We start from the raw sequence: 114,645 nt of genomic DNA, 5'->3' as shown, positions 1-114,645 counted from the left end.
CCGCCCCTGGCGAAGTAGCAGGCCCCCAGCGAGTCACCGCCAAAGCCGCCGCCGCATTCGCCCGCCGTGCTGCATCAAACGCCGACAATCCCTGGGCCAGCCCCGCCACGAACACCCCGGCATGGGCATCGCCCGCACCATTGCTGTCCACCGCGTCGACCTTGAAGCCCGGCACATGCCGACGCTCAGAACCCTGGCTGATCCAGCAGCCTTGCGGCCCATCGCGCACGACCATCAACACCGTGGCCGGTAGATGCGCCGCCAGGCACGTCAGCGCGTCGGAGATGTCCGACGCCCCCGTGAATCTCTGCGCCTCGACCGCGTTGCTGGTCCACAGGTCGATGCGTGGCAACAACGCCTGCATCAGCGGTGCATCCGGTGAATCCACCAAGGGCCCCGGATCGAATACCACGTTGATAGCGCTCGGCAACGCCAGCACCCAGTCCACCAGCGCCTGTGCCTTGCCGACGTGCAGCAGGCTGTAGCCACTGACGTAGACATAATCACCCGCCTCGGCCGACACGCTTGCCAGGTCTTCGGCCGTCAGTTCGCCTTCCGCACCGATGTAGGAGACAAAACTGCGCTCGGCCGACGCGTCGGTGATGGCGACACACAATCCGGTATCACGCTCGGCGCGCTGAGCGATGCCGATCTGGATGCCCTCCGCGTTCATCGCCTCGCGCGCCAAGTCACCGAAGCGCCCGGTGCCATGCCGACCCAGGTAAACCACCGGCAGACCATTGCGACGGGCGGCGGCCATCACATTGAAACCGCCACCGGCTTCGAAACGGGCCGATTGCGCGAGCACATCGCCACCTGCTTGCGGCAATTTATCCACGGCCATGACCAGGTCGATGATGACCTGGCCGGTGTGCAACAACTTAGGCATGGGCATTCTCGATCAATGCGGCGCGACGATCCTTCGCCCCGCCGAGTACCCGATAAATCCCACCAGCGACCACGAAGGTCACGATCCAGCCGAGGCCGTTATGGCCCAGCCACGAATCGGACAGAAAGCCTTTGAACCAGACGTTTTCTGCGGTAGTGCCAATGGTGGTGAAACTGAAACCGAGCACAATGGCGATGGCCCAGGCACCGAAGGCTCGCCATTCGACGCCGCCGCGATACCAGTAGGCGCTGCTCGGGCTGACATCCAGCAAGTCCTTGGGGCTGTAGTAGTGACGATGGATCAGGTCGACCACGAAGATCCCGACCCACGCGGTGATCGGCACTGCCAGCAGGGAAATGAAGGTGATGAACGGACCATAGAAACTGTCGGCGATCAGCATGAAGTAGATCGAACCGGCGAAGATCGCAACGATGTCGACCACGACCGCATAGACACGCTTGACCTTCAAGCCGAGGGTCAGCGTGGTCAGGCCGGCGGAATACACCGAGAGGTTATTCGACAGCAGCAGCCCGCCGAATGCGGTGATCAGGTACGGCACGGCCATCCAGGTCGGCAGCATGTCGCGAATCGCGATGATCGGATCGGTGGCCTGGGCCAGGTCGTTATTGCCCACCGACAGCAGGCCGCCGAGGGTGATCAGCAGCACCAGCGGAATGCCCGCGCCGAATGCCGCCGACGCCACCAGGCGCACAGCCTTGACGCTGCGGTGCTGATAGCGCGACATGTCGGCACCGGCATTGGCCCAACCGATCCCGGTGCCCGCCGCCATGGTGCCAACGCCGATGATCATGGCGCTGAGCGGCGCAGGCGTGGCATTGAATACCGCGCTCCAGTCGATGGTGGCGCAGAGGAACCCGCCGACCAGAATGTTCAGCGCGCCGAACACGTAGGTCGCCCATTTCTGGATCACCAACAGCGTGGCGTGACCGAGGCCGGACACCGACAGGGTCAGCAACACGAAAATCGCGATGAACAGCAGCGTCAACAGCGGTGCGCTTTTCGCTTCCACCGGCGAGCCGAACAGAATCGAACACAATGACAACAGCACGAACGCGGCAGTGGTGGTGTTGACCGTTTCCCAACCCAGGCGCGACATCAGTGAGACCAGGGTCGGGCCAATGTTGCCGCGTACGCCGAAGATCGCGCGCGACAGGGTCAGGCTAGGTGCCCGGCCTCGACGGCCGGCGATGGAGATGATCCCGACCACCGCGAAAGAACCGGCGGCACCGAGGATCGCGACGATGATCGCCTGCCAGATCGCCAAGCCGCGAAACGCTACGAGGGTTGCGCCCAAAGGCAGGCCGAGGATGGAAATGTTGGCGGCGAACCAGACCCAGAACAGTTGCAAGGGATGACCCTTGCACTCGGCTTCCGGCACAGGTTCGATGCCACGGGTTTCCAGTTGTCCGGCATTTTGCCCCGCGTTTGATGAACTCATGAAAAAATGCTCCTGTTGCCTTTGTTGTGGTTGTGGGCAATACGGAAGTCGATACAACAGCCCGGCCATCCTGGCCTTGTTGGTGCGCACTATTGCGGTTTATCAAATTGATTCGGTGGTGCGCCCATCGCGGGCAAGCCCGCTCCCACAGGGTCACAGCGATCCTGTGGGAGCGGGCTTGCCCGCGATGGCGTCAGCGCAATCAACGCAAAGCCAATAGTCCCTGCACCAGTGGCTTTAGCTCTAGATCGTTGACAGCCTTGACTGTGTCGATCAACGCGACAGGCCAAGTCTCAAGGCCCAGGCTGGCCCCGAGCATCGCGCCGAGAATCGCTGCGATGGTGTCGGTGTCGCCCCCCAGGCTGGCGGCCATGCACAGCGCTTCGAAGGCATTCATCTCGCCGATGGCCACTTGCTGCGCCAGGGCAAACGCTACCACCACCGATTCCTGTGATGCCACCGAAGTGCCAATCACGTCGTACAGCAGGTCGGCCAACAACGCCTTGTCGCTGTCGATGCTGATGCTGCGCGCCCAACTGATGCGCGAGGCAATGCGTCCGCCGGCAACCCAATGGCCATGGCTTTCGGCTTGCTGGGCGACTTGCTGGCCAAGGTTCAGCGCTTCCCCCAAATCCATGCCGTTGATCCCGGCCGAAACCACCGCCGCCACCGCCGCCGCGCTCGAAATACCCAGCGTGGTGTTATGGGTCACCTGGCAGGCCTGTACCACGGCATCGATAAAACGCGCGGGATCTGCGACGTCGGCCGCGATACCGACCGGGGTGATGCGCATCGCCGCACCGTTCGTGGTGCCGTAACGCCCCGCCTCTTCCGGCGAATGACCGGCCAGGATCATTTCAATCGCACGTTTGGTCGACGGCCCGAGCAAATCCTGGGAGCCCTTGGCCTGCATTTGGGCTTCCCATTCGATCAAGCGCCGGGCGAGCAACGCCGGTTCGATCCTGCCCTTGCCGTCGATCAGCAACTGGCCGACCAGGATCGCCTGTTCGGTGTCGTCAGTGATCGAGCCCCTGGGCATGTTGGGGGCAATCGGTTGCAAGGGGCCGGCGTCTTGCAGGTCAGTGATTTCGCCGAAGCGCGCCTTGATTTCGGGGCGGCTCAGGGATTGGGTCGGCATGCCCAGCGCATCACCCAGGGCCAAGCCATAGAATGCGCCAAGTGCACGGTTGAGCGCCGTCATTGCGCCGTTCCAAACTGCAGGTGAAGACGAAAGTGCACAGGGTCGAGCAAACTTTCCACCTGTTCCATGAAACGGTTTTGCCGGTCGTACGTGGTGCGCAAGGCTTTCAGGAATACCGTACCGACCGGGCGGCCCAACAGTTCCGCGTCTTCGGCGTTCAGCGGTTCGGCACCGATCCATTGATCGCCGCGTTCACCGATATAGCCATAGGCCGCCAGGGTGATGGTCAGGGAGTTGTCGATCAGACCGACACGCGGCAGGCTTTCCAGACCTCCGGTGGCGGGCATCAAGGAGCGTTCGAGGGAGACCAGCGTGCCGTCGTTGGAACGGCGGCGTCGGTCGAGCGTAATGAACTGGTCGATGCCGAAGCGCGACAGCAGGTCAGGACGGGTCACCGCCTCCAACCGCAGCACTTCGGTGTTGACCAGCGCGCCGCTGTCGGCCAGGGCCTGGGCCCAGCCGTTGCGCTGGTCGAGCACCATACCGTCGAAGGTGACGATGGAGCCTACCCCGCTTTGCGTCGCAATGTAGTTGCGCCGTTTCAACTCGGCCAGGGCTTCACGCAAAGTACCTCGGCTGACTTTGAATTCTTGAGCCAACTGATGCTCGCCCGGCAGATGAAAGCCGTCCTCCATGAGGCCGCTTTCAATGCGCCGGATGAGTTCGTCGACCACCCGTTGTTTCTTGTCGAATCGTACCTGTCTAATCATGTACAAATTGATACCCGAAACGGGTTGGGACGGGCAAGAAATATTTAAGGGAGGTGACAGAAGGATGCGATTGTTCGCGAGAGCGGGAGTGAGTCAGTCATGCAGCCATCGTGGGCAAGCCACGCTCCCACAGATTACGCAAAAACCTGTGGGAGCGTGGCTTGCCCGCGATGGCGCTCGTGAGAGCAGCGAAAATCTCAGCGTTGTTTCAGACGGTCAATCACCACCGCCAACAGCAGAATCGAACCCCGAATCACATACTGGTAAAACGTATCGATATTCTTCAGGTTCATCGCATTCTCGATGATTGCCAGAATCAACACCCCGGCAATCACGTGCCGGATCATGCCGATCCCGCCACTCAACGAAACCCCGCCCAGCACACACGCCGAGATCACCGTCAGCTCGAAGCCCTGGCCGATCATCGGCTGACCCGAGGTCATGCGCGAAGCCAGAATCACACCGGCCAACGCGCCGATCAGGCCATGCACGGCGAAGATAATGATCTTGGTCCGGTCAACGTTGACCCCGGCCAGCAGCGCCGCTTCCTGGTTACCGCCGATGGCCATGGTGTTGCGGCCATAGGTGGTGTAGTTGAGCAACCAACCGAAGAACAGGAAGCAGACGATGGTAATCAGGATCGGCACCGGTACACCGAACAGTTGGCCATTGCCGAACACGAAGAATGATTCCTGGGACACGCCCACCGCTTTGCCGTTGGCGAAGATGTAGGCCAGGCCGCGCACGATCTGCATGGTGGCCAGCGTCGTGATCAACGCATTGACCCGCAGCTTGGCAATCACGATCCCGTTGATCAGCCCGACGATCAGCCCCATGACCAGTGCCGCACAGACACCGAGAAACACGCTGTTGGTGTCGCGCATCACCACGGCGGCGACTACCCCGGCACAGGCGATCACCGAGCCCACCGACAAGTCGAAATGCCCGGACGCCAGGCAGTACAACATGGTGCAGGCGGCAATCCCGGTAGTGGAAATCGCCAGGCCCAGGCCACGCATGTTCAGCGGCGATAGGAAATTGTCGATCAGCAAGGTGCAGAGCACGAAGATCCCCACCGCCGCCAGCAGCATCACCCAGTCATCGAGAAAGCGTCGCAGGTCCAGAGGCTTGCGCACGGTCGGCAGGGTTTCGTTTTGGGTTGTCATCATAGTCACCTCTCAGTTCGCCACGCCGTCAGCGCGTTGGCGCGGCAAAGCCAGTTGCAGCAAGTTGGATTCGTTGGCCTGTTCGCGGCTCAGTTCGCCGCGCATGGCGCCTTCGCACAGCACCAGGATGCGGTCCGAAATGCCCATCACTTCCATCAGGTCGCTGGACACCACGATCACCGAAATACCGTCGGCGGCCAGGTTGTGGATGATCTGGTAGATCTCGGCCTTGGCGCCGATGTCGATACCGCGAGTGGGCTCGTCGAGCAGCAGCACTTTCATCGGCATCGACAGCCAGCGACCGAGAATGGCCTTCTGCTGGTTGCCGCCGGATAGAAACTTGATCTGTTGTCCGGCATGCGGCGTTTTTACTTTCAGTGCCTTGATCTGCTTGTCGGCGTTGCCCTTTTCCCACAGCCCGCGCAACAGGCAGCCAAACGTGGAATGGGCGCCGCGCGCACTGATGTTGATGTTTTCGGCGACGCTGGAGAGCGGCATGATGCCCTCCTTCTTGCGATCCTCCGGGCACAGCAGAATCCCGGCGGCGATGGCGTCGCGGGGTGAACGCAACTTCAATTCGTGGCCGCGCAGTTCAAGGCGTCCGGCGGTGTTTCGCGTAAGCCCGCTGAGCATGCGGAACAGCTCGGTACGGCCGGCGCCCACCAGACCGAACAGCCCAAGAATCTCGCCTTTGTGTGCCTCGAAACTCACCGGTTCGCGCAAGCCTGGCCCGAGCAGGCCGTCGACTTTAAGTGCCACCGCGCCACGCTGGCGGGGACGGTAATCGTAGATGTCCTGGATGTCGCGACCGACCATACACGTGACCAATTGATCGTGGGTCAGCTCGCTCATGTCCTCGAAGGTGCGTACGTAGCGACCATCCTTGAACACCGTCACCGCGTTGCAGATACGGAACACTTCTTCCATGCGATGGGAGACGTACAGCACCACTTTGCCCTCGTCGCGCAGGCGAGCGATGATCGCCATCAAGCGGTCGATCTCCCGCGCCGACAGGCTGCTGGTCGGCTCATCGAAGGCAATCACATGGGCGCCACGGGACAAGGCCTTGGCGATTTCCACCAGTTGCCGTTGCCCGAGGGACAGGCGTCCGACTTTTTCTTGGGGGTCGATTTCATCGGCCAGTCCCTTGAGGCAGGCCAGCGCTTGCTGGCGCAGGGTACGGCGATTGATCAAGCCGAAACTGGCTGGCAAATGCCCAAGGAACAGGTTTTCCGCCACGCTCATTTCCGGCACCAGGTGCAGCTCCTGGTGGATCACCGCCACCCCGCTGCCGATGCTGTCGGCGGTGGACTTGAAGACCATTGCCTGCTTGCCGATCTGCAAGTCGCCGCTGCTCGGGGTATAGGCGCCACCGAGGATTTTCAGCAGGGTCGACTTGCCGGCGCCGTTCTCGCCCATCAGGGCATGAACCTGCCCCGGATGGGCGACGAAGCTGATGCCATCCAGCGCCTTCACGCCGGGAAAGGTTTTGCCAATCCCGTTGAAGCGCAAGCTGCCACCGCCACTAAAGGAACGGCCGGTGCGTTGTTGTATTTGTGTTTGCGCGTGCATAACCACCTCATGACACAGATCAGGCAACCCCGTTGCCGGGGCTGCCGATGAAATCAACCCGCCCTCAGTTCCACAGACCGATCTTTTCCAGCTCCTGCTTGAAGTTGTCGCGGGTGATCAGCGTCACGTCATCCATGGCCGTGTATTTCGCCGGTTCTTTGCCGGTGGTGACCCACTCGTACATCATGCTGGCGGTGTTGTAGCCCTCGATGTGCGGGCTTGGCAGCATCGAGCCATAGAAGCCACTGTCGGGTTTCTTCAATTCACCGATGGCATCGGTGCCGTTGATGCCGATGCCGATCACATTCTTCGCCGCGAAGCCGGCAGCTTCCGTGGCGCGCACGCCGCCGAGCACGGTGTTGTCGTTCATGCCGCCGATGATCAGGTTCTTCGCCGCGCCCGGCAGCTTCACCAGCGCCGAGTTGGTGGCGTCCATGCTGCCCGGCACGTCGAGGGTTTTCAGCGCCGAGAACAAGATGTGATCCTTCGGCATGCCGGCGTCTTCCAGCGCCTTGACCGAACCGTCGGTGCGTTTCTTGCCGGTGTCGAGTTCGTTGTAGGTGTTGATCACGGCGTAGGTGTCTTTCCAGTCCCAACCGCGCTTTTTCGCTTCGGTGGCCATGGCGCCGCCCTGCTTCTGGCCGACTTCGAACGCTGCCATGCCAAGGTACGGAACCTCTTCCATGAATTTGCCACTGGCATCGACGAAGCGGTCATCGACGGCGATCACTTTCAAGCCGTTGAGCTTGGCCTTGGCCATGATCGCAGGGCCGAGGGACACATCGGGCGGGCAGATCACAAAGCCCTTGGCGCCGTTGGCGGCCAGGCTGTCGATGGCCGACAGGGTCTTCTCGCCATCAGGCACGGCAATCTTGATCAGGGTGAAGCCCTTCTCCTTACCGGCCTTTTCGGCGAAGGCCCATTCGGTCTGGAACCACGGCTCTTCCGCTTGTTTGACCAGAAACCCGATTTTCACTTCCTCGGCCGCCAGCAGCGTACTGCTCAGGCTGACCGCAGTGACCGCCAGAGCGGCACAGCACAGGGAACGGATTGCACGACGACGATTCATAGGTTTTGACTCCTTGTTATTTTTGTTGAGCATTCTTCGAAAGCGTTCTTTTCAACCAATGGCGCGGTGAAACCTTATCGCTAAATAGTCATATCGTATGATGATTGAATTTCAGGCGCAGTACTGCGCCTGAAATCCTCAGGTTTCAGTCGTGGTACATGACCGAGCGCCCACCATCGATGGTGATGCACGACGCGTTGATGAACGGCGCTTCATCGCTGGCCAGGAACACCGCTGTCATGGCGACTTCTACCGGCTGACCGACTCGTTTTGGCGGGTGCAGATCAAAGGCGCGCTGACGCTCGGCGTGGGGATCGGCAAAGCCGTTCCAGTAGTCGACGTTCAATTGGGTTTCGATGTAACCCGGAGCAATGGCATTGACGCGAATGCCCTTGGGCGCATATTCGATGCCCAGGGCACGGGTCAGGCCGAGCAAGCCGTGCTTGGCCACCGGGTACGGGAAGCAACCGGGAATGATGTGGCTGGAATGGGTCGAGGCAATGTTGATAATGCTGCCGATGCCCTGCTCGATCATCTGCGGCAAAACGGCCTTGCAGCCGAACCAGGCGCCGTCGAGGTCGATGGCAAAGCAGCGACGCCAGTCTTCCTCGGTCATTTGCAGCGGGTCGCGGAACACATTGACCCCGGCACAGTTGACCAGCACGTCGATCCGGCCGTGACGTTCCACCGCCAGCCTGGCCATGGCGTGCAAATCCTGCTGGTGCGAGACATCGACCTTGATCGCCACCACATCGGCACCTTTTTCCCGCCAGTGCGCCGCAACCTTTTCGACTTTATCCCCCTGAATATCGCTGATGATCAGCCTGGCTTGCTGAGATGCGAAGCTGGCGACGATCGCTTCGCCAATACCCTGAGCCGCGCCGGTGAGCAACACGACTTTGTTTTTCAAGCGCTCGCCCTTCGGCGGTTCGGGTACCGGTGGCAAGGAAAGAGGTTCAGCCATGGATCAAGACTCCTGTTCGAAAGCACGACGAAAACCGGGCATCCGTGGATGTCCGGTCAAAAGGCGTTGAGGCAAGAACAGGCACGCAAAAAACGTTTCAGCTTTGAAACGCTCTGAAGCACTGACTCCGCACGGGAAGACGGTGGAATATCGCTGCATCACTTCACCTGTTTTGTTTTTCTTAAGTGTGAGTGCATGTAACTGGTGAGGCCGACTATAAACCTGGCCCAGGATAAATCTCAATATATATATTTACATCCCATATTTTGGGATTTATCCCGCAAAACGAGTGCAATGCTTTCCGGGGACGTCCACACGAATCGACAACACGGCCCCATCCAGCGAATGCCCGAGCGGGCTCGCGGCACTGGTGATGTACAGGGTTTTAAGATCGGTATCGCCGAACACGCAACTGGTGGGGCGGCTGACTGGCAGCTCAATCACCCGATCGACTTTGCCGTCCGGGCTGAGCCTGAGCAGGCAGCTGCCGTCCCACCGGGCGTTCCAGATAAAACCTTGCGCGTCCATCGCCGATCCGTCCGGACCGCCGCGCCCATGGGCTGCAAACCAGGTCTGCGCCGGTTCGAGGTTGCCGTCGGTGCGAATGAAATGTTGATACAGCGTGCCATCGAGGCTGTCGCCGAAATACAGGGTGGTGACGTCATCGCTCCACAACAACGTATTGGGAATGCCCAAACCGCGAAGCAGGGGCGTCACCCGGGCGTCGCGGTCAATGCGAAACAGCCCGCCGGTACGCCGCACGATGGGCAGGTCTTCGCCTTGTTCGCCGATATTGTTTTGCATGGTGCCGAGCCATAGCCGACCGAGGGCATCGCAACGCGCTTCGTTGGCGCGGTTGCCCGGTTGCGGGTCGGCGACGCAGAGCAACGTCAGCCGCGGCTCCAGGCCGGGCGAATCCAGATCAAGTCGATAGATGCCACTGCTCAAGGTCACCAGTGCATCGCCGCGCTCACACGGAATGAACGCTGACACGTGCTCCGGCATCTGCCAGATCTGCACGTTGGCGCCAATCAGCCGCAACGCTTGCTTGCCGGCGATGTCCACCCAGTACAGTGCCTGGGTCGGCGCATCCCAGAATGGGCCTTCACCGAGTTGCGCCCGGTGTCCGGTCACCGCTGTCCACGTCATGAAACCTCCTGCTTTCTTATTCTTTTCAGGTCGGAGCCGGTTTGCCGGCGCCCACAGGTTCTTCGTTTTCAGCTGGCTTTTTTGTCGGCCATGACCTGCGGGTAGTAGCGCTTGATCGCCAGGTCAGCGTTGTCGATCAGGGTCATGCAGGCCCAGACACCGCGCGCGGCATCGCGGGCGGCGATGGCTTGGGCCATGTCTTTATGAATGGGCAAGGTGCGACGCAGTTCGTCGGGGTCGGCGGCGGACACTTCGAAACACACCGCCAGCAAGGCACCGAGGGCCGGCACCATTTGCTCGATGAATTGATTGTGGCTCGCGGCGAGGATGCACTCATGGAAGAGCTGGTCGGCGCGGTTGTAGTCGATGCCACTGTCCACGGCGCGTTCGAGCGCGTTGCAAGCCAGTAAAATCGCCTCGACCTGCTCGCCCGTCGCCCGCTCACAGGCCCAGCGCACGGCCATGGGTTCGATGGTGCGGCGCAGGTCGAGCAAGTCATCGACGAAGTTTTCCGGCAAGCCGCTGCGCGACAGCCAGCCGACGACTTGCGGATCGAACAGGTTCCAGCGCCGTACCGGCAACACACGGGTGCCGACCTTCGGCCCGACTTCGAGCAGGCCTTTGGCAACCAGGGTTTTGATGGCTTCGCGGATGACGGTACGACTGACGCCGAGCTGCTCGCCGAGGTCAGCTTCGACCTTGATGGTTTCGCCGGGCTTCACTTGGCCGGTAGCGATCCAGCAACCCAGCCAATCGACGGTCGACGCATGAAAACTGCTGGACATGGATATCCCCAAAGCCATTCGCTAAGGTGGCCACGCTAATCATCATATGATTGACTGTCAAATTGATTTTTTGAACACACGCAAACCCTTTTGGGAGCGAGCTTGCTCCCATAGGGTTATGTGTCAGGGCTCAAGACCGATGCGGAAAAACTCACCCCCACTCCACACGCCCAACCAACGCTGCCCATCGATCTCGCGACTGACTGCCAGCTCAACCAGTTGGTAAAACACATTGCGATGGATCAGCGCTTCAAGGTTCGTGCGCACATGCACGTAAGGCGCCGGTTCCTGGGTGAGTGGATCGACCACCACACGAATCGGGTGTTCAGCACCGGCGTCGGTGGTTTCGTCGACGTTGGTGGTGAAGCGCAGGACCTGCGCCTCGCCCTCGCCCTCGACGTCCACGGCGATGGCCACGAAGGGCGCGTCATCAACCTTGATGCCGACCTTCTCAACCGGCGTAATGAGGAAATAATCATCGCCATCGCGACGAATGATGGTGGAGAAGAGTTTGACCATCGGCTTGCGCCCGATCGGCGTGCCCAGGTAATACCAGGTGCCGTCGCGGGCGATGCGCATGTCGATGTCGCCGCAGAAGTCGGGATTCCACAGGTGGACCGGCGGCAAGCCTTTGGTTTTGGGGATTTGCCCCAACAGGTCGTTGGCTTTTTGCGGGCCACTCATGGCGATCTCCTTTGATTTACTGGTCGCTGAGCCCCAGCAGACTACGAGCGTATTGCTCCAGCGGCGGGCCCATCAGGTCTTCCGGCTTTTTGTCGTGGAACGTCAGTAAACCGCCACGACTCTTGATACGTGCAGTATCAATCAAATACTGGGTGCTGGTCTCGATCAACATGATCTGAATCACGCCGCTGTCGATTCCGAGGCGATCCAGCGCCTCTTGATCCAGCCATTCATCCGAGTTGCCAATGCGGTCATCCGACTTGGCGAAACGGGTGTAGAGCAGGTAATGGGCGCCAACGGCACGGGCTTCGCTCATGGCCTGGTCCAGACCTTCCGGCGTACGAGCGCGGCGAACCATCGGGAAGTATTCGACAAAGCCATCAAAGGCGACTTCGGCGATCACGTTAGGTCGCGGGTAGACGGCACTGCCCGGCGGTACGAATGCGCCCTGGGCAATATAGACGAACGAGTCCGGCTGAATGCGCAGGTTATTCACGCGGCGGCTGTCGCTGTGGTCCAGCAGACCGGCGTCGCTCATGTGGTAACGAGTCCCTTCGGCCATATCGCTGACATTCATGCAGCCGCCAAGCGCCAAAACGGCCAGCAGCAAAACCAGGCTACGCATCCTATCCTCCAGAGGCCGGTGTCGGAAAACCGGCGAATGGCCATGGGATGCAGCTTTTGCGCCACCTCACGGACATCGTCACCTGATCCAACGCAATCGCGGGCAAGCCACGCTCCCACAAGGTTTTACGCAGATGCTTGTGGGAGCGTGGCTTACCCGCGATGAGGCCGGTTCAGCCGCCGATAATCTTCATGACTGTGGCACCACCGGAAAACGCCACCTCCTGCTTGTCGCCCAAGGCTTTCACCAAAAGCCGCTGGAGCGCCGGCAGCGCTTGATGACGCGGTTTGTCCAACAGATCGCCGACGTAGTGGCGATTGCTCGAGGACAAACAGCCATGCAACCAGCCGGTGGAGGACAGGCGCAGCCTGGAACAGGTGCGACAGAACGGCACGCTTTCGTTGGCGATTACACCGAAATGGCCCATCCCCGGAATCTCGTAACGCACGGCCGTGGCATCGAGTGGGGCATCGGCCTGGAGATATTCGTAGCGTTCGCCGATCAGGCTCAACAACTGCTGAAGGCTGACAAACTGCTGCAGGAAGGCATTGGAGTCGCTGGCCAGGTGGCCCATTCGCATCAATTCGATGAAGCGCAGCTCATAGCCACGCTCCAGGCAGTACTCGAGCAGTGGCATCACCTGGTCAAGGTTCTGGCCACGCAACGGCACCATGTTGACCTTGATCTTCATGCCGGCGGCGCTGGCCTGGTCCATGCCGTCGAGTACCGTCGCCAGATCGCCGCCACGGGCAATGCCGCGAAAGGCGCTGGCGTCGAGCGTATCGAGGGAAACGTTGATGCGGCGAATGCCGGCATTGACCAGCAATGGCAGCTTTTTCGCCAGCAGTTGGCCATTGGTGGTCAGGCTGATGTCTTCCAGGCCCATCTGCCCGATGGCGGTCATGAAGGCTTCGAGTTTGGGGCTGACCAGCGGCTCGCCGCCGGTGATGCGCAAGCGCTCGATGCCTGCCGCTTCAATCAGATAGGCCACGCCGCGCGCCATGGCTTCGGCCGACAGTTCATCCTGCGCAGCCACCAGCCGCTTGCCGTTAGGCACGCAGTAGGTACAAGCGTAATTGCAGGCTGAGGTCAGACTGATTCGCAAATTACGAAAACGCCTGCCTTGACGGTCAACGATCATGGATCACTCCGGCGGAAGAAAATCGAACCGCTAAAACTTGACTCACAAATCAAGTTTTAGCAAGCCCTATGCCTGAGTATATTCCTGCGGTATCGCACCATGTAACGAATTCATGGCGTCATAAGGCAACTGAATGGCTCAGCTGCTCGGGGCGTCGGTGTCGCGCTTGCGCTTGTTGCCCATGCGAACGCCGATGTCCATCAGGAACTGGAAGAAGCCTTCCTGATCTTCCAGCACATTACTCCAGAACGGCGAGTGATACAGGGCCACGGCACCGTGCACCAGCGCCCAGGATGCGCAGTAATGAAAGTAAGGCGGCACGTCTTCCAGCTTGCCTTCGCTGATCCGGCCCTTGATCAGCAAGGTCAGGCGTTCGAAATTCGAGGCGCGGATCTTGTGCAACTCCTCGATCATCTCCGGAACCTGGTTGCCCTTGACCACCTTTTCTTCCAGGCGATCGAACAGACGATAGCGTTGCGGGTCACGCATGCGGAATTCGAAATAGGCGCGCGACAGGGCTTCCTTGTCCTTGTCGACGTCGGCCGAATGCAGCAGTTCATTCAGATCGCGCTCGTAGTCGAGCATCAGCCGCAGATAAATCTCGGCCTTGGATTTGAAATGCTTATAGATCGTGCCTTTGCCGATACCGACGGCATCAGCAATCATCTCGACGGTGACACTGTCTTCACCTTGTTCGAGGAACAGCTTGAGCGCGGTATCGAGAATTTCCTGCTCGCGGCGGCGAAACTCACGGACCTTACGAGGTTCTTTATGCATAAGAAAAGGTCTGTAGGGGTCAAAATTCGAAGCCGCGTATTATGCCTAACTTACGCAAAAATGCACGGATCATCCGACCATGTCTGTGTTTCCTGATGAATTCGGACAGGGTCTGCGCCTGATGAGAACGCTTCCGAAGCGGGCGTATTCCAAAATTGTTTAAAAACTGTGTCCGGTAAACTGGACTGGGCGCAATAGTGATCAATACTTGAACTGTCGGCGGGGCATCTCCCCCAAGTGTCACGCCGATATTGGTACCAACGGACCGCGTGCCATTGTTTTACTCCTAATGGTCTTAACCCGGATTCACCCCCCAGAACCCGGGTTTTTTTTGCCTGCGATTTAACCCTGTAGGAGCGAGCCTGCTCGCGAAAGCGGCTTCGAACCTTAAACTGATTTCACATGCGCCAGCGGGAACAATCGCTTGAAGTTCTCGGTGGTCTGCTCGGCAAATCGCTCGTAGGGTTCACCGCGCAGCATGGCCAGAAACTCTGCCACTTCTCGCACATACTGCGGCAGGTTCGGCTTGCCACGATAGGGAATCGGCGCCAGATACGGCGAGTCGGTTTCGACCAGCAACCGATCGGCCGGGACTTTGCTGGCCACATCACGCAACGCATCGGCATTGCGGAAAGTGACAATACCGGACAGGGAAATGTAATAACCCATGTCCAGGGCTGCCTTGGCCATGTCCCAGTCTTCGGTGAAGCAATGCAGAACGCCCGCCTGGGGCAGCGCCGCTTCACGCAGCAAGTCGAGGGTATCTGCACGGGCACCACGGGTATGGATGATCACCGGTTTGCCGGTTTGTTGCGCCGCTTGCAGGTGCAGTCGAAAAGACGCCTGCTGCAATTCGGCGGCTTCGGGTTCGTAGTGGTAGTCCAGACCGGTTTCACCAATCGCCACGACGCGCGGGTGATTGAGTTCCTGCAACAGCCAGTCCAGCGCAGGCGCCGCTCCCGGCTGCACATCCAGCGGATGCACGCCAACCGAGCAGTCGACGTCGTCATAACGCTCGGCCAGCGCTTTGACATCAGCCGCGTTATCGACGCTGACGCCGATACACAGAAAGTGCCCAACCCCGCGTTGACGCGCGGCATCCAGAGCTGCGTCCAGGGATCCGTCGTGGGCTGCCAGGTCAAGGCGATCAAGGTGGCAATGGGAATCTACGAGCATAAAGAGGGCTGCAACTTACATCGTATGAGTGGGAAGGCCGGACTCGAGGGCTCCGGCCAGATGGATTTCGATTCGACTGCGGGCAGTGTTTTCACCATGGTTGAACTGTACGCCAACCCCGGTGGCCTGGTAACGCCTTACCGCTGACAGGTAGCGTCCAGGTTACCTCTGGGCAGGCAGGGACGCCCACTGCACCAGCAGCGCCTCCAGCAGCAGCACCCGGTTGAGGTTGGCCTTGCTCAGTACTTTCTGGCGCTGGGCAAGGATCCAGTCCTGGATATTCAGGACCTTGTCCTGCGCGGTCTTCTGCGCCAGGTATTGAATCACCTTGCGCATGTCCGGCAGTCCCAGCCCCTCTTCGTCCTGGGTCAGCTGATAGCGCAGGATCAGGCTCGACCAATCGCAGAACCAGTCAAACAACAGTAATAACGGGATTGCATTCCAGCCTTCGGCCAGTTGGGTCGGCGATTGCTGCTGCTTGAGCAGCTTCTTCACGCCATCAACCACTTGCGCACGTTGTTCGCGCACACCTTGAGCCTGCAGATTGACCGCGGCCAATGGCGAACCGGCCGCCAGGGTCAGCAATTCAACACGCTCTTCTTGCGAGCAATCCGGCAACGCGTTTGCCAGCCAGGCCAGACTCATGGCTTCGCTCGGTAGCGGGCAAGCCTGCTGCACGCAGCGACTCTTGATGGTCGGCAGCAAACGGCTCGGCTGGTGGCTGACCAGCAGCAATACGGTGTCGCCAGACGGCTCTTCAAGGCTTTTGAGCAAGGCGTTGGCAGCGTTGATGTTCATTGATTCGACGGGCTCGATCAGCACCACCTTGCGTCCGCCCAGCTGCGCGGTCTGGACCACGAAGCTGACCAGGTCACGTACCTGATCGACTTTGATGGCCTTGTCGGCCTCTTCCGGTTCGAGAATGTAGTTGTCGGGGTGACTGCCGGCCTTGAGCAACAGGCAGGATTTGCATTCACCGCAAGCACCCTGCGCAGTGGGATGCTGGCACAACAGACTGGCCATCAGGCGCTCGGCCAGCGCTCGCTTGCCGATCCCGGCCGGACCGTGCAACAGATAGGCGTGGGCGTGATGCGTACGACCGGCCAACTGGTGCCAGAGGCTGTCCTGCCACGGATAGGCTTCAGCCACGGGTCAGCTCCAGCAGACGCGGCAGCAAGGCATCGAGGGACTGCTGAACCTGCGCCAGCGGTTGTGCGGCGTCGACCAACACATAACGTTCCGGCTCCGCTGCCGCGCGCTTGAGGAAGGCACTGCGCACCGCATCGAAAAAGGTTCGGCCTTCGAGCTCGAAGCGATCGAGACGACCCCGCGCACTGGCACGGGCCAGGCCCACTTCCACCGGCAGGTCGAAAATCAGTGTCAGGTCGGGACGCAGATCGCCCTGCACGAAGGTTTCCAGTGTCGCGATACGCTCGAGCGACAAGCCGCGGCCACCGCCCTGATAGGCGTAGGTCGAATCGGTAAAACGATCACAGAGCACCACAGCACCCCGAGCCAGCGCAGGTCGGATCACCTCGGCCAGATGCTGGGCCCGCGCGGCGAAGACCAGCAGCAATTCGGTGTCCGGGTTCATCAGCTCTTCAACTGGTGCCAACAGCACTTCGCGGATACGCTCGGCCAGTGGCGTACCGCCCGGCTCGCGAGTCAGCACGACCTCAATACCGGCGGCGCGCAGGCGCTCGGCCAGGTATTCGCGATTGGTGCTCTTGCCGGCGCCTTCCGGGCCTTCCAGCGTAATAAACAAGCCAGTCACAGGCAGTCCTTAGTCAGAGTCATTGCGGGCTTTGCGGGGCGGCTGGGTCCGGCTCGGGAGCAGTCGCTGGCGCAGGTGCGGGATCTTGCGCCGGCACTGGCGACAGGGCTTCCGGGGCCGGATCGGGTGAAGCAGCAGGAATCGCCTGGCCTTCCGCGGCCGGGGTCTCCTGCGTGTCGGGTACGGTGGCGGGCGCCGGGCTGGAGCGGTAATCGGCACGACGCTTGAGCTGGAACTCGCGCACGGCGTTGTTGTGGGCATCCAGGTCATCGGAGAACACGTGGCTGCCATCGCCACGAGCGACAAAATACAGGCTGTTGCCAGCCACCGGATTCAACGCCGCATGGATCGCCTCACGGCCGACCATGGCGATCGGGGTCGGCGGCAGGCCGGCAATCACATAGGTGTTGTACGGCGTTGGCTCCTTGAGATGGGCACGGGTCAATTTGCCGCTGTACCGATCACCAAGGCCGTAGATCACCGTAGGGTCGGTCTGCAGCAACATGCCGATCGCCATCCGCCGGACAAACACACCCGCAATCTGACCACGTTCCTGTGGCACGCCGGTTTCCTTTTCCACCAGCGAGGCCATGATCAACGCCTGATAGGGCTCGGTGTAGGGCGCATCAGGGGCACGCCGCTCCCATTCCTTGGCGAGTACTTCATTGAGACGGTCATAGGCTGTTTTCAGCAGTTCTGCGTCGGACATTCCACGAACGAAGCGATAGGTGTCAGGGAAGAATCGTCCCTCAGGGAAAATTCCTCCATGGCCGAGCTTATCCATGACCTGGGTGTCGCTCAGGCCGTCCAGGGTGTGATCGAGTTTCTCTTCCTTGGCCAAGGCGGCGCGAACCTGATGGAAGTTCCAGCCTTCGACCAGGGTTACGCTGTATTGCACCATTTCGCCCCGCTTCCACAGGTCGATCAGACCTTCTACGGTCATGCCGGGAAGCATGCGGTATTCGCCGCTGTGCAAGGGCTGTTTCGGTAGATTGAAACGCCAGTACAGGCGCAGCCAGAAAGCGTCCTTGATGACGCCATCGGCTTCGAGTCGGTAGAAGGTGCGGGTCGGCGTGGTGCCCTTGGGCACCTCCAGCAGTTCTTCCTGAGCGATATTCAGCGGCTGCACCAGCGCCGAATGAACTTTCCAGGCAGAAGCGCCCAACATCAGCCCTGCCAGAACCAGTCCGGTTTCCAGCAGCAGCAAGAATTTACGTCTCACGTATCAAGCATCCAATAGCGCACGGGCAATGATTTGGAGTTTACGGGTGAGCGGCCCAACCGGCCAGCTCAGTGCGGCATAGGCATGCACGGGCCAAATACCATACACGCTGTTGCAGACAAAGACTTCGTCAGCCCATTGCAGCTGTTCGAGGGTGATATCGGTGATTTGCGTGGGAATGCCCAATGACTCGGCTTGAAACAATATCTCGGCACGCATCACACCTTCCACGCCGCAACGTTTCAGATCGGCCGTGATCAACTCGCCATTGCGTACGAGGAACAGGTTACTGAACACACCTTCGATCACGCGCCCCGCCTGATCGAGCATCAGGCCTTCGGCATGTTCGGTGTCTCGCCATTCGGCGCGGGCGATCACCTGTTCGAGGCGGTTCAAGTGCTTGAGACCGGCGAGCAATGGCTGAATGGAAAGTCGTGTCGTGCAGGGGAACAGACGAACACCCTGCTCAGCATGGGCGGCTGGATAAACGGCTGGAGGATTACCCGACAGGATACGTCGGGCCTGGGCTGAAGGATCGAAAGCGTAGCCACGCAAGCCATCGCCGCGAGTGACGATCAGCTTGAGCACACCTTCGTCCAGCTCCCTGGCGTAGGCCAGCAGCTCCGTGGCCATCGCATCACGATCAAGGTTGATCGCCAACCGCTGGCACCCCTTCGCCAAACGCTGCAGATGGCGATCCAGTAAAACCGGAAGGCCATCCCGCACGGCAATGGTCTCGAACAGACCATCACCATAAGCCAGGCCGCGATCCTTCAGCGACAAAGCGTCAGCCGGCTGACCGTCGACCCAGCTGTCCATCAGCCTGCGAACCGGCGGAATACCAGCGAGCCGTTGGTACCGCCAAAACCGAAGGAGTTGGAGAGGACGACATCGATATCCATATTGCGCGCGGTGTGCGGCACAAAATCGAGATCGCAACCTTCGTCCGGTTCATCGAGGTTGATGGTCGGTGGCGCCACCTGACTGTTGATCGCCAGCACGCTGAAGATCGCCTCGACCGCGCCCGCCGCACCCAGCAGGTGACCGGTCATGGATTTGGTCGAACTGACGGCCAGCTTGTAGGCGTGATCGCCGAACACCGAACGGATCGCATTGGCTTCCGCCAGGTCGCCAGCAGGCGTCGAGGTGCCATGGGCGTTGATGTACTGCACTTGATCGCCATTGATCCTGGCGTCGCGCAAGGCATTGGTGATGCAGCGCGCAGCACCGGCGCCATCAGCCGGAGGCGAGGTCATGTGATAGGCATCGCCACTGGTGCCGAAACCGATCAGTTCGGCATAGATGGTCGCGCCGCGGGCCTTGGCGTGTTCCAGCTCTTCAAGAACCAGCGCACCGGCACCATCGGAAAGCACGAAGCCATCACGGCCCTTATCCCATGGGCGGCTGGCGCGGGCCGGCTCGTCATTGCGGGTCGACAAGGCGCGAGAGGCACCAAAGCCGCCCATACCCAGGCCACAGGCCGCCATTTCGGAGCCGCCGGCAATCATCACGTCAGCTTCGTCGTACATGATGTTGCGTGCAGCCATGCCAATGCAGTGCGTACCCGTGGTACAAGCGGTGGCGATGGCGTAGTTAGGTCCCTGTGCACCCAAGTGGATCGACAGGAAACCGGAAATCATATTGATGATCGAGCCAGGCACGAAAAACGGCGAAATCCGTCGTGGGCCGGAATCATGCAGGGTACGGCTGGTTTCTTCGATATTGGTCAGTCCGCCAATGCCCGAGCCCATGGCGACGCCAATGCGCTCACGGTTGGCATCGGTGACTTCCAGGCCGGCATTGCGTACCGCCTGAAAACCTGCGGCCAGGCCGTACTGAATGAACAAGTCGAGCTTGCGGGCTTCCTTGACCGACAGGTATTCCTCGACATTGAAACCCTTTACCGAGCCGCCAAAACGGGTGGAATAGGCAGAAAGGTCGGTGTGTTCGATCAGACCAATGCCACTGCGGCCAGCCAGAATGCCCTGCCAGCTGCTTGGCACATCCGTGCCCAGTGGCGACAACATACCCATACCGGTGACTACGACGCGTCTACGCGACACAGCACTCTCCTTTTTTGAAATGACGACTTTGCATCAGGCCTAAAGAAAAAACCGCACGCCGTGATAGCAGTGCGGTTTTTCCATGACAGCAAGCAACGATTACAAACTATTACGCCTGGTGGCTAGTAACGTAGTCGATTGCAGCTTGTACAGTAGTGATCTTCTCAGCTTCTTCGTCAGGGATTTCGGTCTCGAATTCCTCTTCCAGAGCCATCACCAGCTCAACGGTGTCAAGGGAGTCAGCACCCAGGTCTTCAACGAAGGAGGCAGTGTTGATCACTTCTTCTTCTTTAACGCCCAGTTGCTCGGCAACGATTTTCTTGACGCGCTCTTCGATGGTGCTCATACCTTGTTTTCACTCCTAATGGACAAATTCAGGCAGCTGGCCAGTGGGTAAGTGTATAGAAAGACTTTTCAGCTTTTCAACTGAAAGCTTCACTCCTCAAACCCTGCAGCCCTCTGCCTATAAATAGATTGCAGCTTTATAACGGATTTTAGACAGCTCGTATGACATTTTTTTGAAGCAATCCGTCACATTTAACTCATGTACATCCCGCCGTTCACCGGGATTGTAGCCCCAGTAACGTATGCCGCACCGTCGGACGCAAGAAAAGCGACCACAGACGCGATCTCTTGTGCTTGCCCCAGACGACCCAGCGGAATCTGCGCCTGCAAGGCTTCACGCTGCGCCTCGGGCAGTTCGCGGGTCATATCGGTATCGATGAACCCTGGGGCCACCGAGTTTACCGTAATCGAACGCGAACCGACTTCACGCGCCAGTGCACGACTGAAACCTTCCAGACCGGCCTTGGCGGCAGCGTAGTTTACTTGGCCTGCGTTGCCCATGGCACCCACAACCGAGCCAATACTGATAATTCGTCCCCAACGGGCCTTGGTCATGCCACGCAAAACGCCCTTGGACAGGCGGAACAGACTGTTCAGGTTGGTATCGACAACGTCATGCCACTCGTCGTCTTTCATGCGCATCATCAGGTTATCGCGGGTGATGCCGGCATTATTGACCAGAATCGCCGGCGCACCGAACTGCTCCTGAATGCTCGCCAGGACAGCCGCCACGGACTCGTCGCTGGTGACATTGAGTTCCAGGCCAGTGCCCTGAATGCCATTTTCCTTCAAGGTGGCGGCAATGCGCTCGGCACCCGAAGCGGAGGTCGCGGTGCCCACAACGATGGCGCCCTGACGACCCAGTTCCAGGGCGATAGCCTGGCCGATACCGCGGCTTGCACCAGTGACCAGTGCAACTTTACCTTGCAGACTCATGCAAGCTTCTCCTGATTCAGGCCAGCGCTGCACGAGCGGCAGCGAAAGCGTCTGGGGTATTGAGGTTGGAAGTCGATACGCCTTCGGCGCAGCGTTTGTTCAGACCGGCCAGCACTTTGCCCGGGCCGCATTCGACCAATTGAGTTGCCCCCTTGGCCGCCAGTGCCTGGACCGATTCGACCCAGCGCACAGGCTTGTAGAGCTGTTCAAGCAGATCGCGCTTGAGGGTTTGCAGATCGGCCGGCACCTCGGCACTGACGTTCTGCACCACCGGAATCTGCGGCGCCTGCCAGTCGATCGCCGCGATCGACTCAGCGAAACGCTCGGCGGCCGGTCGCATCAGCTCGCAATGGGACGGCACACTGACCGGCAGTGGCATGGCGCGCTTGGCACCACGGGCCTTGCAGCCTTCGATGGCGCGTTCGACCGCCGCCTTGGCACCGGCGATAACCACCTGGCCCGGGGAGTTGAAGTTGACCGCGCTGACCACTTCGCCTTGTGCCGCTTCAGCACAGGCCGCCACTACGTCAGCATCGTCCAGCCCGAGGATGGCGGCCATGCCACCCTGCCCGGCCGGAACGGCTTCCTGCATCAGTTGGCCACGACGCTCGACCAGCTTCACTGCATCGCCCAGGCTCAGGCTGCCCGCCGCGACCAGCGCGCTGTATTCACCCAGGCTGTGACCGGCCACGTAGGCTGGACGCGCACCACCTTCAGCCAGCCACAGACGCCACAGGGCGATCGAGGCGGTCAGAATGGCCGGCTGGGTCTTATCGGTTTGATTGAGTTGCTCTTCCGGCCCTTGCTGGGTCAGTGCCCACAGGTCGTAACCCAGAGCATCGGAAGCTTCTTTGAATGTTTCGAGGACAACCGGATGTTGCGCGCCCAACTCGGCCAACATGCCGAGGGACTGCGAACCCTGTCCCGGAAAGACGAATGCGAGGGAAGCAGACATGTAACAAGCCCCTAATGATCTTGTCGTCGGAGAATTGACGTCCCTCTTGGGGGACGCAAGAAACTGACAGTTGGATGGCCAATTGAACTGAGCGGTCACATTTAAGCATTGTCCGACGAAAACGCCTAAAGCAACAAATCCGCAAGACGACCGTGAAGCCGTTCAGGCAGGTTTTCCTGAATCTCGATCAGGGCACGCTGAATGGCACTCTGAAAGCCCTGCACTCCGGCAGAACCGTGACTTTTCACCACAATCCCCTGCAACCCCAAAAAGCTTGCGCCATTATGCCGCGCCGGAGCCAGATCCGCCTGCAGGCGCTTCATCAACGGCAGCGCCAATGCACCGACCATTCGCGACATCAGGGTTTTCTTGAACAATGCCTCGATGCGTCCGGCAATCATGGTGGCCAGGCCTTCGCTGGATTTGAGCAGGATATTGCCGACAAAGCCATCACACACCACGACATCCGCCTCACCACGGTACAAGCCGTCACCCTCAATGAAACCGATGTAATTGATGCCACGGGCATTCTGCAACAACGTTGCCGCCAGTTTGACCTGCTGGTTGCCCTTGATGTCTTCAGTGCCGATATTCAGCAGCGCTACACGCGGGCGAACAATACCGAGGGTTTCTGCCGCGACAGACCCCATCACCGCGAACTGCAACAAGTGCTCGGCACTGCAATCGACATTCGCACCCAGGTCGAGTAACTGGCAATACCCTTTCTGCGTCGGAATCGCCGCGATCATGGCGGGCCGATCAATGCCAGGCAAGGTCTTGAGCACAAACCGCGACAACGCCATCAACGCACCGGTGTTGCCGGCACTGACACAGGCCTGGACCTTGCCATCACGCAGCAACTCAAGCGCCACGCGCATCGAGGAATCAGGCTTGCCGCGCAGGGCCTGGGCCGGTTTTTCGTCCATGGTGATGAATTCGGACGCAGGTGTAATCGACAGGCGAGCGCGATCCACAGCCGAATGGCCAGCGATCAGTTCTTCAAGGAGGGAGGCTTGACCGACGAGGGTCAGGTGTAGCGAGGGTGTAGCAGACAGGCAAGCAAGGCTGCCCTGGACAATGCTGCGGGGACCGAAGTCCCCGCCCATTGCGTCAATCGCGATGACTTGAGCGGACAAGTGATTACTCGTCAGCGCCCTTGTCGATCACTTTACGGCCACGGTATACGCCTTCTGGCGATACGTGGTGACGCAGGTGAACTTCACCAGTGGTTTTTTCTACAGACAGAGTGCTAGCCTCAAGAGCGTCGTGCGAACGGCGCATGTCACGGGCAGAGCGGGATTTTTTGTTCTGCTGAACAGCCATAATTGATTAACTCCTAAACGTTTGGGTCACGCTTTAACTGCGCCAATACACTGAACGGGTTGGACCGCGTTACCTCGTCCTCGCTCGGTTCGGGCTCATCTGCTCCCGCCGGCTGCTGGCATTCTTCCGGATGATGAGCAGGCACAATGGGCAAGGCGAGCAGAAGCTCCTCCTCGATCAGTGACTGCAGATCCAATGGATCTTCGCCCAGTTCCAGCACGTCATAACCTTTCGGCAACGACTGGGTATTCGCACCCTCCTTCACCACAGCATAACTGCATTCGCTATGGATCGGCAGGGTGACCAGCTCAAGACAACGCTGGCAAACCATTTTGACTTCAGTGTCGATAAAGCTGTGGATGACCACAGATTTACGTTCATCTCGTTCAAAAACGAATTTAGCCTGCACCGTACCGACATTGTCGGAAAGCGGGTCGCAGAGTCTCTCCAAATCGGCCAGCAGCATTTCACCTTGAAGGGTGGTGCCACGGTCAGCCAATTTGCGCGGGTCAACGTGAGGTGGAATCGGGTCATTCAACATAGGCGCAGCATTATAGGGATGCCCCCGCCCATGTCAAAGGAAATTCAGCCCTGTCCGTCACTTGGAAGGCTCGCTAGAATTCCCGCCTGCCTTTTGGAGTTGCCCATGCTGCCTTTATTACTCGCTTCCAGCTCGGTCTATCGCCGGGAATTGCTGGCCCGCCTGCTACTGCCGTTTACCTGTAGCTCGCCGGATATCGACGAAAGCCATCGCCCGGGCGAGACCGCCGTTGATCTGGTCAAGCGCCTCGCCGAGGAAAAAGCCCGCGCACTGACCGGCCGTCACAGCGCTCACTTGATCATTGGCTCCGACCAGGTCGCCGTGCTCGGGGACAGCATCATCGGCAAGCCCCACACCTTCGAAAAGGCCCGCGAACAACTGCTGGCCGCCAGCGGTGCCAGCGTGACCTTCCTGACGGGCCTGGCACTGCTCAATAGCCAGACCGGTCACTGCCAGGTCGATTGCATACCGTTCACCGTGCACATGCGCACCCTCGACAGCGCGCGCATCGAGCGCTACCTGCGCGCCGAACAACCCTACGACTGCGCTGGCAGCTTCAAGGCCGAGGGCCTGGGCGTGAGCCTGTTCCAAAGCACCGAAGGCCCGGACGCCACCAGCCTGATCGGATTACCGCTGATCCGCCTTGTCGACATGCTGCTGACTGAAGGCGTGCAAATTCCCTGAGCCACAAAAAACCGGCCAAACAGGCCGGTTTTTTTGAGCATCCAAAAGATCAACGCAGCGATGGACCATTGAAACCCATCCACATCGCCAAATGCTCAGCGACGCTGGCGCCGAGCTTTTTCGAGAAGCGATCGAACGGCGACTCCTGAACCGTGAAGTCCACCAGCTCTTTTTCGCCGATCACATCCCGGGCTACCGAACTGGCATTGCCCAGGCCATCGATCAGCCCCAGTGGCAATGCTTGCTCGCCAGACCAGACCAGACCGGAGAACAGCTCAGGATGCTCTTTATCCTTCAGGCGATCACCCCGCCCCTGCTTGACGCTGTTGATGAACTGATTGTGAGTGGTATCGAGCACACCCTGCCAAAACGCCGTCTCTTCCGGTTTTTGCGGCTGGAACGGATCAAGGAACGACTTGTGCTCGCCAGAAGTGTAGGTGCGACGCTCGACCCCCAGCTTCTCCATGGTACCGACAAAGCCGTAACCGGCCGCCGTGACGCCGATGGAACCCACCAGGCTCGCTTTGTCGGCGTAGATCTGATCGGCCGCACTGGCAATGTAATACGCGCCGGAAGCCCCCAGATCCGAAATCACCGCATAGAGCTTGGTATCCGGATGCAGGCCACGCAGACGGCGAATCTCGTCATAGACGTAACCTGACTGCACCGGACTGCCACCCGGACTGTTGATTCGCAGGATCACGCCCTTGACCTTATCGTCCTCGAAGGCCGCTCGCAGGCTTCCAACGATATTGTCGGCGCTGGCCGGCTCCTTGTCGGCGATCATGCCCGTCACGTCGATCAACGCGGTGTAATGGGCACTGCGGGTGGCGGCTTTTTCCATGTCCATCAGCGGCGTGAACAGGGCCAGCGCACCAAACAGGTACACAAACGTCAGCAACTTGAAGAAAATCCCCCAGCGACGGGACCGACGCTGTTCCTGCACGCTGGCCAGCAGCGTCTTTTCCAGCAGCTTCCAGCTTTTCTCGTCACCGCTCTCTGCGCTCGACTTGGCGGGCGCTTTCCATTCGTCGGTCATGCCATCTACCCCAGCAACAACGTATTAAGCCCGCTGACTCAGCCAGGCATGCAATTCTGAAAAGCGATCAACCGCCAGCCGCGGCCCGAACAGCTTCAGCGCCTCGATCGATTGAGCACCGTAGCTGACCGCCACCGAATCCATCCCGGCATTGCGCGCCATCTGCAGATCGAACGACGAGTCGCCAACCATCAGCGCCTGCGCGGGAGCCACCTGACAATGAGCCAGGATCTGCTCAAGCATCAGCGGATGCGGCTTGCTGGCGGTCTCGTCAGCCGCACGGGTGATGTCGAAATAATCTTCCCAGCCATGGGATTTCAGTACCCGGTCCAGCCCGCGACGGGCCTTGCCGGTCGCCACAGCCAGATGATAGCCCTCGGCACGAAACGCTTCGAGCGACTCGACCACACCTTCGAACAACGGCGAAGGCACAGCTTCCGATGCGATGTAGTGATCCGCATAATGCTGACGAAAGGCTATCAGCTCGGCATCGCCGATTTCGGGATACAAGGTGCGGATCGCTTCCGGCAGACCAAGCCCGATGATGCCTTTGACGGCGAAATCATCACGCAACGGAAAGCCGGTTCGCTCCGATGCCACATGCATCGCTTCGACAATCCGACCAATGGAATCGGCGAGCGTGCCATCCCAATCGAAAATCAGCAGCTTGTAATCAGATGGGCGCACTCAATCGCTCCACGGTCTTGGCCCACATTTCATCGACCGGCGCCTGCAACTTGAGTTCACCGCCATCGGGCAGCGGCACGGTCAGCATGTAGGCGTGCAGGAACAGGCGCTTGCCGCCCAGGTCGCGAATTTCCTTACTGAAATCGTCATCGCCGTACTTGGTATCGCCGGCTATGCAGTGCCCGGCGTGCAACGTGTGGACGCGGATCTGGTGAGTGCGGCCGGTGATCGGCTTGGCTTCGATCAGGGTGGCAAAGTCGCCAAAGCGACGCAGGACCTTGAACACGGTCACAGACTCCTTGCCCTCCTCCTCGTCGACCTCGACCATGCGCTCGCCGGAGCGCAGATTGCTCTTGCCGAGCGCCGCACGGACTTGCTTGATCGAGCTCGCCCAGTTGCCACGAACCAGCGCCATGTAGCGCTTATCGACACCATCACCGCGCAATGCGGTGTGCAAGTGACGCAACATGCTGCGCTTCTTGGCGATCATCAGCAGCCCGGAAGTGTCACGGTCAAGACGGTGGACCAGTTCCAGCTCCTTGCAGTCGGGGCGCAACTGACGAAAGGCTTCGATGACGCCGTAATTCAAGCCACTACCGCCGTGAACAGCGATGCCAGCAGGCTTGTTGATCACGATCAGCGCCTTGTCTTCATAGACAATCGAGGCTTCGAGTCGCTGCAGCAGGCCTTGGGCCAGCGGCACCGGTTCGTCGCGCTCAGGCACGCGAACCGGCGGCACGCGCACGATATCGCCCGCCTGCAGCTTGTATTCGGGCTTGATCCGCCCCTTGTTCACCCGCACTTCGCCCTTGCGCAAAATGCGGTAAATCAGGGTCTTGGGCACGCCTTTGAGCCGAGCGAGAAGGAAGTTATCAATACGTTGGCCGGCATATTCCGGCGAGACCTCAAGCAGTTGTACGCTTGGGGTCGAGGGGGCTGTAGTCGTCATGCCGCGGATGATAACAATTTTTTATGGAATTGAAGCACTTAATCATTGCTGCTATAGTCGCGAACGCCGCCAAAAGCGGCCTGGACAGCGGACCAACGGTCAAAAACCGACCCTGACCAACGCAATTCACCAGGACGCGAGGCCGTCCTACGGGGCTTTCGCTGCGTAACGGTGGAGTTTGCAGTTGTAACAAGCGCAGGTGACATGAGGCCTGAATCAAACCGCAAAGCAGAGTTTTCACTCGTCTTGCGAGCCAATATTCATGGCCAGTTCACAAAGTGCAGTCAGCTGCGAATGACCCCGAGCGAATGCTTCGGAAACAACGCCTAAATTAGCCATGATGCGTGACCTCCCCTATCGGAGCTCACGGTAAATGCCAACCCGCTGCGGATTCTGCGCGCGGCAGCACCCGAATTATCAGGGATACGTGTAGGGTGGAGATGCACAACCGCTGGACTGTGTAGCAATAGGCTTTATCAAGACGCTTCATCTCGTCCACAGCCGCTGGTTGATTCCTCCTCCTGACTGAGTGCTTAAGTAGCCACAGCAAGCAGGACGCGTACGTCGCGACATCGGCCCAATTGGTCGGGGTTCGCTAGACACTGGAGTGTCCAACCACTCCTGACGCACCTGACACCGACCATGAGAAGTCGTGTGTGCCGAACGCCGTTTCCGGCAGCCCGGAAACCGACGGTACTACATGAAAAGAATGCTGATTAACGCAACTCAACCCGAAGAGTTGCGTGTTGCACTGGTAGATGGCCAGCGCCTCTACGACCTGGACATCGAATCCGGTGCACGCGAGCAGAAGAAGGCCAACATCTATAAAGGCCGGATTACTCGCATCGAACCAAGCCTTGAGGCTGCCTTTGTCGATTTCGGCTCCGAGCGCCACGGCTTCCTGCCACTCAAAGAAATCTCCCGCGAATACTTCAAGAAAGCCCCTGAAGGCCGCGTCAACATCAAGGACGTCCTGAGCGAAGGCCAGGAAGTCATCGTTCAGGTCGAAAAAGAAGAACGTGGCAACAAGGGCGCCGCCCTGACCACGTTCATCAGCCTGGCCGGTCGTTACCTGGTACTGATGCCGAACAACCCGCGTGCCGGCGGTATCTCCCGTCGCATCGAAGGCGAAGAGCGCAACGAATTGCGCGAAGCCCTGAACGGCCTGGTTGCCCCGGCCGACATGGGTCTGATCGTGCGCACTGCCGGCCTGGGCCGCAGCAGTGAAGAAATGCAGTGGGACCTCGACTACCTGCTGCAACTCTGGACCGCCATCAAAGAAGCCTCGCTGGATCGCTCCGCGCCATTCCTGATCTATCAGGAAAGCAACGTGATCATCCGCGCCATCCGTGACTACCTGCGCCAGGACATCGGCGAAGTGCTGATCGACAGCGTCGAAGCCCAGGACGAAGCCCTGACCTTCATCCGTCAGGTGATGCCGCAGTACGCCAGCAAGATCAAGCTGTACGAAGACAGCGTTCCGCTGTTCAACCGCTTCCAGATCGAAAGCCAGATCGAAACCGCATTCCAGCGCGTCGTCGAACTGCCTTCCGGCGGCTCCATCGTTATCGATCCGACCGAAGCCCTGGTGTCCATCGACATCAACTCGGCGCGCGCCACCAAAGGCAGCGACATCGAAGAAACCGCCCTGCAGACCAACCTCGAAGCCGCCGAAGAAATCGCCCGCCAGTTGCGCCTGCGTGACATTGGCGGCCTGATCGTCATCGACTTCATCGACATGACCCCTGCCAAGAACCAGCGCGCCGTGGAAGAAAAAGTCCGCGAATGCCTGGAAGCCGACCGCGCTCGCGTGCAAGTCGGTCGCATCTCGCGCTTCGGCCTGCTGGAAATGTCCCGTCAGCGCCTGCGTCCTTCCCTGGGCGAAAGCAGTGGCATCGTCTGCCCGCGTTGCAACGGCACCGGCATCATCCGTGATGTTGAATCGCTGTCGCTGGCGATCCTGCGCCTGATCGAAGAAGAAGCACTGAAAGACCGCACCGCCGAAGTTCGCGCCCAGGTGCCGATCCCGGTCGCCGCGTTCCTGCTCAACGAAAAACGCAACTCGATCACCAAGATCGAACTGCGCACCCGCGCCCGCATCGTTATTCTGCCGAACGATCACCTCGAAACGCCGCACTTCGAAGTTCAGCGTCTGCGTGATGACAGCCCTGAAGCCGCGATCAACCAGTCCAGCTACGAAATCGCTGCTGCCGCTGCCGAAGTGGAAGAAGTCCAGCCAGCCGCAGCGACCCGCACCCTGGTTCGCCAGGAAGCCGCGGTCAAGACTGCGCCAGCCCGTGCCAACGCACCGGTTCCGACCGAAGTCGTTGCCGCTCCGGTTGCCGCTCCAGTCGCTGCTCCAGAGCCAAGCCTGTTCAAGGGCCTGGTGAAGTCGCTGGTCAGCCTGTTCGCCTCCAAGGAAGAGCCTGCTGCCCCGGCCGTGGTCGAGAAACCGGCTGCCACCGAGCGTCCGGCTCGCAGCAATGAAGAACAACGTCGCAACGGTCGCCAGCAGAGCCGCAACCGTAACGGTCGCCGCGATGAAGAACGCAAGCCACGCGAAGAACGTGCACCGCGTGAAGAGCGCGCACCACGTGAGCCACGCGAAGAGCGTCAACCACGCGAAGCCCGTGAAGAAACACCAGCCGTAGCACGTGAAGAACGCGCACCGCGTGCTCCACGAGAAGAACGTGCACCTCGCGCACCGCGTGAAGACCGTAAGCCACGTGGCGAACGCGAAGAGCGCGTTCGTGAACTGCGTGAGCCTCTGGATGCTGCTCCGGCTGCCCCGGCTGCTGCGGCGACCGCTGAAGAGCGCCCGGCCCGTCCGCCACGCGAAGAACGTGCTCCACGCCCACCGCGTGAAGAGCGTCAACCCCGTGCCGAACAAGCCGCTGCCATCGCCGAAGAAGAGCTGACCACCAACGAAGAGCAACTGCAGGAAGAAGGTCAGGATGGCGCCGAAGGCGATCGTCCGCGCCGCCGTTCCCGTGGCCAGCGTCGTCGCAGCAACCGTCGCGAGCGTCAACGCGATGCCAACGGCAATGTGATCGAAGGTTCGGAAGAATCCGAATCCGGCGAAAGCAATGAAGTACCAAGCACCGCCGACCTCGCCGCCGGCCTGGCTGTTACCGCAGCCGTTGCCAGCACCGTGATCAGCGCCCCGGCCGAAGCACAGGCCAACGAGCAAGCCGAACGCGCCACTGCCGCCACCCTGGAAACCGCTCCAGTCGAAGCGCCAGTCGTTGAAGCGACTACCCCGGTCGAAGCTACCGCATCGCCGGAAGTCGAAGTGACACAAGCACCACACGTAGAGCCTGTGGTTGAAGCGCCTGTCGTGGTTGCAGAGCCGGTTGTCGAAACCGCCACTGAAACCGTGACCGAAGCCGTTCGTGAAGCTCGCGAAGAGCAAACCGCGTTCAACTGGGTTGCCGAGCCAGCCGTAACCGAAACTCCAGCGCCAGTCGTTGAAGCTCCGGCGATTGAAGCTCCGGTAGCCGATGCAGTGACCTCCGAGCCGGTCGTCGCAGCAGCCGAGCCTGCTCCTGTCGTGGAAACGCCGGTAGTTGCCGAAGTGCCTGCACCAGTGGTTGCTGCCGCTCCGGCCAACGCCCTGACACCAAGTGGCCGCGCACCGAACGACCCGCGTGAAGTGCGTCGTCGCAAGCGTGAAGAAGAGCGCCTGCAGAAGGAAGCCGAATTGGCTGCCGCTGCTTCTCCAGCTGAAGCAGTCGTTGCTGAAGTGGCCGAGGCAGCACCTGCCCCGACTGCAGAAGTTGATGCCGAGCCAGCTCAATCCGCAATCCACGAAGCACCACGCTCCGTTCAGGAAGCGATTGAGCAACACGAACAAGCCCTGGAAAAAGAACACGAGCCTAAACCTCTCGTCTGATTCCATCGGCTAATGAAAAGCCCCGCCAGGTGACCCTGGCGGGGCTTTTTTATAGCTAAAACAATCACACCGATTCCCTGCTTAACATCCGGAAATTGATGCAGGCTGACCCACCGCTATCGCGAGAAAGCTCCCTAACACAAGGGGTCTGCGATTACTTGAAGAGCAAGCTCCCCGGCACATCCACATCCCACAACACCCCGGGATCCCCCACAGCCACCTCAACCACGCGCCCGTTGGCAAATAGCGGCTTGGCGCCACGATCTCCCGATAGCGCCATCAATCCCGCCGCGAAATCACGTCCGAACCCGACCGGATGCCCATACTCTCCGTTTTGCACCGGCACGCTGACGCTGTCGTGACTGATACCCGCCAGGACTTTTTCAATGCTGGACGGGAGGATGAACGGCATGTCACCCAATACCATCAACCAGCCATCGAGTTGGGCACAGGCAGAAACTCCCGCAGCAATGCTGTCACCCATGCCGATGGACTCGGTCAACACAATTTCGCAGCCATAGGCCTGGGCCATGCGAATCACTTGAGGTCGATCAGCGGTGGTCACCAGGACGCGCTTGCCCCCATTGGCCGGAAGATTCACCAGCACGTGCTCGATAACCGAACGAACCGCGCCATCGCGGCCGGTGCAATCGGCCAGTAACTTGTCCTTGTCGGCACCGGCGAGCTGACGAAACCGACTGCCCTGCCCCGCTGCCAGCACAATGACGCCGATGGACTCGCTCATACGCGCTCCCGTAGCGGCTTCTTCTGTTTCAGCTCCACGCCATTTTTAATGGCCACGATTTCAGCCATCAGCGACAAGGCGATTTCCGCCGGGCTATGACTGCCGATATGCAAACCGATCGGACCGTGCAGCCGCTCGATGGACTGTTGCGACAAGCCCAACTGCGCCAGATTGTCCCGGCGCTTCTGACTGTTGACCCGTGAGCCCAGCGCGCCGACATAAAACGCCCTGGAGTCGAGGGCCGTGAGCAGGGCCATGTCATCCAGGCGTGGATCGTGAGTCAAGGCCACGATGGCCGTGCGCTCGTCGGTCTGGATACTCAGCACCGCCTCGTCGGGCATGCCGGAGACGAAACGACCATGCTGCTCTTCCCAGCCATGGACGAACTCGGTCCGCGGATCGCAAATCAGCACTTCGAAATCCAGCAGCCGCGCCATTTCGGCAACGTAGCGCGACAATTGCCCCGCGCCGATCAACAACAAGCGCCAGCGGGGGCCATAGATCGCGCGCAAAGTCTGCTCGTCAAACACCAATACATCCGTTTTACCGGCCGGCTGCAAAACCACTTCACCGGTTGCGATATCAAGGCAACGCGCCACGATTTCGTGGGCTTCGCAACGCGCCAGCAGTTCAGCGACCCACGCCGGATCACCGACACGCTCCTCGGTTAATCGCAACGTGCCGCCGCAGGGCAAGCCAAAACGTGCCGCCTCTTCGCGGGTCACGCCGTAGGTGATCAATTGCACCGGCGGCCCGTCTGCCGGAATCCGACCATCGTGCAACCGGGCGATCAGGTCGTCCTCGACACAACCACCCGACACCGAACCGATCACCACGCCATCTTCACGCAAGGCCAGCATGGCCCCGGGTGCCCGGGGCGCGGTGCCCCAGGTCTGGACCACGCTGTACAACACCACCCGCTGACCGGCGCGGCGCCATTCCAGGACACTGCGCAGGACATTCAGATCAGCGCTGTCCATCAGGCTTCAGCCTTTTGCCAGCCCTGCAACTGATAGCGAACCGGCAGGCTGCGGATGCGCTTGCCGGTGGCAGCGAAGATCGCGTTACACAGCGCCGGCGCAATCGGCGGCACGCCGGGTTCGCCGACGCCGCCCAACGGGACATTGCCCGGCGGCGTGACCAGATGCACCGCGACCTCCTTCGGCGCCAGGGACATGCGCGCCACTTCGTACATGTGGAAGTTATCCTGCTGGACCTTGCCATCCTTGAAGCTGATCTCACCCAGCACCGCATTGCCAAGGCCCATCACGCAGGCGCCTTCAAACTGTGAGCGAATCCGCTCGGGGTTGATCTGCGGCCCGCAATCCACGGCAATGTCAGCCTTGTGCACAATCAACGTGCCATCATCTTTGACCTCGACTTCGATCACCGCCGCCACGTATGTGACGAAGCTGTAATGCACCGCCAGGCCCAGGCCGCGCCCCTTCGGCAGCTCGCGCCCCCAACCGGCGGCTTTGGCGGCAGTTTCCAGCACCGTGCGCAAACGTCCGGTGTCGATCGGGTAACGCTCCGGTGATTCACCGTAGTTCCACTCTTCACTCAAGGTGCGCGGATCGATCTGACGGTCCGGACCGAGCAATTTGATCTGGTACTTCAGCGGGTCCTGCCCGGCCTTGTGCGCCAATTCATCGACGAAGCTCTGGATCGCAAAGCCGTGGGGAATGTTCGATACCGAGCGATACCATCCCACCCGGGTGTGTACCGCCGCTTCGGGGTTTTCCAGGCGTACGTTGGGGATCGCGTAAGCCATGTTGGTAAAGCCCATGCCCAACTCGAATGCCGCCTCGTGGTTCATGCCCGGCGCGAATAGTGCGGTGATGCTCGGCGCTACCGTGCGATGCAACCAGCCGGATGGCAGGCCATCCTTGTTCAGGCTGGCCTTCAGGTATTCAGCGGACACGGTGTGGAAATAGGAGCAGTGGATGTCGTCTTCGCGGGTCCATTGCACGCGCACGGCTTTGCCAGGGAACTCCTTGGCAAGAATCGCCGCCTCGATAATGAAATCGGGCTTCGACTTGCGGCCGAAACCGCCACCCAACAAGGTGACATTGAAGGTGACATTGTCGAACGGCAGGCCGAGACGTTCGCTGATCCGCTCACGGGTGACCTGTGGCGCCTGACTCGGGCCCCAGGCTTCGCACACACCGTCCTTGTAGCGGGCGATGGCGACCATTGGCTCCATCGGTGACTGCGATAGATGCGGCAAGTAGTAGGAGGCTTCCAGCGTGCTGTTGGCGCCGCTCATGGCTTCATCGATGTTGCCCGTGTTGCGCACCACTTTGCCGGGTTTGAGCGAGGCGGCTTCCAGCTCCTTGCGGTAGGCGATCGAGTCGTAACTGGCATTGGCGCCGTCATCCCATTCGATTTTCAGCGCTTCACGTCCCTTGATCGCCGCCCAGGTGTTACTGGCCACCACCGCCACCCCACCCAGCGGTTGGAACTCTGATGGCAGTGGACGGCTTTCGATCTGCACGACCTTGAGCACACCGGGGACTTTCATCGCGGCGCTGGCATCGAACGTTTTGACCTTGCCACCGTACACCGCTGGACGGGCGATGGTGGCGAACAACATGCCGTCGACATGCACGTCGGCACCATACACCGCGCGACCGTTGACGATGTCGTCGCCGTCGATGGCCCTGGTGCCTTCCTTGCCGATGTAGCGGAACTCCGAAGGTTGCTTGAGTCGCAGACTGTCACGCGCCGGCACGGCCAAGGCGCCGGCAGCGGCGGCCAGGGCGCCATAATCCAGCTCGCGACCGGAAGGTTTGTGGATGACTTTATGCAGTTGCGCATGACATTCACTGACCGGCACTTTCCACTGCTCGGCAGCCGCCTGCTCCAGCATGGTCCGTGCGGCGGCACCGCAGCGGCGCATGGGTTCGTACCAGTGGCGCATGCTGCGCGAACCGTCGGTGTCCTGGTTGCCGAAACGCACTTCGTCGCCCGGCGCCTGCTTGACTTTGACCCGCGCCCAATCGGCTTCGAGTTCGTCGGCCACGACCATGGTCAGGCTGGTGCGAACACCCTGGCCCATTTCCGAACGGTTGCAGATAACCGTCACCGTGCCGTCGGTGGCGATGCTGAGATAAACCTTGGGATCGTCGACCCAGCCATGGGGCATGCCATCGGCGCCGAACTTCTTCTGCGCCTCTTCGGCGAACGCGTCTTGCCAGCCCCAGCTGGCGGCCACCACCAGCGCACCCGCAGCGCCGACGCCTTTGAGGAAACCACGCCGACTGAGGTTGCTCAGGGCGAAATCATTCGGTAACTGGCTCATGCCTTGGCCCCCTTCAAGTGAGTGGATGCCTGGCGGATGGCGGTCTTGATGCGGTTGTAGGTGCCGCAGCGGCAAATGTTGCCGACCATCGCCTCTTCGATCTGTTCGTCGCTGGGGTTCGGGTTGGTTTTAAGCAATGCGGTAGCAGACATGATTTGCCCGCCCTGACAGTAACCGCACTGGGCTACGGCCGTATCGAGCCAGGCTTGCTGCACGACTTGGCCGACCGGGTCGGCATGCAGGTTGTCGATCGTGGTGACGTTCTGCCCCACTACCGAGCCGATTGGCGTGATACAGCTGCGTGCAGGGGCGCCTTCGATGTGAATGGTGCAGGCACCGCACAAGCCCATGCCGCAGCCGAATTTGGTGCCGTTGTAGCCGGCCACGTCGCGGATCGCCCAGAGCAGCGGCATGTCCTCGGTGACGTCGAGTTGATGGTCTTGACCATTGAGTTTCAGGGTAATCATGGGCACGCCCGCATAGTATTGGGTTATGGGGTCGAGCAATCTGCCGCTTTAGCCAAGCGGTTCGGTCATCGCAGATCGACTCAGGCTAATGGGCTCTCTTGTGCGAACGAACACGTCTGCACCGGGCCTTTGGATGGAGCAAATGCTGGTATCGTTAGGTGGCTAAGTTAACCCAGTATTAACAAAAAAGCCCTGCACAACGGAAGTTGTACAGAGCTTTGAGATCAGTCAGGAGAGCTTAGCTTCAATACTGATTGGGCTCCATTTCCAGATTGACATGAAAACGTTCTGAAATGTCTTTCTGGATACGCTGTGCCAGGTCGAGCAATTGCAGCCCGGTGGCACCGCCATAATTGACCAACACCAATGCCTGCAATTTATGCACGCCTGCATCGTTCTCGCGAAACCCTTTCCACCCTGCCCGTTCGATCAGCCAGCCTGCCGCCAGCTTCATCTGACCGTCCGGTTGCGCGTAGGCCACCAGATCCGGGTATTCGCCCTTGAGCTGCGCGACCAGCGCGGCCGGCACCAGCGGATTCTTGAAGAAACTGCCAGCATTGCCGAGCACCGCCGGGTCCGGGAGCTTCTCATTGCGAATACTGCAAATGGCCTGGCTAACGTCAGTGGCGGTCGGCTGATCGATGCCCTGCTCGGTCAGCCGCTGACGCACGGGGCCGTATTCCAGGTGCAGATGTGCGGTGCGGTCGAGCGTAAAACGTACCCGAAGGATCAACCAGCGCCCCGGTTGCTGCTTGAAGACGCTGTCGCGGTAAGCGAAGTCGCATTCTTCCAGGCTGAAGTCGCGCAGCTCTCCGCTGTGGCGATCGAGCGCCGTCAGGCCGGCAAACACGTCCTTGATCTCGACGCCATAAGCACCGATGTTCTGCATCGGTGCCGCGCCGACGGTGCCGGGAATCAGGCTCAGGTTTTCCAGACCGGACAACCCCTGCGCCAGTGTGTACTGCACGAACGGATGCCAGGGCTCGCCAGCCTCGGCTTCAAGCACGACTTTGCTGCCATCGTCGCTTAGCACACGAACCCCGCGAGTGGCCATGCGCAGCACCAGCGACGACACGTCTGCCGTCAACAGCAAGTTGCTGCCACCACCGATGACCAGCAGGGGCACATCATGGTCCCGGGCATAAGCCAGAGCGTCACGCACGTCGGCGTCGCTATGGGCCTCGGCAAACAGACGGGCCTGAACATCCACGCCAAAGCTGTTGTACGGTTTGAGCGAAACCTGTTGCCGCACCTGCAGACTCATAACCGTCCCTTCAATTCGATCACCAGCAGATCACTGGCGCGCTCGATCAAATCCAGTACCCGCTCGAAGCCCTGGTCACTGTCGTGATAGGGATCCGGCACCTCATCGATGCCCGACTGATAGCGACGCAGGAACAGATCCAGCTCTGCTTTACCCTTGACCGGTTGCATGGACTCGAGATCGCGCAGATTGCTTTTATCCATCGCCAGGATCAGGTCGTAGGTGGCGAAATCGGCGCGGGTCACTTGTTGGGCGCGCTGGGCGGACAAATCATAACCTCGCAGCTTGGCAGCCGCCTGACTACGCTTGTCCGGCGCCTGGCCGACGTGCCATTCACCGGTGCCGGCGGAGGCGACTTCTATCTGGTCGGCCAGCCCCGCCTCACGCAATTTATGCCGCAGCACGCCTTCGGCCGTGGGTGAACGACAGATGTTGCCCAGGCATACAAACAAAACACGCATCAGGCCTCCAGCAGGCGACGAACGCGCTCAAGGTCTTCAATGGTATCGACGCCGGCCGGCGGTGCGATCAGCGCATCGGCAACGTGAATCCGCACGCCGTGCCACATCGCACGCAGTTGTTCCAGGCTCTCGGTGTTTTCCAGCCAGCATGGCCCCCAGCTGACAAAGTCATGCAGGAAACCGGCGCGGTACGCATAAATACCGATGTGGCGGCGGTAAGGCACGCCTTGCGGCAATTGCTCGCGGCTCTTGGCGAAAGCATCCCGTGCCCACGGTAGCGTGGCGCGACTGAAGGTCAGGGCCAGGCCATTGAGATCACTGACAACCTTGACCACGTTGGGATTGAACAGGGTTTCAACATCGTCGATCGGCTCGGCCAGGGTGGCCATGCGCGCTTCGGTGTGGATAGCCAGATTGGCGGCGACCTGATCGATCACGCTCGGCGGGATCAACGGCTCATCGCCCTGGACGTTGACAACGATGGCATCGGGCGCCAGGCCCAGTTTCGCCGCGACTTCTGCCAGGCGATCGGTACCGGAGTTGTGGTCTTCGCGAGTCAGCACCACCTCAGCGCCAAAACCCTGGCAAGCCTCGACAATACGGGCGTCATCAGTGGCAACCACCACACGCTGGGCGCTGCTTTTGCTGGCCTGCTCCCAAACGTGTTGAATCATCGGCTTGCCGGCGATCAACAGCAGTGGCTTGCCCGGCAGGCGCGTAGAGGCGTATCGCGAAGGAATGACAACGGTAAAGGCTGCGGTCATTTGTCCAGACGCTCATCGGTCGTGAGGGTGCGAGCTTCGGTTTCGAGCATCACCGGAATACCGTCCCGGATCGGATAAGCCAGGCCGGCGCCCTTGCTGATCAGCTCGGTCTTGTCGGCGCTGAGCTTGAGCGGGCCTTTGCAGACCGGGCAGGCGAGGATGTCGAGCAATTTGGTGTCCATGAGCATTCCCTGGATAAAACGGTTTAAGGCAAAAGTCGAGCCGGCAACAGGCGCATCAACTGCGTATCGAACCAGGCCACGAAGGCCGGCGACGGCACAGCATCGACCGCCAGGTACCACCAATCGGCAGCGGCGAAGGCACGGCACTTCACCGCGTCCTTTTCGGTCATTACCAATGGCAATGACGGAGTGAAATTCAAGGCCTGCACGCTATATTCGGCATGGTCGGCGAAGGCATGCGGCACGGGTTGCCAGTGTAGCGTTTCGAGGGTCTTGAAGAAACGCTGCGGATTGCCGATCCCGGCCACCGCGTGCAGCGCCTGGCCTTTTGGAAAGTGATCGAGGGGACGACGCTCACCGCTTTGCAGATTGACCAGCGCGGTGGGTTGCAACCGGAAAGCGAACCCCCCGTCTGGATCAGCCATGGCGCCGTTATAGAGCACCGCATCGACGCTTTGCAGGCGCTCGACCGGTTCTCGCAGCGGCCCGGCCGGCAGGCAACGCTGGTTGCCCAGGCCACGGTCAGCGTCGATAAGCACCAGCTCCAGATCCCGAGCCAGCCGGTAATGCTGCATGCCGTCATCGGACAAAATCAGATCCAGCGGCTCGCTCGCCAGCAAGGATTTGACGGCATTGCTGCGATTGGGGTCGATCATCAACGGCACACCGGTGCGCTGGACGATCAACAATGGCTCGTCACCTGCAATGTCTGCGGCTTGATCCGCCTCGACCCGCCATGGCCAGTGCGCCGGCCTGGCGCCGTAACCACGACTGACCACACCCACCCGCAAACCACTGCGCTGGCAATGCTGGATCATCCACAAAATCAGCGGTGTCTTGCCGGTGCCGCCCACGGTGATGTTGCCGACCACGATCAACGGCACGGGTGGCTGATAGATATCACCTTCGCCCGCCAGAAAGCGCTTGCGCTTGTTGTTGACCACGCGTCGATACAACCACTCCAGCGGCTGCAGAAGTTTCAGGGCCGGATGACCCCGATACCAGGCGGCAAGCAGGCGATCGGACATGGCCATCAGGGTGCGGGCGGCGCCGCCTCGATGGTGGTCATGCGCAAGTGACTGAAACCAAGCTTGCCGGCGGCGTCCATGGCGGTGATCACCGCCTGATGCTGGGTTTTGCCGTCGGCGCTGATGGACAGCGGCCGGCTGGTATCGCCGCCTGACTCTTTCTGCAACGCTTCCATCAGGGTCGCCAGGTCGCTTTTCGGCAAGACCTGGTTATTCACCGAAAACACGCCTTCGGCACTGATGGCGATGTCCAGCTGCCGGGTCTGGTCTTCAGCCGGCGAGCCGCTGACCGCTTCCGGCAGGTCGACGCGCAATTGGGTTTCACGGGTAAAGGTCGTGGTCACCACGAAAAACAGCAGCAGGACAAACACCACGTCGATCAGCGACACGAGGTTGATGTCCACCGTTTCCCGTGGTTTGCGGCGGAATTTCACGCTTTGCTCCCGGCCAGATCCACATCACGGTCGCCCTGCACCACCTCGACCAGTTTGATCGCTTCCTGCTCCATGCCCACGACGAGCTCATCGATACGCCGTTGCAGGAAACGATGGAAGAACACCGATGGGATACCTACGATCAGCCCCGACGCCGTAGTGATCAATGCCTTGGAAATACCGCCGGCCAACACCCCTGGGTTGGTCGCCATGCCCGTGCCCATGAACGAACTGAAGATATCGATCATGCCCAGCACAGTACCCAGCAGGCCCAGCAGCGGCGCCATGGCGGCAATGGTACCGAGGGCGTTGATGTAGCGTTCCAGCTCGTGGACAACCCGGGCGGCGGCTTCTTCAATGCACTCTTTCATGATCTCGCGGCCATGCTTGGAGTTCGCCAGACCTGCCGCCAGGATCTCGCCCAACGGCGAATTGGCGCGCAGTTCCTTGAGTTTTTCCTTATTGAGCTGCTTGTCCTTGATCCAGACCCAGACCTGCCCGAGCAAGTGCTCCGGGGTGACGCGACTGGCACGCAGGGTCCAAAGGCGCTCAGCGACAATCGCCATTGCCGCGATGGAACTCAGGATGATCGGTATCATCATCCAACCGCCGGATTTAACCAATTCCCACACAGTGACAGTCCCCTCGAAAAAGTGCGCCACTCTAACATAGGGGGTCGACGCACCGAAGACCGTGATGTCGCATTCGGTCGGGCATTCATGACGCCCGGTTATTTGGCCAGGGGTGGTGGATCGCGCCAGAAGCGCCGTTCCAGACGCATTGAGCGCGGCGCCTCGAAACGCCCGAGCTGGAGATGAATGGCACCTTGATCCGCACTGTCGTAGATCGCCATGCCGTACTTTTGATAGCGTGCCAGGACGGTCGGGTGTGGATGGCCGAACGAATTGCCCTGGCCACGTGAGATCAGCACCGCTTTGGGCCGCAACCGGTCGAGCAGCGCCATGGAAGACGAACTGCGGCTGCCATGGTGCGGCGATTGCAGCCAGTCGGTGGGTATGGCCAACGGACTCTCGAGCAACGCTCGCTCGGCGGCCATGTCGATGTCGCCGGTCAGCAGCATTCGCTCACCGCTGGCTTCAATCTGCAGCACGCAGGATTTGGGATTGCTTTCACGGGCGTGCGCCCATTGCCACAGTTCAAAGTTCACGCCGTCCCAGGTCCATCGCCGACCGCTCTCGCAGCCCGCCGCTTGCCATTCATTCGGCAAGTCTGCGGGTTCACCACCGAGTACGTGCTTCACCGGTAGCCCCTGGGCGACCGCCCGCGCCCCGCCGGCATGATCGGCATGGGCGTGGCTTATCAGCATCAGATCAATACCGTCCACGCCCAGCTTGCGTAACGTTGGCAAGACCACGCGCTCGCCAAGATCGTTATCACCGAATCGGGGACCCGTGTCATACAGCAGCGTGTGGTGGCGAGTGCGCACCAGGATCGCCAGACCTTGGCCGACGTCCAGTTGCCAGATGTCGGCAACGCCTTCCGGTATTTCTGAACGCGGCGGAAAAATCAGCAACAGCAGCAGCGGCCAGCCCAGCGGGCGTAACGGTACGCCTCGCGGCAGCAACAAGAGAAAGGCTCCCAAGGCACCCAGCCCCCAGACCCACAGCGGGATCGCCGCGGGCACCCATGCCGGAACCAGGCCAGCCATCCACGCCAGGCCCCTGAACAACCAATCGATCAAGCCGCCGGCGAGCCATAACAGGCCCTCACCCACATACGGCACCGGCAATAACAGCGTCCCGAGCAAAGCAGGTGGCAACACCAGCAGGCTGATCCACGGCACGGCCAGCAAGTTGACCAGCGGTCCACTGAGACTGATCGGCAACCCCAACACCAGTAAAAGCGGGCCCAGGCCGATGGCGATCAGCCATTGCGCGCGCGTCCAGGTTTGCCACCATCGCCACGGCCCCAAACGACCGCTGAAAGTGAAAATCAACACCGCGACCGCCGCAAAGGACAACCAGAATCCCGGTTGCAAACTTGCCAGCGGATCCAGCAATAACACGCCATTGAGCGCAAGCAACAGCGGCCACCAAGCACCGAGATGACGAAAACGCAGGCGCCATAACAACACCAGACCGATCATCAAACAGGCACGCCGCACCGGCACCTCGAACCCGGCCAACAACCCGTATCCGAGGGCTGCTGCGAATGCCAGACCACAGGCCCAGGGCAACCACGGCAGACGGTTCGGCCACAGGCCATAGCGGGCGAGTCCGGCAATCAACAGATACACCACCCCCGCCAGCAGACCGATGTGCTGCCCGGAAATCACCAAGAGATGCACAGTGCCGGTGTCTTGCAACACCTGCCAGTCCTGACGGCTGAGTCCGCTACCATCCCCCAGCACCAACGCCGTCAGAACGCCCGTCCGGCCCTGGGCATCCACGGCCTGCAACCGCTGCCGGATGGCGTCGCGCCAAGCCCAACGTGCCTCGCTCAATAGCTCGCCGTCCTTGACCGTCCCGGTCGCACCGATTCGTTGCGCCAACAGCCAGGCGTCGTAATCAAAGGCATGTGGATTCAGCAGCCCGGCGGGACGTTTCAGCTTGACCGCCACTCGCCAGCGCTCGCCGCTCTTCACTGGCGGTCCGCCATACCAGGCCAGACGCATGAGTGGCGGCACGGTGCCGTGGCGCGACCGCGCGCCGGCCAATTCGAAACGCACCACTGCCTCGGTATGCTGCGGCAACCCCACCACCCGCCCTTCGACCCAGCGCGTTTCGCCATCGAGGCGCGATGGCAATCGATCATCTAGCGCCCATTGGGCCTGCAGGCAGGCCCAACTCAAACCGAACAGGAAAAACGCCACTGGATAAGTCCTGAACGGCAACAGCATCAAACCGATAACCGGCAACAACGTGCATAACCAGACCGGCGGCAATGCCGGTAAAAAACGCAACGCCAGCAGACCCAGCGCCAACGCAACCATCCCTGTGCGCATAAGCTCGTCCTAAAGAGTCCAGCCCCTAGGCATAGCCGGCCCGTCGCACCGCCGTCGTTATTAATTGTCACAAACTCTGAATGGGCGCCTCATAGAATCCAGACATACTTGCCGCCTTAACCGACCGAGAAGCCTTATGCCCCGGCGCTTATTCAAACGCTACATGCCAGACCCGACCAGCATCAGGGAACACAAATCCTTACGCTTTCTCGGCACTCTGCTGCATGACCCTAACCTCTGGCACCTCAATCGCCACTCCGTAGCCCGGGCGATGGCGGTTGGCCTGTTCGCCGCGTTCCTGCCGATCCCGTTGCAGATGCTGGTGGCCGCCATACTCGCGATCATCGTGCGCGGCAATATGCCGATTGCCGTCAGCCTGGTCTGGCTGACCAACCCGATCACCATGCCAGCGGTGTTCTACTGCACTTACCAGGCCGGCGCCTGGTTGTTGGACGTTCCTCCCCGCCAGCTGCCGGATGCGTTGACCTGGGAGTGGATCAGCGGCGAGTTATCGACCTTGTGGCAGCCGTTTTTGCTGGGATCGGTGGTGACGGGACTGACCCTCGGGGCGCTCGCCTATTGCCTGGTGATGATGTATTGGCGCTGGTGGGTGGCGCGGCAATGGAAACGGCGCAAGAAAAGTCGAATGTGAGAAAGCAAAACGGCCTCCCGAGTGGAGGCCGTTTTTTTATCGCATCTGGATCGACAGCTTATTGGCTTGGCGCCACTCAGGTGCGCATCCCGCGGCCGCTGACCAGCAATCGCGCGCAACCGATGTACAGCACGACGGTCGCCACCAGCATGAAGGTAATCGCAATGCTGATGCGGATATCCGACACGCCGAGGATGCCGTAGCGGAACGCATTGACCATGTGCAGCACCGGGTTGGCCAGGGACACGGTCTGCCAGAACGGCGGCAGCAACGAGATCGAGTAGAACACCCCGCCCAGATAGGTCAGCGGCGTCAGCACGAAGGTCGGAATGATCGATATGTCATCGAAGTTGCGCGCAAACACCGCGTTGATGAAGCCCAGCAGCGAGAAGATCGTCGCCGTCAGCACCACCACCAGAACGGTCACACCCAGGTGATGCACCTGCAAATCAGTGAAGAACAGCGACAGCAGCGTCACGATGACGCCAACCATCAGCCCGCGCAGTACACCGCCCAGGGTAAAGCCAATCAGAATGGTGTGGGGCGAGACCGGCGACACCATCAGTTCTTCAATGGAACGCTGAAACTTGCTGCCGAAGAAACTCGACACCACGTTGCCGTAGGAGTTGGTGATCACCGACATCATGATCAGCCCCGGCACGATGTACTCCATGTAGGTAAAACCACCCATGTCGCCGATCTGCCGGCCGATCAGGTTACCGAAGATCACGAAGTACAGAACCATGGTGATCGCCGGCGGCAGCAGGGTCTGCGGCCAGATCCGGGTAAAACGCCGGACCTCACGGTAAACGATGGTGTTCAGGGCAACGAGGTTGGGCTGCAGCTCGGAACTCATACCGCCACCTTCGACAGATTTTTCTCCACCAGGGACACGAACAACTCCTCGAGGCGATTGGTTTTGTTACGCAGGCTCAGCACTTCGATGTTCAGCTGTGCGAGTTGAGTGAACAACGCAGTGATACCCATGCTCTTGTCGACCTGGACCTCCAGGGTGTGGTCGTCGAGCAACCGTGACGGATAGCCGATCAGCTGCGGTGGCACGCTCAGACTGTTCTTCAAGTCCAGCAGGAAGGTTTCGACGTGCAATTGGCCGAGCAACTGCTTCATGCTGGTGTTTTCGACGATGGTGCCGTGGTCGATGATGCCGATGTTGCGGCACAACTGCTCAGCCTCTTCCAGATAGTGCGTGGTGAGGATGATGGTGATGCCCTTTTTGTTCAGCTCGGTGAGAAAGGTCCACATCGAGCGACGCAGTTCGATGTCCACGCCGGCGGTCGGTTCGTCGAGGATCAACAGGCGTGGCTCGTGGACCAGCGCACGGGCAATCATCAGTCGGCGCTTCATGCCGCCGGACAGTGAACGCGACGGCACATCGCGCTTGTCCCACAGACCGAGCTGGGTCAGATACTGCTCGGCGCGTTCCTTGGCGATTTTCGCTGGAATGCCGTAGTAACCGGCCTGGGTCACGACGATGTCGAAGGTCTTTTCAAACTGGTTGAAGTTGAACTCCTGGGGTACCACGCCGATGGAGCGCTTGAGCCCCGCCGGATCCTTGTCCAGGTCGTGACCGAAGATATTCACCGTGCCGCTGGTCTTGTTCACCAGGGTGGAGAGAATGCCGATGGTCGTGGATTTGCCGGCGCCATTGGGGCCGAGCAAGGCGAAAAAGTCACCTTCAGCGACATCCAGATCGATACCACTCAAGGCCTGGAAACCGTTGCCGTAGGTTTTGGTTAGCTGCCGGATGGACAGAGCGGAACTCATATCGGATTTACGCACCAAGAAGGGAAGAGAGGAATAAATAGGGGCGGGCGGCGGACAACTCAACCACGACGCACCGGCACAATGGTGCTTGTCGCCGCCACACAAGTACAGTCAAGTGTGTCGATAGTGAGTATTAAGTCAACGCGGTCATCACCGCCCGTTGATAAGCCGGACGCTGTTTCAGCCGTGCGTACCAGGCCTCCAGATGAGGCATGGGCGCACGCTCGATCGGCATTTCGAACCAGGCATAAATGAAACTGCCCAAGGGAATGTCGCCCATGCCGATCTCATCGCCGGACAGGTAAGGCCGTGTTGCCAGTGCCTGATCGGCCATCGTCAGCAGTGCTTCGCACTCCTTGATTGCCGCCTTGATGGCGGACCAGTCCTGCTGGTCTGCCGGGGTGCGCAAGACGCCCCAGAACACCGTGCGGAACGGTCCGGCAAAACTGGAAGTGGCCCAGTCCATCCACTTGTCGGCCGTTGCGCGGGCTTGCAGGTCGGCCGGATACCAGGCGCTGCCCGCGGCGTGACGGGCCATCAGGTAACGGACGATGGCATTGGATTCCCACAACACGAAGCCATCATCTTCAATCACCGGGACGCGGCCGTTGGGGTTCATCGCGCGGTACTCAGGGGTGTCAACGACACCAAAGGCACCGCCGGCATCGATGGCTTCATAGGCCAGGCCCAGCTCTTCGGCGGCCCACAACGGCTTTCTGACATTCGATGAATTTTTCCGACCCCAGATCTTCAGCATGACCGCCTCTCAATGGATGAATGCGCAGGCAGCATACGCCGGATCAGGCGCGACTCAAATCGCTCTGCATGTCCCCCAGCAACGCTGGAAGTTGCTCGTCGAACAAGTGCGGATAACACTTTTCAAGGTGGGCGAAGAAAAACGTTTCGGGCACGTCGGCGAACTGACCGTGGTCAATCAGATACTCCATCAATTTCTCGCCATCGCGATTGAATGGGTGGAAAACACTGTCGTTGATTCCGTCGAATTCCAGCGGCGCGACATTGAACAGCTCACACAGACCCTGGTTGAAGGCCGGGGTGGCTTTGACCCAGCGACCGTTCAGGTAAAGCTCGGTATAGCCATGCATGGCAAACACGTCGCTCTTGAGCAATTCGAGCAGACGCGGCGTCGATAAATGATTGCGTACGTCCGCTAGGCCGATCCGCGCAGGAATCCCGCAGTGCCGCGCACACCCGGCCAACAGCGTGGCTTTGGGCACGCAATAACTCTCACCGGTGGACAGTGCATGACTGCCGCGCAAGGTCTGGGGGTTACGGCTAAACGTGTAAGGGTTGTAACGCACGGCTTCACGGACGGCGTAATAGAGGTTGATCGCCTGCTCGAGTGGGTCGCGAGTGTTGCCACGATGCTTTTCGGCGAACTCCACCACCGAGGGATGGTCACTATCGATGAAGCGGCCGGGACTCAGATACTCGTGCATGAGGGCAATCTCCAGGGGAAGCCCCGAGTCTAGCGAGCGATCAAGCACAAAGATAACGACGTTTCGGCCAAACATGGACGCTATGTCGCTCGTTCAATGAACGATTTTTCACGACCTGTCGTTCATCAGGCCTACAAAATCATCCATGGTTTCCCCACGTTTTCAATCACAACGCTGTGCCCCCCCTGTTTTGCGGATGCCGTCTAAGCTCTGAGGGTTGGCTCGCCCTGGTTTCACGGAGGATTAAATATGCTGCTGTTGTGGATACTGGTTCTGATTGTCGGGATAGCTTATCTGGCCCACCGTCGCATTTCGCCGCTGCCTGCACTGGGCATCGTGGCCGTCTATCTGGTGGCAATGGGCGCTTTGAGCCGTGCACCAGGCTGGCTGTTGCTGATTTTCTGGGTGTTGCTCGCGGTCGTGGCGGCCCCCTTGTTGCTGCCCGAACTGCGTCGCAAATCCTTCAGTGCGCCCCTGTTCAAATGGTTCCAGAAAACCCTGCCGCCCATGTCTCAAACCGAGCGCGAAGCCATCGAGGCCGGGACGGTGTGGTGGGATGGCGAATTGTTCAGCGGCCGCCCGGACTGGAACAAACTGCTGGCCTATCCCAAAGCGCAGTTGAGCGAAGAAGAACAGGCCTTTATTGACGGCCCGACCAATGAACTCTGCGCGATGGTCAGTGATTGGGAGCTCGGTCAGACCCTGGATCTGCCGGCCGAAGCCTGGGCCTTCATCAAGGAAAACGGCTTCTTCGCCCTGATCATTCCCAAGGAATTTGGCGGCAAGGGATTCTCGGCCCATGCCCACTCCCAAGTGGCGATGAAACTGGCCTCCCACAGCGGCGACCTCGCTTCCACCGTGATGGTCCCCAACTCCCTCGGCCCGGCCGAACTGTTGCTGCATTACGGCACCGACGAACAACGCAATCATTACTTGCCACGCCTGGCGCGCGGCGAAGAAATCCCCTGTTTTGCCCTGACCGGTCCCCTGGCCGGCTCCGACGCGGGCGGCATGCCCGATACCGGGGTGATCTGCAAAGGCGAATGGGAAGGCAAGGAAACCCTCGGCCTGCGCCTGAATTGGGAAAAGCGCTATATCACACTGGGCCCGGTGGCCACCCTGCTCGGCCTGGCGTTCAAGGCCTACGACCCCGACCATTTATTGGGTGACAAGGAAGACCTGGGCATCAGCCTGGCGCTGATACCGACGGATACCGCCGGTGTGGAAATCGGCCGCCGTCACCTGCCGCTCGGCGCGGCGTTCATGAATGGCCCGAACTCAGGCAAGGATGTATTCGTGCCGCTGGAATACCTCATCGGTGGCCAGGAAATGCTCGGCAAGGGCTGGATGATGCTGATGAATTGCCTGTCGGTCGGGCGCTCGATCTCCCTGCCAGCGGTCGGTACCGGCATGGCCAAGTTCACCAGTCTTGTGACCGGCCAATACGCGCGGATTCGCGAGCAGTTCAACGTTCCGATTGCCGCCTTCGAAGGTATCCAGGAAGCCATGGGGCGCATCGCCGGCAACGCCTGGATGATGGACGCGGCGCGAATGCTGACGACCAATGCGGTGGATTTGGGCGAAAAACCGTCCGTGCTGTCGGCCATTCTCAAATATCACCTCACCGAACGCGGTCGCGAGTGCATCACCCACGCCATGGATGTTCATGGCGGCAAGGCAATCATCATGGGGCCAAGGAATTATCTCGGTCGGATCTGGAATGGCGCGCCGATCTGCATCACCGTGGAAGGGGCGAACATTCTGTCGCGCAACCTGATGATCTTCGGCCAGGGCGCGATTCGCTGCCATCCGTTCGTCCTCAAGGAAATGGCGCTCGCCAGCCGCGAAGACAAGGATCAGGCACTGATCGAATTCGACGGCCTGCTGCTCAAGCACATCGGTTTTGCCGTGAGCAACGCAGCCAGCACCCTGGTGTTGAACCTCGGTTTCGGGCATCTGGAACACATGCCCGGCGACAAGCTCAGCCAGGGTTATTTCCGCGCGCTCAACCGACAGGCCGCTGCGTTCGCGCTGCTGGCCGACCTCAGCATGATGTTGCTGGGCGGTGAACTGAAACGACGCGAACGCCTCTCGGCACGACTGGGTGACGTGCTCAGCAACCTGTACCTGGCCAGTGCCGCGCTCAAGCGTTACAGCGACCTCGACTCACCGGAACACATGACGCCGCTGTTGACCTGGGCCATGGAGGAAAGCCTGGGGCAGGCCGAACGGGCCATGGATGAATTGCTGAATAACTTCCCGAACAAGGTGCTGGGCTGCCTGCTGCGGGTAATCGTGTTCCCGTTCGGCCGCCGTCACAAAGGGCCATCGGACAAACTCGGTGCCGAAGTGGCAGCGGTGATCGGCCGTGCCAAAGGCGATCCGACCCTGGAAGAGTTGCTCCTGGGTTGCTACCGCCCGCAATCGGCCGACGACCCGGTCGGCGCATTGCAGCACGCCAGCGATCTGTTGAGCGCGGCGCAACCTCTTCAAAAGAAACTGCACACGGCGCTCAAGAGCGGCCAGGTCAAACCGGTCGCCGGGGAACACATCATCGATACGGCACTCGAGGCTGGCGTGTTGCAACCCGTGGAGGCTCACACCCTGCGTGAAGCCGAAGCGGCGCGACGCAAGGTGATTGATGTCGATGATTTCGACAAGGACGAGCTGGCGCTGGCCGCAGGGAAGGTCCGCTGATCCCGCAACCCCTCTCTACCCAGTGAAAAAAGGGCGCAGGGGCTTTATACTCCCGCGCCCGTTTTGCTCTTGAGGACTTATCTCGTGTCCAACATCGTTGCCGATCATCTCGTTTTGCTCGACCACTTGCGCAGCATCCTGGTCGCCGTAGGTGAGGCCGACCAGGTTCCCGAAGAAAGCCATGCCTTGTTCCTGGAGCGCTTCGACGAATTGCGTGCGTTGCTGCCGGTCGACCCGATCGAAAGCCAATACCTGGGCCAGGACATTCTCTGTCAGGTGATCACGCGCTACCCGCAAATCGCCCACCTGGTCCCGCGCGACTTGCTGTGGTACTTCGCCGGCGATTGCCTGCATTACATGCCCGACGATGAAATCGACCTGTACCAGGCCCTGGAAGAACGTCGTTTCGAAGCCGAACAGAACGACGAACCTTTCGACTGGAACCAGGAAAAACAGCTGCTGGCGTTGTCGAATGAAGACAGCAAGCACTGATCCGCGATCAGCCATACAAAGGCCCGCCTGTTCAACCATGCGGGCCTTTTTAATGCGTTAAAACAAGCCGTCACTCTCAGGCAATTCATACTCCGAAACCGCCGTAGTCAGCTTGCCCGGCTTACCGGGTTTGCCCAACGTCGGCTCTTTCTCCATGCACTCCACCAGGTAATCGATCAACACCCGTAGCTTGGGAGGCAGGTAGCGAGTGGGCGAATGCAGCAACCAGGCGCCGCCGTGGTAGGACGCCAGGAAGGTCCAGTCTGGCAACACTTGCACCATCAAGCCCTTCTCCAAGGCACGGCGCGCCGTAAAGTACGGCAGGCTGCCAATACCGATGTGCTGCAAAACGGCGCCAAAACGGACACCCGTGTGGTTGGCGGCGTATCGCCCGCGCACACCCACGGTGACTGATTTGCTGCCTTTCTTGAACTTCCAGCGCGCATCGCTCGGGGTTTCACCCAGGTAGATGCAGCTGTGGTTGAGCAAATCATGGGGATGAGTTGGCGTTCCGTGTTCAGCCAGATACTGCGGCGTCGCGCAAAGCAAATGGTCAATCGTCAGTAACTGCCGCCCCACCAGACCCGCAGGGGGCCGATCGGTGATGCGAATCGCCAGGTCGACGTGATCGTCGATCAAATCCACCTGACGATCCTCAAGCAACAACTCAACATCCACTTTGGGATAGCGGCGCAGAAACTCCGGTATATGCGGGTGAATCACGATACGGCCCACCGCTTTCGGCACACTGAGACGCACCACGCCCTCAGGCTCATCCGTAAACTGACCACTGATTTCCATCACTGAACGAGCGGCATTGACCATCTCCCGGCAACGCTTGAACACCTCTTCGCCACCGTCACTCAAACGCAATTTGCGCGTGGTGCGTTGTAGCAAGCGAGTGGCCAGCGCCTTCTCCAGGCGCGAAATGCTACGGCTCACCGCCGAAGGTGAAGTGCCCAATTGCCGGGCCGCCTCGGAGAAGCTGCCGGTCTCGACGACCTTGACGAAAATCGCCATTTCACCGAGCAACGGCAGCGGAAGATTTATGCTCAAAACGCAACAGTCCTTTGATATTTGAACGGATTATCACGCAATTCGAGGCTTCATATAATAAAAAGTGGAAACATTTATACGAGCATTGAATATGACGCTTCGCCTTTTTTTCCATAGGGATGACCTCAAGGCCAATGTGGAAGTCCTGGAATGCACGCCCCACGAGAACGAATTCGCCGTGGTGCTGCGCGCAACGCTGTTTCACCCTCAGGGTGGCGGGCAGCCCTGCGACACCGGATGGATAGGCGAAAGCCAGGTACTGCGCGTGGTTCAGGATCCCGACCGGATCATTCACTTTGTCGACCAACCGATTACACCTGGCATGGCTCCGATCCAGGTGGACGAGCAACGTCGTCAGTTCAATACGCGAATGCATACCGCCGGCCACCTGATCGGCCACTTTGTTCAGGCCATGGGCTGGATGCCGACCAAGGCCCATCATTGGCCAGGCGAAGGACGTGTGCAGTTCAAACCCGCAGAGTCGGCAAAAGACGTTGATGCCCCCACGGTTCAGCACGGCATCGAACAATGGATCGCCCGCGATCTGCCGCGCCTGACATCGCTACGCGAAGGCGCCCGGGAGATCGGTTTCGGTGAACTGCCCGCCTATGGCTGCGGCGGCACCCACGTACGCAGCCTGAAGGATCTGGGCACAGTCACAATCGCATCCCTTTCACAGAAGAAAGGGATTCTGTCGGTTCACTACCACGTGGACTGACGCCGGGGCGCCTGTATTCGCAGGCCTCGTTGATTCTCTGATAGATGGACCTAAGACATGATGCTTGACGTCGAGCGTCTCGATGAGGCGTGCATAAAAAAACTGGCCAACGAAGAAGTCCTCGCCATCCGCGTCAAAGGCTGGATACCCCGGCCGCTGGCCATCCAGATCGGTGAAAAGATTCTCGCACCAGGCTTTGAAGGCTATATCAACGCACCGAGCATCGGACGCATCGGCATGGCGTTCTATGAAGCGGAAAACCGGCCGCAGTTGATCGAGGATTACTTTGAGCGGGCCACCCGCAACATCGCAGAGTTACGCAACCGTTGCGCGCCCTATGCCTGCCCGGTCGACACGCTGCGTTGCATGCTCGATGAATCATGGCCGGCCGGCGCACACCTGGAAAGCCTCTACGGCCGCAAGATGTACGTTGGCCTGTCGCGGGTGGTGAAACCAGACGTGTGCTTTCTGGCCCACCACGACATTTTCGCCAAGGACGCCCCCGACAGCTTTCAGGCCAGAAGCCTGGCAGCGCAGTTCGCCTGCAATATTTACCTGAGCATGCCCACTGCGGGTGGCGCGCTGCAGATATGGAACCACGATGTTTCCCCGGAACGGTTCGACGAAATGCGCGGCGACAGCTATGGCATCGACCCTGCTCTTCTGGGCACGCCAACCCTGGAAATTCGCCCCGAGCCTGGGGATTTCATCATGTTCAACTCACGACGCATGCATTCAGTAACACCGGGCGTGGCGGATCCGCGTTTGAGCCTTTCATTCTTTGTCGGCTACCGCGGCAATGCTTCCCCCCTGACCTTTTGGAGTTGAAATGTATTCGAACTACCTGAGCGAGTTTCTGGCGCTGGCGATGATCCACTTTCTGGCGGTGGTCGCTCCCGGCCCTGACTTCGCCGTGACGATTCGCCAGAGTGTGCGTTTCGGCCGGATGATCGGGATTTGCACAGCACTGGGGATCGGCGCGGGAATTTCAGTACACGTGCTGTACACCTTGTTGGGCGTCGGCGCGCTGATGCACACCACTCCCTGGCTGTTGACGGTGGCCAAGGTCGTGGGCGGCGCCTACATTCTCTACCTCGGTGTCAGCCTGTTGCGCAGCAAACCGAAAACCGTGGCGGAGGGCAGTAACGACGCCAACGAACCGTTCGTCGAGCAAACGATGCTGAAAGCCTTCACCACCGGTTTTCTGACCAACGCCTCAAACCCCAAAGCCACTCTGTTTTTCCTGGCGATTTTTACCACCCTCATCAGCGCCACGACCCCACTGAAGATTCAGGCGCTGTACGGAGTCTGGATGTGTTTCGTAAACGCATTGTGGTTTGTCATCGTTGCACTGTTCTTTTCCAGTGCACGGGTGCGATTGTTGTTCATGCGCATGGGACACTGGTTTGAACGCACCATGGGGGTGGTCCTGATCCTGTTTGCCGGCAGGCTGATTCTGTCGATGTAAAATCCCGACCACGCAAAAGGCCCGCTCAGTCAGACTGGCGGGCCTTTTTTCTATCTCGCAGATAAATCACGCACACACAAAAACGCCGCTCAATGAGCGGCGTTTTCGTTAAATATGGAGCGGGAAACGAGACTCGAACTCGCGACCCCGACCTTGGCAAGGTCGTGCTCTACCAACTGAGCTATTCCCGCAAATGGCGTCCCCTAGGGGACTCGAACCCCTGTTACCGCCGTGAAAGGGCGGTGTCCTAGGCCACTAGACGAAGGGGACACGCTACCCGGAACACATGGTGTGTGTTTCGGTGCCCAGACCCGCATCCGAAGACTTGGTTCTGGTTTCACTCAGCCCTGCCCGAAAGCAACGCTGTTTAAAATTGGAGCGGGAAACGAGACTCGAACTCGCGACCCCGACCTTGGCAAGGTCGTGCTCTACCAACTGAGCTATTCCCGCATTGGCGTCCCCTAGGGGACTCGAACCCCTGTTACCGCCGTGAAAGGGCGGTGTCCTAGGCCACTAGACGAAGGGGACACGCTACAACATTCACTCCCTGCTTCGTTTCGCTGTGTGCTTTACGCTGCAAGTGGCGCGCATTCTATGGATGGATTGGAAGGTCGTCAACCCCCTGATATAAATTTATTTAAATCAATGACTTCGCCCTGCTTTTCGGCACCAATCCGGATTTTCCGCCGCCCGGTGTTTGGCGCCTATATTCTGACACTCGCCAAGACGTTATAGTCAACGGCATGAATGATGGCAATTTGCTCAGGAGGTGCCAGTATTCATATAAGCAGGGTCAGACCGATACAGGTTGAGCCACGCCGATCCAACTCGTCGAGCGGCCCTAGGCGCTTAAATGCCAAGCCACTAAACTCGGACGCGAACCCTATTAAGAGGTCTTACCGGTGACACCACTCATGATCACCCTGTTCGTAGTAGCAGGGATCGCACTATTGATCGCCATTGGCTACATCAACCATGTGGTGGAAAACAACAAGGTGGAAAGGGCCCGTACCAAGATTGAACTCAATGATCGCCTGCGTCGTTGCGGCGAGATCACCGAGACCTTCCCCGGCCAGTTTATGACACCGGCGCTCAAGCTGCTGTTGACTCGCCTGGAAATGAACGTCTGCCAGCGCCTGCTGAATCTGGAAAAAACCAGTTCCAATCTCAAGGTACGGATTGCCGAGCTGGAGGTACTGATGGCCTTGGGCGAAGGGATACCCGTCAACAACCCGCCGGCACCGATCCTGACCGAAGCCAAGGCCAAGGACGTGCGTTTCCTGCTCGAAGCCCTGCACGGCCAGATCACCCGCGCGACGCAGGATGGCTTCCTGCCGCCCACTGAGGCCAAGCGCTGGATCCGCGAGGTGCGCCACATTCTGGTGTTGCTGCACATTGAATTCTTCAACAACCTCGGTCAGCACTCCCTGCAACAGAACCAGCCTGGCCAAGCGCGCCTGGCATTCGAACGCGGCGTGCAATACCTGCGCAAACAGCAGGAACCACAGGTCTATGCCGAACAACTGGAATACCTGGAAAAACTCCTGGCCCGCGCCAACGACCAGGTCATGGACCGCATCGCGCCGGTAGAAGGCGAAGTGAACCAATTGACCGAAGGCCTCAAAGACGTCGAGGCGGATGCGGACTGGAAGAAAAAAGTGATTTACGACTGATCACCGAGCAATCGCAAAAAAGCCACCGTGACAGGTGGCTTTTTTTTGGTTCGCAATCTTGGGGAACATGCAGGACGCAATACCGGAGCTGGCTTGCCAGCGATGACATCAAGTGCGCCGCGCTTAACCTGTTCATACGCGTAATCGTTAACGACCATCGCGGCGATGCGGCGACCCGACAAGCCAGCGCCTACAGGAAAACGCGTATACCCGCCAAACAGTACAGCGCAACCCCGCGCAGACGTGACCGCTGGGAGTTGGTCAGGCCACCCTCAGAGCCTGAAATGCCCCACCATCCCCTTCAGCTCAACCCCCAGCTGCGCCAGCTCGATACTGGACGCCGCATTCCCCTGCATCGCCAACGAAGACTGATCCGCACTGGCACGAATACTCGTGACACTGCGGTTGATCTCCTCGGCCACGGAACTCTGCTCCTCGGCAGCGGCGGCGATCTGCTGGTTCATCTGCTGAATCAAGGACACCGCCGTGGCAATGCTGCCGAGCGCACTCTCGGTCTGCAGCGCATCGCTCACCGCCAGCTTCACCAGCTCGCCACTGCTCTGAATCTGTTGCACCGATGCCTGTGCTGCCGTGCGTAAAGCGCTGACCAGCCGTTCTATCTCTTCGGTCGATTGTTGGGTGCGCTTGGCCAGCGCCCGCACTTCATCGGCCACCACCGCAAACCCCCTGCCCTGCTCCCCGGCTCGCGCCGCCTCGATGGCAGCGTTGAGCGCCAGCAGGTTGGTCTGCTCGGCCACACTCTTGATGACACTGAGCACAGTGCCGATGTTCTGGATTTCCGCACTCAGGCTTTCGATGCTGGAACTGGCCGAGGTGGCCGAGTCCGCCAATTGCTCGATCCGCGCCATGCTCTGGCGCACCACCTGTTGCCCACTTTCAACCTTGCCGTCCGCCGTTTGCGCGGCTTGCGCAGCCTCCTCCGCGTTGCGTGCGACGTCGTGCACGGTAGCGGTCATCTGATTCATGGCCGTGGCGACCTGCTCGGTTTCTTCCTTTTGGCTGCTGACTTCGAGGTTGGTCTGCTCAGTCACGGCGGACAGTGATTGCGCTGACGTTGCCAGTTGCTCGATCCCGGCCTGCAAGCCGCTGACGATATGGCTCAGCCCTGCCCCCATCTGCTGCATGGCCTGCATCAATTGACCGATCTCGTCGCGGCGAGTCACCTCGACCGTGGCGCTCAAATCCCCCGAGGCGATCTGCTGCGCCACACGAATCACACTGCGCAGCGGGCCCACGATCAAGCGGGTAATCACCCAGGCCGCCACCAGCCCGACCAGCAACGCCAGTGCCGAGGAACCGATGATCAGCAGCGAGTTCTTTTTCAGTTCGGTCTGCATGGACCGATCTTCGGCCGCATAGGCCTGGTCCACTCGCTCCACCACTTGGTCAGCCCGTTGATGCAGCTGCTGGTAGACGGTCTTTTCCTGCTCCAGCAGTCCGGTGTACTCAGCGAGCTTGTCACTGAAACTGGCGATGTGACCGGTCACTTCATTGAGCACGGTACGGTAGCCGTCATCCTTGACCGTGGTTTTAAGCTGCTCGGCCTGGGTCAGTGCTTGACTGGCCTGTTCGATCTTGCCCTGCCCCGCGCTGTCGTCACCCTTGCGGCTCTGGTCCAGACGCACACGGGCTTCATTCATGGCTTGCAGCATCAAGCGCGACACCTGGCTGACTTGATTGGCTTGTTCGATGAACTGCGCACCGTCCTTGCCTTCGGAGTCCTTCAAGGTATAGGCGCCGTCATCGGCGAGACCGGACTGCAGCACATCAAGATTGTTGGCCACGCTGGACACCGACCAACTGGCCATTTCCAGCGCCAGGTCCTTGGCCTGACTGAGCGAAACGAACTCGTCGAAAGCCTTGCGGTAAGCCCCCAGGGACTGCTCGACGTCCGTCATGACCGGCACATTGGCCGCCGACTGCGCCTTGAGCTGGGTGGCCAGGGCGATCAGCCCATCGACCCCTTCGTGCAAGGCATCGGCGGTTTTCGGATTACCGCGCAAGGCGTATTCCTGCTCCAGCAGTCGCACCTTCAACAAACCGCTGTTGAGCAATGACATTTGCTTGAGCCCGTCGAAACGATGACTAATGGTTTGCAGGGACCAGACGCCGATACCCGCAACCAGGGCGGTCAACAACAGCACCAGCACAAACCCGATACCCAGTTTTTTTGCCATCCCGAGGTTGGCAAAACGTCCTTGCACGGCCGAAATCATTGCACTTAGTCCCCTGCCAGAATCAATAGACGCAGATTCGCAACGGGCCTGTAGCAACACAAGTCTCTGGCGTCGGAATAATGGCAAAAAGCTACGCCCACGTCGTTTTCAGAACGCTTGAGGTCGATCCGGAGCGGTGGACTGAAAAAAAGCGCGGGCTTGCGGATCACAGGCAAAGGCCACATTGATGCGTTGCCAGTCATTGGCCGCACCGCTGGGGCTGAAGGCCGTCTTCGATGAGAGCAAGACACCAAAGCGCTGCGCCTGGGTCCGCACATGAGCGTAGTCGGACATCCGTGATCGCGCCCAGATGAACAGGCCACCGACGGGCTTGCCGAACACCTCCCAGTCAGCGTCTTCGAGCAACTGTAACGCCGCCAGCCCGACACCATTCAAGCGCTGGCGCTGGCGTTGCACCAATTTACGGTATGCGCCGTTGGCCAACAGACAGGCCAGCACCGATTCACCAAACAGCGACGCTCCCATGCTGCTGATCATCTTGACCTGCGCCAGTCGCGCAATCGCCTCGGCACCCGCCACCACAAAGCCGACCCGCAGAGAACTGCTGAGGGTCTTGGAGTAACTGCCGACGTAGATCACACCGTCATCCAGCGCAGCCAGCCGAACACCGGGGCCACAGTGCAGGTCCGCATAGACATCATCCTCGATGACCAGCACGCCATGCTTGTTCGCCAACTGCAGCACTTGCAGCGCCACTTTTGGCGCCAGGCTGCTGCCCGTCGGGTTGTGGCAGAAACTATTGATGAACACTCCACGCGGCTGATGCTTGAGCAACAGCGTCTCCAGCACTGTGGCGTCCGGACCACAGGGGGTTCGCGGCATTTCGAGCAAGTTCACCCCGTGCAGCCTGAGCAAATCGAACAGCAAGGGATAACCGGGACTTTCCACCACTGCACAATCGCCCGGCTTGAAGAAGGTTCGCACGATCAGGTCCAAGCCCTGACTGGCACCCGCGGTGGTCAGGATTCGACTGTCGTCCACCTTGATATCCAGTTTGTTCAGGCGCTTGAGGATCTGTTGGCGCAGGAATGGCAAGCCCAGCGGCGTGCTGTAGTTGAACAACCCGGCCATGTCGGTACGACTGACCTCGCGGATTGCGTAACTCAGGTCGTCCGTCTCGCGCCAGCTTTCGGGCAGTCCACCGCAACCCAGTTTCAACGCGCTCAATAACGAGCCTTGATTGATTTGTGTCCCTTCGAACCGCGATGTGTCCTGCTGCCCCTGACCGGCCGACTGCGCAGCGGCGACGAAAAAAACGCTGCCATGACGCGATACCAGTACACCTTGCGCCACCAGACGTTCACAGGCCTCCATGACACTTGATTGACTGAGCAGATTGATTCGCGCGATTTGCCGCACCGAAGGCAAACGTATACCCGGCGGCACACCGTTACAACGCAGCCAACAGGTCAGCGCATCGACAATTTGCTGCACAATCGGCACCAAAGCCTGTCGATCGATTCTCAACTCCATGAGCAAGCAAACTCCTGTTCGTTTTGCAGGAGCAGTTAATCACAGGAGCGCGCGATGGAATGTGCGACAACGCCGCCAAAATCCTCGGTTCTAACGATTTGAAACATATCGCCCGGCCTTTGGCGGAACCTGAGGCCAATGAAAAACCGGTGGGCAAACTCGCTCGCAATCAGGATGCGCCAGGCAGCACAAATGTCGACTGACACTTCCTGGTCGCGAGCAGGCTCGCTTCCACCGGTTCGGAGTGGTGTGTTGAAAAAAATCCGGCCTTAAAAAGCCGTGACGCCGCCATCCACGGCCAACGAGTGCCCGGTGGTGAACGCCGCGCCGTCGCTGCACAGGTACAACACCGCACTGGCGATTTCCTCGACCTTGCCAATGCGACCGACCGGGTGCATGGCATTGGCGAACTCGCCTTTCTTTGGATCGGCCTCATAAGCGCGACGGAACATGTCGGTGTCGATCACCGCCGGGCACACCGCGTTGACCCGGATCTTTTTCTTGGCGTATTCAATGGCCGCCGATTTGGTCAGGCCGATCACCGCGTGTTTCGATGCCGCGTAGATGCTCATCTTAGGCGCCGCCCCGAGGCCCGCCACCGAGGCAGTGTTGACGATCGCACCGCCCCCCTGGGCCAGCAGCAACGGCAACTGGTATTTCATGCACAGCCAGACGCCTTTGACATTGACGCCCATGATCGCGTCGAACTCGTCGATCGTGCCTTCTGCCAGTTTGCCCTTCTCGATCTCGATACCGGCATTGTTGAAGGCATAGTCGAGACGGCCGTAGGTATTCACGACCTCATCCATCAGGTTTTTCACATCGCTTTCCACGGTGACGTTGCAGCGCACGAACGTCGCTTCGCCGCCCGCCGTACGAATGAGCGCCACGGTGCCCTCGCCCCCCGCCGTGTCCATATCGGCCACCACCACCTTCAAGCCTTCGGCGGCGAATGCCTGGGCGGTCGCGCGGCCGATACCATTGGCCGCGCCCGTGACGACGGCGACCTTGCCGGAAAAGGTCATGCTCATTGTTATGTCCTCGAAGAGAGAGATGTGCGGGAGATCGTGTTTGCCCAGTCTAGCCATAGCGGCCCCGGGCACGGCAGCACTATCAAGAGGCCGGTTGCCAGACCATGAGTTGCAGTGATGGAACTGCCGTACCAACTATCACTGCACTGGATCGGCCTGCATTCGCCGCATCAGCCGAACTTGCGGCAATGGTCATGTGGGGCTATCAACAAGGCTTCATTCATCTTGAGTGCCTGTCATGACTACCCAGACCAATCGCCAGTTCCTGCTCGCCAAACGCCCCGTAGGCGCGGCAACCCGCGAGACGTTCACCTATCAGGAAGTACCGGTCGGCGAGCCGGCTGCGGGTCAGATCCTGGTCAAAAACGAATACCTGTCCCTCGACCCGGCCATGCGTGGCTGGATGAACGAAGGCAAGTCCTACATCCCGCCGGTGGGCCTGGGTGAAGTCATGCGCGCCCTGGGCGTGGGCAAGGTCATCGCCTCGAACAATCCCGGATTTGCGGTTGGGGACTACGTCAACGGTGCGCTGGGTGTGCAGGATTACTTCCTCGGCGAACCGCGCGGTTTCTACAAGGTCGATCCGAAACTGGCACCGCTGCCGCGTTACCTGTCCGCCCTGGGCATGACCGGCATGACCGCTTACTTCGCCCTGCTCGACGTCGGCGCCCCGAAGGCCGGTGACACCGTGGTGTTGTCAGGCGCGGCTGGCGCGGTGGGCAGCATTGCCGGGCAAATCGCCAAGATCAAAGGTTGCCGGGTGGTCGGCATCGCCGGCGGTGCGGATAAATGCCAGTTCCTGATCGATGAACTGGGATTCGACGGCGCTATCGACTACAAGAACGAAGACGTCATCGCCGGGCTCAAACGCGAATGCCCGAAAGGCGTCGACGTGTATTTCGATAACGTCGGTGGCGACATTCTCGACGCGGTGCTGAGCCGCTTGAACCTGAAGGCGCGGGTGGTGATCTGCGGCGCCATCAGCCAGTACAACAACAAGGAAGCGGTCAAAGGCCCGGCGAACTACCTGTCGCTGCTGGTCAATCGCGCGCGCATGGAAGGCTTTGTGGTGATGGACTACGCCGCACAGTTCGCCGCCGCCGGACAGGAAATGGCCGGCTGGATGGCCAAGGGGCAGCTCAAGAGCAAGGAAGACATCGTCGAAGGACTGGAAACGTTCCCGGAGACGCTGATGAAGTTGTTCAGCGGGGAGAATTTCGGGAAATTGGTGCTGAAGGTTTAACCCAGCGCTTGAAATGAGCTCAAAACAACGGTGGGAGCGAGCTTGCTCGCTCCCACAGCTTCAGCGGTATTAGGCGAGTTCGGCCACAACCGAAGCCAACGCCTTCGCCGGATCAGCCGCCTGGCTGATCGGACGGCCGATCACCAGGTAGTCGGAACCGGCATCCAATGCCTGGCGCGGGGTCAGGATGCGGCGCTGATCGTCCTGGGAACTGCCCGCCGGGCGAATGCCCGGTGTCACCAGCTTCAACGACGGATGTGCCGACTTCAGGGCTTGGGCCTCCAGCGCCGAGCACACCAGACCGTCCATCCCGGCTTTTTCCGCCAGCGCGGCCAGGCGCAGGACCTGCTCCTGCGGCTCGATATCCAGGCCGATACCCGCCAGATCCTCACGTTCCATGCTGGTCAGCACGGTCACGCCGATCAACAGCGGTTGCGGGCCACTGCGCTTGTCCAGCACTTCACGGCAGGCCGCCATCATGCGCAGGCCACCGGAGCAATGCACGTTGACCATCCACACGCCCATCTCCGCAGCGGCCTTGACGGCCATGGCGGTGGTGTTGGGAATATCGTGGAACTTGAGGTCCAGGAACACGTCGAAACCCTTGTCGCGCAGGGTGCCGACGATTTCCGATGCACAGCTGGTGAACAGCTCTTTACCGACTTTGACCCGGCACAGTTTCGGGTCCAACTGATCGGCCAGCTTCAGTGCGGCGTCACGGGTAGGGAAATCCAGGGCGACGATGATAGGAGTCTGGCAGGCGGACATGAGTGGGCTCTCAGGCAAGTCGAAATCGGCGCGCATTGTAGCGGAAGCAGCGCCACTGCGGGACCCGATGATCGGTAAATCGTCGAGAACGCTCACGCAATCCTAGCCGCTGGCCCAATTGTGTCGAGCCCGGTACATACACGACACGTCCACAACACCCTTGCCCGCTACCCTCGGCAGCCGCAACACGTCCTTACAGCACTTCCCGCCCCCGGGCCGGACGCCTATGCTGGAGCCACAACCTCGCCGCCTATCTTTGTGGTTGGCAGCCTACACGGCAGATAATCGCACGCATGCACAGCACCCAAGCCCCCTTGAACGACGATCAAAAAGCGCCCGGCGACGACAAACGCTGGAGCATTCGCGCCCTGATCGTCGACGATGACGTCCCGATCCGCGAACTGATGATCGATTACCTGGCCCGGTTCAACATCCATGCCAGCGGCGTCACCGATGGCGCCGCCATGCGCCTGGCGATGCAAGCGGAACATTTTGATGTGGTGGTGCTCGACCTGATGCTGCCCGGCGAAGACGGTCTGTCGCTGTGCCGCTGGCTACGTGCCGAGTCAGACATCCCGATTCTGATGCTCACCGCCCGCTGCGAACCCACCGACCGGATCATCGGCCTGGAACTGGGTGCCGACGACTACATGGCCAAACCGTTCGAACCCCGGGAACTGGTGGCGCGCATCCAGACCATCCTGCGCCGGGTGCGTGACGACCGCACCGAACAACGGGCCAATATCCGTTTCGACAACTGGCGCTTGAACAGCGTGCTGCGCCAATTGATCGCGGCCGATGGCTTGGTCGTTCCGCTGTCCAACGCCGAGTTCCGCCTGTTGTGGGTGTTCATCGAACGCCCGCGCCGGGTCCTGAGCCGTGAACAGCTGCTGGACGCCGCTCGCGGCCGTTCGATCGAAGCCTTCGATCGCAGTATTGACCTGCTGGTGTCGCGACTGCGGCAAAAACTGGGCGACGATCCCAAAGCGCCGCAACTGATCAAGACCGTGCGCGGCGAGGGTTATCTGTTCGACGCCAGAGACATCGGCTGATGCGCGGGCGCTTCGATACGCTATTCGGCCGCCTGTTCGGCGTGCTGTTGGTGGCGATCATCCTGGCGCACCTGCTGGCTTTTGCCTGGTTTCACTACTACAGTCCGCCGCCGCCCCCACCGCCGCCGGCCTTTTCCGAAGATTTCGGCGGACAACGTCCGGCACCAGACCCGCGTTTCGAAAAACGACCACCGCGGCCGTGGTTCGGCGGGCCGTTGGTGCCGCTGACCTTTCAGTTGATCTCGCTGATCGTTGCCGCCTGGTATGGCGCCAAATTGTTGAGCCGCCCCATCCAGCGCCTCAGTGACGCGGCCGAACGCTTGAGCGAGAACCTCGACAGCCCGCCGCTGGAAGAGTCCGGCCCCCTGGAAGCGCGCCAGGCGGCACAGACCTTCAACAAAATGCAGCGGCGCATCATTGAGCAAATGAAACAGCGCTCGCGCATGCTCGGCGCGGTATCCCACGACCTGCGCACCCCGCTGTCACGGCTCAAGCTGCGACTGGAACAGATCGACGACGATAAGTTGCAAGGCCAGATGCGTCAGGACCTGGACGACATGATCAGCATGCTCGACGCCACCCTCACCTACCTGCATGAACAACGCACCAGCGAAGCACCGCAATGGATGGACGTGCAGGCGCTGATTGAGTCCCTGAGCGAAAACGCCCAGGACCAGGGCGCCGACGTCCAGGCCAGCGGTCATTGCGCGCCGCTGCAGGTGCAGCCGATGGCCTTGCGCTCATGCATCAACAACCTGATGGACAACGCCCTGCGTTACGCCGGGCAAGCGCTGATCAGCCTCGAGGACCACCGTGAACAGTTGATCATCCGGGTCATCGACCATGGGCCGGGAATCGCAGCGGAGAAACGCGAAGCGGTGTTCGAACCGTTCTTTCGCCTGGAAGGTTCGCGCAATCGCAATTCCGGCGGCGTGGGCCTGGGCATGACCATCGCCCGCGAGGCCGCGGAACGGATGGGAGGGCAGCTTAGCCTGGAGGAGACCCCGGGCGGCGGCCTGACCGCGGTCATTCGCCTGCCGCGGACTTGAAGATTCGAGCGGCTCCCACTGGGTTCAGTGATCCACCTTCAGAGTTCAGTGTTGGCCTGATGCTTGTGCATGTGTACTGACCGCTACAAACCCCACATACCCACGACAACTTGCCCCTTGAGTCTGCATAAACCGGTACACCCACCGGTTTTCCATTCCAGGGAGTGAGTCCAATGATTGGTAGCGTCAGCAATTACACGAGCTACACCGGTACCAGCAGTACCACCACCAGCAACGCCCGTTCGCAACAGTTCCAGAAAGAACTGCTCGCCAAACTCGACACCAACACTGACGGCTCGGTGGGTCAGGATGAGCTCAAGAGTGCGCTGTCGCAGAAAAGCAATGACGGCCTGCTGGTCAGCCTGAGCAAGAATTTTTCCAATCTGGACAGCGACAACAGTGGCAGTCTGAGCAGCGAAGAGATGGCCGCCATGGCCCCTCCACCACCACCGGATAAGTCGACGGATCAGGCGCCGAACACAGAACTGGCCGATGCCGTGATCAGTGCCCTGGATGCCGACGGCAACGGCACCATCAGTAGCGACGAACTGAGCAACGGCCTGAACAGCGCGGGCAGCAGCGCCGACAGCAGCCAGATTTTCTCGGCCCTGGACAAGAATCAGGACGGCACCGTCAGCAAGGACGAATTGGCTGCCAGCCTGACTCCACAGCCGCCACAGCAAGCGTCCAGTGATGAACTGTTCAGCAGCCTCGACGCCGACAGCGATGGCAGCGTCAGCGGCAGCGAACTCACCAGTGCATTACAGGCCGGTCATTCATCGACCAGCAGTGACACCAGCGCCGCCTTGCTCAAGGCGTTGGACAGCGACAGCAGTGGCGGCGTCAGCAGCGATGAACTCAAGGCCGTCCTGCAAGCCGGCCGCGAGCAAACCAGCGACAGCACCACGGCTCAATCGACCACCAGCGAGGCGCTGAACAAAATGATTGCCAACCTGAGCAAGCAGTATTCGCTCGACAAGGTGGCGAGCGTGGGCAAATACCTGAACGTCGCGACCTGAAGTTCTATCCGAAACAAAAGTGGGAGCTATCGCCGCCAGGCTAGCTCCCACAGGTTTTCGGCTGGGCCGCTAACTCAGCGCTTGCGCAGAATCACGCTGCCGATCGAGTAACCGGCGCCGAACGAGCTGAGCACGGCCAATGAACCGGCGGGCAGATCGTCCTGGTTCTTGTGGAATGCAATCACGGAACCTGCGGAGCTGGTGTTGGCGTAAGTGTCGAGAATCACCGGCGCTTCCTGTTCGGTCGCATCACGACCGAGCAATTTCTTGACGATCAAGTGGTTCATGCTCAGGTTGGCCTGGTGCAGCCAGAAGCGCTTCACGTCGCTGACGTTCAGCTTGTTCTCTTCCAGGTGAGCCGCAACCAGTTCGGCCACCATCGGGCAAACGTCGCGGAATACCTTGCGGCCTTCCTGGACGAACAGTTTGTCCCTGGCACCGATGCCCTCTTCCGCAGCGCGGTTGAGGAAGCCGAAGTTGTTGCGGATGTTGTTGGAGAACTTGGTCAGCAGCTTGGTGCTGACAATGTCGAACTGGTAGGGAGAAGTGGCCAGGTCGGCACGTTCGATGATCACGGCGGTCGCGGCATCGCCGAAAATGAAGTGACTGTCGCGGTCGCGGAAATTGAGGTGACCGGTGCAGACTTCCGGGTTGACCATCAGGATCGCCCGGGCCTGGCCCACCTGAATGCTGTTGGCGGCGGTCTGGATGCCGAACGTGGCGGAAGAACACGCCACGTTCATGTCGAAACCGAAGCCCTGGATGCCCAGCGCTTCCTGAACTTCGATGGCAATCGCCGGGTAAGCGCGCTGCAGGTTGGAGCAGGCGACGATCACGCCGTCGATGTCCGCCGCTGTTTTACCGGCACGTTGCAACGCTTGTTCGGCAGCGCCGATGGCCATCTGGCACAGCACCGACCATTCGTCATTCGAGCGCTCCGGCAGGCGTGGCGCCATACGCTGTGGATCGAGGATACCCTCCTTGTCCATGACAAAGCGGCTCTTGATGCCTGAGGCTTTTTCGATAAACGCGGCACTGGACTCGGTCAATGCTTCGACTTCACCACGCGCGATGGCGTCAGCGTTGTCGGCGTTGAATTGCGCCACATAGGTATTGAAAGACTGCACCAGCTCTTCGTTGGAGATGCTGTTGGCCGGTGTGTACAGGCCGGTGCCGCTGATGACGACGTTATGCATGGTCGTGTCTCTATCTGTTCAGGCAGAAAGTATTGGCACCGTCGTACCAACACACAAAGGGATTGTTCCAGTCACAGGAAGCAAACCTGGCATCGCTTTATTCCGTACCGCCCGAACCTTAAAGGCTCAAAACCGCGGGGCCGGCGTTTATAGGCGCGAAGTTTGCCATAAACCTTGGGTTTTGGCCCCTTTTTGCTGGATCAGGAACCACTGACACAACACTTGACCTGTGGGAGCGGGCTTGCCCGCGAAGACGGCGGCACAGGCAACATCATCGCCACTGACAAGCCGCTTTCGCGGGCAAGCCCGCTCCCACAGGTATTCGGTTCTATGGCTCGACCTGGCTCCACTGCTTGCTCAAGCGTTTGTCGGAAATCGGCACCTTGGTTCCCAACTGCTGGGCGAACAGCGAAACCCGGTATTCCTCCAGCCACCAGCGATACAGCTCCAGTTGCGGATCGCGCTTGCCCTCCTGGGCGTGCTTGTTGGCGCGGGTCTGGTATTGCGTCCACAGGCCGGACAATTCGCCGCTCCAGACCCGATCCCGCTGCACCTGAGCGCCGATTTTCTCGAAACGTTGCTCGACCGCTTTCAGATATCGCGGCAACTCCTTGAGCCACTGCATCGGCGTTTCCCGGACAAACCCCGGATACACCAGATGGCTGAGCTGCTGCTTGATGTCGTTGAGGGCCACGGCTTGCGCCAGGTCGATCTTGCCCTTGAAGCGCTTTTGCAGACCATGCCAGAGCTTGAGGATTTCCAGGGTCAGCCTGGCCAGACGCTCGGCATGCTCGGTCCAGGCCCCACGCTTGCGCTCGGCCAGCGACGCCAGCGCGGCGCCGTCACGGGGCAACGGGTCTTCGCCTTCGAGAATGCAGCTGTCGAGACTGGCCAGCAGGATGTCTTCCACCAGGCTGTCGACACGCCCCATGTCGCGGTACATCAACCCCAGTTCAGTCAGCCCCGGCAACTTGCCGCGAAGGAACTTCGCCGGTTCCGCCAGTTGCTGCATCAACAAACGCTGCAAGGCCCGGCGATGCTGGAACTCGGCTTCGGCCGGCGTCGAGAAACGCCCTTCCTTGACCGTGCCCGCCTCCTCCACCAACGCCGGATAAACCGTCATCGACAGCCCGGCGATCTTCTGCTGGGTTTTCTCCGCGACCGCGGCAAACACCTTCGGCTCGACCGGTTGCTGGCTTTTCGCCGATTGCGGGACGGCCAACGCGGCCTGGCTGGCTTCGGCGAAACGCGCGGTGAGCTCGGCCAGATCACGGCCTTCACCGAGGAACTTGCCCTGGGCGTCGACGATTTCCAGGTTCATGCGCAAATGGCTTTCGACCTGCTGCGCCGCCTCGGCCCAGGCTTCATCACTGACCCGGGCACCGGTCATGCGCAGCAGCTCGCGGCCCAACGCCTGAGGCAAAGAGCCCTCGGCGAAGGTCATGCGCTGCAAGGCCGCCTTGATGAAGTCCGGCACCGGCACGAAATTCTTGCGCAACGCCTTGGGCAGGTTACGCACCAGGGCAATGCATTTGGCTTCGATCACACCCGGCACCAGCCACTCCAGGCGTTCCGGTGGCAGCATCGGCAACAGCGGCGCCGGCACACGCAGGGTCACGCCGTCGCGCGGATGGTTCGGCTCGAAGTGATAACTCAGCGCCAGTTCCAGATCTCCGATGTGCAGGGTGTCCGGATAATGCTGGGCGGTGACTTCACTGGCCTCGCGGGCCAGCACGTCCTCTTCGCGCATGATCAGCAGCTGCGGGTTTTTCTGGCTGTTGATGCGGTACCAGCTGTCGAAGGTCGCGGTCTGATGAATCTCCGCCGGCAGTCGCGCGTCATAGAACGCGAACAGGGTTTCTTCATCGGCGAGGATATCGCGACGGCGGGCCTTGGCTTCCAGTTCGTCGAGCTGTTCCAGCAACTGCTTGTTCGCCGTCAGGCACTTGGCCTTGGACTGAATCTCGCCGCGCACCAGCGCTTCACGGATAAACAGTTCACGGGACACCACCGGGTCGACCGGGCCGTAATGCACCGGCCGGCGACCGACCACGATCAGCCCGAACAGGGTGATCTGTTCGAACGCCACGACCTGGCCGCGCTTTTTCTCCCAATGGGGTTCGAAGTGGTTTTTCTTGATCAGGTGCCCGGCCAGCGGCTCGATCCAGTCGGCATCGATCTTCGCCACCATGCGCGCATAGAGCTTGGTGGTTTCCACCAGTTCAGCGGCCATCAACCATTGCGGGCGCTTCTTGCCGATACCCGACGACGGATGAATCCAGAAACGCCGCTGACGGGCGCCCAGGTAGTCGCCGTCTTCGGTTTTCTGGCCGATCTGGCTGAGCAGGCCGACCAGCACGGCTTTGTGCAGTTTCGGGTAATCCGCCGGCTCTTTGTTGAGGCTCAACTGCATGTCGCGGCAGATCAGACTCAACTGACGATGGGAATCCCGCCATTCGCGCAGACGCAGGTAATTCAGGAAATTCTTGCGACACCAGTTACGCAGCGGGCTGGCGGTCAGTGCCTGGCGCTGCTCTTCGAAACCACGCCACAGATTGACCAGCCCGGCGAAGTCCGAGTCGGCGTCTTTCCATTGCGCGTGGGCCTGATCCGCCGCTTGCTGGCGCTCCGGTGGACGTTCGCGCGGGTCCTGGATCGACATGGCGCTGGCGACGATCAGCACTTCCTGCAAACTGCCGAGCTTGGCCGCTTCGAGCAACATGCGACCCATGCGCGGGTCCACCGGCAGCCGCGCCAGTTGCCGTCCAAGCGGCGTCAGCTGGCTGTTGCGGTCCACCGCCGAGAGTTCTTGCAGCAGGTTGTAGCCGTCGCTGATGGCCTTGCCATCCGGCGGTTCGATAAACGGAAACGCGGTGACCTCGCCGAGGCGCAGGTGCAGCATCTGCAAAATGACCGCCGCGAGGTTGGTCCGCAGGATCTCCGGATCGGTAAATTCCGGACGCCCGAGAAAATCTTCTTCGCTGTACAGGCGCACGCAGATACCCGGCTCGACCCGTCCGCAACGGCCCTTGCGCTGGTTGGCGCTGGCCTGGGAAATGGCTTCGATGGGCAGGCGCTGGACCTTGGCGCGATAGCTGTAGCGGCTGATGCGCGCGGTGCCGCTGTCGATCACGTAGCGAATGCCCGGCACCGTCAGCGAGGTTTCCGCAACGTTGGTGGCCAGGACCACGCGACGGCCAGGGTGCGACTGGAAAATCCGCTGCTGCTCGGCCGGTGACAGGCGTGCGTACAGCGGCAGAATCTCGGTGTGCTTGAGCTGGGCCTTGCGCAGCATGTCGGCGGCATCGCGAATTTCGCGCTCACCGGGCAAAAACACCAGCACGTCGCCAGGACTGCGGCGTTCACTGCGTTCGAAGGCGGCGATTTCATCGAGGGTGGCGAGGATCGCCTGATCCACGGTCAAGTCATCCTCGACGCGGTTGCCCTCTTCGTCTTGCTCCAGGGTCAGCGGGCGGTACCAGGTGTCCACCGGGAAGGTACGGCCAGACACCTCGACAATCGGCGCATCGTCGAAGTGTTTGGAGAAACGCTCCAGGTCGATGGTCGCCGAGGTGATGATGACTTTCAGGTCGGGACGACGCGGCAGCAGGGTTTTCAGGTAACCGAGCAGGAAGTCGATGTTGAGACTGCGTTCGTGGGCTTCGTCGACGATGATCGTGTCGTAGCGTTCCAGATAACGGTCGTTCTGGGTTTCCGCCAGCAGGATGCCGTCGGTCATCAGTTTGATCAGGGTATTGGAATCGCTCTGATCCTCGAACCGCACCTGATAACCGACCAGCGCCCCCAGTGGCGTGCCCAATTCCTCGGCGACGCGGCTGGCCACACTGCGCGCTGCGATTCGGCGCGGTTGGGTATGGCCGATCAAGCCATGCTGGCCACGACCGATTTCCAGGCAGATCTTCGGCAGCTGGGTGGTTTTACCCGAGCCGGTTTCGCCGGCAATGATCAGCACCTGATGCTTGAGCAATGCCTCCTTGATTTCGTCACGCTTGGCGGCGATCGGCAGGCTGTCGTCGTAACGAATCACCGGCAGGCTGGCCTTGCGCGCCAGCACCTGATCACAGGACGCCTGCATGCGGGTCACCCACTGGGCCAGCTTGGCCTCGTCGGGTTTCTTGCGCAGCTCAAGCAACTGCCGCCGCAGCCGGTGGCGGCCGGCGAGCATGGCGTGATCAAGGTTTTTCAGCAATTTGTCGATGGAGGGCGATTCGTCGGTCATCAGGTACGCAATTCAGTCGTCTAGTGGCGCAGGGCGGGGATTGTCGCAGATTTTACGACCGCTGCGCGGCCGATCGCGAGCAAGCTCGCTCCCACTGTAGGTCGCAGCGAGCACACAAATGGCGGCACCACGATCAAATGTGGGAGCGAGCTTGCTCGCGACAGCGTTGGACCCGACAACGCGCTTACAGATCAGTCATTCGTTATCCAGGCCTTTGCGCCGATACGGAAACACATCGATCACCTTGCCGGCGCGAATGGCCTCTTGCAGGCTTTTCCAGTAATCGGCGTTGTACAACTCGCCATGCAGTTGATTGAACAGCTTGCGCTGCCCCGAATCGGCAAACAAAAACGGCGGAAACTCTTCAGGGAACACGTCCAGCGGCCCGATCGAGTACCAGGGTTCAGAGGCCATTTCGTCCTCGGGCGTGCGCGGCGCCGGAATATGGCGGAAGTTGGCCTCGGTGAGGAAACAGATCTCGTCGTAGTCGTAAAACACCACGCGACCGTGACGGGTGACACCGAAGTTTTTCAGCAGCATGTCGCCGGGGAAGATGTTGGCCGCCGCCAGTTGCTTGATCGCCAGACCGTAATCTTCCAGGGCCTCGCGTACTTGCGCCTCGTTAGCGTTTTCCAGGTACAGGTTCAGCGGGGTCATTCGTCGTTCGGTCCAGCAGTGACGGATCAGCACCGTGTCACCATCCACCGACACTGTCGACGGCGCCACCTCCAGCAGCTCTTCCAGGCACGCCGGCTCGAACTTGCTCAGGGGGAAACGGAAGTCGGCGAACTCCTGGGTATCGGCCATGCGCCCGACGCGGTCGACGCTTTTCACCAACCGGTACTTCTCGATCACCGTGGCACGGTCGACGTTTTTCGACGGTGAGAAACGGTCCTTGATGATCTTGAACACCGTGTTGAAGCCCGGCAGGGTGAACACGCTCATGACCATGCCGCGCACGCCCGGGGCCATGATGAACTGGTCGTCGGTGTTGGCCAGGTGGTTGATCAGCGCCCGATAGAACTCGGACTTGCCGTGCTTGTAGAAACCGATCGAGGTGTACAGCTCGGCAATGTGCTTGCCCGGCAAGATGCGCTTGAGGAAGCCGATGAACTCCGCCGGCACCGGTACATCGACCATGAAGTACGAACGGGTGAACGAGAAGATGATCGACACGTCCGCCTCGTCGGTGATCAGCGCATCGATCTGGATACCATGGCCCTCGCGATGCAGCAGCGGAATCGCCAGTGGCCATTGTTCATCGGCGGTGTAGATGCGTCCCACCAGGTACGCGCCTTTGTTGCGGTACAGCACCGAGGAAAACAGTTCGACGCTCAGTTCCGGGTCCTTGCATACCCAGTCCGGCAGGTTCTCGCGCAGTTGCGCCTCAAGGCGGCGCAGGTCGCCAGGCAAATCGGCGTATTCCTCGCTGAAGCAGTAGTCGGCAAAGATGCTTGCCAGCATGCCCGACAACTGGCCATGGGGTTTATAGGTACGGGTTTGCGCGGCGCGGGCCCGGCGCAGGCTCGGCCGGGTGGTGTGGATGAACATGCAGCCGTCGCTGATCAGGTCATGGCTGAACAGCCCGCAGAAAATCGAGTTGTACCAGGTCTCGGACAGCTCATCGTCGAAACGCAGGTCGATCAGGCTGATGTAGGCGCTTTTCACCAGCGGCCAGGAGCTCACGTCCAGCGTGTCGGTATCAAATGCCGTGCGCAGGCGCTCTACGGTTTCGCTGACTTTGTCTTCGTACAGATTGATCCGCGCCGCCGAGGCCGACTGCGTCTCCTGCCACTGAGCCTGCTCGAAACGGGCCCGGGCGCCATCGGTGATCTGGCGAAAATGCTCGCGGTAATCGTCAAAGCCATCGAGGATCATTCGGGCGATGTCGGCGGCTGGCCATTGCTGCGGCATGGTGAGACCTCTGCGGGAATTCGGGAAGCCAGAGCTTAGCCACTGAAGCGGGTACAGGAGAAGCGTAATTTCGGCCGCCACCTGGACAATTGGTTGGGTCAGCAATGTTTTTTCGTTTTTTTTAACTCGACCGTTTAGTCAGGAAAAAATCGCCGCACACCTCAATGGCCTGATGAATCGACTCATCCGCAACCCTCGCACCGAGCGGCTTGTCGGTCCAATCAAGCCATCCGCTCATCCACGCCAACCTCTGCTCTTCATCGCCCTCCTCTCTGCGCTCGGCCTGAAACGGCACGAAGGTCGGCCTTACCAAAATAGTGGCACTTTGATATATACGCCACCTTCACCCGCCTAAAAACAAGATCTTCGGTCAACGAGGACTACCTCTCCTAATACACCAAAGGAATAATTTCATGCCGTTAAGGAATCTTCGCATTGGTTTGCGTGCAAGTTTGAGTTTCGCCGTTCTGGCCAGCCTTCTGGTGCTGGTCGGACTGTTCGGAGTCGGTCAGATGGCGACCCTTCGTGAAAGCACGAGGGTTCTTGAAGAAGTGTGGATGCCGAGCAGCGAGAGCATCCACGACAGCGCGGCCAACATTGCGACCATCCGCCTGGAATCGTTGCGGATGAGGACCAGCAGCCGCCGCGAGGTCCAGGAAACGAGCAAGGGCATCATCAGCGCTCAACGCCAGGAGTTGCTCCAGCGCCTCGACGATTATGCGGCCCTGCTGTCCAGCGATCAGGAACGAGGCATGCTCGACAGTCTGAAGGCGGCCGTCGCCAAGTACCTGTCACTCGTCGACCAGATTATTGTCCACATCGACGCCGGCCATGACAGCCGGACTTACGATCACCTCAACGTTGAAATGAACGTGCTGGGCAGCCTTTTGGATAAAACCCTGGAGTCGATGATCAGTCTCAATCAGCAGGGAGCCGATGCCGCCGCCAATGCCGCCACGTCGTTGTACCAGCGCGCACAATGGATCGTCAGCACGATCATCGTCATCGCATTGATTGCCACCCTGCTGCTGGCCTGGGCATTGACCCGCAGCATCACCACGCCGATCAATCAGGCATTGAACGTCGCGCGCCGAATTGCCTCGGGCGACCTCAGCGGCAAGATTGTCAGCGATGGCAAGGACGAAGCTACGCAGTTGCTCGATGCCCTGGCCGACATGCAGGGCAACCTGCGCTCGACCATCCACGGCATCAGCGAATCGGCCCAGCAACTGGCTTCTGCGGCCGAGGAAATGAGTTCGGTGATGGAGCAAAGTACCCGCAGCCTGCAACAACAGAATGACCAGATCGAAATGGCTGCCACCGCCGTCACCCAGATGAGCACGGCGGTGGATGAAGTCGCCGCCAATGCCGTGTCCAGCGCTGAAGCTTCGCAAGCGTCGAACGAGGACAGCAAGCACGGGCACGTTCAGGTCAGCGAAACCATCACCTCGATTCAGGGCCTTGTCAGCGAAGTGATCAGCGCATCGGAACAGGCCCAGGGCCTGGCCGATCAGGCGCAGGACATCAGCAAGGTACTGGAAGTGATCCGCGGCATCGCCGGGCAGACTAACCTGCTGGCACTCAACGCCGCCATCGAAGCGGCGCGGGCCGGTGAAGCCGGACGCGGGTTCGCCGTGGTGGCCGACGAGGTGCGTTCGCTGGCGCAACGCACGCAGAACTCCACCGAAGAAATCGAGCTGATGATCACCAACATCCAGCAAGGCACCGGGACCACGGTCAGTGCTTTGCAAAGCAGCGCCGAGCATGCGAACCAGACCTTGCGTCGGGCCAACAGCGCCGGCAATGCGCTGGAGAAAATCACTGCGTCGATTTCGCAGATCAACGAGCGCAACCTGGTGATTGCCAGCGCTGCCGAACAGCAGGCGCTGGTGGCCCGGGAAGTCGATCATAACCTGGTGAACATCCGCGATCTTTCGACCCAGACCGCCGCTGGCGCCACCCAGACCTCGGCCGCCAGTCATGAATTGTCGCGACTGGCCGTCGACCTTAACGGCCTGGTGACACGCTTTGTAATTTGATGCCGGTTTTTCGGTTGCCACCGGCAAGGCGCTCGGCAACACTCTCGTCCCGATCAAGAAGGAGTGTGCCGTGAGCCCTGCCGATATCGTTCGTTTACTGTCGCTGGCGGCCATCTGGGGTGCGAGCTTTCTGTTCATGCGCATCATTGCCCCGGTGATTGGCAGCCTTCCTACCACTTTTTTCCGCGTATCGATAGCCGCCGCCGGACTGCTGGTGATTCTCGGCCTGATGCGCATCAGCTGGGACTTCAAAGGCAAGCTCAAGACCGTGATGCTGCTCGGCGTGATCAACTCCGGGATTCCGGCGACGCTCTATTCGGTGGCGGCACTGGTGCTACCGGCCGGCTATTCGTCGATTTTCAATGCCACCACACCGTTGATGGGCGTGTTGATCGGCGGCCTGTTCTTCAGTGAAAAACTCACCGCTGCCAAGCTTGGCGGGGTTTTTCTCGGACTGCTCGGCGTGGGCGTGCTGACCCGCGCCGGCCCGGTGGCGTTCGACCTGCAATTGCTGATGGGCGCCCTCGCCTGCCTGCTCGCCACCACTTGCTACGGCTTTGCGGGGTTTCTGGCCCGCCGCTGGCTCGATCACGCCGGTGGTCTCGACAGCCGTTTGTCGGCACTGGGCAGCATGCTCGGCGCGACGTTGTTCCTGCTGCCCCTGTTCGGCTACAGCGTGATCAGCCAGCCGCCGGCGAGCTGGGGCGGCTGGAGTGTCTGGCTGTCCTTGCTGGGGTTGGGACTGGGCTGCACGGCGCTTGCCTACATCATTTACTTCCGCCTGCTGAGCTCGATTGGCCCGGTGAAATCGATGACCACGACCTTCCTGATCCCGCTGTTCGGCGTGTTGTGGGGTGCGCTGTTTCTCGACGAGCCGCTGTCGATGGCGCACATCTATGGCGGGGTCTTGATTGCGGCGGCGTTGTGGTTGGTGTTGAAACCGACGGTGGTGAAGGCAGCCCAGGTGACCGCCCGATAAATCGCTGGCGTTTTCAAGGACGTCTTCGCTGGCAAGCCAGCGGATTGCCCGCCAGTGACGGGATGGGCTGTTTTTGATCGGGTCACGGCGACCCTGGATATTCGCCATCATGCCAACTCCCTCTCTGCCTGCGCGGCCAGCTCGGCCTCGCGTTGGGCGATGGCGGCTTCCAGTTCCGGGGAGCGTTTGGCCCATTGTTCGGGAGGCAGGGGTTTTGACCATTCGATGATCTCGGGGTAGAGCAGGTCTGGCGGCGGGTACAGTTTTTTCCTTTGCAGGTAGGTGGCGAGTGGAGCATTGAAGATAAATACGCCGAATACTCCTTCCCACAGCAGTGTTAAAAACCAGCCGCGCTCTTTGGCTTTATCGTTCAGGTAATCGATGTAATAGCGCAGGTTGGCACCAGAGTTAAGTGCTGCGGCCTCAGGCGCAGCTTCCGGACCAATTTCCATGTAGCTGCGCATGCACTCCCACAAAGCCATCGCCGTAGTACCGCCGCCGCAGTTGAAGCCCAATGAATAGTGCTTGTTGTCTTCCCGAGCCTGCGGGTCGGGTTTTCAAAACCAATGATCAACAAACCCATGGTGGCTCGACCAGCCTGACTGACCGACGACTGCTGGGTGGCGGCGGCGGTCACGGTTTCCCACGGTACGATCCAGTATTCGCCATCGTCGCGCGGGACGCAGACTTCTCGGCGTTGGCGGTTGAAGCGCACGGGGAGCGGGACTTCGCGGAAGAGGCCTTGGATTATAAAAATAGCTGGGATGCCAGTGATCACCCCTCCCCCGATAAGAGTAAAGGTGCTCAGTTCAGGTGAAATATTTCTGAGTCCATAAGCCAGAGACAAAAACAACATCACCCCCGGCCACAACACCATCACGGCAGAACCAACGCTGTAGTTGCCAATATCCAAAAACACCTCGTTTTTGCGCCAGATAACGTTGAGCACATCGGAAGGTTTTCTACCTGTGGGGATGGGCAACGGCGCCAGATAGTCATTGCGCGAAAGCAGCCGTTTTTTCGTGGTGCCTGCCGGGGGCGTGCTCATCGTTTGCCTTTGGGTTGCAGGTAAATCGCACCTGGGTGCCCCTCGCCGAGCGGATAGTTCGGTACCCGATCCAGTTCCGGCGTCGGTTCCGCCCACAGCGCGGTCACGCCCGTTGAGTCATTCAGGGTGAAGGCCAGCCCCCGCTCGCCGCCGATGAAGTGTTGGGCGCCGAGCATGGCGGTCAATGGCGTGCGATAGCGCACACGCAGGGAAACCGTGGCGGGTTGGGAGCTCAAGACATTGCTCAGTGTGTTGAACGGGCCGCTGAGGCGCAGGCCCTGGATATGGGTCATCACGCCAACTCCCGCTCCGCCTGCGCGGCCAGTTCCGCCTCACGCTCGGCGATGGCGGCCTCCAGTTCCGGGGAGCGTTTGGCCCACTGCTCGGGAGGCAAGGGTTTTGACCATTCGATGATGTCGGGATAGGGCAAATCGGGGGGTGGCGATAATTTCCACTCCTGCAACATCATCGCCAGCGGACCGCCTAGAAATATGGCCCCGATGACCAGCCATAGCGCCTTGCCCACTTCCTGCGCGACCAGGTATCGCCTGATGCCATCCAGATATTCACAGCTAATACCCCAAACGACGTTTCTACCCCGCAGCTTTTCTCGCCCGCCTTCAAAGTCATTTGTGACTGGCAGAGCCTGCGGCCCTATCTCCATATAGCTGCGCATGCACTCCCACAACGCCATCGCCGTGGTCCCGCCGCCGCAGTTGAAGCCCAATGAATAGTGCTTGTTGTCTTCCCGAGCCTGCGGGTCCGGGTTTTCGAAACCAATGATCAACAAACCCATGGTGGCGCGACCGGCCTGACTGACCGACGACTGCTGGGTGGCGGCGGCGGTCACGGTTTCCCACGGGACGATCCAGTACTCGCCATCGTCGCGCGGGACACAGACTTCTCGGCGTTGGCGGTTGAAGCGCACGGGGAGAGGGACTTCGCGGAAGAGGCCTTGGATTATAAAAATGGCTGGGATACCAGTGATCACCCCTCCGCCGATAAGAGTAAAGGTACTCAGTTCAGGTGAAATATTTCTGAGTCCATAAGCCAGAGATAAAAACAACATCACCCCCGGCCACAACACCATCACGGCAGAACCAACGCTGTAGTTGCCAATATCCAAAAACACCTCGTTTTTGCGCCAGATAACGTTGAGCACATCGGAAGGTTTTCTACCTGTGGGGATGGGCAATGGCGCCAGATAGTCATTGCGCGAAAGCAGCCGTTTTTTCGTGGTACCTGCCGGGGGCGTGCTCATCGTTTGCCCTTGGGTTGCAGGTACATCGCACCGGGATGGTCCTCGCCGAGCGGGTAATTCGGCACCCGATCCAGTTCAGGCGTCGGGTCCGCCCATAGGGCTGTCACGCCCGTTGAGTGATTCAGGGTAAAGGCCAGCCCTCGCTCGCCGCCGATGAAGTGTTGGGCGCCGAGCATGGCGGTCAATGGCGTGCGATAGCGCACACGCAGGGAAACCGTGGCGGGTTGGGAGCTCAGGACATTGCTCAGTGTGTTGAACGGGCCGCTGAGGCGCAGGCCCTGCCCTTCCTTGAACGGTATCCACTGGCAGGCGCTGCTGGCCAGCCAGTGCGGTGTCAGGTCACGCCAGGGACGCAGTGACTTGAAATGATCGCGCCGGCCGGTTTTGATCTGTTCACGGTAGTTCAGGCTGTCCAGCGGATCACCGACCATGCTCAGTTCCAGGTAGACACTGCCGGGTTCGGCACCTGGCAAGTCGAGGGTCAGGTGATTGATGGAACTGTAATACTCGAGGCGGGAAGGGCCATTACCATGGTTGGACTTCAAGTTGCTTTCCATGCTGATCCGAGGCGCATACAGGATGAAGTAGAGCCGGTCGAGCTCATCCTGCTGGGCTTTGGGCGGGATTGGCTGCAGATCGTTGGCCCGCGCCTTTGACCAGCAGCAGTTGTTCAGGAAGTTTTGCAGCGGGGTTTTCTGCAGGATACTGGTGATCAGGTACAGCACGCCCAGTATGAGAATCAGCCAGTTCAACGGTCCCATGTACAGCGTGTAACGCAAGATGGCGACATCGACGGTAATTGACCCTGCCAGGGCACGAGCGGTGTAGCCAAACCCTAATAACGCCTGGGTGCCGAAAGTCGCTATTTGTCCACCGACCACGGTTTGGCGCATCTCCAGCCACGGGTCGACTCGGTTTTGAGCGTTCTCTATTTGTATTTGTAAGGATTTGAACTCTGCTCCTGCTGCAACAAATGAAAACCCACCAATCACCCCACCAAACAGAGTCAGTGTCGGCGCGCTTCCAACCCGGCCATCAGGCAGACGCAGGGACATTTCTCTAACCCTCAACCCCTTCCTAACCTGATTATCAACCACCGCCACCAACGCCGCTCCCGCATACAACGTCGCCGAAATCGTGTCATTGACCCGCCGGCTGTCCATCCCCTCCAACACCCCGGCCTGACTCAAATAGTTATTCGCATTGACCACGTTCAACAACAACGCCGCCAACGGCACCACCCCACCACTGTTGGCCACCACCGGCGATTGGATGATCCGCCCCACCTGCCCCGCGCCAATGGCCTTGCCGGTTGCCCTGGCCCATTGGCCCAGCGCTTCGGCCTGTTGGCCCAACAGCTTCGCCACTGGCCGGCCCGCCTCGGTGACAATCTGCAAGCGCGTGTCGTTGCCCAGGCGCGCGGCGACAAAGATGCCCATCCAGGAACGGCCGAGGCCGCTGTCCCCCTTGAGCAGCAACAGCGCCGCCGCCAACCGGTTGACCAGCACGCTCCATTGGCTGCCGACGTCCCGCGCCATGTTGGCGATGTCGCGCAGGGTCGGCTCGCTCAACGGCGCCAGTGCCTGATGGGTCGCGCTGAGGTTGTCGGAGGCCAGGGCGGCCAGCAGTTCGCTCAGGCGCGAAGTGCTGTTCACGGCCGCATCGATGGAGGGTGTCCAGGCGTTGAAGAGTTGCTTCAGGGCGCCGCCGTCAGGGGCGCGGATGTAGTCGGCGTATTGTTCGGCCCCCTGGGCGCGGATGCACTGGGCGGTCAGGCAGCCGGTGGCCAGTTCGGTCAGCCAGCGGCGCGTCTCTAGGTCGTCGTAATCCACGAACCAGGTGCCGCTGTGTGAGCGCTTGAGGTACAGGCCCCGGTCGGCAAACAGCGCGGTGTGACGTTGCTCCAGATGTTGGTAGTGCCCTGCGGCGGTCTGGGTGAACCAGGTGTTCATCGCCTCGAGGTCGATGTATTTGCCGACCTTGGCACTGAAGAGATGGTTATTGAGGTTGGCGTGCTTTTCGGCGCGGTATTCGCGGACGACGAATTCTGCTTCGGTGTACAGGTCCTCCGGAATAAAGGCCCGCACCGGGGCGACGATGGCGGCGATACGTGCATCGCGAGCAGCGGCTTCGGGCGGTGTGGGTTGGCCGCCGTACTGACGGGCTCGGGTTTCCGCCTTGAGCTCTTCGTCCAGCCGATGCTGGGTGTCGAGCATGACCTGGCCCTGTGCAGGCGTGAGCTTGAGCTCATGCGCCTTGTAGCGGTAGCTGATGGACCCGGCCAGTTCGGCGCCGTCCTCGCTGATCAGGCTGCGCACGAACCCGCCGATGCTCAGGCGCAGAGTATTCTCGCCCAGCCATTTTTCGTGGTTCGCCTCCAGCCATTCCTGTTCGTGATTGATGTCACGCAGCACACCGAGGTCGTCGTCGAGACAGGCGAAAACGGCGAACAGCCCCTCGGTTTGTGCATTGGCGCCGTCCAGCCAATCCTGAGTGCCCTGCCCGTCCCACGGCTCGGCGCTCCACTGCCCTGGCGGCTGGTCGCTGACCTCGGGGTGTCGGGCCAGGACGCGCTCGCGCTCGCGGGCACGGTGCATGGCGTCGGTGTAGGCCTTGATGTTGCCTGGCGTCGGGTCCTTCATCACGGCGTCGCCCAACGCGTCGGTGTCCTCGGCACCCCGTTTCAGGTCCGCTTTCAGGGCGCGGGCGAAGGTGTCGGGAAGCAGTTCAGCCATCACCTCGGCGGCTTGTTCCAGCGGCGGGCAATGTTTGGCTTGCAGTTCGTTGGCCACGGTACGCAGGGCGATATGGCGCATGTGTTCATGGCGCTTGGCGCTGCTGTCACTCAGCGCCTTGCAGTGCTCGGGGTTCAACGGGAATTCACTGTAGAGCATCCAGGCATCGTGGATTTTTTCCAACGCCAACCCCGACAGGGGCGCGTCGAGCAGCAGGGTTTCATCCTCGTCCAGTGCCTGTTCCTTGAACTGGCCAGAGCGCGAGACGCCATAGCGCTTGAGCGGACCTTGGTCCTGCCACAGATAAACAAACCCGGCACGCAGGCGTCGCACCGCCATGGGCCGGCCTTGGGTGGACACGCCGGGGGCGCAGCAAGGGTTTTCCGCCTTTTCCTCGGCCAGGGCATAACGCACGGGCACGACGAAAAGCTCCGCCTGGCTGGCGGGGCACGGCATCAGCGTATTGTTGATATCGACGTGAGGCTGCGCCTTGGCGGCGCGCTCGGCCTGGGCGGCTCGATCAAGGCGGGCGAGTTTCTCTGCGCTCATAGGGAGAACTCCTTGTCGATGAGCTGCCGACGCATCAGTTCGGCGTTCAGGTTATCCAGCCGTTGCCTGGGCGATAGGCCGGGCTCGGTCAACATGTTTCGGTAAGTAGCGTGAGCCGGTGCATCGGGAAAGTCAGAGCCAAGCACAGCGTGGAAGTGAGCCCAGAGCAGGACCTCATCGATGGCGCTGTAACCGTGACGGCCGGCATGCTGCTGGCACTGCGACGCCGACTGTTGCAATGCCTCGTCGTCCAGCCCTTGCAGGTATTCGGGAAAGTAATGCTGACCGTGTTCGATCAACTGCTGAGCGAACTGCTGACGCTGGGCGCTGCCCAAGTGCTCCAGCTGATGCGCGGACAGCAACAGCCAGGGCTCATGCGCATAGAGTGCAGCGGGTTGATCGGGATTTTCCTGGTGGATCTCCAGTTCCGGGAGCCGGATCAGTCGCACAGGTCCCATCAAGCGATCACGTTCGAAAGCGGGCAGCGAGATTAGCCACAAGGCCGCGATTCGAGGGTCGTAGTAACGGAACAAGACCGTGACATCCCCTTCGACACGCACGTGAATCAGGCTGCGTAAATGTCCAAGCACGACCTCTTCCTGCGCCTCTGACTCCAGCCAGATGCCGCAGGTCGTGCTCCACTCCTGGAAAAAGCGCTGGGCCAGCGGGCTATCGGGAGAAACAGGCACCAGGGCCGGCCCGACTTCCTCCAATGGGCCATAAGCGGTGTTGCGGTAGAGTGACCGGAACGTCGTGCTCCCTAGCTCAAACAGACGCTCGGGCAGACGTTCAATGCGGGTTCGATCCAGCAGCAGATAAGCCTGACTCATGTCGGGTTCTCCGCCAGTTTTTGACACACGGCGCAAATCGGTGCGGCCATCTGAGCCGCCTGAGCCAATGCCCGTTTTTGCGCGGCCAGTGATAGCGCAAGCTGTTGCGACGCTACGGGGAGTAACGAGCCAGCCGCCTGCGGTGCTATCCCGGGTACCGGCACCCCGCCTTCCACAAGGGCTACGCTGCTGAAAATCCCGGCGGAGTTGATGATCAGGTGATGGCCGCCAGCCGTGAGCGTCAGGCTGGCCCCCGCATCAATCACCACGTTGTTGGCGGTGACACGGGCCTGCGACCCGCCCTGAATCACCCAGGCGCCTTCTGCGGTCGTGCTGCTGTTGCCGGTGATGTTGACCAGCTCATCGCCGCCGATCACCGTATTGCGCGCGCCTTGGGTGGTGCGCGACTCGTCGCCCTTGATCAGGCAGGTGCTGTGATTATCCACCTGCTCGAAACGGTCGTGGCCAATCCGGGTGTCGCTGTCATTGAGAACCCATTGCTCGAAGTCACGCTGCGCCCGCAGGTAGATTTTTTCCTGCCCGGCGCGGTCTTCGATCGACAACTCGTTGTACCCCCCGGTGTGCGGGGAGCTGTGGCTGCGCAATACGGTTTTGGTCTTGTGCTCGGGCAGCGGGTAAGGCGCCGAGTTGACCTTGTTCATCACGCAACCGGTAATGAGCGGATGGTCGGGATTGCCCTCCAGGAAGGTGACGACCACTTCCATTCCGACACGCGGAATGGTCACAGAGCCAAAATTTTCACCTGCCCAGTTGCTGGAGACCCGCAGCCAGCAACTGCTTCTTTCACTGTTGAGCCCGGCCCGGTCCCAATGGAACTCGACTTTGACCCGGCCATACTCATCGCAATAGATCTCCTCGCTGGCAGGTCCGGTCACACGGGCGGTCTGACTCACCAGTGGCATTTTTCGCGTACGCATTGGCGGTCGGTAAAACACATCCCATGGAATGACGCTGAAGCTGTTGCGATAGCCCTGGGTAAAGCCGTCCCCGGACTGGACGTCGCTGGTGATCGCCTCTTCCAGAGACTGTGGCTGTTTTCCAGCGTGCGCAACGCTGAGCAACAGCCACAGACCGTTGCAGCGTTCACGCGGATGCTCGGTCAGGGTAAAAAAGTGACCACTGCGCAGCGTCGCCTGATCGCTCTGGCCCTCGAACAACCGGTAATCAACACGGTGCCGCTCCAGGGCCTGGCGAGCGAGTTGATCACCATGCTTTTCATTCTTGATCAGTACCGGGTAGCGATAGTCTTCAAGCTCGGGACTGAACTCGGCAGCGAAGCAGCTTTCCTGCATCACACTCGGGCGCTGGAAGTCATAGTGCCTGCGCGTGGTGGTGCTGGTGCGGGTGCGATACCTCATGGAGAACTGGTTGACCACGGGGTGATTCGCCACCATGCCGGAGTCTTGTCGATAGGGTGTATCGGCCAGTGTCGGGAACCAGGTCTGATCGTCGGTGAACACCAGCAAATGACCGTCCGGCGAATGCTGGAAATGCCACGCGATACCGTCCTCGGCGCACAGCCGCTGAACAAATTCGTAATTATTTTCCCCGTATTGAGTGCAGTATTCGCGCTCCGGGCTGGTGCTGACATGGAAGGCGAACGCATCGGCCTGAATGCCGTGCCCCTTGAGCACCTGAGCGATGATTTGCGGCACCGTCTGCTTCTGGAAAATTCGTTGGTCGTGGCTGAACTGCAAGTAGTGCAGCGCCGGGACGAGGCACAGGTGGTAATGGGTCAGACGCTTGCCGGTTTCACCGACGACCACCTCTTCGATATGGCCATGAAGACCTTCGCCGTTGAGACCGAACTGAAGGAACGCGGGCTGACCGAGCAGACTCTCCGGATCGACATTCGGATTTTCGCTGACCAGTTCAACCTGGATCGCGTACAAGGCGCTGATGGCCTCTACACCGTCAAAGGCGAGGACTTTGAAATCATTACGAACAGCGGGAATGTGCAGCGCGAAATGCGCCGTATTGGCCGACCTGAACATACGCTTATCCCTTATCAAGCGCGATGTGCAAACCGTCCCTGGTTGTGCACGCAAAAAATTGGCGGGCACGTTAACAACGGGGCAAACAGATTGATGTAGGAAGGGTCTTGGAATGCGGTCAGACCGTTCCGTCTTGCTAGAGGCTGAGTCAATTCATGAGGGGGGGAATGATCTGGACTGGCCAAGTCACGGCATAACAGGCCCGGCGCAACACGCCGGGCCTGTCCAGCCTTACGCCGTCTTACGGAAGACAAACACCAGACCAACAATGATCAGCAACATGCCGAGCAGGCTCAGCAGTGCCAAACGGTTGCCGAAGAACAGATAGTCCATCACCGCGGTCACCGCCGGCACCAGGTAAAACAGACTGGTGACGTTCACCAGATTGCCCCGGGCGATCAAGCGGTAGAGCAACAACGTCGCCAATACCGAGACCACCAGGCCCATCCACAGCACCGGCACGATAAAACCGCTGCCGTGCTCGAAGTGGAACGGCTGGAACGGCACGAATATCCCGCACAACAGCAGCCCGGCGAGGTACTGCACCGGCAACGTGCCGAGGGGATTGTCGGTGATGCGTTTTTGCATGATCGAGCCGAACGTCATGCTCACCAGAGCCAATAACCCGAAGAGCATCCCGGCCAGCGACATGCCGGCCAGGCCGATGCCCTGGTAGACCACCATGATCAACCCGGCCAGACCGAGCGACAGGCCGAACATCCGGCTAGCCGATCGCTGACGCTCCATGATCACCACGGTGAGAATGGGTTGCACGCCCATGATGGTCGCCATCACCCCTGGGGTGACTTTCAGGTCCAGGGCCAGCAGATAGAAAATCTGATAAGCCCCCAGCAACACCACCCCGGTGGCCATGGCATACAGCATCGGTTTGCCACCTTTGGGCAGCTTCAGCTTGAGCAAGGGCACCAGCAGGATCAAGCCGCACAAGGCAATGACAAAGCGGATGAACAGAAAGGCAAAGGGCGACGCGTGAGCCAGCCCCCATTTGGAGAAGATCGCCCCACTGCTCCACAGCAGGACAAACAGACTCGTGGAAGCCGCCGCGAGCGCGGACTTTTTCGAAAGGACAAACATGAATACCACCTGTAGTCAGGCAAGAAGCCAACTCAGCCGTAGCTGAAATTCAGTCGTGTTTTTTTCAGGCAGGCACCGGGGAGCAGCAGAAAACGCTGATCAGCCCGAAACGCCAACACCTGGCGGCGAGACCACCGCGCACACTGGCGTGCGACTGACAGGAGGAGGGTAATGACTGATCTGCCCCGGCTGCTGATTCCCGCACGGCACGACGCCAGCGTTGACCGCTGAATCGACTACCGCGTTGATGAGGGATGCAGGCATGGGCTGATCTTTTCTTGAGGGAGGAAAAAGTGAGTCCTGAAACTCACCGTGCGCCGACTATAACCAGCGTGAGACATGAATTGCAATAAGTTGCGTTGAAGGTCGACCCGTCGATGTTGTCGCCCGAATCTCTTGGATTTTCCACCAGAACTGGCGAAACAAGCCATCTCTGCGGGAGCCGGCTTACCGGCTCCAGCAGGTTTATTCAGCCAAACAACCAATAACCCAACAATGTCAGCACCACCACCGCCAACACCGGGCGCAGCACTCGGTAGGCCTTGGGGTTGCGACGCTTCCACTGCTTGATCCCACCGCTGAGTTTGTCACTGAAGTGCTTGCTCCAGGCATAGGCCTGGTTGATCCCGCCGACGCGCTCGTCGTCGAGGTTCTGTGGCGCGGTTGCACGCCCCAGCAGGCCGCTGACCCAGCGATTGATACGGGTCATCAGGCGGTTGCTCAGCGGTCGTTCGATGTCGCAGAACAGAATAACCCGTGTCTTCTCGGTTTCGTTCTTGACCCAGTGCACGTAGGTTTCATCGAACATCACGTCTTCACCGTCGCGCCAGGCGTACACCTGACCATCAACGAAAATGCGGCAATCGTCGGAGTTCGGCGTGGACAGGCCGAGGTGATAACGCAGCGAACCGGCGAACGGGTCGCGATGGGGGTTGAGGTGGCTGCCGCCCGGCAACAACGCAAACATCGCGCCCTTGACGTTGGGAATGCGGCTGACCAGCTCCACGGTTTTCGGACACAGGAGCTCGGCCGACGGCAAGGGTTTGTCGTACCACTTGAGGTAGAAACGCTTCCAGCCTTTCTTGAAAAACGAGCCGAAACCAGCGTCGTTGTTCTTCTCGGCAGCGCGAATGTAGCCCTCGTCGAACAGGTGCATCGCTTCGTCGCGAATGACTTCCCAATTGTCCTTGAGCACATCCAGTTCAGGGAACTTGCTGCGATCCAGGTAGGGTTTCGACGGTACGCCGGAGAACAGGTACATCAGGGCGTTGTAGGGTGCGAACAGCGCCGAATGATTGACGAACTGTCGCAGCACCGGCAACCGTGCCTTGCCACGCAAATGCACATAGAGGGTGCTGCCCAGAAAAAGCAGCAACAATGACGCTTTCGCGGCAAAGGAAAAGGTCATCAACAACTCCTTGGAAATAGACACTGTTGCACAACGCCATCCACCCGGCGCGGCAGTCGGCATGATAAACACTACCGACCTCAGTAAACACCCGCGGGATTCGACATTCAGTGTTGAGGATTGCGCAATAAATGCTTATTAACACAAGGCTCTTGAACATTCGCTGACCTGAATCAGCCTCCCGCGGTGCAAGGGCACGCGTCCCTGCGGCAGCACCATCCGGCACCCGGGTGTTACTGCTGAGTCTCCTGCTCGGTGAACAGATCGCTGAACAGCATGCTCGACAGGTAACGCTCCCCGGAGTCCGGCAGGATCACCACAATGGTCTTGCCCTGCATTTCCGGGGTTTCGGCCAGCCGGACCGCCACCGCCATCGCGGCCCCGCAGGAAATGCCGCACAAAATCCCCTCTTCCTGCATCAAGCGCAGGGCCATGGCCTTGGACTCCTCGTCGCTAACCAGCTCCACCCGGTCGACGATCGACAGGTCCAGGTTCTTCGGCACAAAACCGGCACCGATGCCCTGGATCTTGTGCGGGCTCGGCTTGATCTCTTCACCGGCCATCGCCTGGCTGATCACCGGCGATACCGCGGGTTCCACCGCGACCGAAATGATCGGTTTGCCCTGGGTATTCTTGATATACCGCGAAACGCCGGTAATGGTTCCGCCGGTTCCGACGCCTGCCACCAACACATCGACAGCCCCGTCGGTATCGTTCCAGATTTCCGGGCCGGTGGTTTTTTCGTGGATGGCCGGGTTGGCCGGGTTTTCGAATTGCGCCGGCATGAAATATTTCGACGGATCGCTGGCCACAATTTCGCCAGCCTTTTCGATCGCGCCTTTCATGCCCTTGGCCGGTTCAGTCAGTACCAGTTCGGCCCCCAGGGCCTTGAGCACCTTGCGTCGCTCGATACTCATGGACGCCGGCATGGTCAGCATCAATTTATAGCCACGTGCGGCGGCGACGAAGGCCAGGCCGATGCCTGTATTACCGGAGGTCGGTTCGACAATGGTCATGCCAGGCTTGAGTTTGCCGGTGCTTTCGGCGTCCCAGATCATGTTCGCGCCGATGCGGCACTTGACCGAATAACCGGGGTTGCGCCCTTCGATCTTGGCCAGGATGGTCACACCGCGCGGGGCGATACGGTTGATCTGTACCAGCGGCGTATTGCCGATGGAATGGGCGTTGTCAGCGAAAATGCGGCTCATGACTGGGTCCTTACTACAGCATTTGATAAGCGCACAAAGGTATGCCTGTTGGTCGTGGGCGTCCAGTCAGGCGAACGTCCGCGGGCCGGCGCAGTCAATCGCTATAGTTCGCCAGAGAATTGCCATCATGAAACGTCGATACAGCTGGCCCCTATGGACCTTCGCAGGCCTCGTCGTACTGTTGGTTGCCCTGCACATCGCCCTGCCCTACCTGGTGCGCAATTACCTTAACGACAAGTTGGCGGACATGGGCGAATACCGTGGGCAAGTCACTGACGTGGACCTGGCCTTATGGCGCGGCGCCTACAAAATCAACGGCCTGAAAATCGTCAAAGTCGACGGCAAGGTGCCAGTACCGTTCGTCAATGCGCCGCTGATCGACCTCTCGGTCAGTTGGCATTCGCTGTGGTACGACCATGCGGTGGTGGCACAGGTGCAGTTCATCAACCCCGAGGTGAACTTCGTCGATGGCGGTGCCAACAAACAGAACTCCCAGACGGGCCGGGGCACCGACTGGCGCGCCCAACTGGGCAAATTGCTGCCGATCACGCTGAATGAAGTGCGAATCGATGACGGCAAGATCAGCTTCCGCAACTTCAATTCCAAACCCCCGGTGAATATGAACGCCACCAAGGTCAACGCCAGCATCTACAACCTGACCAACGTGGTGGATACCGAAGGCAAACGCGACGCCCGCTTCGAAGGGAAAGCCCTGTTGCTGGGGCATGCGCCACTGGAAACCACCGCGACCTTCGACCCGTTGAGCAATTTCGAAGACTTCGAGTTTCGCCTGCGAGCCAAGGACATCGAACTCAAGCGCATGAACGACTTCGCTTCGGCCTACGGCAAGTTCGATTTCAATGGCGGCCATGGCGACGTGGTCATTGAAGCACAGGCCAAAAAGGCCAAATTGACGGGCTATATCAAACCGCTGCTCAGGGATGTCGACGTGTTCAACTGGCAGCAGGATGTGGAAAACAAGGACAAAGGGATTTTCCGCTCCATCTGGGAGGCCATCGTCGGAGGCTCCGAGACCGTGCTGAAAAACCAGGGCAAGAACCAGTTTGCCACCCGGGTTGAACTCAGTGGCAACGTACATCAACAAGATGTCAGCGCGTTCCAGGCGTTTTTGCAGATTTTACGTAATGGATTCATTCAGGCATTCAATGCCCGCTACGAACGACCGAAGCCGGATGCCGGTTAATATCCAGATGGACATGCCCGGTAACCGCCGCGACCCAGTCAGGATGTGACGCTCCATTCAGAGACTGAATAAGCCGTCTGCGTTCACAGTCGACCGGGCACCGCGTTATAGTCGGGGTTGACCCATTTTATTGCGCCCCGCCCTGCCTCGTTCAGGTCGGCGTTACCGTTCGAGGATTAGCAGATGAAGTTCGAAGGCACCCAGGCCTACGTCGCCACCGATGACCTGAAGCTGGCGGTCAATGCCGCCATCACCCTGGAGCGGCCGTTGCTGGTCAAGGGCGAACCGGGCACCGGCAAGACCATGCTCGCCGAGCAACTGGCCGAATCCTTTGGCGCCAAGCTGATCACCTGGCACATCAAGTCCACCACCAAGGCCCATCAAGGCCTGTACGAGTACGACGCGGTCAGCCGCTTGCGTGATTCGCAACTGGGCAACGAAAAAGTCCACGACGTACGCAACTACCTGAAAAAGGGCAAGCTCTGGGAAGCCTTCGAATCCGAAGAGCGGGTGATCCTGCTGATCGACGAAATCGACAAGGCCGACATCGAGTTCCCTAACGACCTGCTGCAAGAACTCGACAAGATGGAGTTCTACGTTTACGAAATCGACGAGACGATCAAGGCTAAGAAACGCCCGATCATCATCATTACCTCCAACAACGAAAAAGAACTGCCGGACGCCTTCCTGCGCCGCTGCTTCTTCCACTACATCGCGTTCCCCGACCGCGTCACGCTGCAGAAAATCGTCGACGTGCACTACCCGGACATCAAGAAAGACCTGGTCAGCGAAGCCCTCGACGTGTTCTTCGACGTGCGCAAGGTACCGGGCCTGAAGAAGAAGCCATCGACCTCCGAACTGGTGGACTGGCTGAAACTGCTGATGGCCGACAATATCGGTGAAGCCGTGCTGCGCGAACGCGATCCGACCAAGGCCATCCCGCCGCTGGCCGGCGCCTTGGTGAAAAACGAACAGGACGTGCAACTGCTTGAGCGCCTGGCGTTCATGAGCCGTCGCGGCAGTCGTTGATCATCTGGGGCAAATGCCATGCTGCTCAATCTGTTCAATGAAATGCGCGCAGCCAAGGTCCCGGTCTCGGTGCGCGAGCTGCTGGACCTGATCAACGCGCTGAAACAGCGCGTGACCTTCGCCGACATGGACGAGTTCTATTACTTGTCCCGGGCGATCCTGGTAAAGGACGAAAAGCATTTCGACAAGTTCGACCGGGCCTTCGGGGCGTACTTCAACGGCCTGGAAAAACTCGACGACCATTTGCAGGCCCTGATCCCCGAAGACTGGCTGCGCAAGGAATTCGAACGTTCCCTGACCGATGAAGAGCGGGCGGCGATTCAGTCCCTTGGCGGTCTGGACAAGCTGATCGAAGAGTTCAAGAAGCGCCTGGAAGAGCAAAAGGAACGCCATGCCGGCGGCAACAAGTGGATCGGCACTGGCGGCACCAGCCCGTTCGGCTCCGGCGGGTTCAACCCGGAAGGCATTCGGGTCGGCGATGCCGGCAAGCGCCAGGGCAAGGCGGTCAAGGTCTGGGACCAGCGCGAATACAAGAACCTCGACGATTCGGTGGAACTGGGTACGCGCAATATCAAGGTGGCCCTGCGCCGCCTGCGCAAGTTTGCCCGCCAGGGGGCGGCCGAAGAACTGGACATCGACGGCACCATCGATCACACCGCCAAGGACGCCGGCCTGCTGAACATCCAGATGCGACCCGAGCGACGCAACACGGTGAAGTTGTTGCTGCTGTTCGACATCGGCGGTTCGATGGACGCCCATGTGAAGATCTGCGAAGAACTGTTCTCGGCCTGCAAGACCGAGTTCAAGCATCTGGAGTATTACTATTTCCACAACTTCATTTATGAATCGGTGTGGAAGAACAACATGCGCCGCACTTCCGAGCGTACGTCGACCCAGGACGTGCTGCACAAGTACGGTGCCGACTACAAAGTGATCTTCATCGGTGACGCCGCCATGGCGCCCTACGAAATCACCCAGCCCGGCGGCAGCGTCGAGCACTGGAACGAAGAAGCTGGCTACGTGTGGATGCAGCGGTTCAAGGAGAAGTACAAAAAGCTCATCTGGATCAACCCGTATCCGAAAGACACCTGGGGCTACACCTCCTCGACCAACATTGTGCGGGACTTGATCGAGGACCAGATGTATCCACTGACCCTTCGCGGGTTGGAGGAAGGAATGCGGTTTCTGTCCAAGTAATCCCACTGCCCTGTAGGAGCTGGCTTGCCAGCTCCTACCTGGGTCAACTGAACCGGCGCAGGTAATCGATGTGCTCGCGGTGCGCCACGTCCTGCACCACCGGCCGCAACCGCACCTGCGCCCCCGGCAGGCACTGCGCCAGCCGCGCCAGCGCCAATGGCGTCAACGCCCCCAATCGTGGATAGCCGCCAATGGTCTGCCGATCATTGAGCAGCACGATCGGCTGCCCGTCCGGTGGCACCTGAACGGCGCCCAGCGGGATGCCTTCTGAAATCATCGGCTTGCCCTGGTACTGCAACGCCGTGCCCAGCAGGCGAATGCCCATCCGGTCGGCGCGACTGTCCAGGCGCCATGGGTTGTTGAACGCGTCGAACAGGCTCTGGCCGCTGAACTCGCCGACTTGCGCCCCCAACACCAGGTCCAGCGGCGCCTCCAGCTGCAGATCCGGTCGCAGGTCCGCCGGCAACTGCCGCAGCAGCATCACCGAGTTGCCCGAATAACCGAGCGAGTCATCCTTGCCCAACGGGCGGCCCATGCCATCCAGGCCACCGAGTGCTTCGCGCACCACCGTCGCGCTGCTCCCCAACACCTTCGGCGCATCAAACCCGCCCGGCGCGGCCAGATAGGCCCGGGCACCGAGCAACGGCTGGGTGAATTGCAGTCGTTGACCTTTGTGCAATCTGAAACTGCGCCACGGCGCTAGCGCCTCACCGTCCACCTGCGCGCCAAGATCGGCCCCGGCCAGCGCCAGCACGCAATCATCCTCGGCCACCACGGTGAACCCGCCGAGGGTGATTTCGATCACCGGTGCATCCAGCCGGTTGCCCAGCAGCCAGTTGGCCCAGGACAGCGAACGCCAATCCAGCCCACCGCCCTGGGTCACGCCCAGGTGCCGCACGCCAAAGCGCCCGGCGTCCTGCAACAGGCACAGCGGCGTACTGGCTTCAATCGTCAGACGGCTCATGCCTGGCCCTCCAATGGCGTGTCATCACCGCTCAGGTTAATGAACTCGGCGTGATCCACCGCTTCGAAACGCACGGTATCGCCCGGCTGCATCAGGCTGTAGCCGTCGCGGTGACGATCGAACAACTTGGCCGGCGTGCGACCGATCAGGTTCCAGCCCCCCGGCGACACCACCGGGTAGGCGGCGGTCTGCCGTTCAGCGATGCCAACACTGCCAGCGGCAACTTTCTTGCGCGGGGTGTCCAGGCGCGGCGCAGCCAGCACCTCTTCCACCAGCCCCATGAAAGCGAAGCCCGGCGCGAAACCCAGGGCAAACACCTGATACTCACGCTGGCTGTGCCGACGGATCACCTGCGCCACCGTCAACCCGCTGCGCTGTGACAACAGACTCAGCTCCGGACCGACGCTCAAGTCGTACCAGACTGGCAGCACATGGCAGGAGCCACGGGTACGGGCGTTGGGCGACAGATCGATCAAGGCTTCGGCAATCACCTCCCGTGCCTGGGCCGGACTCAACGCGACAAGGTCGTAATGCACCATCAGCGTGGTGTAGGACGGCACCAGATCGATCAGATGTTCACCGAAAGCGCTGCGCAGATTTTCGCTGGCGGCGAGCATCCACGGCATGTTGGCTTCGGCGATTTCATCGAACAGACGCACCATCAGACAATCCAGCGCGACCACTTCCACCCGCAGTTTCATGACGCGCTCTGCTGATTCAAGGCCTCGCGGATGCGCCGCACGGCGGCCACCGAACTGGCGTTGTCGCCGTGTACGCACAGGGTGTTGGCCTGCAAGTGCAAGGCGCTGCCGTCGCTGGCGGTGAGGGGGTCGCCACGGGCAATGATCAGCGCCTGCTCGATGATTCTCTCCGGCTCATGGTGCACGGCGCCCGGCAGTTGCCGTGATACCAGCATCCCGGCGCTGTCGTAGGCGCGATCGGCAAAGGCTTCGAACCACAGGGTCACGCCGTATTCATCGCCCATCTGCTGCGCGGTGCTGTTGTCGCGGGTGGCCATTAACATCAACGGCAAGCTGCGGTCATAACTGGCCACGGCCTGCAACACCGCACGCAATTGCGCCGGGTTGGCCATCATGTCGTTGTACATCGCGCCGTGGGGTTTGACGTAACTGACCCGACCGCCCTGGGCCCGGCAAATGCCATCGAGGGCGCCGATCTGGTAATGCAGAATGTCCTGGAGTTCCTGGGCGGCGTAAGCCATGGAGCGGCGGCCGAAGCCCACCAGGTCCTGGTAGGCGGGATGGGCGCCAATCTGTACGCCGTGGCTGAGGGCCAGGCTGACGGTCTTGCGCATGATGCTCGGGTCGCCGGCGTGGAAACCGCAGGCGATGTTGGCGCAATCGATAAAGGGCATGACCTCGGCGTCGAGCCCCATGGTCCAGTTGCCGAAGCTCTCGCCGATGTCACAGTTCAATAGCAGGCGGCTCACGGTGAACACTCCTGTAGGCATTTTTCTTTTTAGCTGCGGGACATATCTGTAAGACAGGTCCGCAGATTATCAGTTACTGGGCGTCGAGTTGCTTGCCACGGGTTTCCGGCAAACTCAGGGCCGCGAGGATCACCACGCCGTAGGAAACCGCCGCAAAGGCACCGATTCCCACACTCAGCGGTACTTTCTGGCTGAGCAAACCGATCAGCAGCGGGAACAACGCCGCCAGCGCCCGGCCGATGTTGTAGCAAAAGCCCTGGCCTGAACCGCGAATCCGCGTCGGAAACAACTCGGTCAGGAACGCGCCCATGCCGCTGAAGATGCCTGAGGCGAAGAAACCCAGCGGAAAGCCCAGCCAGAGCATCACACCGTTGCTGACCGGCAGTTGGGTGTAGAGCAGCACTATGGTGAACGAGCCGACCGCGAACAGGATGAAGTTCTTTTTGCGGCCGAGGATGTCGGTCAAGTAGGCACTGATGACGTACCCCACGTAGGACCCGACGATCACCATCGCCAGATAACCGCTCGTATTGAGTACGCTCAAACCGCGTTCGTTCTTCAGGAAGGTCGGCAACCAGGACGTGATCGCGTAGTAGCCACCCAACGCGCCGGTGGTCAGCAGTGAAGCGCGAAACGTGGTGAAGAGCATGCCGGGCGCGAAGATCTCGTAGAACTTCGACGGGTTGCTCGGCTCCTGCCTGGCTTTGGCCTCGCGGTAGATTTCCGGGTCCTTGACCAGGCGACGGACGAAGATCACGAAAATCGCCGGCACGATGCCGAGAATGAACAGTGCGCGCCAGGCATCCTCTGCTGGCAACACCGAGAACAACAGCGCATAGAGAATGGCCGTCAGCCCCCAACCCAGTGCCCAGCCGGATTGCACCATGCCGACGGCCTTGCCGCGATCCTGGGCCCGGATCACTTCACCCATCAGGACTGCGCCAGCCGTCCACTCGCCACCGAAACCGAAGCCCATCAGGGTGCGGGCGATCAACAGCTGTTCGTAGTTCTGGGCAAAACCGCAGAGGAAGGTGAAGAAGGCAAACCACAACACCGTCAGTTGCAGGGTACGCACTCGGCCGATGCGGTCGGAGAGAATGCCGGCCACCCAACCGCCGATGGCCGAAGCGATCAGCGTGCTGGTGTGAATCAGCCCGGCCTGCCCGGTGGTGATGCCCCACATGGCAATCAGGGTCGGCACGACGAAGCTGAGCATCTGGGTGTCCATGCCGTCCAGGCCATAGCCGATCTTGCAGCTCCAGAAGGTGCGACGTTCTTGCTGATTGATGTTGCGATACCAATCGAAAGGTCCGGGGCGAACCGTGGTTTTCGGGATGAAGGAGGTGTCGGGCGCACTCATGGCGAATCTCCGCGCTGATTTTATTGGTATTGTTCTGAGCCCCGACGACGCCTATCGTGGGAACCGGATGCATCGATTTTTGGGCCGCTTGCCCTGCTGCGTCCAACTAATAAAAACCCGCCCTAGACATAAGAAATCTTTATCCCCCGAGCCGCCCCCATGAACCTGAAGTTTCTCGAGACCTTCGTCTGGGTCGCCCGCCTCAAGAGCTTTCGCCTGACCGCCGAAAAACTCTTCACCACCCAGGCGTCGATCTCCAGCCGCATCGCCGTGCTCGAAAGTGAGCTTGGCGTGAAGCTGTTTCTGCGCGATTCCCGTGGTGTCAGCCTGACGCCCGAAGGCTTGAAGGTGCTCGATTATGCCGAGCAGATGATGGACACCATGCAGGCGCTGCGGCAGTCGATCGAGAACCGTTCGAGCAAGGCCGGGCGCGTGCGCATCGGCGTGATGGACACGGTCATCCACACCTGGCTCAGCCCGTTGGTGGCACAGATGACCGATCACTATCCGCTGGTGGAAATCGAGCTGGTGGCCGATACCTCGCTGAACCTCTGCGATCAGCTGCAAACAGGTTTTCTCGACTTGATCCTGCAAACCGATCTGTTACGCCAGGAAAGCGTCCGCAGCCTGGAATTGGCCAGCCATCCCATGGGCTGGATCGTCGCCAGCAATTCCCTCTACAACCGTGAGTATTCAGGCGTCGCCGATCTGGCGAATGAACGGATCATCACCTACTCGAAAAACTCCCATCCGCACCAGGAAGTGCTCGCGCTGATGCAGGCCAATGGCGTCACGGCGCCGCGGCTCAATTGCGTGAACTCGGTATCGGCGATCACCCGATTGTTGCGCGATGGCTTCGGGATTGGTGCGTTGCCGCCAGTGCTGGTGGCTGAGGAACTGGCGCGCGGGGAGTTGACCTTGCTGGCCATCGAGCAACGTCCACCGAATCTGCAGGTGGTGGTGTCGTGGCGGGTGGGCGCGGAGTGGGTCGAGGAGATTGTGGCGTTATGTCAGCAGGTGCTGGAGGGGTATGCGCGCAGGGTGGGAGAAAGCTACATCGTACTGGCGGACTAGCGAACCGTGTGGCGAGGGAGCAAGCGCCCTCGCCACACGGGCCTTGTTCACAAGCCCCGTAGATCCCGCTCTTCGATCGGCCGGCTCTGGCGCAAGCGCTTGCCGCCCAGCACCACCCAGTCTATCAGTCGGAACAGGCACTCCAGGCCGAACGACAGCAACATCGCGCCGCTCATGCCCCAGATCATCGCTTCCGGCGTCAACAGGATCTGGTAGCTGTAGCCATTCCAGGTTTCCTTGCGAATGTCGGGATCGGCGGCCAGCACCACTTGCAGGAAACGGATGTACCAAGGCCCCTGCATCGCCTGGAACTGCTTGTCCAGCGCCAGTTGGCGGGTCAGCAGGTTGCTCAGGCTGTCGGCGTCACTGCGGAAAATCGGGTCTTCGCTGGCACGATAATGGGCCACCAGGGCCTGCATATCCCCTTTGAAGAACTGATTGGCCGTCCCCTGAAATCCGCTCAGGCTGGCCTGCGCTTCGATCAGATGGGCCTCGACCCGTTTGGCGTAATCATTGATGAACCCCGGCACCTGGACACCGATCAACAGGCCCGCCGCGAACAACACCAGCCGTAGGTAACTGAGCAACATGGGGATGAATCCTTATTCGGTCCTGCCCTGGCTGACGCATTCGCCGCGTCGCCACAGGCTCCATTGGCCCGGTTCGTAGCGGGTCCAGGTTTCGTTTTCGGTCAAGGGTTCGGTGGCGATCACCGTCACCACGTCGTTGGGGGTGGTTTCGGCCTGAAAGTCGACGATGACATCGACGTCCTTCAGGCGCGCCGGGCCGAACGGGGCTCGGCGGGTGATCTGCGCCAGCTTGGTGGAGCAATAGCAGAACAGCCAGTCGCCGTCGCTGAGCAGGCAGTTGAACACGCCTTTGCTGCGATATTCGGCACACGCGGCCACCAGGTCGGGCAGCAGTTCCTCGACCTCGACCGGCTCGGGGAATGCCGCACGCACGCGGTTGAGCAAATCGCAGAACGCCGCTTCGCTGTCGGTATCGCCCACCGGACGATAGAAACTGGCGCCGGGATTAAAGTCCGCCAGTTGACCGTTATGGGCGAAACACCAGTTACGGCCCCACAACTCGCGTACGAAAGGGTGGGTATTGGAGAGGCAGACCTTGCCGACGTTGGCCTGGCGGATATGCCCGATCACGACCTCGCTCTTGATCGGGTAGCGCTGAACCAGGTTCGCGACTTCCGACTCGCAGCTCGCCGCCGGGTCCTGGAACAAACGCAAGCCCCGGCCTTCATAGAAGGCGATGCCCCAGCCGTCGCGATGCGGACCGGTACGGCCGCCACGCTGCATCAACCCGGTGAAGCTGAACACAATATCGGTCGGCACATTGGCGCTCATGCCCAATAATTCACACATGCTCGGACTCTCGCTTCAAGCCAGGGGCGACGTTACAGACGGGGTTCGACCCGCATACGCTGGGGATTGCTCGGAACAGGGGGGCGACCATAGCGATCGTCGCCAGCGCCGCCGAAGGCACGCTCCTCTTCCGGTTCCTCGGCAAGCGCGGCCGCTTTGGCGGCGGCGGCCCTTTCCTTGCGCGCATTGGAGGCGCGCTCGATCGGGAAGCGAATCGCCACGAACACCAGGTAAATGCCAAACGCGATCATGCCGTACATGAACAGATCGGAGATCGCCCGCCACGCGTTGTTGCCGACCTTGAACAACAGATCAAGGGCCGTAATGGCGATGGCCGGGGCGACCTTTTCCTTCACGGGGTCGATGATGGTCGGGGAAAACAGCAGCACCGCCACCAGCAACCGCAGCGGCTCACGCAGCCAACGCCACATCCAGCGGGTGATGCGCATCCACACCAACAGGCAGCCCAAAGCGGCAAAGGCGTAGAGGCCCCAAGCGATCAGATAGTCGTTCTCGGTCATGGTGTCCATGGCAAGGCAGGCAAAGAGGCGCTTATGATAACGGCTTTTCGTCCTTGAGGCTGCATCAATGGCAGCCGGTCGGGACACAGGACCTGTGGGAGCGAGCTTGCTCGCGATGAGGCCAGCACATCCAGCATCCATACTGACTGTCAGAACGCTATCGTCGGAACGCCCTCCGGAGCAAACTCGCTCCCACAGGTTCAAAACCTATTCCGTTTACAGTTCGAGAGTCCTCCATGCCGCTATCCGCCACCCTTTGCGACGCTCCGGTTGCCCACAAGGCCGAAGGTTCCGACCCATACGCCTGGCTGCAAGAGCGCGACACCGATGCCGTGCTCGACTATCTCAAGGCTGAAAACAGCTATCAGGAAGCGCAAACCGCCGATCAGGCCGGGCTGCGTGAATCCCTGTTCGAAGAGATCAAGGGCCGGATTCTCGAAACCGACCTGTCCCTGCCCTCCCCGTGGGGACCTTACCTGTATTACACGCGCACCACGGCGGGTGACGAATACGCCCGCCACTACCGCTGCCCGCGCCCGGCCGACGACAGCCTGCAACTCGATGAAAGCCGGGAACAATTGCTGCTTGACCCGAACCTGTTGGCCAATGGCGGCTTTTTCTCCCTGGGGGCATTCAGCATCAGCCCGGACCACCAGCGCCTGGCCTACAGCGTCGACTCAACGGGCGATGAAATTTACACGCTGTTCGTGAAGGAATTGTCCGACGGACGCGTCAGCGAACTGGAGTTCCAGGACTGCGACGGCAGCATGACCTGGGCCAACGACAGCCTGACCCTGTTTTTCGGCGAGCTGGACGACACCCATCGTCCGCACAAGCTGTACCGCTATCGCCTCGACGGCACGGCGGCCGAAGAAGTGTTTCATGAGCCGGACGGCCGCTTCTTCATGCACTGCTACCGCTCGAGTTCCGAGCAGCAATTGCTGCTGTCCCTGGGCAGCAAGACCACCAGCGAAGTCTGGGTGCTGGATGCCAACCAGCCGCAGCAAGCCTTTGCCTGCATCGCGCCACGGGTCGAGGATCACGAGTACGACGTCGACCACGGCGCGCGCGACGGCCAATGGACCTGGTTCATCCGCAGCAACCGCGACGGCATCAACTTCGCCCTGTACACCGCGGTTGACAGTGGTGTGGCACCGAGCGAAGCCGATTGGCAGAGCCTGATCCCCCATAGCGACAGCGTGATGATCGACGGCATGAGCCTGAACGCCGGGGCCATGACGCTCAGCCTGCGCGAAGGCGGCTTGCCGATCATCGAAGTGCACCCGCAAGACCTGCCGAGCTACCGCGTGCAACTACCGGACGCGGCCTACAGCCTGCACGTGCAAAACAGCCTGGAGTTCGTCAGCGAGCGGATTCGGCTGCGCTACGAAGCGTTGAACCGTCCGGCGCAAATCCGCCAGTTGGAATTGAACACGGGCGAACAACAAGTTCTCAAGCAAACCCCGGTGCTCGGCCCGTTCGACGCCGACGCCTATGTCAGCCAGCGCCTGTGGGCCACCGCGCCTGACGGTACGCAGGTGCCGATCAGCCTGGTGGTCAAACGCGAAGCGCTCGGCAAACCGGTGCCGTTGTATCTGTACGGCTACGGCGCCTATGGCGAAAGCCTCGATCCGTGGTTCTCCCACGCCCGCCTGAGCCTGCTCGATCGCGGCATGGCGTTTGCCATCGCACACGTGCGCGGCGGTGGCGAACTGGGCGAAGCCTGGTACCGCGCCGGCAAGCAGGAACACAAACACAACACGTTCAGTGACTTCATCGCCTGCGCCGAACACTTGATCGCCAATGGCTTCACCAGTGCCGCGCAACTGGCAATCAGCGGTGGCAGCGCCGGTGGCCTGCTGATCGGCGCGGTGCTCAACCAGCGTCCGGAGTTGTTCGGCGCGGCGATTGCCGAAGTGCCGTTCGTCGACGTACTCAACACCATGCTCGACCCGGACCTGCCGCTGACCGTCACTGAATACGACGAATGGGGCAACCCTGAAGAACCGGACGTCTATGATCGGATCAAGGCCTACGCCCCGTACGAAAACGTCTCTGCGCAAGCGTATCCGGCGACCCTGGTGATTGCCGGCTACAACGACAGCCGCGTGCAGTACTGGGAAGCGGCCAAGTGGGTGGCCAAATTGCGCGCGACCAAAACCGATACAAACCCCCTGCTGCTCAAGACCGAACTGGGCGCCGGGCACGGCGGGATGAGCGGCCGATATCAGGGATTGCGTGACACAGCACTCGAATACGCATTTTTGTTCAGGGTTTTGGGGATCGCCTGAGGAACTTGTCCCGACGAACCGGTCTCAAGACCAGCACACCGGACCCGATACAACGAAGATCACCCTGGGTGAAATCTGAACCTGGACACAACAAAAAGACCGCACGACATGTCAGAACCGACCTTGCTCAACAATGAAATCCGCGACTGGCTGATGGACTGCGGCCTGTTCAACCAATTGCTGCCAGCGGACTTTGCCGCCGCCTCGGGCTATTTCAGCATCAGCACCATTGCCCAGGGCGAAGAGATTTTCCATGAGGGCGATGCCGGCAGCTTCATGTGCATCATCCACACCGGGCAAGTGGCGGTACAGAAAACCAACGGCGACGGACAACTGGTGACCATCGCGACCCTGCGCAGCGGACGCTCCTTCGGCGAAATGGCGGTGCTTGACGGCGAACGTCGCTCGGCCAGTTGCGTGGCCGCGAGCAACTGTCAGTTGCTCAACCTGGGCAAGGACTCCCTGGAAAAGATGCTCAACGACGCGCCAAAAATCGCCGCCAAGATCATCCGGGCCCTCGCCGTTTCGCTCTCCAAACGCTTGCGCATGGCCGACGGGCAGCTGCTTTTACAGCAAGTCTAACCCCCGGGCGATTTGGTTTTCGGCGGGTTTGGTTCAATCCCGGGCACCGGTTGATCCTTGGTCGGCGGGCTGGGCATCTCGATTGGCACCAATGGCGGACCACCGCTGCCGGGGCCGACTTTCGGCATGGGCGCCGGGCTGATTTGCGGATAAGGCGTGGGCGTCGCGGTACCCGGCGAGCCGGGCAGCGGGACGGGAGTGACGGGAGTGGTTTGCAGCGGTTGGGCCTGCACTGCAGTAATCGAGAGCGCGGCCAGGGCAATGACCGTTAGAATGGTGCGCTTCATCAATGGCTCCGTTGGCCTTGTTGTCATGTGCAGGCTACTCCCAACTACGGGTGTTTGCCCTCCCCGTCTTGCCAATTCTTCTCAAGAGAGCCCTATGAAACGTTTCGTTCTGCTCGACACCGCGCCAATCCCTGAAAATGGCGGAGCCCTGTGCCTGTTCGAGTACGGCGAGGATTTCGTCATCAAGATCCAGGGGGGTGACGGCGGGCAGTTGATGAACACGCGCATGCACGGCTCCGAGGATGCGCTGGCCGAAATCCCCTGCCGCAAGGTCGCCGGGCGCCCGAACTCACGGGTGCTGATTGGCGGCCTGGGCATGGGTTTTACCCTCGCCTCGGCGCTCAAGCACCTGGGCAAGACCGCTGAAGTGGTGGTCGCTGAACTGGTGCCCGGCGTGGTCGAATGGAATCGCGGGCCGTTGGGCGAAAAGTCCGGCAACCCGCTGCTCGACCCGCGCACGGTCATCCGCCTGGAAGACGTGGCCAAAGTGCTGCAAGCCGAGCCGCAGGGCTTCGATGCGATCATGCTCGATGTCGACAACGGCCCCGAAGGCCTGACTCAGAGGGCCAACAGCTGGCTGTACTCCGCTGGCGGCTTGAGCGCCTGCGCCAAGGCCCTGCGGCCCAAGGGTGTGCTGGCGGTCTGGTCGGCCAGCGCGGACCGGCAATTTTCCGACAAGCTGAAAAAGGCCGGTTTCAAGGCCGAGGAAGTGCAAGTCTTCGCCCATGGCAACAAGGGCACCCGGCACACCATCTGGATTGCCGAGAAGCTCAAGGGCTAAGCTAAACTTACGTCATAACCGTCATTAGTCTTTTACAAAGGTGAACCCATGAGTTCGTCCACCCCGACCAATACCTCGAAGCTGGATCGCATCCTCGCCGACAACCAGCGCGACAAGGAAATGGGTTACCGCGACAAGGCCCTGAAGATGTACCCGCACGTATGCGGCCGCTGCGCCCGTGAATTCTCCGGCAAGCGCTTGAGCGAACTGACCGTGCACCACCGTGACCATAACCACGACAACAACCCTCAGGATGGTTCGAACTGGGAATTGTTGTGCCTGTATTGCCACGACAATGAGCACTCGCGCTACACCGATCAGCAGTATTTCGGCGAAGGCTCGCTGAGCACGCCGAAAATCGCCAAGGCCACCCATAACCCGTTTGCCGCTTTGGCGGGATTGATGAAAAAAGAAGACTGACCCCCCCTGCAGGAGCGAGCGGGCTCGCTCCTGCAGGTATCGTGTCAATAACCCGGCAAAATCTGACAGCAGCCGGCGACAACCTGCCGCTAACGGCAAAAAAATTCCCGCCCTTTCCCAAGCTGCAATGTGTCCCGTCCGTTACAAAGCGCCCATCACATGGCCACCACCCCATGATGGCACTGTTCTTGCCATGTATCAGGTTCAATACATTGAGCGCCAAAAAAGCCCCTGAGCGCTCACGTTGCCTCTGAACCGCGTCATACATGGACAGGCCCGTTTTATGAACGTCACTTCTACCTTCGACAGCGCCGCTATCTTGGCCTACAACAACACGTCCGAGGCGAAGACCCGATCCGTCGCCCCTGACAGCGAGCAGACGGCCAGCAAAACAAGGAATGAAGATTCGCTAAGCCTCTCTAAAACAGCCGCCGATTACAGCGGCTCGATTGCCAACAATGCACCGTTTTTTCCGGTGCGTGCTGGCATGAACGCTGATGCCCTGGTGCTGGGTGTCACCCGACCGGGCGCGGTTTCCAGCTCAGCGGGCAAGACATTCGAAGAAGTGGCCACCGATGCGCGCAAACGCATGGATCAGAAATACGCGCAGATGAACGCCGGCGACAAGCCCTACAGCGGCAGCGTCGAAGACCGCAATGCGCTGATGGGTGACCTGGATCGCCGTTCACTCAATGCCGTCGCGACGAATGAAGGCGGACTGTTTTCGAAGGACGAACAGGAGGCGGCCAGAGGGCTGATGCAACAGCAGGCTCGACTGGCGTCTGGCCACTACAGCGGCCCCGATGATCAGAAGAAAAACTGGAAAGACCCTTTCGCCAATGACCCGGTCGGTCGGGCCAAGGCGGCGCTGAACTTCCTCGAAAACATGAGCCCCGAAGAAAAGAACACACCGCAGTGGCTGTCTCAGCACATGACGTTGGCAGACGCATTGAATCAGTATGCCAATGGCAGCAAGGACTCCGCGGACGATGGAAAGAAAACCGGCCACTTCCATAACCTTGCTGAAATTCTCGCCGGCGTCGATAGCGACCCGGGAGCCAGCAAAAACCCACAGAACGAACAGATCAACAATGCCGGGAATGCCATGATGGACAGGATCAAGGCGCTGACGCCGGCGACACAATGAGCCTGTCGCCGAATCAGCGGCCCGTCCCCAAACCCCGTATAATCGCGCTTTTTTCCTGAAAGGCGCTTCGCTCGTGGCAGACAAACGGTACAGCTGCATTGGTTTGTATAACCCCAAATCACCGGAGAACGTCGGTTCGGTGATGCGCGCCGCTGGCTGCTACGGTGTGGCGTCGGTGTTCTACACCGGCAAGCGCTATGAGCGTGCCGCCGATTTCGTCACCGACACCAAGCGCGTGCATTACGACATCCCGCTGATCGGCATCGACGACCTGAAAAAAATCCTGCCCCTCAATTGTGTTCCCGTCGCCGTGGAACTGGTTGAAGGCGCCCGCCCGCTGCCCGAATACACCCACCCGGACCGCGCACTGTACATCTTCGGTCCGGAAGACGGCTCGCTGGATAAAGAGATTCGCGACTGGTGCGAAGACGTGGTCTACATCCCGACCACCGGTTGCATGAACCTGGCCGCTACGGTCAACGTTGTGCTTTACGACCGCATGGCCAAGGGGCTCAATACCCGTTCGGGGCCAAAATTCCGCTGAATCGCCGCACATCCGATGGAACGAGCTGACGGCCCTGGCAGTCAGCTTAACTATCCATACTGATCCTGCCTGGAGACAGATCATGAGCGAACTCAAACGCGTTGAGCGTATCGAATCCACCCCGTTACAGACGCACACCGAGCAGAATGTGCAGGGCTGGGAGCGCATCGGTTCCCTGGCCGGTGGCGTGGTGATGGTCGGCAAGGGCCTGCGTCGCGGCGGCATCTTCGGCTTGATTCAAGTGGCCATCGGCGGCGTCGCCCTGGCCCGCGGCATCACCGGCCACAGCTCGGCGAAAAGCCTGCTGGAGAAAAGCCGCCAGGACATGGACAACGTGCGAGCGAAGATTCAGCGTGCCGGTGAGGACTTGAGTCGGCTGAAGGCGAATGCCGAAGCGGCGACGAAAACGGCGACCGTGACCGGAAATGACGCCTTGAAGTCGCCGGAAACCGGGGTTTGATTCGAAACAGGCGGTGAGGCTTATGGCCTCTTCGCTGGCAAGCCAGCTCCCAAAGTTGATCGGTTTCGCTCACAACCGGTGTGACTGACAAGAATCCGCTGTAGGAGCTGGCTTGCCAGCGAGGGCGGATTTACTGGATCAGCGCGGTATCCAACACTTTGGAAGACTCGCCCAGCACGCTCTCGCTGAGCTGCACGAACGCCTTGGTGTCAACGCTCTCCAACCGCATCGCCCCACGCAATACGTCATCCAGCGACCGCTTGTTGCGTGTCTTCAGGCGAATTTCGCGATCCAGTTCCTGCATCAACACCACCGCTTTTGAAACCTGCGCCGGGCTGACCTGCTCGCCACGCAAGGTCGTGACGTTCTGGCTGTCCTTGCTCAACCGCTCCTGCAGGCTCTGATAACGCTCGTCACTCATACCACCGGCACGGCGTACCAGTTCGATGGCGTAGTACTCGGCAAACCCTTCGCCGATCCAGTCACTGCGCTGCGTATCGTTGATCCGTCCGAACACCTGGGCCAATTCACGCACCAAGGCACTGGAGCCGCTCTCGCTGACCAATGGCAAACGGCTGTTCAGGTAGATCGACTCGTGCGCCGCCGAGCCACCGCGCCACATCGGATCGTTGGCGCCGACAATCAGCAGTTTGGTGGGATGACGTGGGTACACGGCTTGCACTTGCGGCCAGACAAACGTCAGCAACGTCAGCACATCCATGCGGCGCATGCCCTGGCCTCGGGGTGAGGCCACGGTGACTTCGGTTTCCCCGAGTCGAGTGCGACGGCTGCCGAGGTGCCCGGCAAGCATCCAGCCAGTAGGCCGGTCGAACCGTCGGGAAACATTGTCGATGCGGAACTTGTTCTTGCCGATCCGCGGCCAGGCGGTTTCTACGCTTTTCCAACCGCTGGGCAACTCGAACTCGAGGCGTGAAATCAGCTCGATGCCATCCTGTTGATCGAGTTTGGCGGCGGGCACCAGGTCATCGCCTCGCATCAGCGCCCAGGACGGGGTCATGCGCGTATCAAAACTGCCGCTCTTGCGCCCGTGACTGATGCGTACACGATAGGTCAGGCTGGCCTTGTCGGCTGCGGGGCGCCACACGCCACGGGCTTGCTTGCCGGGCGTGAGCTGCCATTGGCCGTCGGCCTTGAAATCGCTGTAGTAGCTGCCGTCGCCGAGGTCGAAATCCAGGCTGCGTACCGCCGAGCCCTGGGCCAGGGTCAGTCTCACCTCAGCCTGATCACTTTGGGGCAACAGGCGCACGTGGTAATCCAGATCGATTTTCTTGCCTGCCGCCCACGCTGGCGAGCTCAGGGTCAGTAACCCAATGATCAACGCCCGCCGCCATCGCACAGCCATACAGTCCCCTAGTGTGGCGAGCGAGCCTGCTCGCGCCGGGCTGCGAAACAGCCCCGTTTTTTTGTTATCACTGCCCATGTTGTGAGCGCTACGCACTCAAGCGGGAGCAAGCTCCCTCGCCACGATCAACCGGCACGGAAAATCAGGTGATCCTCCCAATCCTCTTCGGCCACGCTGCCTTCGGCAAGCATGCGCCCGGACTGGGAAATGCGTTCGTGATGCACCGCGTCGCGATCCCCGCACACCAGGTGATGCCACAGCGGCAGGTCCTTGCCTTCGCTGACCAGCCGGTAACCGCAGGTCGGCGGCAGCCATTTGAACTCGTCCGCCTTGCCCGGCGTGAGCTGGATGCAGTCCGGCACGAAGTCACGGCGGTTGGGATAGTCAGTGCACTGGCAGGTTTTCAGGTCCAGCAGTTTGCAGGCGATGCGCGTGTAATAGACGCTATTGTCGTCTTCATCTTCGAGCTTTTGCAGGCAGCACAGGCCGCAGCCGTCGCACAGCGATTCCCATTCCTCGTGATCCAGTTGATCGAGGGTTTTGCGTATCCAGAACGGTTCGACTTTGGCGGCCATGGCTCAAGCATCAACATCAGGTGGTGAAAAGGCCGCCAGTCTAGTGCCGCAAGGCCCGTCGGCCAAGCGTTGGCGACTGTCGGTAGAACGCGCTTGTCAGTTTTTGCGCCGCCAAGTAGGGTTTTGCCTCGCCCCACACATTAAAACCTAGCAAGGAATCTGTTGATGAGTGCCAACCCACGCGTAGCCGACTATGCCATCCACCCTCAATTCACCCATCGCTGGTCGCCGCGCGCCTTCACCGGCGAAGCCATTCCCGAAGAAACGCTGCTGAGCTTTTTCGAAGCCGCGCGCTGGGCACCGTCGGCGTACAACTCGCAGCCTTGGCGCTTTCTCTACGCACGCCGGGATACGCCGAACTGGGAGCGTTATCTGGGTCTGCTGAACGAATTCAACCGCAGTTGGGCGCAACATGCCTCGGCTCTGGTGATCGTGGTATCGAAAACCACTTTCGCCGTGCCCGGCGCCACCGAAGAAACCCCGGCCCTGTGGCACACCTTTGACACCGGTGCGGCCTGGGGTCATCTGGCGCTGCAGGCAAGCATCAGCGGCTGGCATACCCACGGCATGGCCGGCTTCGATCAAGCGCTGACGCGCAAAGAGTTGAAGATTCCTGAAGGCTACGCCCTGCACGCCGCCGTGGCGATCGGCAAACTGGGCGACAAGTCGACATTGGCCGACTACCTGCAAGCCCGCGAAGAACCGAGCCCGCGCCGACCATTGAGCGAGCTGGCGGCTGAAGGCGACTTCACCCTCTAAGAACGGCGCCCCCCTGTGGGAGCGAGCCTGCTCGCGATGGCGGTTTCACCGTAAACAATGTGTTGAACGTGAAACCGCATCGTCGGAACGCCGCCCGGAGCTAGCTCGACGCCTACAGGTTTAAAGGGAATTCAATACCCGCGGTTGAAATCCACTTCCCCGCGTAACGCCTCACCGGCCTGATAAGCCCGCAAGTTCTCGACAAACAGCTTCACCATCAACGATGGCGAGGTCGGTGCCGAGCTGTGACCGGTCAGCAGCAAGCCCCAAGCCGTCCAGAAAGGATGACGTTGCGGCAATGGTTCCTGACGGCAGACGTCGATCACGGCGCCCACCAGGTGCCCTTCTTTCAAGGCTTCCACCAGGTCCGCATCGACTACTGCCACACCGCGCCCGACGTTGATGAACAAACCGGTCGGCTTGAACTGTTTGAACAACGCGGCGTTGTAAATATCGTGGGTATTCGGTGTATTGGGCAGCAGATTGACCACGTAATCGACTTTACCGACCAGACGCGGTAAATCGTCGAGCGAGCCGACTTCGACAAACGGCGCCTGCTCGCGGGCCGAACTGGCGATACCGTACAGTTCGACGCCAAAGGGTTGAAGAAACTGCGCCACGGTCTGGCCGATGTCACCGGTGCCGACAATCAATACCTTGCGTCCCGCCAGGCTTTGCCCATGGCGACTGTCCCACTTGCGCTCGACCTGGCTGACCAACCGCGCCAGCACTTCCCGTTCGTGCCCAAGCATGTAGGTGAGTACGTATTCAGCCATGACCTGACCAAAAATCCCCACCGCACGTGTCAGGCGATAGTGCCTTGGCAAACCGTCGGCCAACAGCGGCGTGATGCCGGCCCAAGTCGATTGCAGCCATTGCGGCTGATGGCCTTGACGCAGCAGCGTCGCCAGCAGGTCGGGCTGTCCGAGCCAGACCGGGCAGTCGGCCGCCTGGCAGGCCAGCTCGGCGGAATCACCGCTGGTCAGCACTTCCAGGTCGGGCGCTGCTTCACGCAACAGTTGGGCGTACACAGGGTGGTCGTGTTCAGCAATCAGAACGCGCATGCTTCAACCTTTCAAAAAAACGCTGCAGACGACCGCCGACAGAGTTTCGCTCCCTCGGCATGGCCATCGCCAAAATCATTCCAGTGGGTCACAAAGGCTCTGAACAGAGCCTGTCCGCCGATTACATAGGGTCGTTGCGGCGCAACAACTCTTCCGGCAAGTGCTCGATGTACTCATCCTCGGCCGGCGGCATTTGCAGGTGATAGCCTTGTTTTTCGAGGTTTTCAAGCACAACGGTGATGTCCTCGCGCGACAGTTTGCGCTCCGGGCTCAGCACCAGGTCGAAGGCATGGATGGCTTTGCCGAAGGCAACCATCAAGGGCTCGGGCACGCGCTCCAGAGCATCGCTCTTGAGCACATACAGGTACATTTCGTTTCTTTTCGAACTGCGGTAGATGGAGCAAATACGTTTCAAGGCTGTTCTCCGGCGGTGGCCAGGCTGTCGAGCAGCGCCTGGCCCATCAATTCGCGGCGCCAGCCACGCAACGAATCAGGCAATTGGTAGGGACCATTGGGGAAGCCGCTTTTCAGCAGCGCTTCCAGGGTTTTCTTGCGCAGCATCAGTTCCGGCGCGATGTTCAGGCGCTCGGCCTCGGCCTGGCCGATGGCTTTCATTTGCTTGAGCAACACGGCGGCGTCCACCGGCAACGGCTCCGGCACAGCGAGCGGCCATTGATCCGGCGACACACTGCCAGAGCGCTTGATCAGATCAAGCAGAAATTCGCCGTCCTGACGCACGGTACGCGGGTGCATGTCTTCGATTTTCGCCAACGCGCCGAGGTTGTCCGGCTGCGTCCGGGCCAGTGGCCACAGCGAATGCTCGCGGATGATCCGGTTACGCGGCAGGTCACGGGCGCGGGCTTCTTTCTCACGCCAGGCGCAGAGCTCGCGCAGTACGGCAAGTTGGGCGCGGGACAGTTTCCAGGCCAGCTTGGCGTCGCGATAGACCTCGTACGGGTCGATTTCGCGGCGCAGGTTGGCCACCAGTTCGGCACCGTCTTCCAGGACCCAGGCGTATTTGTCGTCGGAAAGCTTCGGCCGAAGCTTCACGAACACTTCGGCCAGGTGCACGGCATCTTCGGCGGCGTAGCTGATCTGGGTTTCGGAAAGCGGGCGTTGCAACCAGTCGGAACGGGTCTCGCCCTTGGGCAGGTCGATACCGAGCACTTCCTGCACCAGACGCGAATACCCCATGGAGAAACCCAGGTTCAGGTAAGCGGCAGCCAGCTGGGTATCGAACAATGGCGTTGGCAGGCTACCCGTCAGGCGCAGCAGGACCTCGAGGTCTTCGCTGCATGCATGGACGACCTTGACCACCGCCGGGTTCTCCAGCAATGCGGCCAAGGGCTGCCAGTTGTCGATGGTCAGCGGATCGATCAGGTAAGCACGTACGCCATCGCCCACCTGCAACAGGCCCGCGATGGGATAGAAGGTGTCGACCCGCATGAATTCGGTGTCGAGGGCAACGTATGGCAACTGCTGCCACTCGGTGCAAAACCGACCGAGGCTATCGTTGTCGCGAATCCAGTGAATATCGATGGCCACACGGCTCTCCCTTGAAGAATGGCGCGCAGTATATATCGCGCCCGGCGATTTCCGCGCATCCACTGAACAAGAGCCTTGGCGAAAACACCTGACGGATAGAAAGAATAGTCCGACAGCGAGGGGCTAGCCGGCCTTGCGCAGTACATAAACCCGCATTGGCGCGAAGCCTGGCAGGAAGTCCTGATGGCTGAGTACGCAGAAACCCGCTTGCTTGAACTCGGCTTCCAGTTCGGTCTTGTTGACCAGCGGACGGGCTGCATGCCCCTCCTCGTCTGAACGTCGCCCCTTGAACCGTCCACTGACCCGTACGGCGACAATCACGGTATCGCGACCGACCCGGTGAAACTCGTGCAGCAGCGCCAAACGATGCTCAGAGCAGGCAATGTGCTGAAACAGATGCATGCAGGAAATGCAGTCGACCGCATTTTCCGACAAGCCGATGTTGAACGCTGAGCTTTGAAAGGTCCTTATCCGCTTCAACAGACTCTGCGGATGGTGGGTCCGGGCATGATCGAGAATGTCCTGGGACGGATCGGAGGCAAGGATCACCCGATTCCCATGCTCGGCCAGCACTCTCCAGAAGCGCCCGACGCCACAGGCCACGTCGAGGATCAGGCCTGGCTCGCCAGCGACCTTGAGCGCATTGCGTACCAGTCGCTCTTCACGCCAGAACGCCAGACGCTCGACCAAGCCCTGCGCCCGCGGCTGCAGACAGACGCGGGCGTGTTCCTGATCGTAGCGCCGGGCGAACTCGAGTTCGATGGCGGATGGGGGCTGAGCGGACATGTGCAATGACTCTTGATCGTAGTTTTAGCGGTCGCTATATGAAAAAAAAGGTCCAGTTACTCTTTGGCCAACACTCCGTCTTTCACCGCGCCACGGCATCCGGCAAACATATCCAGACCCTGGTCATAGGTCTTGCTGTTGACCTGTAGCAGACCCAACATCGAATGGAACAGGTTGTCCTGGCTCAGTGGTTTTTCACGACCCTGTTGCAGGCAATGGGTGTCTACCGAGAACGACTTCTGGTAGCTGTCGGAGAACCAGGCCAGCATCGCAACATGCTTCTGTTGTTCCGGCGCTAACATGTAAGGCGTGCCGTGGAGGAACAAATTGTATTCGCCCAGGGATTCGCCGTGATCCGACAAATAGAGCATTGCGGTATCGACTTTCTGCTGATTGCTGCGCAGCAGATCAATCAAGGTCGACAACACATGGTCGGTATACACCAGCGTGTTGTCATAGCCATTGACGATACTTTCACGGCTGCAGTTGTTCAGTGCATTGCTTTCACAGACGGGTGTGAAGCGTTCGAATTCTTTCGGATAACGCTTGTAGTATTCCGGACCGTGGCTACCCATCTGGTGCAGGACCAATACCGTGTCTTTGCTCAAGGTATCGATGAAGTGCTGCAAACCTTGCAGCAGGATTTCATCCCGGCATTCGCTGTTGGCGCACAACACCGGGTCTTTCAGGTTACTGACGTCATCGAGCGTGACCCGATCGCAAGTACCTTTACAACCGGATTGGTTGTCGCGCCAGATCACATCCAGCCCCGCATGCTTGAGTACGTCCAGCAGGCCCTCTTCATTCTTCGCCTTGCTGGCTTTGTAATCATTGCGCCCCATGTTCGAGAACATGCACGGCACCGAGACTGCGGTTTCAGTCCCGCAGGAATGCACATTGGTAAATGCAATCAGACCCGCTTCTTTATTAAGCTTGGGGGTCGTGTCGCGGTTGTACCCAAGAATGCCGAAGTTCTCCGCCCGGGCACTTTCGCCCACCACCAGAACAGTCAGGGATTTACGGTTGTGGGTTTGCCAGGCCGGATTTCGCTGGGCATCTTCACCGATTTTGATAAAGGGTTGATGGGCGGACACGACCTGCTCACGCAAGTAACCGAACGAAGCACCGATGTAGTTGCTCGGCACCACCATCAGGCGCAACTCATGGTGATTGCGAAACAACGACGACAGGCCTTGATAGTTGACCAGCGCAACACCACCGATAACCGCGACCGACGCCACACTCACCAACACCTTGCTGAGCAGTTCGCGGTGCCAGCGACGGTAGCTGATGGGGGTTTTCCACAAAAGGACCGACGGCAAAACACCCAGCAGCACTATATAAACCAGTAACTTTATCGACAGTAAGTCACGCACTTCCGTGGCATTCGTCTCAGCGAAATTGCGGAACATGCCGGCGTCAATCAAGACACCATACTGACTCATGAAATAAGCGACGCCTGCACTGACCATGAACAGCAGGGTCAGAATCGGCTTAAGGACAGGGCGGAAAGCCAGCAAGGTCAGGATAATATTGAAGGCCGCGAGAATCATCGCCCCGAAGGCAACTCGCATGACGATGCCCTTGCCGTCAGCCGCGGTAATGTCGAACAGGTGCTGCCACAAAACAAAATTGAAGGCGACCAACAAAAAGGCACTGGCTATCAATGTCACCCACTCAGGGCGCACGGCTTTTATCTTCAACATGGGGGATCGGCTGTTCCTGAAAAGAAAGGCCTCGGCAAATGAGAAAATGTTCCGTTTGCCGCGACGGCCTGAACTGTAGGCCGTCGACCATCAATTTTTTGTGAAAAAGAAGCCAATTAATGGTTGGCTTCAGGTGACAGACAGAAACTTTCGGACTATTTGAGAACTGTTCAGCTTTCATTCAGCTCTGTTCAGGCCGGGGTCAACCGCCATCGCCTGTCACCTTCGCCGGTCGCGCCGATGAACCGTCGATATCGACGGCCGCTCGCCCCCATTGGTTCAACGTCGCCGCCAGCATTATTTAACTTCTAAATACACCTCCGGACTTTCTGATTTGCGGCCTGCAGATCGCACGCGCCTAATCGGCCCACTGCCAATCAAGGTCCGCGTATGGAAAACGTTCGCTCAAGCTCCCGTTCCGCCCTGTGGCTGATGCTCGGCATCATGTTCATCGCCCTCAATCTGCGCCCCTCCATGGCCGCTGTGGGCCCGCTGTTGACGGCCATTCGCGGCGACATCCCGCTGAGCTTCACGCTGGCGTCGTTGCTGACCATGCTGCCGGTGATGGCCATGGGGCTGGCCATGTTTGTCGGGCTCGGTGTCAGTCAACGCCTCGGCGAACAACGCACCGTGGTGCTGTCATTGTTGATCATCGGCCTGGCCACGGTGTCGCGTTTGTTCGTCGATTCGGCAGCCGAACTGATTCTCAGCGCGGTACTCGCCGGCATCGGTATCGCGCTGATCCAGGCACTGATGCCGGTGCTGATCAAATCCCGCTTCAGCGACAATGCTGCCTTGTACATGGGCTTCTACGTCACGTCGATCATGGGCGGCGCCGCCCTCGCCGCCTCTTTCGCGCCATGGCTGATGACCCGCACCGGCAGTTGGCGCCTGGGCCTCGCCGGCTGGGCGTTGCTGACCGTGCCGGCACTGCTGTTCTGGTGCGCCCAACGCGCCGGGATGCCGACACAGCCAGCCCGGTTATCGAGCAACAGGTCCTTTTTCAGAAACCCTCGTGCCTGGTTACTCGCCATTTTCTTTGGCCTGGGCACGGCTTCCTACACCTGTGTCCTGGCCTGGCTGGCGCCGTATTACGTAGAAACAGGCTGGAGCGAACAGGACGCCGGTTTACTGCTGGGATTTCTAACGGCCATGGAGGTGTTGTCCGGCCTGCTGACGCCCGCCCTCGCCAGCCGCAGCCGCGACCGACGGAGGGTATTGGGGGTGTTGCTGGTGCTGATCATGGCCGGTTTCTGCGGGCTGATACTCAGTCCGCATCACTTGAGCCTTCTGTGGCCGTGTCTGCTGGGGCTGGGTATTGGCGGATTGTTTCCGATGAGCCTGATCGTGTCGCTGGATCATCTGGATGATCCTCGGCGCGCCGGTGGCCTGACTGCGTTCGTGCAAGGCATCGGTTATTTGATCGCCGGGCTCTCGCCGCTGGTGGCCGGGATGATTCGAGATCAGTTCGCAGGCTTCGACTGGGCCTGGTGGACGCTCACCGCCGTCATGGCGCTGATGCTGCTGATGGTCTGGCGCTTCAATCCACTGCACTACAGTCGACACTTTGATTGACTCGGAGGCCACCATGAAACACACCGGATTCGCTACTGCTCACGCTGGCATGCTGCTTTGGGCGGTGTTGATCGCCGCGTCGTTTTCCGCTGCGGCGCAGGTCAGCCAGGCCATAGACCCGATCCTGCTCACCGGTTTGCGCCTGTTGTTTTGCGCACTGGCATTTCTCCCCCTGGTGCTGTTCAAGGGCGATAGCGTGATGACCGCTCGCGGGTTGTTTGGCCACTGCGTAATCGGCTTGTTGCTGGCGGTGTATTTCGGTTCGCTGTTCGAGGCGCTGCGTTATACCTCGGCCGTCAACACCGGAACGATGTTTACCCTGGTGCCGCTGCTGACCTTGGGTTTCGAGGCAATGCTCATGCCCGACAGCCACTTCAAACAACGACTGTGGCCAATGCTGATCGCCGCTTCCGGCGCCGCGCTCCTGGTGATGAAAGGCACTGGCCCCGGCGAGTTGCCTTCGCTGTACGCGCTGTCGGTGTATGGCGTCGGTTGCCTGGCAATGGCGCTCTACTCGCCCCTCAGCCAGCGACTCAAAACCCGTAGCCTCAAGGGGCGCGGCCCCGTGGCCATGACTTTCTGGAACATGCTGTTCGGCGCGCTGTTCCTGTTGACGTTCTGTGGGTTCAGCGGCGGCTGGCGTTCAACGTCATTGCTGACGACGACGGATGTCTACTGGCTGATGTACCTGGCACTGTTTGCCACCCTGGCGACATTCTGGTTATTGCATCGAGCCATTGGCGTGATCGCTCCGTCCTCGGTCATTGCCTACATTTATCTGAG

106 protein-coding genes, 4 tRNA genes and 2 pseudogenes (2 of these 112 only partly in view) are annotated in these 114,645 nt (G+C 60.1%); 29 read left to right on the top strand and 83 right to left on the bottom strand.

Translation table 11 applies throughout. The features are described from left to right. The 26 genes from GQ39_RS02430 to GQ39_RS02310 all read right to left on the bottom strand — a co-directional run. Positions 1-889: the 5' portion of a PfkB family carbohydrate kinase gene (locus GQ39_RS02430; RefSeq protein ID WP_047527010.1), read on the bottom strand. It extends 41 nt beyond the left edge of the window; only the first 889 of its 930 coding nucleotides appear in the window; it begins with the start codon at positions 887-889; its stop codon lies beyond the left edge, outside the window. Beyond that, a complete protein-coding gene (locus GQ39_RS02425) occupies positions 882-2,348 on the bottom strand; it encodes a purine-cytosine permease family protein (protein ID WP_047527008.1) in 1,467 nt (488 codons plus the stop codon). Before GQ39_RS02425 ends, GQ39_RS02430 begins: the two co-directional genes overlap by 8 nt. Before the next feature lie 202 nt (positions 2,349-2,550). Beyond that, positions 2,551-3,549 carry an ADP-ribosylglycohydrolase family protein gene (locus GQ39_RS02420; RefSeq protein WP_047527006.1) on the bottom strand — a complete coding sequence of 333 codons (999 nt, stop codon included), beginning with the start codon at positions 3,547-3,549 and terminating at the stop codon, positions 2,551-2,553. Beyond that, positions 3,546-4,259, bottom strand: a complete 714-nt coding sequence (locus GQ39_RS02415) for a GntR family transcriptional regulator (protein WP_047527004.1) — start codon at positions 4,257-4,259, stop codon at positions 3,546-3,548. Before GQ39_RS02415 ends, GQ39_RS02420 begins: the two co-directional genes overlap by 4 nt. A 197-nt stretch (positions 4,260-4,456) precedes the next feature. Then, positions 4,457-5,425, bottom strand: coding sequence for an L-arabinose ABC transporter permease AraH (gene araH, locus GQ39_RS02410; protein WP_047538387.1), 969 nt, complete (start codon positions 5,423-5,425; stop codon positions 4,457-4,459). Positions 5,426-5,437: 12 nt separating this feature from the next. After that, a complete protein-coding gene (gene araG / locus GQ39_RS02405) occupies positions 5,438-6,997 on the bottom strand; it encodes an L-arabinose ABC transporter ATP-binding protein AraG (protein WP_047527002.1) in 1,560 nt (519 codons plus the stop codon). 64 nt (positions 6,998-7,061) lie between these two features. Further along, complete coding sequence (locus GQ39_RS02400; protein WP_047527000.1) at positions 7,062-8,066, bottom strand: substrate-binding domain-containing protein; 1,005 nt, start codon at positions 8,064-8,066, stop codon at positions 7,062-7,064. 145 nt (positions 8,067-8,211) lie between these two features. Beyond that, on the bottom strand, positions 8,212-9,030 hold the full coding sequence (locus GQ39_RS02395; protein WP_047526999.1) for an SDR family oxidoreductase: 819 nt from the start codon (positions 9,028-9,030) through the stop codon (positions 8,212-8,214). 273 nt (positions 9,031-9,303) lie between these two features. Next, positions 9,304-10,179: an SMP-30/gluconolactonase/LRE family protein gene (locus GQ39_RS02390; RefSeq protein WP_047526997.1), complete on the bottom strand. Its 876-nt coding sequence runs from the start codon at positions 10,177-10,179 to the stop codon at positions 9,304-9,306. Positions 10,180-10,247: 68 nt separating this feature from the next. Further along, positions 10,248-10,964 carry a FadR/GntR family transcriptional regulator gene (locus tag GQ39_RS02385; RefSeq protein ID WP_047526995.1) on the bottom strand — a complete coding sequence of 239 codons (717 nt, stop codon included), beginning with the start codon at positions 10,962-10,964 and terminating at the stop codon, positions 10,248-10,250. A 123-nt stretch (positions 10,965-11,087) separates the two neighbouring features. Next, on the bottom strand, positions 11,088-11,648 hold the full coding sequence (locus GQ39_RS02380) for a DUF1285 domain-containing protein (RefSeq protein WP_047526994.1): 561 nt from the start codon (positions 11,646-11,648) through the stop codon (positions 11,088-11,090). Between the two features lie 16 nt (positions 11,649-11,664). After that, entirely contained in the window at positions 11,665-12,273 is a 609-nt protein-coding gene (locus GQ39_RS02375) for a DUF4823 domain-containing protein (RefSeq protein WP_047526993.1), read from the bottom strand. Between the two features lie 172 nt (positions 12,274-12,445). Then, the gene (locus GQ39_RS02370; RefSeq protein WP_047526991.1) at positions 12,446-13,414 is read right to left on the bottom strand and encodes a GTP 3',8-cyclase MoaA; all 969 of its coding nucleotides are present in this window, start codon (positions 13,412-13,414) and stop codon (positions 12,446-12,448) included. Between the two features lie 138 nt (positions 13,415-13,552). Further along, positions 13,553-14,191: a TetR/AcrR family transcriptional regulator gene (locus GQ39_RS02365; protein ID WP_047526990.1), complete on the bottom strand. Its 639-nt coding sequence runs from the start codon at positions 14,189-14,191 to the stop codon at positions 13,553-13,555. Between the two features lie 387 nt (positions 14,192-14,578). Then, positions 14,579-15,367 (bottom strand): TatD family hydrolase, encoded by a 789-nt coding sequence (locus tag GQ39_RS02360; RefSeq protein WP_047526989.1) that lies wholly within the window; start codon positions 15,365-15,367, stop codon positions 14,579-14,581. A gap of 162 nt (positions 15,368-15,529) precedes the next feature. Beyond that, positions 15,530-16,516, bottom strand: a complete 987-nt coding sequence (locus GQ39_RS02355; RefSeq protein WP_047526988.1) for a DNA polymerase III subunit delta' — start codon at positions 16,514-16,516, stop codon at positions 15,530-15,532. Continuing rightward, the gene (tmk, locus tag GQ39_RS02350) at positions 16,509-17,141 is read right to left on the bottom strand and encodes a dTMP kinase (protein WP_047526987.1); all 633 of its coding nucleotides are present in this window, start codon (positions 17,139-17,141) and stop codon (positions 16,509-16,511) included. Before tmk ends, GQ39_RS02355 begins: the two co-directional genes overlap by 8 nt. 19 nt (positions 17,142-17,160) lie before the next feature. After that, positions 17,161-18,363 carry an endolytic transglycosylase MltG gene (mltG, locus tag GQ39_RS02345; RefSeq protein ID WP_047526985.1) on the bottom strand — a complete coding sequence of 401 codons (1,203 nt, stop codon included), beginning with the start codon at positions 18,361-18,363 and terminating at the stop codon, positions 17,161-17,163. 3 nt (positions 18,364-18,366) lie between these two features. Next, on the bottom strand, positions 18,367-19,182 hold the full coding sequence (gene pabC / locus GQ39_RS02340; RefSeq protein WP_047526984.1) for an aminodeoxychorismate lyase: 816 nt from the start codon (positions 19,180-19,182) through the stop codon (positions 18,367-18,369). After that, positions 19,182-20,426 (bottom strand): beta-ketoacyl-ACP synthase II, encoded by a 1,245-nt coding sequence (gene fabF / locus GQ39_RS02335; protein ID WP_047526983.1) that lies wholly within the window; start codon positions 20,424-20,426, stop codon positions 19,182-19,184. The genes pabC and fabF overlap by 1 nt, the downstream gene beginning before the upstream one ends. Positions 20,427-20,535: 109 nt before the next feature. Continuing rightward, the gene (gene acpP / locus GQ39_RS02330) at positions 20,536-20,772 is read right to left on the bottom strand and encodes an acyl carrier protein (RefSeq protein ID WP_024076962.1); all 237 of its coding nucleotides are present in this window, start codon (positions 20,770-20,772) and stop codon (positions 20,536-20,538) included. Between the two features lie 191 nt (positions 20,773-20,963). Further along, positions 20,964-21,707: a 3-oxoacyl-ACP reductase FabG gene (gene fabG, locus GQ39_RS02325; RefSeq protein WP_047526979.1), complete on the bottom strand. Its 744-nt coding sequence runs from the start codon at positions 21,705-21,707 to the stop codon at positions 20,964-20,966. A 16-nt stretch (positions 21,708-21,723) separates the two neighbouring features. Beyond that, positions 21,724-22,662 (bottom strand): ACP S-malonyltransferase, encoded by a 939-nt coding sequence (gene fabD / locus GQ39_RS02320; RefSeq protein ID WP_047526978.1) that lies wholly within the window; start codon positions 22,660-22,662, stop codon positions 21,724-21,726. A gap of 125 nt (positions 22,663-22,787) precedes the next feature. Beyond that, positions 22,788-23,798, bottom strand: coding sequence for a phosphate acyltransferase PlsX (plsX, locus tag GQ39_RS02315; RefSeq protein WP_081997835.1), 1,011 nt, complete (start codon positions 23,796-23,798; stop codon positions 22,788-22,790). Positions 23,799-23,802: 4 nt separating this feature from the next. Continuing rightward, complete coding sequence (gene rpmF / locus GQ39_RS31170; protein WP_003179396.1) at positions 23,803-23,985, bottom strand: 50S ribosomal protein L32; 183 nt, start codon at positions 23,983-23,985, stop codon at positions 23,803-23,805. A 13-nt stretch (positions 23,986-23,998) separates the two neighbouring features. Further along, complete coding sequence (locus tag GQ39_RS02310) at positions 23,999-24,526, bottom strand: YceD family protein (protein WP_007942001.1); 528 nt, start codon at positions 24,524-24,526, stop codon at positions 23,999-24,001. Positions 24,527-24,631: 105 nt separating this feature from the next. On the opposite strand from GQ39_RS02310, the gene GQ39_RS02305 reads away from it, so the two are divergent. Further along, positions 24,632-25,210 carry a Maf family protein gene (locus tag GQ39_RS02305; RefSeq protein WP_047526973.1) on the top strand — a complete coding sequence of 193 codons (579 nt, stop codon included), beginning with the start codon at positions 24,632-24,634 and terminating at the stop codon, positions 25,208-25,210. 49 nt (positions 25,211-25,259) lie between these two features. On the opposite strand, the gene GQ39_RS02300 is transcribed toward GQ39_RS02305, so the two are convergent. From GQ39_RS02300 to rluC, 3 genes are read right to left on the bottom strand one after another with little or no spacing between them, the layout of a single operon-like run. Then, on the bottom strand, positions 25,260-26,249 hold the full coding sequence (locus GQ39_RS02300) for a S49 family peptidase (RefSeq protein WP_047526972.1): 990 nt from the start codon (positions 26,247-26,249) through the stop codon (positions 25,260-25,262). Between the two features lie 24 nt (positions 26,250-26,273). Next, positions 26,274-26,936, bottom strand: coding sequence for an HAD-IA family hydrolase (locus GQ39_RS02295; protein WP_047526971.1), 663 nt, complete (start codon positions 26,934-26,936; stop codon positions 26,274-26,276). Further along, positions 26,923-27,885 (bottom strand): 23S rRNA pseudouridine(955/2504/2580) synthase RluC, encoded by a 963-nt coding sequence (rluC, locus tag GQ39_RS02290; protein WP_047526970.1) that lies wholly within the window; start codon positions 27,883-27,885, stop codon positions 26,923-26,925. The genes GQ39_RS02295 and rluC overlap by 14 nt, the downstream gene beginning before the upstream one ends. 700 nt (positions 27,886-28,585) lie before the next feature. On the opposite strand from rluC, the gene rne reads away from it, so the two are divergent. Further along, complete coding sequence (rne, locus tag GQ39_RS02285) at positions 28,586-31,777, top strand: ribonuclease E (RefSeq protein WP_047526969.1); 3,192 nt, start codon at positions 28,586-28,588, stop codon at positions 31,775-31,777. A 154-nt stretch (positions 31,778-31,931) separates the two neighbouring features. On the opposite strand, the gene GQ39_RS02280 is transcribed toward rne, so the two are convergent. The 12 genes from GQ39_RS02280 to GQ39_RS02225 all read right to left on the bottom strand — a co-directional run bounded on the left by GQ39_RS02280 (position 31,932) and on the right by GQ39_RS02225 (position 43,388). Then, the gene (locus tag GQ39_RS02280; protein WP_047526968.1) at positions 31,932-32,522 is read right to left on the bottom strand and encodes a nucleotidyltransferase family protein; all 591 of its coding nucleotides are present in this window, start codon (positions 32,520-32,522) and stop codon (positions 31,932-31,934) included. After that, positions 32,519-33,502, bottom strand: coding sequence for an XdhC family protein (locus GQ39_RS02275; RefSeq protein ID WP_047526966.1), 984 nt, complete (start codon positions 33,500-33,502; stop codon positions 32,519-32,521). The genes GQ39_RS02280 and GQ39_RS02275 overlap by 4 nt, the downstream gene beginning before the upstream one ends. Beyond that, positions 33,502-35,823, bottom strand: a complete 2,322-nt coding sequence (locus tag GQ39_RS02270; protein WP_047526965.1) for a xanthine dehydrogenase family protein molybdopterin-binding subunit — start codon at positions 35,821-35,823, stop codon at positions 33,502-33,504. Before GQ39_RS02270 ends, GQ39_RS02275 begins: the two co-directional genes overlap by 1 nt. Further along, the gene (locus GQ39_RS02265; protein ID WP_047526963.1) at positions 35,820-36,290 is read right to left on the bottom strand and encodes a (2Fe-2S)-binding protein; all 471 of its coding nucleotides are present in this window, start codon (positions 36,288-36,290) and stop codon (positions 35,820-35,822) included. The genes GQ39_RS02270 and GQ39_RS02265 overlap by 4 nt, the downstream gene beginning before the upstream one ends. Positions 36,291-36,534: 244 nt before the next feature. Beyond that, on the bottom strand, positions 36,535-37,554 hold the full coding sequence (murB, locus tag GQ39_RS02260) for a UDP-N-acetylmuramate dehydrogenase (protein ID WP_047526961.1): 1,020 nt from the start codon (positions 37,552-37,554) through the stop codon (positions 36,535-36,537). Beyond that, positions 37,551-38,015 (bottom strand): low molecular weight protein-tyrosine-phosphatase, encoded by a 465-nt coding sequence (locus GQ39_RS02255; RefSeq protein WP_047526959.1) that lies wholly within the window; start codon positions 38,013-38,015, stop codon positions 37,551-37,553. The genes murB and GQ39_RS02255 overlap by 4 nt, the downstream gene beginning before the upstream one ends. Continuing rightward, complete coding sequence (kdsB, locus tag GQ39_RS02250; protein ID WP_047526957.1) at positions 38,015-38,779, bottom strand: 3-deoxy-manno-octulosonate cytidylyltransferase; 765 nt, start codon at positions 38,777-38,779, stop codon at positions 38,015-38,017. The genes GQ39_RS02255 and kdsB overlap by 1 nt, the downstream gene beginning before the upstream one ends. Continuing rightward, positions 38,776-38,961 (bottom strand): Trm112 family protein, encoded by a 186-nt coding sequence (locus tag GQ39_RS02245; protein WP_007945752.1) that lies wholly within the window; start codon positions 38,959-38,961, stop codon positions 38,776-38,778. The genes kdsB and GQ39_RS02245 overlap by 4 nt, the downstream gene beginning before the upstream one ends. A 23-nt stretch (positions 38,962-38,984) precedes the next feature. Then, entirely contained in the window at positions 38,985-39,995 is a 1,011-nt protein-coding gene (gene lpxK / locus GQ39_RS02240; protein WP_047526949.1) for a tetraacyldisaccharide 4'-kinase, read from the bottom strand. Beyond that, the gene (locus GQ39_RS02235; RefSeq protein ID WP_047526947.1) at positions 39,995-40,423 is read right to left on the bottom strand and encodes an ExbD/TolR family protein; all 429 of its coding nucleotides are present in this window, start codon (positions 40,421-40,423) and stop codon (positions 39,995-39,997) included. The genes lpxK and GQ39_RS02235 overlap by 1 nt, the downstream gene beginning before the upstream one ends. Further along, positions 40,420-41,055 (bottom strand): MotA/TolQ/ExbB proton channel family protein, encoded by a 636-nt coding sequence (locus GQ39_RS02230; protein WP_047526945.1) that lies wholly within the window; start codon positions 41,053-41,055, stop codon positions 40,420-40,422. The genes GQ39_RS02235 and GQ39_RS02230 overlap by 4 nt, the downstream gene beginning before the upstream one ends. Positions 41,056-41,153: 98 nt before the next feature. Then, entirely contained in the window at positions 41,154-43,388 is a 2,235-nt protein-coding gene (locus GQ39_RS02225) for a DNA internalization-related competence protein ComEC/Rec2 (RefSeq protein ID WP_047526943.1), read from the bottom strand. A 136-nt stretch (positions 43,389-43,524) separates the two neighbouring features. On the opposite strand from GQ39_RS02225, the gene GQ39_RS02220 reads away from it, so the two are divergent. After that, positions 43,525-44,040 carry a DUF2062 domain-containing protein gene (locus GQ39_RS02220; RefSeq protein ID WP_047526941.1) on the top strand — a complete coding sequence of 172 codons (516 nt, stop codon included), beginning with the start codon at positions 43,525-43,527 and terminating at the stop codon, positions 44,038-44,040. Positions 44,041-44,116: 76 nt separating this feature from the next. Here the strand turns inward: GQ39_RS02220 and GQ39_RS02215 are convergent, their stop codons facing one another. From GQ39_RS02215 to GQ39_RS02200, 4 genes are all read right to left on the bottom strand, one after another. Continuing rightward, positions 44,117-44,896, bottom strand: coding sequence for an ABC transporter permease (locus tag GQ39_RS02215; RefSeq protein ID WP_047526939.1), 780 nt, complete (start codon positions 44,894-44,896; stop codon positions 44,117-44,119). Then, on the bottom strand, positions 44,893-45,825 hold the full coding sequence (locus GQ39_RS02210; protein WP_047526937.1) for an ABC transporter ATP-binding protein: 933 nt from the start codon (positions 45,823-45,825) through the stop codon (positions 44,893-44,895). Before GQ39_RS02210 ends, GQ39_RS02215 begins: the two co-directional genes overlap by 4 nt. Before the next feature lie 133 nt (positions 45,826-45,958). Next, positions 45,959-46,582 (bottom strand): glutathione S-transferase family protein, encoded by a 624-nt coding sequence (locus GQ39_RS02205; protein ID WP_047526936.1) that lies wholly within the window; start codon positions 46,580-46,582, stop codon positions 45,959-45,961. A gap of 43 nt (positions 46,583-46,625) precedes the next feature. Further along, positions 46,626-47,285 carry a transglutaminase-like domain-containing protein gene (locus GQ39_RS02200; RefSeq protein ID WP_047526934.1) on the bottom strand — a complete coding sequence of 220 codons (660 nt, stop codon included), beginning with the start codon at positions 47,283-47,285 and terminating at the stop codon, positions 46,626-46,628. A 249-nt stretch (positions 47,286-47,534) separates the two neighbouring features. Between GQ39_RS02200 and GQ39_RS02195 the strand changes: the two genes are divergently transcribed. Next, entirely contained in the window at positions 47,535-49,982 is a 2,448-nt protein-coding gene (locus GQ39_RS02195; RefSeq protein WP_047526932.1) for an acyl-CoA dehydrogenase, read from the top strand. A gap of 84 nt (positions 49,983-50,066) precedes the next feature. Further along, entirely contained in the window at positions 50,067-50,474 is a 408-nt protein-coding gene (locus GQ39_RS02190) for a PA2817 family protein (RefSeq protein WP_047526931.1), read from the top strand. 57 nt (positions 50,475-50,531) lie between these two features. On the opposite strand, the gene GQ39_RS02185 is transcribed toward GQ39_RS02190, so the two are convergent. Next, the gene (locus GQ39_RS02185; RefSeq protein WP_047526929.1) at positions 50,532-51,530 is read right to left on the bottom strand and encodes a LysR family transcriptional regulator; all 999 of its coding nucleotides are present in this window, start codon (positions 51,528-51,530) and stop codon (positions 50,532-50,534) included. 91 nt (positions 51,531-51,621) lie between these two features. Here GQ39_RS02185 and GQ39_RS02180 point away from each other — a divergent pair, with 91 nt between their 5' ends. The 3 genes from GQ39_RS02180 to GQ39_RS02170 are packed head-to-tail and all read left to right on the top strand — an operon-like array spanning position 51,622 to position 53,716. After that, entirely contained in the window at positions 51,622-52,248 is a 627-nt protein-coding gene (locus GQ39_RS02180) for a serine-tRNA(Ala) deacylase AlaX (RefSeq protein WP_047526926.1), read from the top strand. A 57-nt stretch (positions 52,249-52,305) separates the two neighbouring features. Further along, entirely contained in the window at positions 52,306-53,076 is a 771-nt protein-coding gene (locus GQ39_RS02175; RefSeq protein ID WP_047526924.1) for a 2OG-Fe(II) oxygenase, read from the top strand. Position 53,077: 1 nt separating this feature from the next. After that, positions 53,078-53,716 (top strand): LysE family translocator, encoded by a 639-nt coding sequence (locus GQ39_RS02170; protein WP_047526920.1) that lies wholly within the window; start codon positions 53,078-53,080, stop codon positions 53,714-53,716. A gap of 115 nt (positions 53,717-53,831) precedes the next feature. On the opposite strand, the gene GQ39_RS02165 is transcribed toward GQ39_RS02170, so the two are convergent. The 4 genes from GQ39_RS02165 to GQ39_RS02150 all read right to left on the bottom strand — a co-directional run bounded on the left by GQ39_RS02165 (position 53,832) and on the right by GQ39_RS02150 (position 54,244). Beyond that, positions 53,832-53,907: transfer RNA gene (locus tag GQ39_RS02165), tRNA-Gly, on the bottom strand. 3 nt (positions 53,908-53,910) lie between these two features. Next, positions 53,911-53,986: transfer RNA gene (locus GQ39_RS02160), tRNA-Glu, on the bottom strand. A gap of 104 nt (positions 53,987-54,090) precedes the next feature. Further along, positions 54,091-54,166 (bottom strand) — tRNA-Gly (locus GQ39_RS02155). 2 nt (positions 54,167-54,168) lie between these two features. Beyond that, positions 54,169-54,244 (bottom strand) — tRNA-Glu (locus tag GQ39_RS02150). A gap of 386 nt (positions 54,245-54,630) precedes the next feature. On the opposite strand from GQ39_RS02150, the gene GQ39_RS02145 reads away from it, so the two are divergent. Continuing rightward, positions 54,631-55,389: a hypothetical protein gene (locus tag GQ39_RS02145; RefSeq protein ID WP_047526918.1), complete on the top strand. Its 759-nt coding sequence runs from the start codon at positions 54,631-54,633 to the stop codon at positions 55,387-55,389. Positions 55,390-55,661: 272 nt separating this feature from the next. Here GQ39_RS02145 and GQ39_RS33670 read toward each other — a convergent pair whose 3' ends face one another. From GQ39_RS33670 to GQ39_RS02130, 4 genes and pseudogenes are all read right to left on the bottom strand, one after another. Then, on the bottom strand, positions 55,662-56,525 hold the full coding sequence (locus GQ39_RS33670; RefSeq protein WP_442961742.1) for a methyl-accepting chemotaxis protein: 864 nt from the start codon (positions 56,523-56,525) through the stop codon (positions 55,662-55,664). Then, positions 56,523-57,587, bottom strand: a pseudogene (locus GQ39_RS33665) (HAMP domain-containing protein); the annotation flags it as partial. The gene GQ39_RS33670 and the pseudogene GQ39_RS33665, both read right to left, overlap by 3 nt. A 147-nt stretch (positions 57,588-57,734) precedes the next feature. Beyond that, positions 57,735-59,120, bottom strand: a complete 1,386-nt coding sequence (locus GQ39_RS02135; protein WP_047526914.1) for an aminotransferase-like domain-containing protein — start codon at positions 59,118-59,120, stop codon at positions 57,735-57,737. Positions 59,121-59,389: 269 nt separating this feature from the next. Then, positions 59,390-60,151, bottom strand: a complete 762-nt coding sequence (locus GQ39_RS02130) for an SDR family oxidoreductase (protein ID WP_047526912.1) — start codon at positions 60,149-60,151, stop codon at positions 59,390-59,392. Between the two features lie 238 nt (positions 60,152-60,389). Here GQ39_RS02130 and GQ39_RS02125 point away from each other — a divergent pair, with 238 nt between their 5' ends. Further along, a complete protein-coding gene (locus GQ39_RS02125; RefSeq protein ID WP_047526910.1) occupies positions 60,390-61,394 on the top strand; it encodes an NADP-dependent oxidoreductase in 1,005 nt (334 codons plus the stop codon). Between the two features lie 69 nt (positions 61,395-61,463). Here GQ39_RS02125 and pyrF read toward each other — a convergent pair whose 3' ends face one another. Further along, complete coding sequence (gene pyrF / locus GQ39_RS02120) at positions 61,464-62,162, bottom strand: orotidine-5'-phosphate decarboxylase (RefSeq protein ID WP_047526908.1); 699 nt, start codon at positions 62,160-62,162, stop codon at positions 61,464-61,466. A 293-nt stretch (positions 62,163-62,455) separates the two neighbouring features. Between pyrF and GQ39_RS02115 the strand changes: the two genes are divergently transcribed. The 3 genes from GQ39_RS02115 (at position 62,456) to xopAW (ending at position 65,282) form a co-directional block, all read left to right on the top strand. After that, entirely contained in the window at positions 62,456-63,214 is a 759-nt protein-coding gene (locus GQ39_RS02115) for a response regulator (protein WP_047526906.1), read from the top strand. Then, positions 63,214-64,263 (top strand): sensor histidine kinase, encoded by a 1,050-nt coding sequence (locus GQ39_RS02110; protein ID WP_047526904.1) that lies wholly within the window; start codon positions 63,214-63,216, stop codon positions 64,261-64,263. Before GQ39_RS02115 ends, GQ39_RS02110 begins: the two co-directional genes overlap by 1 nt. 173 nt (positions 64,264-64,436) lie before the next feature. Continuing rightward, on the top strand, positions 64,437-65,282 hold the full coding sequence (gene xopAW / locus GQ39_RS02105; protein ID WP_047526902.1) for an EF-hand domain-containing protein: 846 nt from the start codon (positions 64,437-64,439) through the stop codon (positions 65,280-65,282). A gap of 74 nt (positions 65,283-65,356) precedes the next feature. On the opposite strand, the gene GQ39_RS02100 is transcribed toward xopAW, so the two are convergent. From GQ39_RS02100 to aceK, 3 genes are all read right to left on the bottom strand, one after another. Beyond that, positions 65,357-66,478 (bottom strand): beta-ketoacyl-ACP synthase III, encoded by a 1,122-nt coding sequence (locus GQ39_RS02100; RefSeq protein ID WP_047526900.1) that lies wholly within the window; start codon positions 66,476-66,478, stop codon positions 65,357-65,359. Positions 66,479-66,806: 328 nt separating this feature from the next. Further along, complete coding sequence (hrpA, locus tag GQ39_RS02095; protein WP_047526897.1) at positions 66,807-70,718, bottom strand: ATP-dependent RNA helicase HrpA; 3,912 nt, start codon at positions 70,716-70,718, stop codon at positions 66,807-66,809. A 195-nt stretch (positions 70,719-70,913) separates the two neighbouring features. Continuing rightward, on the bottom strand, positions 70,914-72,632 hold the full coding sequence (aceK, locus tag GQ39_RS02090; protein ID WP_047526895.1) for a bifunctional isocitrate dehydrogenase kinase/phosphatase: 1,719 nt from the start codon (positions 72,630-72,632) through the stop codon (positions 70,914-70,916). A gap of 413 nt (positions 72,633-73,045) precedes the next feature. Here aceK and GQ39_RS02080 point away from each other — a divergent pair, with 413 nt between their 5' ends. Next, a complete protein-coding gene (locus GQ39_RS02080) occupies positions 73,046-74,671 on the top strand; it encodes a methyl-accepting chemotaxis protein (RefSeq protein ID WP_047526892.1) in 1,626 nt (541 codons plus the stop codon). Between the two features lie 70 nt (positions 74,672-74,741). Continuing rightward, positions 74,742-75,650 (top strand): DMT family transporter, encoded by a 909-nt coding sequence (locus tag GQ39_RS02075; protein ID WP_047526891.1) that lies wholly within the window; start codon positions 74,742-74,744, stop codon positions 75,648-75,650. Between the two features lie 107 nt (positions 75,651-75,757). Here the strand turns inward: GQ39_RS02075 and GQ39_RS02070 are convergent. From GQ39_RS02070 to cysK, 10 genes and pseudogenes are all read right to left on the bottom strand, one after another. Next, positions 75,758-76,698 (bottom strand): annotated as a pseudogene (locus tag GQ39_RS02070) (hypothetical protein). Continuing rightward, positions 76,695-76,991, bottom strand: coding sequence for a hypothetical protein (locus GQ39_RS02065; RefSeq protein WP_052193465.1), 297 nt, complete (start codon positions 76,989-76,991; stop codon positions 76,695-76,697). Before GQ39_RS02065 ends, GQ39_RS02070 begins: the two are co-directional and overlap by 4 nt. After that, on the bottom strand, positions 76,991-77,959 hold the full coding sequence (locus GQ39_RS02060; protein ID WP_047526890.1) for a hypothetical protein: 969 nt from the start codon (positions 77,957-77,959) through the stop codon (positions 76,991-76,993). The genes GQ39_RS02065 and GQ39_RS02060 overlap by 1 nt, the downstream gene beginning before the upstream one ends. Further along, entirely contained in the window at positions 77,956-81,243 is a 3,288-nt protein-coding gene (locus GQ39_RS02050) for a toxin VasX (RefSeq protein WP_236693074.1), read from the bottom strand. Before GQ39_RS02050 ends, GQ39_RS02060 begins: the two co-directional genes overlap by 4 nt. Then, positions 81,240-82,073 carry a DUF4123 domain-containing protein gene (locus GQ39_RS02045; protein WP_047526888.1) on the bottom strand — a complete coding sequence of 278 codons (834 nt, stop codon included), beginning with the start codon at positions 82,071-82,073 and terminating at the stop codon, positions 81,240-81,242. The genes GQ39_RS02050 and GQ39_RS02045 overlap by 4 nt, the downstream gene beginning before the upstream one ends. Next, on the bottom strand, positions 82,070-84,088 hold the full coding sequence (tssI, locus tag GQ39_RS02040) for a type VI secretion system Vgr family protein (protein WP_047526887.1): 2,019 nt from the start codon (positions 84,086-84,088) through the stop codon (positions 82,070-82,072). The genes GQ39_RS02045 and tssI overlap by 4 nt, the downstream gene beginning before the upstream one ends. A 231-nt stretch (positions 84,089-84,319) precedes the next feature. Beyond that, entirely contained in the window at positions 84,320-85,183 is an 864-nt protein-coding gene (locus tag GQ39_RS02035) for a DMT family transporter (RefSeq protein WP_047526886.1), read from the bottom strand. Positions 85,184-85,282: 99 nt separating this feature from the next. Next, positions 85,283-85,447, bottom strand: coding sequence for a hypothetical protein (locus GQ39_RS32930; protein WP_177329315.1), 165 nt, complete (start codon positions 85,445-85,447; stop codon positions 85,283-85,285). A gap of 205 nt (positions 85,448-85,652) precedes the next feature. Further along, the gene (locus tag GQ39_RS02030) at positions 85,653-86,591 is read right to left on the bottom strand and encodes an aspartyl/asparaginyl beta-hydroxylase domain-containing protein (RefSeq protein WP_047526885.1); all 939 of its coding nucleotides are present in this window, start codon (positions 86,589-86,591) and stop codon (positions 85,653-85,655) included. A 233-nt stretch (positions 86,592-86,824) separates the two neighbouring features. Beyond that, a complete protein-coding gene (cysK, locus tag GQ39_RS02025; protein WP_047526884.1) occupies positions 86,825-87,799 on the bottom strand; it encodes a cysteine synthase A in 975 nt (324 codons plus the stop codon). Positions 87,800-87,926: 127 nt separating this feature from the next. Here cysK and GQ39_RS02020 point away from each other — a divergent pair, with 127 nt between their 5' ends. The 3 genes from GQ39_RS02020 (at position 87,927) to GQ39_RS02010 (ending at position 91,229) form a co-directional block, all read left to right on the top strand. After that, positions 87,927-89,003, top strand: a complete 1,077-nt coding sequence (locus GQ39_RS02020; RefSeq protein ID WP_047526882.1) for a DUF748 domain-containing protein — start codon at positions 87,927-87,929, stop codon at positions 89,001-89,003. Positions 89,004-89,186: 183 nt separating this feature from the next. Then, positions 89,187-90,032 (top strand): AAA family ATPase, encoded by an 846-nt coding sequence (locus tag GQ39_RS02015; RefSeq protein ID WP_047526880.1) that lies wholly within the window; start codon positions 89,187-89,189, stop codon positions 90,030-90,032. A gap of 18 nt (positions 90,033-90,050) precedes the next feature. Continuing rightward, the gene (locus tag GQ39_RS02010) at positions 90,051-91,229 is read left to right on the top strand and encodes a vWA domain-containing protein (RefSeq protein ID WP_047526877.1); all 1,179 of its coding nucleotides are present in this window, start codon (positions 90,051-90,053) and stop codon (positions 91,227-91,229) included. 43 nt (positions 91,230-91,272) lie between these two features. On the opposite strand, the gene GQ39_RS02005 is transcribed toward GQ39_RS02010, so the two are convergent. The 4 genes from GQ39_RS02005 to GQ39_RS01990 form a co-directional block, all read right to left on the bottom strand. Then, positions 91,273-92,193, bottom strand: coding sequence for a biotin-dependent carboxyltransferase family protein (locus GQ39_RS02005; protein WP_047526875.1), 921 nt, complete (start codon positions 92,191-92,193; stop codon positions 91,273-91,275). Then, a complete protein-coding gene (locus tag GQ39_RS02000; RefSeq protein ID WP_047526874.1) occupies positions 92,190-92,894 on the bottom strand; it encodes a 5-oxoprolinase subunit B family protein in 705 nt (234 codons plus the stop codon). The genes GQ39_RS02005 and GQ39_RS02000 overlap by 4 nt, the downstream gene beginning before the upstream one ends. Next, positions 92,891-93,643: a 5-oxoprolinase subunit PxpA gene (locus GQ39_RS01995; protein ID WP_047526873.1), complete on the bottom strand. Its 753-nt coding sequence runs from the start codon at positions 93,641-93,643 to the stop codon at positions 92,891-92,893. The genes GQ39_RS02000 and GQ39_RS01995 overlap by 4 nt, the downstream gene beginning before the upstream one ends. A 73-nt stretch (positions 93,644-93,716) precedes the next feature. After that, on the bottom strand, positions 93,717-95,003 hold the full coding sequence (locus GQ39_RS01990) for an MFS transporter (RefSeq protein ID WP_047526872.1): 1,287 nt from the start codon (positions 95,001-95,003) through the stop codon (positions 93,717-93,719). A 159-nt stretch (positions 95,004-95,162) separates the two neighbouring features. Here GQ39_RS01990 and GQ39_RS01985 point away from each other — a divergent pair, with 159 nt between their 5' ends. Then, positions 95,163-96,077, top strand: a complete 915-nt coding sequence (locus tag GQ39_RS01985; RefSeq protein WP_047526871.1) for a LysR family transcriptional regulator — start codon at positions 95,163-95,165, stop codon at positions 96,075-96,077. A gap of 47 nt (positions 96,078-96,124) precedes the next feature. Here GQ39_RS01985 and GQ39_RS01980 read toward each other — a convergent pair whose 3' ends face one another. Genes GQ39_RS01980 through GQ39_RS01970 form a run of 3 tightly spaced genes read right to left on the bottom strand, consistent with a single transcriptional unit; the run spans position 96,125 to position 97,986 of the window. Beyond that, positions 96,125-96,667, bottom strand: a complete 543-nt coding sequence (locus GQ39_RS01980; protein ID WP_047526869.1) for a DUF2937 family protein — start codon at positions 96,665-96,667, stop codon at positions 96,125-96,127. Between the two features lie 12 nt (positions 96,668-96,679). Further along, the gene (locus GQ39_RS01975) at positions 96,680-97,456 is read right to left on the bottom strand and encodes a class II glutamine amidotransferase (protein ID WP_047526868.1); all 777 of its coding nucleotides are present in this window, start codon (positions 97,454-97,456) and stop codon (positions 96,680-96,682) included. Positions 97,457-97,488: 32 nt separating this feature from the next. Beyond that, a complete protein-coding gene (locus GQ39_RS01970) occupies positions 97,489-97,986 on the bottom strand; it encodes a hypothetical protein (protein WP_047526866.1) in 498 nt (165 codons plus the stop codon). 227 nt (positions 97,987-98,213) lie between these two features. Here GQ39_RS01970 and GQ39_RS01965 point away from each other — a divergent pair, with 227 nt between their 5' ends. Both GQ39_RS01965 and GQ39_RS01960 read left to right on the top strand, forming a co-directional pair. Beyond that, positions 98,214-100,268 (top strand): S9 family peptidase, encoded by a 2,055-nt coding sequence (locus GQ39_RS01965; protein ID WP_047526865.1) that lies wholly within the window; start codon positions 98,214-98,216, stop codon positions 100,266-100,268. A 108-nt stretch (positions 100,269-100,376) separates the two neighbouring features. Next, positions 100,377-100,850, top strand: coding sequence for a cyclic nucleotide-binding domain-containing protein (locus GQ39_RS01960; protein WP_047526864.1), 474 nt, complete (start codon positions 100,377-100,379; stop codon positions 100,848-100,850). Here GQ39_RS01960 and GQ39_RS01955 read toward each other — a convergent pair. Beyond that, a complete protein-coding gene (locus tag GQ39_RS01955; protein WP_047526862.1) occupies positions 100,847-101,137 on the bottom strand; it encodes a hypothetical protein in 291 nt (96 codons plus the stop codon). The two genes, GQ39_RS01960 and GQ39_RS01955, sit on opposite strands and share 4 nt — an antisense overlap. 94 nt (positions 101,138-101,231) lie before the next feature. Here GQ39_RS01955 and GQ39_RS01950 point away from each other — a divergent pair, with 94 nt between their 5' ends. The 5 genes from GQ39_RS01950 to GQ39_RS01930 all read left to right on the top strand — a co-directional run bounded on the left by GQ39_RS01950 (position 101,232) and on the right by GQ39_RS01930 (position 104,489). After that, positions 101,232-101,918 carry a spermidine synthase gene (locus GQ39_RS01950; protein ID WP_047526860.1) on the top strand — a complete coding sequence of 229 codons (687 nt, stop codon included), beginning with the start codon at positions 101,232-101,234 and terminating at the stop codon, positions 101,916-101,918. A 48-nt stretch (positions 101,919-101,966) separates the two neighbouring features. Further along, positions 101,967-102,338: a YajD family HNH nuclease gene (locus GQ39_RS01945; RefSeq protein ID WP_007944009.1), complete on the top strand. Its 372-nt coding sequence runs from the start codon at positions 101,967-101,969 to the stop codon at positions 102,336-102,338. 283 nt (positions 102,339-102,621) lie between these two features. After that, entirely contained in the window at positions 102,622-103,485 is an 864-nt protein-coding gene (locus GQ39_RS01940) for a hypothetical protein (protein WP_047526830.1), read from the top strand. Between the two features lie 73 nt (positions 103,486-103,558). After that, entirely contained in the window at positions 103,559-104,029 is a 471-nt protein-coding gene (locus tag GQ39_RS01935; protein WP_007911337.1) for an RNA methyltransferase, read from the top strand. Positions 104,030-104,111: 82 nt separating this feature from the next. Continuing rightward, positions 104,112-104,489, top strand: coding sequence for a YgaP family membrane protein (locus GQ39_RS01930; RefSeq protein WP_047526824.1), 378 nt, complete (start codon positions 104,112-104,114; stop codon positions 104,487-104,489). Positions 104,490-104,619: 130 nt separating this feature from the next. Here GQ39_RS01930 and GQ39_RS01925 read toward each other — a convergent pair whose 3' ends face one another. Further along, the gene (locus GQ39_RS01925) at positions 104,620-105,852 is read right to left on the bottom strand and encodes a hypothetical protein (protein WP_047526823.1); all 1,233 of its coding nucleotides are present in this window, start codon (positions 105,850-105,852) and stop codon (positions 104,620-104,622) included. Between the two features lie 125 nt (positions 105,853-105,977). Beyond that, a complete protein-coding gene (locus GQ39_RS01920) occupies positions 105,978-106,427 on the bottom strand; it encodes a YcgN family cysteine cluster protein (protein WP_047526821.1) in 450 nt (149 codons plus the stop codon). A 165-nt stretch (positions 106,428-106,592) separates the two neighbouring features. Between GQ39_RS01920 and GQ39_RS01915 the strand changes: the two genes are divergently transcribed. Further along, complete coding sequence (locus tag GQ39_RS01915; protein ID WP_047526820.1) at positions 106,593-107,186, top strand: nitroreductase family protein; 594 nt, start codon at positions 106,593-106,595, stop codon at positions 107,184-107,186. A 131-nt stretch (positions 107,187-107,317) separates the two neighbouring features. Here the strand turns inward: GQ39_RS01915 and GQ39_RS01910 are convergent, their stop codons facing one another. From GQ39_RS01910 to GQ39_RS01890, 5 genes are all read right to left on the bottom strand, one after another. Then, positions 107,318-108,250: a D-2-hydroxyacid dehydrogenase gene (locus tag GQ39_RS01910; protein ID WP_047526818.1), complete on the bottom strand. Its 933-nt coding sequence runs from the start codon at positions 108,248-108,250 to the stop codon at positions 107,318-107,320. Positions 108,251-108,371: 121 nt separating this feature from the next. Beyond that, a complete protein-coding gene (locus tag GQ39_RS01905; protein ID WP_047526817.1) occupies positions 108,372-108,665 on the bottom strand; it encodes a YcgL domain-containing protein in 294 nt (97 codons plus the stop codon). After that, positions 108,662-109,795, bottom strand: coding sequence for a ribonuclease D (gene rnd / locus GQ39_RS01900; protein WP_047526816.1), 1,134 nt, complete (start codon positions 109,793-109,795; stop codon positions 108,662-108,664). The genes GQ39_RS01905 and rnd overlap by 4 nt, the downstream gene beginning before the upstream one ends. Before the next feature lie 123 nt (positions 109,796-109,918). Then, entirely contained in the window at positions 109,919-110,581 is a 663-nt protein-coding gene (locus GQ39_RS01895) for a class I SAM-dependent methyltransferase (RefSeq protein WP_047526815.1), read from the bottom strand. Positions 110,582-110,637: 56 nt separating this feature from the next. Further along, positions 110,638-112,287 (bottom strand): phosphoethanolamine transferase, encoded by a 1,650-nt coding sequence (locus tag GQ39_RS01890; protein ID WP_047526813.1) that lies wholly within the window; start codon positions 112,285-112,287, stop codon positions 110,638-110,640. 390 nt (positions 112,288-112,677) lie between these two features. On the opposite strand from GQ39_RS01890, the gene GQ39_RS01885 reads away from it, so the two are divergent. After that, positions 112,678-113,862 carry a cyanate transporter gene (locus tag GQ39_RS01885; protein WP_047526811.1) on the top strand — a complete coding sequence of 395 codons (1,185 nt, stop codon included), beginning with the start codon at positions 112,678-112,680 and terminating at the stop codon, positions 113,860-113,862. 13 nt (positions 113,863-113,875) lie between these two features. Further along, positions 113,876-114,645: the 5' portion of a DMT family transporter gene (locus tag GQ39_RS01880; RefSeq protein WP_047526809.1), read on the top strand. Its footprint extends 148 nt past the window's final position; only the first 770 of its 918 coding nucleotides appear in the window; its start codon is at positions 113,876-113,878; the stop codon falls past the right edge of the window.

The sequence above is a fragment of the Pseudomonas sp. 11/12A genome (assembly GCF_000800055.1).
Lineage (GTDB): Bacteria > Pseudomonadota > Gammaproteobacteria > Pseudomonadales > Pseudomonadaceae > Aquipseudomonas > Aquipseudomonas mohnii.
Note: the sequence above shows the minus strand (reverse complement) of the source record. Positions and strands in the feature narration are given on the sequence as shown.

Bases quoted from the DNA above. Each gene is read 5' to 3' on its own strand.
- GQ39_RS02425 (WP_047527008.1), bottom strand. From the start codon at position 2,348: ATGAGTTCATCAAACGCGGGGCAAAATGCCGGACAACTGGAAACCCGT.
- GQ39_RS02420 (WP_047527006.1), bottom strand. From the start codon at position 3,549: ATGACGGCGCTCAACCGTGCACTTGGCGCATTCTATGGCTTGGCCCTG.
- GQ39_RS02415 (WP_047527004.1), bottom strand. From the start codon at position 4,259: ATGATTAGACAGGTACGATTCGACAAGAAACAACGGGTGGTCGACGAA.
- araH (WP_047538387.1), bottom strand. From the start codon at position 5,425: ATGACAACCCAAAACGAAACCCTGCCGACCGTGCGCAAGCCTCTGGAC.
- araG (WP_047527002.1), bottom strand. From the start codon at position 6,997: ATGCACGCGCAAACACAAATACAACAACGCACCGGCCGTTCCTTTAGT.
- GQ39_RS02400 (WP_047527000.1), bottom strand. From the start codon at position 8,066: ATGAATCGTCGTCGTGCAATCCGTTCCCTGTGCTGTGCCGCTCTGGCG.
- GQ39_RS02395 (WP_047526999.1), bottom strand. From the start codon at position 9,030: ATGGCTGAACCTCTTTCCTTGCCACCGGTACCCGAACCGCCGAAGGGC.
- GQ39_RS02390 (WP_047526997.1), bottom strand. From the start codon at position 10,179: ATGACGTGGACAGCGGTGACCGGACACCGGGCGCAACTCGGTGAAGGC.
- GQ39_RS02385 (WP_047526995.1), bottom strand. From the start codon at position 10,964: ATGTCCAGCAGTTTTCATGCGTCGACCGTCGATTGGCTGGGTTGCTGG.
- GQ39_RS02380 (WP_047526994.1), bottom strand. From the start codon at position 11,648: ATGAGTGGCCCGCAAAAAGCCAACGACCTGTTGGGGCAAATCCCCAAA.
- GQ39_RS02375 (WP_047526993.1), bottom strand. From the start codon at position 12,273: ATGCGTAGCCTGGTTTTGCTGCTGGCCGTTTTGGCGCTTGGCGGCTGC.
- GQ39_RS02370 (WP_047526991.1), bottom strand. From the start codon at position 13,414: ATGATCGTTGACCGTCAAGGCAGGCGTTTTCGTAATTTGCGAATCAGT.
- GQ39_RS02365 (WP_047526990.1), bottom strand. From the start codon at position 14,191: ATGCATAAAGAACCTCGTAAGGTCCGTGAGTTTCGCCGCCGCGAGCAG.
- GQ39_RS02360 (WP_047526989.1), bottom strand. From the start codon at position 15,367: ATGCTCGTAGATTCCCATTGCCACCTTGATCGCCTTGACCTGGCAGCC.
- pabC (WP_047526984.1), bottom strand. From the start codon at position 19,182: ATGGACAGCTGGGTCGACGGTCAGCCGGCTGACGCTTTGTCGCTGAAG.
- acpP (WP_024076962.1), bottom strand. From the start codon at position 20,772: ATGAGCACCATCGAAGAGCGCGTCAAGAAAATCGTTGCCGAGCAACTG.
- fabG (WP_047526979.1), bottom strand. From the start codon at position 21,707: ATGAGTCTGCAAGGTAAAGTTGCACTGGTCACTGGTGCAAGCCGCGGT.
- fabD (WP_047526978.1), bottom strand. From the start codon at position 22,662: ATGTCTGCTTCCCTCGCATTCGTCTTTCCGGGACAGGGTTCGCAGTCC.
- rpmF (WP_003179396.1), bottom strand. From the start codon at position 23,985: ATGGCTGTTCAGCAGAACAAAAAATCCCGCTCTGCCCGTGACATGCGC.
- GQ39_RS02310 (WP_007942001.1), bottom strand. From the start codon at position 24,526: ATGTTGAATGACCCGATTCCACCTCACGTTGACCCGCGCAAATTGGCT.
- GQ39_RS02305 (WP_047526973.1), top strand. From the start codon at position 24,632: ATGCTGCCTTTATTACTCGCTTCCAGCTCGGTCTATCGCCGGGAATTG.
- GQ39_RS02300 (WP_047526972.1), bottom strand. From the start codon at position 26,249: ATGACCGACGAATGGAAAGCGCCCGCCAAGTCGAGCGCAGAGAGCGGT.
- rluC (WP_047526970.1), bottom strand. From the start codon at position 27,885: ATGACGACTACAGCCCCCTCGACCCCAAGCGTACAACTGCTTGAGGTC.
- rne (WP_047526969.1), top strand. From the start codon at position 28,586: ATGAAAAGAATGCTGATTAACGCAACTCAACCCGAAGAGTTGCGTGTT.
- GQ39_RS02280 (WP_047526968.1), bottom strand. From the start codon at position 32,522: ATGAGCGAGTCCATCGGCGTCATTGTGCTGGCAGCGGGGCAGGGCAGT.
- GQ39_RS02275 (WP_047526966.1), bottom strand. From the start codon at position 33,502: ATGGACAGCGCTGATCTGAATGTCCTGCGCAGTGTCCTGGAATGGCGC.
- GQ39_RS02270 (WP_047526965.1), bottom strand. From the start codon at position 35,823: ATGAGCCAGTTACCGAATGATTTCGCCCTGAGCAACCTCAGTCGGCGT.
- GQ39_RS02265 (WP_047526963.1), bottom strand. From the start codon at position 36,290: ATGATTACCCTGAAACTCAATGGTCAAGACCATCAACTCGACGTCACC.
- murB (WP_047526961.1), bottom strand. From the start codon at position 37,554: ATGAGTCTGCAGGTGCGGCAACAGGTTTCGCTCAAACCGTACAACAGC.
- GQ39_RS02255 (WP_047526959.1), bottom strand. From the start codon at position 38,015: ATGCGTGTTTTGTTTGTATGCCTGGGCAACATCTGTCGTTCACCCACG.
- kdsB (WP_047526957.1), bottom strand. From the start codon at position 38,779: ATGACCGCAGCCTTTACCGTTGTCATTCCTTCGCGATACGCCTCTACG.
- GQ39_RS02245 (WP_007945752.1), bottom strand. From the start codon at position 38,961: ATGGACACCAAATTGCTCGACATCCTCGCCTGCCCGGTCTGCAAAGGC.
- lpxK (WP_047526949.1), bottom strand. From the start codon at position 39,995: ATGGCCATGTCCGATCGCCTGCTTGCCGCCTGGTATCGGGGTCATCCG.
- GQ39_RS02225 (WP_047526943.1), bottom strand. From the start codon at position 43,388: ATGCGCACAGGGATGGTTGCGTTGGCGCTGGGTCTGCTGGCGTTGCGT.
- GQ39_RS02220 (WP_047526941.1), top strand. From the start codon at position 43,525: ATGCCCCGGCGCTTATTCAAACGCTACATGCCAGACCCGACCAGCATC.
- GQ39_RS02215 (WP_047526939.1), bottom strand. From the start codon at position 44,896: ATGAGTTCCGAGCTGCAGCCCAACCTCGTTGCCCTGAACACCATCGTT.
- GQ39_RS02210 (WP_047526937.1), bottom strand. From the start codon at position 45,825: ATGAGTTCCGCTCTGTCCATCCGGCAGCTAACCAAAACCTACGGCAAC.
- GQ39_RS02205 (WP_047526936.1), bottom strand. From the start codon at position 46,582: ATGCTGAAGATCTGGGGTCGGAAAAATTCATCGAATGTCAGAAAGCCG.
- GQ39_RS02200 (WP_047526934.1), bottom strand. From the start codon at position 47,285: ATGCACGAGTATCTGAGTCCCGGCCGCTTCATCGATAGTGACCATCCC.
- GQ39_RS02195 (WP_047526932.1), top strand. From the start codon at position 47,535: ATGCTGCTGTTGTGGATACTGGTTCTGATTGTCGGGATAGCTTATCTG.
- GQ39_RS02180 (WP_047526926.1), top strand. From the start codon at position 51,622: ATGACGCTTCGCCTTTTTTTCCATAGGGATGACCTCAAGGCCAATGTG.
- GQ39_RS02175 (WP_047526924.1), top strand. From the start codon at position 52,306: ATGATGCTTGACGTCGAGCGTCTCGATGAGGCGTGCATAAAAAAACTG.
- GQ39_RS02170 (WP_047526920.1), top strand. From the start codon at position 53,078: ATGTATTCGAACTACCTGAGCGAGTTTCTGGCGCTGGCGATGATCCAC.
- GQ39_RS02145 (WP_047526918.1), top strand. From the start codon at position 54,631: ATGATCACCCTGTTCGTAGTAGCAGGGATCGCACTATTGATCGCCATT.
- GQ39_RS33670 (WP_442961742.1), bottom strand. From the start codon at position 56,525: ATGGGGGCAGGGCTGAGCCATATCGTCAGCGGCTTGCAGGCCGGGATC.
- GQ39_RS02135 (WP_047526914.1), bottom strand. From the start codon at position 59,120: ATGGAGTTGAGAATCGATCGACAGGCTTTGGTGCCGATTGTGCAGCAA.
- GQ39_RS02130 (WP_047526912.1), bottom strand. From the start codon at position 60,151: ATGAGCATGACCTTTTCCGGCAAGGTCGCCGTCGTCACGGGCGCGGCC.
- GQ39_RS02125 (WP_047526910.1), top strand. From the start codon at position 60,390: ATGACTACCCAGACCAATCGCCAGTTCCTGCTCGCCAAACGCCCCGTA.
- pyrF (WP_047526908.1), bottom strand. From the start codon at position 62,162: ATGTCCGCCTGCCAGACTCCTATCATCGTCGCCCTGGATTTCCCTACC.
- GQ39_RS02115 (WP_047526906.1), top strand. From the start codon at position 62,456: ATGCACAGCACCCAAGCCCCCTTGAACGACGATCAAAAAGCGCCCGGC.
- GQ39_RS02110 (WP_047526904.1), top strand. From the start codon at position 63,214: ATGCGCGGGCGCTTCGATACGCTATTCGGCCGCCTGTTCGGCGTGCTG.
- xopAW (WP_047526902.1), top strand. From the start codon at position 64,437: ATGATTGGTAGCGTCAGCAATTACACGAGCTACACCGGTACCAGCAGT.
- GQ39_RS02100 (WP_047526900.1), bottom strand. From the start codon at position 66,478: ATGCATAACGTCGTCATCAGCGGCACCGGCCTGTACACACCGGCCAAC.
- hrpA (WP_047526897.1), bottom strand. From the start codon at position 70,718: ATGACCGACGAATCGCCCTCCATCGACAAATTGCTGAAAAACCTTGAT.
- aceK (WP_047526895.1), bottom strand. From the start codon at position 72,632: ATGCCGCAGCAATGGCCAGCCGCCGACATCGCCCGAATGATCCTCGAT.
- GQ39_RS02080 (WP_047526892.1), top strand. From the start codon at position 73,046: ATGCCGTTAAGGAATCTTCGCATTGGTTTGCGTGCAAGTTTGAGTTTC.
- GQ39_RS02065 (WP_052193465.1), bottom strand. From the start codon at position 76,991: ATGACCCATATCCAGGGCCTGCGCCTCAGCGGCCCGTTCAACACACTG.
- GQ39_RS02060 (WP_047526890.1), bottom strand. From the start codon at position 77,959: ATGAGCACGCCCCCGGCAGGTACCACGAAAAAACGGCTGCTTTCGCGC.
- GQ39_RS02050 (WP_236693074.1), bottom strand. From the start codon at position 81,243: ATGAGCGCAGAGAAACTCGCCCGCCTTGATCGAGCCGCCCAGGCCGAG.
- GQ39_RS02045 (WP_047526888.1), bottom strand. From the start codon at position 82,073: ATGAGTCAGGCTTATCTGCTGCTGGATCGAACCCGCATTGAACGTCTG.
- tssI (WP_047526887.1), bottom strand. From the start codon at position 84,088: ATGTTCAGGTCGGCCAATACGGCGCATTTCGCGCTGCACATTCCCGCT.
- GQ39_RS02035 (WP_047526886.1), bottom strand. From the start codon at position 85,183: ATGTTTGTCCTTTCGAAAAAGTCCGCGCTCGCGGCGGCTTCCACGAGT.
- GQ39_RS32930 (WP_177329315.1), bottom strand. From the start codon at position 85,447: ATGCCTGCATCCCTCATCAACGCGGTAGTCGATTCAGCGGTCAACGCT.
- GQ39_RS02030 (WP_047526885.1), bottom strand. From the start codon at position 86,591: ATGACCTTTTCCTTTGCCGCGAAAGCGTCATTGTTGCTGCTTTTTCTG.
- cysK (WP_047526884.1), bottom strand. From the start codon at position 87,799: ATGAGCCGCATTTTCGCTGACAACGCCCATTCCATCGGCAATACGCCG.
- GQ39_RS02020 (WP_047526882.1), top strand. From the start codon at position 87,927: ATGAAACGTCGATACAGCTGGCCCCTATGGACCTTCGCAGGCCTCGTC.
- GQ39_RS02015 (WP_047526880.1), top strand. From the start codon at position 89,187: ATGAAGTTCGAAGGCACCCAGGCCTACGTCGCCACCGATGACCTGAAG.
- GQ39_RS02010 (WP_047526877.1), top strand. From the start codon at position 90,051: ATGCTGCTCAATCTGTTCAATGAAATGCGCGCAGCCAAGGTCCCGGTC.
- GQ39_RS02005 (WP_047526875.1), bottom strand. From the start codon at position 92,193: ATGAGCCGTCTGACGATTGAAGCCAGTACGCCGCTGTGCCTGTTGCAG.
- GQ39_RS02000 (WP_047526874.1), bottom strand. From the start codon at position 92,894: ATGAAACTGCGGGTGGAAGTGGTCGCGCTGGATTGTCTGATGGTGCGT.
- GQ39_RS01990 (WP_047526872.1), bottom strand. From the start codon at position 95,003: ATGAGTGCGCCCGACACCTCCTTCATCCCGAAAACCACGGTTCGCCCC.
- GQ39_RS01985 (WP_047526871.1), top strand. From the start codon at position 95,163: ATGAACCTGAAGTTTCTCGAGACCTTCGTCTGGGTCGCCCGCCTCAAG.
- GQ39_RS01980 (WP_047526869.1), bottom strand. From the start codon at position 96,667: ATGTTGCTCAGTTACCTACGGCTGGTGTTGTTCGCGGCGGGCCTGTTG.
- GQ39_RS01975 (WP_047526868.1), bottom strand. From the start codon at position 97,456: ATGTGTGAATTATTGGGCATGAGCGCCAATGTGCCGACCGATATTGTG.
- GQ39_RS01970 (WP_047526866.1), bottom strand. From the start codon at position 97,986: ATGGACACCATGACCGAGAACGACTATCTGATCGCTTGGGGCCTCTAC.
- GQ39_RS01965 (WP_047526865.1), top strand. From the start codon at position 98,214: ATGCCGCTATCCGCCACCCTTTGCGACGCTCCGGTTGCCCACAAGGCC.
- GQ39_RS01960 (WP_047526864.1), top strand. From the start codon at position 100,377: ATGTCAGAACCGACCTTGCTCAACAATGAAATCCGCGACTGGCTGATG.
- GQ39_RS01955 (WP_047526862.1), bottom strand. From the start codon at position 101,137: ATGAAGCGCACCATTCTAACGGTCATTGCCCTGGCCGCGCTCTCGATT.
- GQ39_RS01950 (WP_047526860.1), top strand. From the start codon at position 101,232: ATGAAACGTTTCGTTCTGCTCGACACCGCGCCAATCCCTGAAAATGGC.
- GQ39_RS01945 (WP_007944009.1), top strand. From the start codon at position 101,967: ATGAGTTCGTCCACCCCGACCAATACCTCGAAGCTGGATCGCATCCTC.
- GQ39_RS01940 (WP_047526830.1), top strand. From the start codon at position 102,622: ATGAACGTCACTTCTACCTTCGACAGCGCCGCTATCTTGGCCTACAAC.
- GQ39_RS01930 (WP_047526824.1), top strand. From the start codon at position 104,112: ATGAGCGAACTCAAACGCGTTGAGCGTATCGAATCCACCCCGTTACAG.
- GQ39_RS01925 (WP_047526823.1), bottom strand. From the start codon at position 105,852: ATGGCTGTGCGATGGCGGCGGGCGTTGATCATTGGGTTACTGACCCTG.
- GQ39_RS01920 (WP_047526821.1), bottom strand. From the start codon at position 106,427: ATGGCCGCCAAAGTCGAACCGTTCTGGATACGCAAAACCCTCGATCAA.
- GQ39_RS01915 (WP_047526820.1), top strand. From the start codon at position 106,593: ATGAGTGCCAACCCACGCGTAGCCGACTATGCCATCCACCCTCAATTC.
- GQ39_RS01910 (WP_047526818.1), bottom strand. From the start codon at position 108,250: ATGCGCGTTCTGATTGCTGAACACGACCACCCTGTGTACGCCCAACTG.
- GQ39_RS01895 (WP_047526815.1), bottom strand. From the start codon at position 110,581: ATGTCCGCTCAGCCCCCATCCGCCATCGAACTCGAGTTCGCCCGGCGC.
- GQ39_RS01890 (WP_047526813.1), bottom strand. From the start codon at position 112,287: ATGTTGAAGATAAAAGCCGTGCGCCCTGAGTGGGTGACATTGATAGCC.
- GQ39_RS01885 (WP_047526811.1), top strand. From the start codon at position 112,678: ATGGAAAACGTTCGCTCAAGCTCCCGTTCCGCCCTGTGGCTGATGCTC.